89 protein-coding genes and 1 pseudogene (2 of these 90 cut by a window edge) are annotated in these 115,343 nt (G+C 43.2%); 19 read left to right on the top strand and 71 right to left on the bottom strand.

The window, feature by feature from the left end:
• The 5 genes in view from NSQ55_RS15595 to nikB are tightly spaced (at most 37 nt apart) and all read right to left on the bottom strand, a layout consistent with a single transcriptional unit that may run on beyond the window.
• On the bottom strand, positions 1-164 hold the 5' portion of the coding sequence (locus tag NSQ55_RS15595; RefSeq protein WP_076302954.1) for a nickel ABC transporter substrate-binding protein. It extends 1,510 nt beyond the left edge of the window; 164 of the gene's 1,674 nt are visible here — the first part of the coding sequence; it begins with the start codon at positions 162-164; its stop codon lies beyond the left edge, outside the window.
• Positions 165-182: 18 nt separating this feature from the next.
• Positions 183-1,031, bottom strand: a complete 849-nt coding sequence (locus tag NSQ55_RS15590; RefSeq protein WP_076302953.1) for an ATP-binding cassette domain-containing protein — start codon at positions 1,029-1,031, stop codon at positions 183-185.
• Between the two features lie 37 nt (positions 1,032-1,068).
• Positions 1,069-1,854, bottom strand: coding sequence for an ABC transporter ATP-binding protein (locus NSQ55_RS15585; protein WP_076302952.1), 786 nt, complete (start codon positions 1,852-1,854; stop codon positions 1,069-1,071).
• On the bottom strand, positions 1,851-2,687 hold the full coding sequence (gene nikC, locus NSQ55_RS15580) for a nickel transporter permease (protein ID WP_139329895.1): 837 nt from the start codon (positions 2,685-2,687) through the stop codon (positions 1,851-1,853). The genes NSQ55_RS15585 and nikC overlap by 4 nt, the downstream gene beginning before the upstream one ends.
• 32 nt (positions 2,688-2,719) lie before the next feature.
• Complete coding sequence (nikB, locus tag NSQ55_RS15575) at positions 2,720-3,658, bottom strand: nickel ABC transporter permease (protein WP_339167901.1); 939 nt, start codon at positions 3,656-3,658, stop codon at positions 2,720-2,722.
• 239 nt (positions 3,659-3,897) lie between these two features.
• Between nikB and NSQ55_RS15570 the strand changes: the two genes are divergently transcribed.
• On the top strand, positions 3,898-4,578 hold the full coding sequence (locus tag NSQ55_RS15570; protein WP_339167900.1) for a hypothetical protein: 681 nt from the start codon (positions 3,898-3,900) through the stop codon (positions 4,576-4,578).
• Between the two features lie 137 nt (positions 4,579-4,715).
• Here NSQ55_RS15570 and NSQ55_RS15565 read toward each other — a convergent pair whose 3' ends face one another.
• The 9 genes from NSQ55_RS15565 to NSQ55_RS15525 form a co-directional block, all read right to left on the bottom strand.
• Positions 4,716-8,012: a chitinase N-terminal domain-containing protein gene (locus NSQ55_RS15565; protein WP_339167898.1), complete on the bottom strand. Its 3,297-nt coding sequence runs from the start codon at positions 8,010-8,012 to the stop codon at positions 4,716-4,718.
• A gap of 351 nt (positions 8,013-8,363) precedes the next feature.
• Positions 8,364-10,286 carry an AraC family transcriptional regulator gene (locus NSQ55_RS15560; protein ID WP_339167897.1) on the bottom strand — a complete coding sequence of 641 codons (1,923 nt, stop codon included), beginning with the start codon at positions 10,284-10,286 and terminating at the stop codon, positions 8,364-8,366.
• Between the two features lie 133 nt (positions 10,287-10,419).
• Entirely contained in the window at positions 10,420-11,367 is a 948-nt protein-coding gene (locus NSQ55_RS15555) for an ABC transporter substrate-binding protein (protein WP_339167895.1), read from the bottom strand.
• Positions 11,368-11,392: 25 nt separating this feature from the next.
• The gene (locus tag NSQ55_RS15550; protein ID WP_076130518.1) at positions 11,393-12,442 is read right to left on the bottom strand and encodes an NAD(P)/FAD-dependent oxidoreductase; all 1,050 of its coding nucleotides are present in this window, start codon (positions 12,440-12,442) and stop codon (positions 11,393-11,395) included.
• A 25-nt stretch (positions 12,443-12,467) separates the two neighbouring features.
• On the bottom strand, positions 12,468-13,778 hold the full coding sequence (locus tag NSQ55_RS15545) for an NtaA/DmoA family FMN-dependent monooxygenase (protein ID WP_339167894.1): 1,311 nt from the start codon (positions 13,776-13,778) through the stop codon (positions 12,468-12,470).
• 208 nt (positions 13,779-13,986) lie between these two features.
• Positions 13,987-14,793, bottom strand: coding sequence for an AraC family transcriptional regulator (locus tag NSQ55_RS15540; protein ID WP_076184916.1), 807 nt, complete (start codon positions 14,791-14,793; stop codon positions 13,987-13,989).
• A gap of 146 nt (positions 14,794-14,939) precedes the next feature.
• Positions 14,940-15,224 (bottom strand): hypothetical protein, encoded by a 285-nt coding sequence (locus NSQ55_RS15535; RefSeq protein WP_076099150.1) that lies wholly within the window; start codon positions 15,222-15,224, stop codon positions 14,940-14,942.
• 23 nt (positions 15,225-15,247) lie between these two features.
• Positions 15,248-15,607 (bottom strand): iron-sulfur cluster assembly accessory protein, encoded by a 360-nt coding sequence (locus NSQ55_RS15530; protein WP_076184918.1) that lies wholly within the window; start codon positions 15,605-15,607, stop codon positions 15,248-15,250.
• Between the two features lie 18 nt (positions 15,608-15,625).
• Positions 15,626-17,029, bottom strand: a complete 1,404-nt coding sequence (locus tag NSQ55_RS15525) for an MFS transporter (RefSeq protein ID WP_076184920.1) — start codon at positions 17,027-17,029, stop codon at positions 15,626-15,628.
• A 166-nt stretch (positions 17,030-17,195) separates the two neighbouring features.
• Here NSQ55_RS15525 and NSQ55_RS15520 point away from each other — a divergent pair, with 166 nt between their 5' ends.
• On the top strand, positions 17,196-17,846 hold the full coding sequence (locus NSQ55_RS15520) for a metalloregulator ArsR/SmtB family transcription factor (RefSeq protein WP_076130513.1): 651 nt from the start codon (positions 17,196-17,198) through the stop codon (positions 17,844-17,846).
• Positions 17,847-18,040: 194 nt separating this feature from the next.
• On the opposite strand, the gene NSQ55_RS15515 is transcribed toward NSQ55_RS15520, so the two are convergent.
• The 4 genes from NSQ55_RS15515 to NSQ55_RS15500 form a co-directional block, all read right to left on the bottom strand.
• On the bottom strand, positions 18,041-18,556 hold the full coding sequence (locus tag NSQ55_RS15515) for a nuclear transport factor 2 family protein (protein WP_076184923.1): 516 nt from the start codon (positions 18,554-18,556) through the stop codon (positions 18,041-18,043).
• 65 nt (positions 18,557-18,621) lie between these two features.
• A complete protein-coding gene (locus NSQ55_RS15510; protein WP_076190296.1) occupies positions 18,622-19,632 on the bottom strand; it encodes an LLM class flavin-dependent oxidoreductase in 1,011 nt (336 codons plus the stop codon).
• A 241-nt stretch (positions 19,633-19,873) separates the two neighbouring features.
• Entirely contained in the window at positions 19,874-20,014 is a 141-nt protein-coding gene (locus NSQ55_RS15505) for a hypothetical protein (RefSeq protein ID WP_179086262.1), read from the bottom strand.
• Positions 20,015-20,221: 207 nt separating this feature from the next.
• Positions 20,222-20,857: a TetR/AcrR family transcriptional regulator gene (locus NSQ55_RS15500; RefSeq protein WP_076184924.1), complete on the bottom strand. Its 636-nt coding sequence runs from the start codon at positions 20,855-20,857 to the stop codon at positions 20,222-20,224.
• A gap of 722 nt (positions 20,858-21,579) precedes the next feature.
• Between NSQ55_RS15500 and NSQ55_RS15495 the strand changes: the two genes are divergently transcribed.
• Positions 21,580-21,741, top strand: a complete 162-nt coding sequence (locus tag NSQ55_RS15495; protein WP_239498742.1) for a hypothetical protein — start codon at positions 21,580-21,582, stop codon at positions 21,739-21,741.
• Positions 21,742-22,072: 331 nt separating this feature from the next.
• Here NSQ55_RS15495 and NSQ55_RS15490 read toward each other — a convergent pair whose 3' ends face one another.
• Together NSQ55_RS15490 and NSQ55_RS15485 are read right to left on the bottom strand one after the other, a co-directional pair.
• Positions 22,073-22,267: a hypothetical protein gene (locus NSQ55_RS15490; protein WP_339167884.1), complete on the bottom strand. Its 195-nt coding sequence runs from the start codon at positions 22,265-22,267 to the stop codon at positions 22,073-22,075.
• A 71-nt stretch (positions 22,268-22,338) separates the two neighbouring features.
• Positions 22,339-23,604 carry a YncE family protein gene (locus NSQ55_RS15485; RefSeq protein WP_339167883.1) on the bottom strand — a complete coding sequence of 422 codons (1,266 nt, stop codon included), beginning with the start codon at positions 23,602-23,604 and terminating at the stop codon, positions 22,339-22,341.
• Positions 23,605-24,048: 444 nt separating this feature from the next.
• Between NSQ55_RS15485 and NSQ55_RS15480 the strand changes: the two genes are divergently transcribed.
• The gene (locus NSQ55_RS15480) at positions 24,049-24,861 is read left to right on the top strand and encodes a class I SAM-dependent methyltransferase (protein ID WP_076130506.1); all 813 of its coding nucleotides are present in this window, start codon (positions 24,049-24,051) and stop codon (positions 24,859-24,861) included.
• Between the two features lie 92 nt (positions 24,862-24,953).
• Here NSQ55_RS15480 and NSQ55_RS15475 read toward each other — a convergent pair whose 3' ends face one another.
• From NSQ55_RS15475 to NSQ55_RS15415, 13 genes are all read right to left on the bottom strand, one after another.
• Positions 24,954-25,145 carry a hypothetical protein gene (locus NSQ55_RS15475; protein WP_076130505.1) on the bottom strand — a complete coding sequence of 64 codons (192 nt, stop codon included), beginning with the start codon at positions 25,143-25,145 and terminating at the stop codon, positions 24,954-24,956.
• 128 nt (positions 25,146-25,273) lie between these two features.
• Positions 25,274-25,537: a hypothetical protein gene (locus NSQ55_RS15470; RefSeq protein WP_339167879.1), complete on the bottom strand. Its 264-nt coding sequence runs from the start codon at positions 25,535-25,537 to the stop codon at positions 25,274-25,276.
• A 157-nt stretch (positions 25,538-25,694) separates the two neighbouring features.
• Entirely contained in the window at positions 25,695-26,282 is a 588-nt protein-coding gene (locus NSQ55_RS15465) for a DUF1349 domain-containing protein (protein WP_076184931.1), read from the bottom strand.
• Between the two features lie 137 nt (positions 26,283-26,419).
• Complete coding sequence (locus NSQ55_RS15460; protein ID WP_339167876.1) at positions 26,420-27,430, bottom strand: phosphotransferase; 1,011 nt, start codon at positions 27,428-27,430, stop codon at positions 26,420-26,422.
• A gap of 312 nt (positions 27,431-27,742) precedes the next feature.
• Positions 27,743-28,462: a trehalose operon repressor gene (treR, locus tag NSQ55_RS15455; protein ID WP_036677129.1), complete on the bottom strand. Its 720-nt coding sequence runs from the start codon at positions 28,460-28,462 to the stop codon at positions 27,743-27,745.
• Positions 28,463-28,626: 164 nt separating this feature from the next.
• Positions 28,627-30,597, bottom strand: coding sequence for a PTS system trehalose-specific EIIBC component (gene treP, locus NSQ55_RS15450; RefSeq protein ID WP_076130501.1), 1,971 nt, complete (start codon positions 30,595-30,597; stop codon positions 28,627-28,629).
• 50 nt (positions 30,598-30,647) lie between these two features.
• Positions 30,648-32,390 carry an alpha,alpha-phosphotrehalase gene (gene treC / locus NSQ55_RS15445; RefSeq protein ID WP_339174529.1) on the bottom strand — a complete coding sequence of 581 codons (1,743 nt, stop codon included), beginning with the start codon at positions 32,388-32,390 and terminating at the stop codon, positions 30,648-30,650.
• 346 nt (positions 32,391-32,736) lie between these two features.
• A complete protein-coding gene (gene deoB / locus NSQ55_RS15440) occupies positions 32,737-33,924 on the bottom strand; it encodes a phosphopentomutase (RefSeq protein WP_339167874.1) in 1,188 nt (395 codons plus the stop codon).
• Positions 33,925-33,944: 20 nt separating this feature from the next.
• Positions 33,945-35,126, bottom strand: coding sequence for a NupC/NupG family nucleoside CNT transporter (locus tag NSQ55_RS15435; RefSeq protein WP_339167873.1), 1,182 nt, complete (start codon positions 35,124-35,126; stop codon positions 33,945-33,947).
• 15 nt (positions 35,127-35,141) lie between these two features.
• On the bottom strand, positions 35,142-36,446 hold the full coding sequence (locus tag NSQ55_RS15430) for a purine/pyrimidine permease (protein WP_339167871.1): 1,305 nt from the start codon (positions 36,444-36,446) through the stop codon (positions 35,142-35,144).
• 47 nt (positions 36,447-36,493) lie between these two features.
• Positions 36,494-37,201 carry a purine-nucleoside phosphorylase gene (gene deoD, locus NSQ55_RS15425; protein WP_076130497.1) on the bottom strand — a complete coding sequence of 236 codons (708 nt, stop codon included), beginning with the start codon at positions 37,199-37,201 and terminating at the stop codon, positions 36,494-36,496.
• Between the two features lie 161 nt (positions 37,202-37,362).
• On the bottom strand, positions 37,363-38,796 hold the full coding sequence (locus NSQ55_RS15420; RefSeq protein WP_339167869.1) for a helix-turn-helix domain-containing protein: 1,434 nt from the start codon (positions 38,794-38,796) through the stop codon (positions 37,363-37,365).
• Positions 38,797-38,915: 119 nt separating this feature from the next.
• Entirely contained in the window at positions 38,916-39,467 is a 552-nt protein-coding gene (locus NSQ55_RS15415; RefSeq protein ID WP_339167868.1) for a biotin transporter BioY, read from the bottom strand.
• Between the two features lie 245 nt (positions 39,468-39,712).
• Between NSQ55_RS15415 and NSQ55_RS15410 the strand changes: the two genes are divergently transcribed.
• Positions 39,713-40,690, top strand: a complete 978-nt coding sequence (locus NSQ55_RS15410) for a biotin--[acetyl-CoA-carboxylase] ligase (protein WP_339167867.1) — start codon at positions 39,713-39,715, stop codon at positions 40,688-40,690.
• Positions 40,691-40,819: 129 nt separating this feature from the next.
• Here the strand turns inward: NSQ55_RS15410 and NSQ55_RS15405 are convergent, their stop codons facing one another.
• From NSQ55_RS15405 to NSQ55_RS15390, 4 genes are all read right to left on the bottom strand, one after another.
• Positions 40,820-42,172, bottom strand: coding sequence for an MATE family efflux transporter (locus NSQ55_RS15405; protein ID WP_076130493.1), 1,353 nt, complete (start codon positions 42,170-42,172; stop codon positions 40,820-40,822).
• Positions 42,173-42,406: 234 nt separating this feature from the next.
• Positions 42,407-43,090, bottom strand: coding sequence for a MarR family transcriptional regulator (locus tag NSQ55_RS15400; RefSeq protein WP_339167864.1), 684 nt, complete (start codon positions 43,088-43,090; stop codon positions 42,407-42,409).
• 296 nt (positions 43,091-43,386) lie between these two features.
• Positions 43,387-44,169: an ABC transporter ATP-binding protein gene (locus NSQ55_RS15395; RefSeq protein ID WP_076130491.1), complete on the bottom strand. Its 783-nt coding sequence runs from the start codon at positions 44,167-44,169 to the stop codon at positions 43,387-43,389.
• A 113-nt stretch (positions 44,170-44,282) separates the two neighbouring features.
• A complete protein-coding gene (locus NSQ55_RS15390) occupies positions 44,283-45,125 on the bottom strand; it encodes an AraC family transcriptional regulator (protein WP_339167862.1) in 843 nt (280 codons plus the stop codon).
• 150 nt (positions 45,126-45,275) lie between these two features.
• On the opposite strand from NSQ55_RS15390, the gene NSQ55_RS15385 reads away from it, so the two are divergent.
• The gene (locus NSQ55_RS15385) at positions 45,276-46,985 is read left to right on the top strand and encodes a glycoside hydrolase family 2 TIM barrel-domain containing protein (protein ID WP_076130489.1); all 1,710 of its coding nucleotides are present in this window, start codon (positions 45,276-45,278) and stop codon (positions 46,983-46,985) included.
• 221 nt (positions 46,986-47,206) lie between these two features.
• On the opposite strand, the gene NSQ55_RS15380 is transcribed toward NSQ55_RS15385, so the two are convergent.
• The 3 genes from NSQ55_RS15380 to NSQ55_RS15370 form a co-directional block, all read right to left on the bottom strand.
• Positions 47,207-47,779 (bottom strand): TetR/AcrR family transcriptional regulator, encoded by a 573-nt coding sequence (locus tag NSQ55_RS15380; protein WP_339167859.1) that lies wholly within the window; start codon positions 47,777-47,779, stop codon positions 47,207-47,209.
• 284 nt (positions 47,780-48,063) lie between these two features.
• Complete coding sequence (locus NSQ55_RS15375; RefSeq protein WP_339167857.1) at positions 48,064-48,816, bottom strand: SDR family NAD(P)-dependent oxidoreductase; 753 nt, start codon at positions 48,814-48,816, stop codon at positions 48,064-48,066.
• A 232-nt stretch (positions 48,817-49,048) separates the two neighbouring features.
• Positions 49,049-50,050 carry an NADP-dependent oxidoreductase gene (locus tag NSQ55_RS15370; RefSeq protein WP_076184955.1) on the bottom strand — a complete coding sequence of 334 codons (1,002 nt, stop codon included), beginning with the start codon at positions 50,048-50,050 and terminating at the stop codon, positions 49,049-49,051.
• Between the two features lie 182 nt (positions 50,051-50,232).
• Between NSQ55_RS15370 and NSQ55_RS15365 the strand changes: the two genes are divergently transcribed.
• Positions 50,233-50,781, top strand: coding sequence for a TetR/AcrR family transcriptional regulator (locus NSQ55_RS15365; protein WP_076130485.1), 549 nt, complete (start codon positions 50,233-50,235; stop codon positions 50,779-50,781).
• A gap of 644 nt (positions 50,782-51,425) precedes the next feature.
• On the opposite strand, the gene NSQ55_RS15360 is transcribed toward NSQ55_RS15365, so the two are convergent.
• Positions 51,426-51,596, bottom strand: coding sequence for a hypothetical protein (locus tag NSQ55_RS15360; RefSeq protein WP_175617339.1), 171 nt, complete (start codon positions 51,594-51,596; stop codon positions 51,426-51,428).
• Between the two features lie 179 nt (positions 51,597-51,775).
• On the opposite strand from NSQ55_RS15360, the gene NSQ55_RS15355 reads away from it, so the two are divergent.
• Complete coding sequence (locus tag NSQ55_RS15355; RefSeq protein ID WP_036677170.1) at positions 51,776-52,297, top strand: DUF3231 family protein; 522 nt, start codon at positions 51,776-51,778, stop codon at positions 52,295-52,297.
• A gap of 119 nt (positions 52,298-52,416) precedes the next feature.
• A pseudogene (locus NSQ55_RS15350) lies at positions 52,417-52,935 on the top strand (LysE family transporter); the annotation flags it as partial.
• Between the two features lie 64 nt (positions 52,936-52,999).
• Here the strand turns inward: NSQ55_RS15350 and NSQ55_RS15345 are convergent.
• The 7 genes from NSQ55_RS15345 to NSQ55_RS15315 all read right to left on the bottom strand — a co-directional run bounded on the left by NSQ55_RS15345 (position 53,000) and on the right by NSQ55_RS15315 (position 64,063).
• Positions 53,000-54,328, bottom strand: coding sequence for an amidohydrolase family protein (locus NSQ55_RS15345; protein WP_339167846.1), 1,329 nt, complete (start codon positions 54,326-54,328; stop codon positions 53,000-53,002).
• 172 nt (positions 54,329-54,500) lie between these two features.
• A complete protein-coding gene (locus tag NSQ55_RS15340) occupies positions 54,501-55,109 on the bottom strand; it encodes a TetR/AcrR family transcriptional regulator (RefSeq protein ID WP_076133162.1) in 609 nt (202 codons plus the stop codon).
• A 92-nt stretch (positions 55,110-55,201) separates the two neighbouring features.
• Entirely contained in the window at positions 55,202-57,817 is a 2,616-nt protein-coding gene (ppsA, locus tag NSQ55_RS15335; RefSeq protein ID WP_339167840.1) for a phosphoenolpyruvate synthase, read from the bottom strand.
• A 285-nt stretch (positions 57,818-58,102) separates the two neighbouring features.
• Positions 58,103-60,754, bottom strand: a complete 2,652-nt coding sequence (locus NSQ55_RS15330) for a discoidin domain-containing protein (protein WP_339167838.1) — start codon at positions 60,752-60,754, stop codon at positions 58,103-58,105.
• Between the two features lie 226 nt (positions 60,755-60,980).
• A complete protein-coding gene (locus NSQ55_RS15325) occupies positions 60,981-61,904 on the bottom strand; it encodes an aminoglycoside phosphotransferase family protein (RefSeq protein WP_076278090.1) in 924 nt (307 codons plus the stop codon).
• A 70-nt stretch (positions 61,905-61,974) separates the two neighbouring features.
• The gene (locus NSQ55_RS15320) at positions 61,975-62,994 is read right to left on the bottom strand and encodes a phosphotransferase (RefSeq protein ID WP_339167834.1); all 1,020 of its coding nucleotides are present in this window, start codon (positions 62,992-62,994) and stop codon (positions 61,975-61,977) included.
• A 154-nt stretch (positions 62,995-63,148) separates the two neighbouring features.
• A complete protein-coding gene (locus tag NSQ55_RS15315; protein WP_339174527.1) occupies positions 63,149-64,063 on the bottom strand; it encodes an ArsR family transcriptional regulator in 915 nt (304 codons plus the stop codon).
• 173 nt (positions 64,064-64,236) lie between these two features.
• Here NSQ55_RS15315 and NSQ55_RS15310 point away from each other — a divergent pair, with 173 nt between their 5' ends.
• Complete coding sequence (locus NSQ55_RS15310; protein WP_339167832.1) at positions 64,237-65,733, top strand: glycoside hydrolase family 43 protein; 1,497 nt, start codon at positions 64,237-64,239, stop codon at positions 65,731-65,733.
• A gap of 116 nt (positions 65,734-65,849) precedes the next feature.
• On the opposite strand, the gene NSQ55_RS15305 is transcribed toward NSQ55_RS15310, so the two are convergent.
• Positions 65,850-66,701, bottom strand: coding sequence for an aldo/keto reductase (locus tag NSQ55_RS15305; protein WP_076130608.1), 852 nt, complete (start codon positions 66,699-66,701; stop codon positions 65,850-65,852).
• A 36-nt stretch (positions 66,702-66,737) separates the two neighbouring features.
• Positions 66,738-67,703 (bottom strand): aldo/keto reductase, encoded by a 966-nt coding sequence (locus NSQ55_RS15300; RefSeq protein ID WP_076302104.1) that lies wholly within the window; start codon positions 67,701-67,703, stop codon positions 66,738-66,740.
• Positions 67,704-68,028: 325 nt separating this feature from the next.
• Between NSQ55_RS15300 and NSQ55_RS15295 the strand changes: the two genes are divergently transcribed.
• From NSQ55_RS15295 to NSQ55_RS15280, 4 genes are all read left to right on the top strand, one after another.
• Positions 68,029-68,703 (top strand): response regulator transcription factor, encoded by a 675-nt coding sequence (locus tag NSQ55_RS15295; RefSeq protein WP_076184972.1) that lies wholly within the window; start codon positions 68,029-68,031, stop codon positions 68,701-68,703.
• Positions 68,700-69,755: a HAMP domain-containing sensor histidine kinase gene (locus NSQ55_RS15290; RefSeq protein WP_081386330.1), complete on the top strand. Its 1,056-nt coding sequence runs from the start codon at positions 68,700-68,702 to the stop codon at positions 69,753-69,755. Before NSQ55_RS15295 ends, NSQ55_RS15290 begins: the two co-directional genes overlap by 4 nt.
• Before the next feature lie 119 nt (positions 69,756-69,874).
• A complete protein-coding gene (locus NSQ55_RS15285; RefSeq protein WP_076130605.1) occupies positions 69,875-71,626 on the top strand; it encodes an ABC transporter ATP-binding protein in 1,752 nt (583 codons plus the stop codon).
• Positions 71,626-73,386: an ABC transporter ATP-binding protein gene (locus tag NSQ55_RS15280; RefSeq protein WP_036677200.1), complete on the top strand. Its 1,761-nt coding sequence runs from the start codon at positions 71,626-71,628 to the stop codon at positions 73,384-73,386. The genes NSQ55_RS15285 and NSQ55_RS15280 overlap by 1 nt, the downstream gene beginning before the upstream one ends.
• A 102-nt stretch (positions 73,387-73,488) precedes the next feature.
• Here the strand turns inward: NSQ55_RS15280 and NSQ55_RS15275 are convergent, their stop codons facing one another.
• The 13 genes from NSQ55_RS15275 to NSQ55_RS15215 form a co-directional block, all read right to left on the bottom strand.
• Complete coding sequence (locus NSQ55_RS15275) at positions 73,489-75,051, bottom strand: ABC transporter substrate-binding protein (RefSeq protein WP_076130604.1); 1,563 nt, start codon at positions 75,049-75,051, stop codon at positions 73,489-73,491.
• 90 nt (positions 75,052-75,141) lie between these two features.
• On the bottom strand, positions 75,142-76,077 hold the full coding sequence (locus NSQ55_RS15270; RefSeq protein WP_081383287.1) for a carbohydrate ABC transporter permease: 936 nt from the start codon (positions 76,075-76,077) through the stop codon (positions 75,142-75,144).
• 13 nt (positions 76,078-76,090) lie between these two features.
• Positions 76,091-76,996: an ABC transporter permease subunit gene (locus NSQ55_RS15265; RefSeq protein ID WP_305953568.1), complete on the bottom strand. Its 906-nt coding sequence runs from the start codon at positions 76,994-76,996 to the stop codon at positions 76,091-76,093.
• Between the two features lie 175 nt (positions 76,997-77,171).
• A complete protein-coding gene (locus tag NSQ55_RS15260) occupies positions 77,172-80,522 on the bottom strand; it encodes a glycoside hydrolase family 9 protein (protein WP_076184974.1) in 3,351 nt (1,116 codons plus the stop codon).
• Between the two features lie 227 nt (positions 80,523-80,749).
• Positions 80,750-82,492, bottom strand: a complete 1,743-nt coding sequence (locus NSQ55_RS15255; RefSeq protein ID WP_076302101.1) for an extracellular solute-binding protein — start codon at positions 82,490-82,492, stop codon at positions 80,750-80,752.
• On the bottom strand, positions 82,489-84,084 hold the full coding sequence (locus NSQ55_RS15250) for a response regulator (protein WP_076278506.1): 1,596 nt from the start codon (positions 84,082-84,084) through the stop codon (positions 82,489-82,491). Before NSQ55_RS15250 ends, NSQ55_RS15255 begins: the two co-directional genes overlap by 4 nt.
• Positions 84,081-85,823 carry a histidine kinase gene (locus NSQ55_RS15245; protein WP_076130600.1) on the bottom strand — a complete coding sequence of 581 codons (1,743 nt, stop codon included), beginning with the start codon at positions 85,821-85,823 and terminating at the stop codon, positions 84,081-84,083. The genes NSQ55_RS15250 and NSQ55_RS15245 overlap by 4 nt, the downstream gene beginning before the upstream one ends.
• 142 nt (positions 85,824-85,965) lie before the next feature.
• Entirely contained in the window at positions 85,966-87,177 is a 1,212-nt protein-coding gene (locus NSQ55_RS15240; protein ID WP_339167816.1) for an FAD-dependent monooxygenase, read from the bottom strand.
• A 5-nt stretch (positions 87,178-87,182) separates the two neighbouring features.
• The gene (locus NSQ55_RS15235; protein ID WP_254848961.1) at positions 87,183-88,370 is read right to left on the bottom strand and encodes an MFS transporter; all 1,188 of its coding nucleotides are present in this window, start codon (positions 88,368-88,370) and stop codon (positions 87,183-87,185) included.
• Between the two features lie 73 nt (positions 88,371-88,443).
• Positions 88,444-89,007 (bottom strand): TetR/AcrR family transcriptional regulator, encoded by a 564-nt coding sequence (locus tag NSQ55_RS15230; protein WP_339167814.1) that lies wholly within the window; start codon positions 89,005-89,007, stop codon positions 88,444-88,446.
• Positions 89,008-89,329: 322 nt separating this feature from the next.
• Positions 89,330-89,671, bottom strand: coding sequence for a helix-turn-helix domain-containing protein (locus NSQ55_RS15225; protein WP_036677218.1), 342 nt, complete (start codon positions 89,669-89,671; stop codon positions 89,330-89,332).
• A gap of 515 nt (positions 89,672-90,186) precedes the next feature.
• Positions 90,187-91,044, bottom strand: a complete 858-nt coding sequence (locus NSQ55_RS15220) for a hypothetical protein (RefSeq protein ID WP_339167805.1) — start codon at positions 91,042-91,044, stop codon at positions 90,187-90,189.
• A 136-nt stretch (positions 91,045-91,180) separates the two neighbouring features.
• Positions 91,181-91,936, bottom strand: coding sequence for a hypothetical protein (locus NSQ55_RS15215; RefSeq protein ID WP_076130950.1), 756 nt, complete (start codon positions 91,934-91,936; stop codon positions 91,181-91,183).
• Between the two features lie 373 nt (positions 91,937-92,309).
• Between NSQ55_RS15215 and NSQ55_RS15210 the strand changes: the two genes are divergently transcribed.
• Genes NSQ55_RS15210 through NSQ55_RS15200 form a run of 3 tightly spaced genes read left to right on the top strand, consistent with a single transcriptional unit; the run spans position 92,310 to position 94,137 of the window.
• The gene (locus tag NSQ55_RS15210) at positions 92,310-92,750 is read left to right on the top strand and encodes a BlaI/MecI/CopY family transcriptional regulator (protein WP_036677226.1); all 441 of its coding nucleotides are present in this window, start codon (positions 92,310-92,312) and stop codon (positions 92,748-92,750) included.
• Positions 92,747-93,895, top strand: coding sequence for a M56 family metallopeptidase (locus NSQ55_RS15205; protein WP_036677228.1), 1,149 nt, complete (start codon positions 92,747-92,749; stop codon positions 93,893-93,895). The genes NSQ55_RS15210 and NSQ55_RS15205 overlap by 4 nt, the downstream gene beginning before the upstream one ends.
• The gene (locus NSQ55_RS15200) at positions 93,892-94,137 is read left to right on the top strand and encodes a hypothetical protein (protein WP_036677231.1); all 246 of its coding nucleotides are present in this window, start codon (positions 93,892-93,894) and stop codon (positions 94,135-94,137) included. Before NSQ55_RS15205 ends, NSQ55_RS15200 begins: the two co-directional genes overlap by 4 nt.
• 855 nt (positions 94,138-94,992) lie before the next feature.
• On the opposite strand, the gene NSQ55_RS15195 is transcribed toward NSQ55_RS15200, so the two are convergent.
• The 4 genes from NSQ55_RS15195 to NSQ55_RS15180 all read right to left on the bottom strand — a co-directional run bounded on the left by NSQ55_RS15195 (position 94,993) and on the right by NSQ55_RS15180 (position 105,862).
• Complete coding sequence (locus NSQ55_RS15195; RefSeq protein WP_339167798.1) at positions 94,993-99,918, bottom strand: S-layer homology domain-containing protein; 4,926 nt, start codon at positions 99,916-99,918, stop codon at positions 94,993-94,995.
• A 25-nt stretch (positions 99,919-99,943) separates the two neighbouring features.
• On the bottom strand, positions 99,944-101,041 hold the full coding sequence (locus NSQ55_RS15190) for a hypothetical protein (protein ID WP_339167796.1): 1,098 nt from the start codon (positions 101,039-101,041) through the stop codon (positions 99,944-99,946).
• Positions 101,042-101,458: 417 nt separating this feature from the next.
• The gene (locus NSQ55_RS15185; RefSeq protein ID WP_280752980.1) at positions 101,459-103,624 is read right to left on the bottom strand and encodes a GH92 family glycosyl hydrolase; all 2,166 of its coding nucleotides are present in this window, start codon (positions 103,622-103,624) and stop codon (positions 101,459-101,461) included.
• 63 nt (positions 103,625-103,687) lie between these two features.
• On the bottom strand, positions 103,688-105,862 hold the full coding sequence (locus NSQ55_RS15180) for an alpha-amylase family protein (RefSeq protein WP_280752979.1): 2,175 nt from the start codon (positions 105,860-105,862) through the stop codon (positions 103,688-103,690).
• A gap of 270 nt (positions 105,863-106,132) precedes the next feature.
• Here NSQ55_RS15180 and NSQ55_RS15175 point away from each other — a divergent pair, with 270 nt between their 5' ends.
• A complete protein-coding gene (locus NSQ55_RS15175) occupies positions 106,133-107,416 on the top strand; it encodes a response regulator (RefSeq protein WP_076309437.1) in 1,284 nt (427 codons plus the stop codon).
• Complete coding sequence (locus tag NSQ55_RS15170) at positions 107,397-109,175, top strand: sensor histidine kinase (RefSeq protein WP_081393989.1); 1,779 nt, start codon at positions 107,397-107,399, stop codon at positions 109,173-109,175. Before NSQ55_RS15175 ends, NSQ55_RS15170 begins: the two co-directional genes overlap by 20 nt.
• Before the next feature lie 356 nt (positions 109,176-109,531).
• Here the strand turns inward: NSQ55_RS15170 and NSQ55_RS15165 are convergent, their stop codons facing one another.
• The 4 genes from NSQ55_RS15165 to NSQ55_RS15150 form a co-directional block, all read right to left on the bottom strand.
• Positions 109,532-110,572 (bottom strand): hypothetical protein, encoded by a 1,041-nt coding sequence (locus NSQ55_RS15165; RefSeq protein ID WP_339167786.1) that lies wholly within the window; start codon positions 110,570-110,572, stop codon positions 109,532-109,534.
• Between the two features lie 60 nt (positions 110,573-110,632).
• Positions 110,633-113,095, bottom strand: coding sequence for a hypothetical protein (locus NSQ55_RS15160; protein WP_339167784.1), 2,463 nt, complete (start codon positions 113,093-113,095; stop codon positions 110,633-110,635).
• Positions 113,096-113,196: 101 nt separating this feature from the next.
• A complete protein-coding gene (locus tag NSQ55_RS15155) occupies positions 113,197-114,627 on the bottom strand; it encodes an extracellular solute-binding protein (RefSeq protein ID WP_248548290.1) in 1,431 nt (476 codons plus the stop codon).
• Positions 114,628-114,769: 142 nt separating this feature from the next.
• Positions 114,770-115,343, bottom strand: partial view of a carbohydrate ABC transporter permease gene (locus tag NSQ55_RS15150; RefSeq protein WP_051490964.1) — the 3' portion only. 311 nt of this gene lie beyond the right edge of the window; the window shows 574 of its 885 coding nt (coding positions 312-885); its start codon lies off the right edge, out of view — the gene reads right to left on this strand; the stop codon is at positions 114,770-114,772.

Here is a 115,343-nt window from a genome sequence, read left to right as displayed (position 1 = left end):
GCTTCAGATCCTTGTGCAGCTTCATTATTGGCGGTATTATTGGCTCTAGCCGTAGAATTGCTGTTATTACTGTTGCTGCAACCTGATATCAACACAACTATTACAAGAAGCATAAAGAATAACGATTTTGATAATAGGTTTTTTGTCTTAGGGTTCGTTCTCATTCTTGGTACATCCTTTCTCTACTTAACATCATAGGAATGGCTGGGTTGCCACTCTTCTCCCAGTCTCTTCTTTCTTAAGCGGGGGTCCTGCACAGGTACCGAGGAGAGCAATGTTTTTGTATAAGGGTGGTTTGCTTGCTGCAACATGGTTGCACCCGATTGCTTCTCTACAATTTCCCCTTGACACATCACAGCCACACTGTCGCAAAAACGATTTACAACTGACAAGTCATGTGTAATGAATACATAGGATAATCCCAGCTCATGCTTCAACTCCTGCAGCAGATCCATCATTTGCTTTCGCAGGGTGACATCGAGACTTGAGAAAGGTTCATCGCAGATAATCAGCTCCGGCCGCAAGGCGATTGCGCGCGCAATTCCGACCCTTTGCTGCTGTCCGCCGCTGAGTTCATGCGGATAGCGGTGAATATGCTGCCGTTCAAGTCCCACAAGCTCAAGTGTGTCTGCTACCGTGGCCCTGCGGGCTCCAGCCTTCCTCTCTCCGTAGTTCTGAAGAGGCTCCCCGATAATCTGCTCTACCGTAAACAACGGATTAAATGAAGCCAGACTGTTCTGAAACACCATCTGCATCTTCCTGCGGATCATGCGCATTTCGCTAAAGGTCCAATCCGTATAATCCTCGTTCCGGTACATAACTCTTCCGGAGGATGGTTTCTCCAGTCCCAGCAGAAGTCTGGCCAAAGTGCTCTTACCACAGCCACTTTCCCCCACTAAACCAAGGGTCTCACCGCTCTCCAGACTGAGAGACAGGTTGTTGACGGCATGAACACTTCTGACATTACGTGTGAACCACCCCCTTTCCATCCCATATTTCTTGTTCAGGCTTACCGCTTCCAATATCTTCAAGATCACCACGTCCCTAAAAAATGTAATATTACCGTTGTTATCTGCACTCAATTAAATATTTAGTATAGGGATGCACGGGATTAGAAAAGAGTTCAAACACATTGCCTGATTCCACAATCTTCCCGGACTTCATCACATATACATAATCTGCAAGCTCCGCAACAACGCCAAGATCATGGGTAATTAATAGAATGCCGACATTGTTCGTCCATCTGATTCGGTCCAGCTCTTTAAGAATCTGGGCTTGAATGGTTACATCCAATGCCGTTGTAGGCTCATCTGCAATTAGCAATTGTGCTCCGGATACCAGGGCGATGGCGATCATTACTCTTTGACACATACCACCGCTAATTTGAAAAGGATATTTATTGAAAAGCAATTTAGGCTCGCTGAGCCCTGCTTGCTCCATCTGCCTCATGGCAAGCAGCTTTGCTTCTTTTCCCGATATACGCTTGTGCAGTTTAATCGTCTCCATGATCTGCCTGCCAATAGTAAGTACCGGATTCAGCGCGTTCATAGGATCTTGAAAGATAACAGCCATTTCTGTTCCCCGAAGTTTCTGTAACTGACGGCTGGAGCACTCACGAAGATTGTTACCCTTAAGCCAGATTTCTCCACTCTCAACTATGCCTGGAGAATCTACTAATCCTAATATGGACATTGCCGTAACACTTTTACCGCTGCCGCTCTCACCTACAAGTGCGACAATCTGCCGGGATTTCACCTCGATACTGACATCATCAACCGCTGTAACTTTATAACTGCCTGTGTGAAAGCAGGTGCGTAAATGACTGACCTTCAGCAGTGGAGACTCTGCCATCATATTCTGGCCCCCCACTTTACTACAGAATTGAAAGCACGCTCTGGTTGTCGCAAGCCTTCTCCCAACAGATTAAAGCCCAGAACCGCCAGCATGATCATCATTCCCGGAAATAGCATCAACCGCGGCTCCGTTTGAATATAGGCACGGCTGTCGTTCAGCATTACTCCCCATTCCGGTGTAGGCGGCTGAGCTCCCAAACCCAGAAAGGACAAACCCGCAATGGAGAGCATAATCGTACCCACTTCCATAGAAGCAAGAACCAGAATAGGCCGGGCTGCGTTCAGCAGAATATGCCTGAAAATAATTTGTAAATGAGAAGTGCCTGACGCTTTGGCCGCTGTAATATATTCACTTTCCTTGATTTGAAGGACCATACTGCGTATCACTCTGGCATACCCCGTCCACCAGACAGCAGCAAATGCGATTAGCAGATTCTTCATACTGGGACCTAGCATGGCTGTAATAGCAAGGGATAGGATTAAGCTGGGAAAGGCAAGCAATATATCTATGATCCGCATAATCAAATGATCGATCTTGCCGCCAGCGTAACCAGCCAGTAAACCAACAGGGATGCTAATCGCAAAAACAACGATCAACACCATAAACGAATCATTCAGGGAGGTTCGGGTCCCATAGATTAATCGGGATAAGACACAACGTCCCAGATGATCCGTACCGAGCGGGTATTGCCAGGAAGGTGTAGCCAGTTTGAGTTCCATGTGAATCTGCAGCGGATCGGAAGGTGAAAGCCATGGGGCAAAGAGTCCAACGGATATGAACAAAAGTACTATGCCCGCTCCTAACCTTGCTCCCTTATTCTTAAATAAGCTAATACGAAATATGACAATCCGCTCCTTCTAAATCGTCACCGCAGCCTGATTCGCGGATCCAGCAGCAGATGTAATAAATCCACTGTCAAGTTAATCAGGACAACGACAACAGCCATCCATAATACGTAACCCTGAATGACAATATAGTCTTTCGCAAAAATCGCCTCAACGGCATACTTACCAATTCCCGGCCAAGAAAATATAGTTTCAACAATAACGGAACCGCCTAAAAGCCCCGCTATGTTAACCCCAAGGAGGGTAAGACTCGGAAGAAGCGCATTACGAAGTGCATGCCGAATGATTATTCTCCATTCCTGCAGCCCCTTAGCTCTAGCTGCTGTGATGTAACGCTTGCCCAATACGTCTAGGAGACTGGAACGAATCAAGCGGATGTAGACTCCTGCCATACCAAATCCTAGTGTGAGGGCAGGTAGAATGACACTGGATACCCCATCCATTCCCATCACAGGAAATAGCTTAAACTTCACCGCACCATAATAAATCAGAAGCAGACTTAGCCAGTATCCTGGCATTGAAACACTGAGCATTGCACATACTCTTCCCAGTCGATCAAGCATTCTACCCGGATATAATGCAGACCCCACTCCTATCGGCAGGGCAATAAGAATAGCGGACAATACGGAACAGGCACTGAGCAGTATAGTTGCCGGAAAACGACTCATCAGCTCTGTGAACACTGGACGACCGCTGCTGTAAGATAAGCCAAAATCGAGATGGGATACCCGGTTCAACCAGTGAAAATATTGCTTATGTACAGGACCATCCAGACCAAGTGTATGTCTGGTCGCCTCAATAGCTTCCTGCGTAGGTTTGATGCCGTCAGCACGCAGCATGATCTCCGCTGGATCACCTGGTGTTAAATGCATCAGCGCAAAGGTAATGCAAGAGATGCCGAGCAGCACGGGGATGAGCTGCAATAAGCGTTGCAACAAGTATCGATTGATGGCATTCAACTCCAAAATCTTAATCGTAATAATTACGATTATAGCATAATCTTTTTAAATTAATAGTCTTAAATTGATTTATTTTATGTAGGACATAAAAAAATCAACCCCTATTAAATGAGTTGATCTTTAAACATTTGGTCTCTGCACAGTCGCAACTATTTTTCACAATAATATTGTCAAATCCTTAGGAATCATGTCATTATAAGTAGGTTCATATTAAAAATAACAATAAAGGAAGTGTGTATTTGAGTCGGTTCAATCTAGTCCTCATCTATGTTTTATCCATCATGATAGCTTTTCTTTTAGGGATTTACGTGGCCCCTAGCGTTGAAACACGCTTCAATGGGCAGACTGTGGCAAGTAATCCCGTTATCGAAGAAATACCGCCTAGTACCTTAGATAAAGCTGCTATTGCTGCTGAATCCAACACTACTGGATCCAATCCTACTGAATCTTCCCCTTCCCCTTCCCCGGAAGCCGTTGTCTTGGAAGATATGCCTTCGGATGATGATACTGGACCCGTCGGTGATGACTCTGAAGATCTGTCAGTAGCAGATACCCCATCCGGGCAAGGGATTGGTGCGCCATTAGAATTCAAGTATAGTACGAACTCTGCCGATGCTGTTAAGCTTACTTGGGAAGCTGACAACTTAACTGGAAAAAGGATCAATTATTACACAGCCCACATCAGCACGTTTAATCCAGTAGGCGATCCTTCCAATGATCAGCTGAACGGCAAGAGCAGCTTTTCACTTAAATATGTGGGGCCGGTTGAGCCCAATGATACTTTATTTATTTTCAGTGATTTTACATATCAGAATACAATACATACGATTATTATTGACCAGCTCACACTTCAATATGATGATGGTACTATCGAGACCTTCGACTATGGTTACGAAACTACCGATGATAGCGGCCTATAATCCACATGATTTGCAGCCCTGGTGCGAACCAGGGCTTTTTGCGAGGCACAATTGAACTAATGGTAATGTAAAAAACGAAGAGTGGCCTGGAATCCGGCGCTCTTCGTTTTTTACTTTTATTGTTACTGTCAGTCTGTTTAGCGGATGACCGTTACCTTGATCGTATCACTGGCAGTCACTCCCGCCGCGTTGACCAGCTCCGCCCGATATTCGTACACACCGGCAGTGCGTCCGCTGATAGTGGTTGCTGCACTTTGTGCCGAAGGCGTATGGGCATTCAGCGGCTGCGAGTCGATGAGCTCCCCGTTCTCATACAGGCGGTATTCTGTAGCGTTAGTCCCCCACCACAGATTCATCGACACCTTATAGGTGCCATCTCCGTCCCAGTTATCTTCGGATAGTATCGGCTTGCCCGGCGCGGAGTCACTTATGGTGACCGTAAGCGGATCGCTCTTGGTCGTGCCATATTTGTTGATTAACTCCGCAGTGTAAACATAAGTGCCGTTCACCTTACCATGAAGATCTGTACTTGCCGTCTGGGCAGCCGGCGATACATCTTTCAGTGTCTTGGAATCAATCAGTGTGCCGTTCTCATAGAGTTTGTAACTCGTGCCGTTATTACCCCACCATAGGTTCATGGTGACTGTATAGTTACCATCACTAAGTCCATTAGCATAGCTGCTGTTGGAGGATAGCACAGCTTGTCCTGGCTTACCAGTCGCAATCACCTGGCCGCCAATAACCTGAAACGTATTGTTCTTTTCAGTCGTATTGCCGGCCGCGTCATGCACGATGTATTTCACGGTGTGGGGGCCGGCGCCTAAATCGGCGGCGCTCAGGGTCTGGCCTTCGGCAATCGGTCTTCCATCTAATAGAAGCTGTTTCGAGGTTACACCTGACAATACATCGTCAGCAGTCAATTCAAAGGAAAGCTGCGCTCCTTCTTCTACATCTCTCACCTCATGACCGGATTCTTTCAGTTCGGCAACCGGTGGAGCCGTATCAATATTGAGGTTCAGCGTCTTTAGATCTTCCGCTTTGCCTTTTGCCGGCACAGCATGGTATGTCAATGTATGCCGCCCGTCTTCCTTCAGGTCCACAGGTGTACTGTACTCAGCTTCCTTGTTGCCGTTCAGCGAGTAATAAACATTAGCTGTATCTGTATTCGCCTTCAGGGTAACGGTGACTGGCTGGTTAAACCAGCCGGAAGCATTAGGCTCGGCAGAAAGCGTCGCCGTTGTTACCGGAGCTCCCTCTTCTGCTGCTGCGGCGAAGTCATCGAGGCTTCTCGGCTTGAGCTGGTAGATGCCTTTAAAAATTGCGGCAACACCTGTAATATTAAGTTTCTGTCCCTCTGTATAAGGGAAGATATCCTTAGTAATGCCTGTCCGGGCATCCACGCGCACATGATTGCTTGTCCCGTCGGCATTGACGGCGTCGAATTCAAAGGAGCCGCTTGGCGTAGCGTTGATAATGTTCGCCACGGTCACACCGTTCAGTTGAACCAATTGGCCTTGGTTGGCATCATTCACCATGCTCGCCGCAATCGGCTGCGGTAGTGTCGCCGTGCCCGTCTTCGCAATTTGCACTGCTTCTGTCAGCTCCAGCTCTGTGTTGTACAATGCGGTGGACGCTGTTACCTTGACCTTATCGCCCACGTGGAAGCCGCTCTGACTCTGAAAGACATAAACCCCACCGGTTCCATCTTGGAGATAGAAGGACTGTCCGCCGAAGATACCCGGCTCAGTCGTCACGGTCCCCTCCACCGTTACCAGTGATCCGGCTGCCTTAGCCCGGGAGTCGCTGATAGAGATTGTAGCCGGAATGGGATCTTCCTCAGCCGGAAGCGGTTCAGCAGGAACATTGCCCAGCGTCACCGATTCAGTCTTGAGGTTTGTACTGTTCTGGCGAAGGCGCAGATTGGATGCAGCTGTGGTGCCCGGCTTGATCTGGATCGTCAGATCCTTATAGGCATGACCGTTCAGATCACCTGTCAGATTGAATGAGGAGCTATAGCCGTAGCTGCTTGGCCAGGTACCGTCGCTGTTCTGAATCTTGGCGATTTGGGCGCCGCTGCTTACCTGGTAGACACCTACCTGGAAGCCGGATACGCTTGTGCCTGCAGGAAGATTATCTGCACTCACCCGAATCTGAAAATTCTGTGCATTTGGCAGCACAGCCTGGTGCGTGAAGTTATAAACCGCACTTGCAGTGGCTGCCGGTCCGCCGTAGGAGCCTGCTTTGAAGGTGCTGCGATCATACCATTTGTAGCCAGCATTAGGTTGAGCCCAAGGCTCCGGCTGCGGCTCAGTGGACAGCGCCGGCTCCTCGAATGGCAGCAGTGTTGTCGGCTGATCTAGCGTCAGGCCATTCACCTGGGTGAAATCCGTATAGCTCTCCTGCTCGGCGAGCCAGTTCACGGTGTTAACCAGCAGTGTGGCATCGTCCACTTCCTTGAAGCCATCGTAAGTTGTTTTCTTGGCGCCGGTATCTTCGCGCAGGTATTTAGGTGTTGCATCCTCTACAGGAGATGAGTCACCGATGAAGGCTGCCTTGCCGGCGCCTTTTTTAGCAACTGCCACATAGGGACCTTCTGCCACACCGCCGCCGTTATAGACCCCCTGGTCTACGGCATTGGCCCAGGCAGCATTGGTTTGCGGCAGGTAGACGATACCTTTCGCACGGGCTGGGTCTAGAATGGCCAGCGTTGAACCGGCATGCATAGCTACCGCTGATACGCCCGTTGTAATGCCGAAGGCTTGATCGGGAGCCACGACGTTGGTTGCGTTAATGTCGCCAAGCGCATTGTAGCGGAAACGGACACCGAACTCGTCCGCCAGCCAGTCAGAGCTAACCACACCCTGCATGGCTGAAGAAGCGACCTCATCGGCATTCATGCCTTTGGCTGGATTGTCCCACGCTCCACGGCGGTAGCCGTTGAAAGCTTCTGAACCATCCCAGCGGTTTTTGTTGCGGTCGGCGTTATAATGGTCGCCGATGAAGAAAATACTGCCGCCATCCTCCACATATTCCGCCATCGCAAGCTGCTCGCTTGCTTTGTAGGGCACGTTGGATTCGGCGACGATGTAGACATCATAATCGGAAAGATCACTCAAAGTAATTGGAGTCGTCTTGCGGAGTTCTTTGACATAATAGCCTTCCTGGGCAAGGGCATTCCCAAAGTCTGAAAAAGCGCCGTCAATCACCCAATCGGCTGCTCCCGCAGTCTGCTCATGGGTGTTGTCGAACAGGATCTTCTGGCCTGCATGCTCATTGACGACTTTGGCCTCAATGTACGGCGCAGGATCGTTTGGTCCTTCTGCGAATACCGCCGAACCGGCTCCGAACGTGAACAGCTGAAGTGGTACGGCCACCGCCACAGCTAGAGTGCTGTTCATCAGCCTCTTTTTCCAAACTGAATTCTTCTCCTTCATACCCTTCCTCCTCAAGATATAGTCCGGTGAGTAATTACCATAAATACCCACCTGCTAGACATCTACTATCCTATCTCAAAACAATTAAAAAAAAGATAGATTTATGTAAACTGCTGTAAAAATTATACTTTTGGCCTATAAAACGGGTCGAATATAGAAAGGGTATTATGAAAAAAGTCACAGTTGCTGAGGCTTATGATGAAGGATTGGACTATCGGGATATTAGCAAAAAAAAACGAAACGGATAAATGCTCCGTTTCGCTCTCTTCCTATGTCGCCGCTGGCAGTTTCTGCTTGTTGTCCTGGTATCAATATTCCAGAAACATCAGTGGCTTAAGTATATCTATTAAACTATTTACTAGTGCCAAGTAACAAATTCACAATCGTATCAAGCTGAAGCTCTAATGAAAAAGGATCTTCCATTACGAATTCATCATGATAATTATCACCATACAAATAAACTTTGCCATTTTTCACTGCAGGGATGCCTTTCCATATGTTACTTTCCATTGCTTTATTGGTAGCATCCGCATCGCCATTATAAACAAAAACATAATCACCTAAATATTCTGGAAGCACTTCTAATGAAATCGATTCAAATCCCTCCGCCATATTTTTTGCACTTTCTGTTGGAGGCAGCTGAAGCATATTATATATAGTGGAAGAACCATAGTTTCCTCCCTTTGCCGCTAAGACGTATACCGCCTTTTGTGAAAACTGAACAATCGAAACGGTTTCCTCTTCCTTGATAACCCCGGCAAGTTTAGACTTTGCTTCAGCTACTTTCTGTTCATATTCCGTAATCCATTCTTCTGCTTCTTTTTCTTTTCCGAATATTTTGCTTACACTCCTAAATTTATCAAGCGGCCCTGCTGTTTTTAACCCCTCCCAATAAGGCAGAAATACAGTGGTCCCAATTTTCTCATATTGTTCTATGTTCTCATCGATCGAACCGATAATTAAGTCCGGATCTAGCATCGTTAATTTTTCCAGATTTAAAGGGAAATCCCCTAAATCCTCAATTTTCTCGATCGTTTCTTTGGGTATGTCCGCTTTTTCCATCCAGCCTTCATCCAGCATAAACGTTCTTGCTCCGATGGGTACAATTCCTAATTTCAATAAATGCCCCATATATTGGTCAGCCGCCACTCTTTTCGGCTCTGCTGGTACTTCCACATCTCCCTTAGGCGTTGATACTATTCGAGTGTTCGTACTTTCTTCTGATGTTGCTTGATTTACGGTTCCATTTCCATTACTTTGTTCCTTCGTAGCAGTACCCGTCCCACTTGAGCAAGCACCTAATAATAGAGAACCGCAAAGCAGTAAAGCGGCCGTCGTCTGAGATTTTGTCATTTTAAACATATGTAATTCCCCTTTTTCCATATTATAATAATGATTATCATTATTAATATACTGTTGAACGATGGGTTCAAAAATAGAGGATGTGGTGAAGTTTAATGGACTTTCAGCAACTTTTGGCCGCTGTGACTCTTTTGTTCTAATATGTGCAGGGGATACACCTTTTCTTTTCTTGAAAATTCGGCTGAAATAATATACGTCTTTATAACCAACGCTTGCTGATATTTCCCCGACCGAAGCATCTGTTGTCATTAAAAGCTCTGTTGCAAGTTCAAGCCGAAACCGAATTAAGTAATCAATCGGACTCATACCTGTGTACTCTTTAAACAAAGATGACAAATGATAAGCACTGAAATTAAATACTTCCGCAAGAGAATCTAATGTAATTGGCTCCGCATAGTACTCCTGAATGTAGGTGATTACTTGGACTGCAACACTGGTCTGTTTCACCTCAGTCTCTTTTCTATGTAATTCTTTTAAAACCTGATGAATGAATTGATAAAAAAGTGATTTTACGTTGAGTCTCTCTTCTTGCTCGTTCCATTTTTGATACATCAATTGCATTTTGTTATAAAGTAAAATGGGTGCATCAGGGGAAAAACAATATTGTGATTGGAACAGATCCTCCTCTTGAATCCATGCACGGTAATAAATGATATAGTAAACAAAATTCTTACTTGTCGGAACAATATTAAGTGTCGCCCCTTTCCCGCTATGCAGGACTTGAAATCCTGTAAAAGAAAATTCAGAGTGATCTAACTGAACTTGAGCGCTCCCTTGTACCGAAAGTAAAAATATACTGGCAGGAATCTTGTACTTATGAAGAATTTCGCCTTGAACCCTTTCAATATGGCGCACATCCAATAACTTGACCGTCGCTTGGTCCCAAAGCAATATTTCATTGCTTTTGTACATAATGACTACCCCTCCGTTATCTGTCTAATACTCATCATAAATGATAACCATTATCAATAACAGTCAAGATATTTATCTTAATAACAAAAATCCGATTGCCCTAAAAGGTGCAATCGGATTTTTTAATATAAATTTATTGTTCAGACGCCAATTGCAGAAAATGATCTGCAGCCAAACGGACAGCCAGGATACTTGCGCTATTGAGTGAGTTATCAAAGATAAGAACATGATTGTTTTTCACTGCTTCCAGTGAGTTCCACACGTTCGAAGTTTCCTTGTCCTTGATGGCTGCCTTTGCGATATCCATATCATGCTGGATAATAATATAATCAGGATTCATGCTGTATATCCCTTCCAGAGAAAGGGCCCCTCCCTCTTCAGGATATCCCTTCGGTGGCAACAACCCGAAGCCTACAGTTTGATTGTAGTACATCGTGTTTTTAGAGCCTTGAGCATTAAAATTAGCTTTTCCGTCGACCCGTAGTAAAGCAAAGGTTTTATTCTCAAGACTACTTAGCTGTTCTTTTGTTTTTGCAATCATTTCTTGGGTTTCCTTAATGGCTTGTTCCGCTAATGTCTCTTTACCAACAATCTGAGCACACAGCATCGTCGTTTTTTCCCAGGTATCGGTGTAGTCAATTAAGATGACTGGTGCAATCTTATTCAACTCTTCATAATTGCTATCAACAGAACCCTTGAAGGTTACAATCACATCAGGCTTTGCTTCCATGATCATTTCCAGATTCGCATTGCTGCTGCCCAAATCAATGATTTCAGCAGTTCTAGCGTAAGGCTGTAAAGTAGCAAAATCCTTCATCGCTTCCGCTGCGTTAGTTGATGCGATTGGAGGCGTATCAAGAGCAAAAAAGTAATCTAAATACAAGGGATGCAGAACCGCTATACGCTCAGGTCGTGTCTTGAGCACCACTCCATTGTCGCTGGCATCCGCAATTGTTCTTGGCCATCCTGCTTCTTCGATCTTGCCAACTTCTGGTGTAGGCGTGACTGAAGTTTCGGAACACCCAGCCAGTAATCCTACTAGTATAATTAAGGATGTAATCCATCCATATAGTCTTTTCATTTGGCTCCCCCTTGAGTTGTTATCATTACTGTCTGTATAAATGCTTCATTAAATCACGGTTTTTCTGCGTGAACAGGTCATTATGTGAAGACACCATCCCGGACGAATTTGCCTCCGGTGTGATGTATTGTTTGGCTTGGTTTACCGCATTGGCAGCATCCTGGAATGCCCCCGCGATCAGGTGCAGTTTCCCCTCATGATGTAGAACATCCCCTGCCGCATAAATACCCGGCACGGATGTCCCGCTCATTACTGATCCTGAAATCCGGTGTTCCCACAGATCCATTTTAATTTCACTGTTCACCAGCAGTTCTTTGTCGCGCTCATAACCGTGATTAATGATGACCTCATCGACAGACAGCTCAAATCCCTCTCCGTTGTCATTACTTTTTAGCAGTACAGTCCCTATTCTTTCGTGATCCGGTGTGGCAATCAACTTTTCGATTGAAGTATTTAACAAGCACTCTACGCCATTGTTTGCCAAGCGTGAAATATCGGCTTCATGCCCCTTTAAGTTCTCTTTCCGGTACGTCAGAAACACCTTTTTGGCAATCGGAGCCAGTTCATTCGCCCAGTCTACAGCAGAATGGCCGCCTCCCGATATTAGGACAGTCTTCTCTTTAAAGCGGGCAAGTGACTTCACCGTATAATGCAAATTTGTGATTTCGAATCTTTCGGCACCCTTGATTTCGAGCTTGACCGGCTTCAAAATGCCTCCTCCAATGGCCAATATGACAGTTTTAGTGAAATGCTTCCGGTTTGCGGCTGTGTGTAAAATAAAGTAACCTGCTTCATCTTGCGAGATGGATGTGACCTTTTCATTAAAGGCAACCTCCGGTTGGAAAGTCATCCCTTGACCAACCATTTGTTCAATAAGCTGCGAGCCAAGAATAGGCTGTAAGCCTCCCACGTCCCAGATCATCTTTTCCGGATAGACATGCACTTTGCCGCCAAGCACAGGTTGGAATTCTATAATTTTGGTTTTCATTTCACGGAGTCCGCTATAAAATGCAGCAAATAATCCAGCCGGACCGCCGCCAATAATCGTAACATCAAACAATTCCTCTTCATGCATCGTTCAATCGCCTCATTTCTCTTTTTTAAATCCCTAAATGCTCACGGAAAGTGCTACCCGTATATTCGCTCCGGAATAAGTCTCTTTCAACCAGCTGCGGTACCAACTTCTCAAAAAACAGCTCCATAGATTGTTCCGAACCGCCTGGCAGGGCGATGAAGCCATCTATAGCCCCCGCTTCAAACCGTTCAATAATATCGTTCAGCACATCCTCGACTGTCCCGACAGATACCCAATGTGCAGATCCGACAATCTCCGGCCTGTCCAAGATTTCTTTCACTGTAGGCTGATTTTTAATAATATAACGCCGTAACAACTCAGCATGAGTCCGGCTGCGGACGGCCTGACTGGAATCGGGTAACATATCGGCAGTTACTCGCTTATCTAAGGGATAACCGCTTAAATCAAGACCCAGCACCGATTTAAGCGAAGCATGTCTGCGTTCAAGGCTTAAATTCGCATGTGCAGCCTTATGTAATTCAAGTGCTTCTTCGCGCGTATCGGCCAGGAAAAAATATAAGCCCGGCAAAACTTTGATAGCATCCGGATCACGGCCCTGCTCAGCCGCTCTTCTTCTCAGATCATTCCTTAGTTCCACTCCCGATTCGATATCCGGCATTGCGGCAAAAATAGCATCAGCTACAGATGAGGCGAAATTCCGTCCAATATCCGAAGCCCCAGCTTGGAATAGCGGCGGCGTTCCTGACTTGTGAGCAGGCAAAGTAAGCGGCCCTTTTACACTGAAAAATTCCCCGGAATGATTAATGGCAGTCACTTTATCCTTATCCGAAAACATACCTGACTGACGGTCGATAACGATCGCTTCATTCGGAAAACTCTCCCAAAGCTTGCATACAACATCCGTGAACTCCATAGCCTTGGCATATCTCTCTTCCGGTGACGGCATAGGTGAGTCGCTGAAATTATCGGCGCCTTCAATAGAAGTGACAATATTCCAGCCGGCGCGTCCATTGCTCAGCCAGTGTAAGGACTGCAGCTGCCTTGCAACAACATACGGCGGATTAAAAGTAGTGGAAATCGTCGTTACCAGTCCGATCCGCTCGGTTTCACGAGCTATCGCTGCAAAAAACAATGCAGGGTCTGGGCTGCCGAAATTTGAGGAATCTCCTAACATCTGCGGGCTAACATACAGATAATCAGCTCTGAAAAGAAAATCGAGCTTTGAATTCTCAGCCATTTTTGCCAAATCAATATAGTAATCAATAGACTCCATCTTTTCTACTCTGCTATCCGGATGCCGCCAGCCGTCTCCTTTCATCCAGGTTGCATTTAAGGACAGGCCAATACATAATTGTTTGGGTCTTTTTTCTGTCATATCTACCAGCCTTTCATTTATAAATCAATTTACTGATAATGATTCTCAGTTACAAAGGTGAGTTTATCAAAAATTTAAATAAATTCAAATGTACAAATCTCAAATCCAGCATGCATCATTATTTAATCTAAATAAAAAAAGTCTGCACTTCTGGCTTATCACCAGTAGCTGCAGACGTAGTTCAAGTACAAGAAGCTCATTATGTACATTATTTATAGGCAGAGGGAGAAACACCGAATTTCTTTTTGAATAATCGGCTGAAATATAGTGGATTGTCATAACCGACACGGTCAGCAATCTCGCGGATAGGAAAATTACCTGCTTTGAGTAATTCACAGGCCCGTTGCAAACGATAATTAACGACATAGTCGATGGGTCGTAGTCCCGTATATTTATGAAAGAGGTAAGAGAAGCGGTTGGCACTCATTGCATGCTGTTCCGCTAACTCACCGAGTGTAAGTGAATTCATATAATGAAGTTTAATATACGCAAGGGCTTCGTCTACCATTCTTTGATTCGGAGAACGATCGTTCTCTCTGTAACTGCACGCAATCAGAACCTGGTGCATCAGGCTTAAGAACAACTCCTTGATACGCAGCTTCCCAATTTCTCCGGATGGATGGGCATTCTGATGGAGCATAATTAGTAATTCAATAATTTTTAGATTCGCTCCCGGCTCCAGCTTGAAATGAGAGTCAAATTCGTGAGTACTATTCAATTCTTCCGGCATATCCAATTTATAAAAAAGGGAGTAATACTCGAGCTCAGATTGTCCTATAACCTGCGAATCCATCTGCATGCCCGGAGCAGCATGAAAAACTGATCCTGGCCGTAATTCATATACCGTTCCATTCACACATATTCTGGCTCCCCCGCGAATGATAAATAGAAATCCATGCTTAACGGTGGTGAATTCACTTAATAAGCTTTTGGGCTGGATGACTAAGCGGCTTCTATCTTCTATTTCATAGACACCTTTAGTAAATGCCTTTGCTAATTTATCCAAATTTATCAATGCTCTGCACCTGCTTCCTAGCACCATGCTTCTTATAAAAATCAGATCCAATTCTGATATTTATTTAAAACAGTATAGACAATAGTATGCGAAATTGCTAGAAGTGTAGTAGATATTCTACTGTAAATTGCAACCCAAGAAGATGTTCAGGAGATTTTGGTTGAAAATATGCCGTTTTCATTACAATCAATTTGAAGAAGTTCATCCTGTAAAATCCAAACATCAGTTTTTTCAACAAAGAAATGAAATCCGCCAATGGATTGAACCCATGCGGGATCGATCGGTGTAGCACTTGCATTAATTCCAACAGTGAAAGCATCAGAGCCTCCACCGGCATATTTTGCGTAAATTCTTACATATTGCCCCTCTTCCAAACCCCATTCATTCTTAAATGAATCCAATGCTTTTTCGGATACTGCAAATGATATCATTCCTCTTCTCTCCTTCCTGCTGTTTAATCACATTTTTTTATTTCGCCACGATAATTGGCCATTCTGAAACTGGCTCCGCATCCACATGAAGCTTTTGCATTAGGGTTATTCATAGTGAATCCGCCTACCATTCCACTCTCTTCATAGTCAATTTCAAGACCGTCAATATATGGAATACTATTCGGGTGAACCAATATACTAAAATCTTGTTTATTTAATATAATATCCTCTTCTGCTTGCTGCTCATCCACGACTAGGGTATAGGATAGTCCACTGCATCCTCCTTCATCAACACCCACTCTTAGAAATGGATTTCGGATATTCGCACTTGATAAGATTTCGGCGATTTTTTCTGATGCTTTGTCACTGACCTCGATGAACATTGTGAACTCCTCCTTCGTTTATTTGTTTTTCAAACCTAAAGATTGGATACCCGTTCCTATTTGTTCAGCTACTGGTGAGATCCGAGTGCTCGCAAATAAACTCATTACAATCAACAAGAGATGGAAACCCATTGCTACAATTAATCCGGATTGGAGTGACATTCCGCCAGCCTGACAAACCACAAGGATGGAACCGCCGATCCCGATAACTACACCGGGTGTAAAAGAATCCGCAAATTGCAGATTAGCCGAGGTGTTGCCGACACCTCCTTCTCCTGTCTGAGAAAACGCCACAACACCGCTAATCGGATGCGCCAATCCAATGCCGATTCCAGCGATGATCTGTCCAATAACTGCTACGGTAACGGTCACAACGGGTATCCAAAATACGATAGTAATCCCTATGGCAAGCAGCAATACACCCAGAATAATTCGCGTATGCCGTCCACGGCCCTGATCTGCCGAATCCCACCGTCCTTGCAGATACGCTATGACGCACCAACTCAACGCAGCACTCGCTACAATCAATCCGGCCTGAGAAGGCGTTATTCCTTTCACATCGATTAGAGCCAATACCAAGAAATTCTGTGTGCTGGTATAGGCAGCGAAGAACAGCCCACGTGTTGCCAGAATAGCTGGCATGCCTCTTCTAAGCGTAAGAGTTCCCTTCGGTAGCAGTTTGCGGAGCGGAAATATCATAAGTACTAAGCCGATAATGACTAAAACAAATCCCATAATGCTCGGAAGCATGCTTAGACCAACTAAGAAAATCCCTGTACCCATCGTTAACAGTAACGCATTCCAAGTTGATGAAGCTCCGATATCCCCTTGCGTCTTCGGTGTTTTTAATTTCGTGAACGCAGGTAAACTAAGCAGTGCTGAAATCATCAGGATCGGTAATATTCCCCAGAAAACAAACCGCCAGGACCACTGATCTGCAATAAGACCTGCAACGTAAGGACCGAGCATGGACGGAAGAACATAGGCCGTACCAAATGCTCCGAGTATTTTGGCGCGTAATTCATCCGGGTAGCTTAAGGATATTGCTGTGTACACACAAGTCATCATAGCTCCGGCACCCAAACCCTGCATGGCCCGTGATCCTATCATGGTATACATATCGCCTGATGTTGCGGCAGCAATCAACCCAACGATAAACAAAAGAAGTGCGATAGTGAACGGTACTGCAGGTCCTCTTCTATCTATGATTCGACCGACGACCAGAGTTCCGATAATCTGCGCAAGCAGATAAGTACTGAATATCCAGCCAAACAGGCTAAGGCCGTTCAAATCTCCAGCAATTGAAGGGGCAATGGTGGTTACGGACAGGCCTTCGAATCCAACGGCCATCACTGACAGAATAATACCTATGGATAGTGCAAAATAACGTGGGCTGAAAATACTTTGATGATTAGACGACATGAAATGTGACCTCCAAGAAAATTGGTATGTATACATCGTATCCGGACACTTAGTAAACATTTTTGTTTATAATGTCTAAGCTACAGTTCAGCTTTGACTTTGTCAACATTTTTGTTTAAAATGTAGTCTGTGATGTAGATTTAGTTGTTTCAGTAGGAGGTGCAACATGAGCCGAAATCAAACCAAAAAGGATGTCTCAACCAAGACCCGAAGAGCGATCATTGATCTGTTAAAGCAGCAAGGGGGAATGGATGTTATGGCACTCTCCTCGCAGTTTTCGCTATCTGGAATGGCTATTCGTCAACATTTGAATGCGCTGAAAGAAGAAGGGCTGGTTACTAATAAAGAAGAGTCCCGTCCCATGGGGCGACCCACCAAGCTATGGATCTTAACCCCCGCGGCCGATCGGTTTTTTCCAAGCGGATATTCGGATTTATCCGTCAGTCTGATCCATTCCATGAAAGAAGCTTTCGGAAACGAGGGGCTGGACAAGCTGCTGGCTGTTCGAAATAAGAATATGCAAGAACAATATCTTCAGCATCTTGGTGATACAGCAGACGTTAGAGTGAAGCTGGAGAAACTGGCTGAGATTCGAACAAGTGAAGGGTATATGGCCGAGGTTAAGGAGCAGGATGATGGCAGTCTTTTATTCATTGAGAAACATTGCCCGATCTGTGAAGCTGCTGCTGTATGTACCGGGTTATGCAAAAATGAGTTACATCTATTTAAAACTGTTCTAGGTAATAATGTTCATATTGAACGGGGGGAGTACATATTAGCGGGAGGAAGAAACTGTGTTTATACGGTTAGACTCTGACAATTTCTGTGGCACTTTCCAAACACTTCCATTTCACACATGAGCATCCAATGACTAGCGATATGAACCATTATCATAATATTCATTACAAATAAATAACAACCCACAGCCAAGATTTATAATAAATATGATCTTGGCTGTGGGTTGTTATATTTTAGCTTTTACCCTCTAATGGTTTATAACGCAGGAATACTTCATTCAATCCAAGGCTTACGAACCCAACCATCTGTCCATTCAGACGCTTGAGTTATAGCACCGCTTAATTTTTTGAAGTACCACTTTCCATTTACCTTAACGAAATGATCAACATAGTTCCCGGTCATTACTACTGCGTCTTCTTGGGATCTGTCATTTTTATTAATAATGGTAGCAAGACAGTTCAAATAAAACTTTCCAGTAGCACTATTCCCATCAGAAGCTATTACGATTTCTGGTGACGTTATATAATGTACGACCCATACAATATCCTTAGAAGCTGCAACGAAATGCTTCTTTATCTCATCATGGCCTGTTGCCTCGCCACCAATACCAGTAACTAACCAATGTCCATCTGGTATGAATAATGAGGCGATTCCATCCGGGTCATAATGGTTATCACAATAACGTGCGTACTGATACTTTAACTGTTTGATTGCTTCAATATCTTCTAACCGAGCTATTCTTTGTTCTAAGCTTAGATTATCGTTTAATGATTCATTTAAATTCAACATTTTCGACTTCCCCTTCAATGATAAATTTGATAGTTGTGCTCCGTTTTTCTAATCCTTAATAAAAATTATAATTCTTTCAAATTAAAAGCTCGCGCCAGCAGTTCAATAGATTTAACTCTATTATTAGCTCCTGAGATATTTGGCAGAATAGTTACTTCGTTCACTCCATATTTTTTTGCAAGATTCTCAATTTGTTCCTTAACATGATTTACATCACCAACTACAACGCGATTGCGATTACGATGAATAGTTTCTTTCTCAAATGAACTGTATGAATAGATCTTTGCAGTTTCAATTGAAGGGTAAGAATTTGGAGTTTGTGCAGACTCAGCTTTCAAAAGCCATAAATCAAATGCTTTTGCGAGCTCTTCTGCCTCTTCATTTGTTTCTGCGATTACAGCAAATACAGCAATCATTACATGAGGTTCTTTAAACAATTTGGATGGTTTAAAGTTTTCTCGATAGTGATTTATTGCTCTTATCCCTTCTCCATAAGGATTAATAAAATGAGCAAACGTATATGCAGCGCCATTATCAGCAGCTATTTTGGCACTTCCTCCTCCCCCACCCAAGACCCACATTTCTGGAGTTGTAGAAATATCAGGCGTAGTGAACAAATCTTTGAAACGATGTTCTTCTGGAAAATCATTCGTTAAGAAACTTTTTAGATCCATAACTTGTTGCTCATAGGAAAGTGGTCTAGTTTTCTCTTCATTAAGTGCGTGAGTGACTAATCTATTTGCTCCGGGAGCTCTTCCTATACCTAAGTCAATACGATTAGGGTACAGAGCCTCTAGCATCCGGAAGTTTTCAGCCACTTTATACGAGCTATAATGAGGAAGCATCACTCCTCCAGAACCGATTCTTATGTGATTTGTTGAAGCCGCAAGATGCATCATGAGCAGTTCAGGAGTACTTCCTGCTAAGGACTGCATTTGGTGATGCTCTGATACCCAAAATCTCTTATATCCAAGTTGATCCGCTCTTTTTGCCAACTCCGTTGTCTGAATCAATGCTTCTTGTGCATCGTAATTTTCGTCCACTGGCGAATAGTCCAATATGTTTATTGAAATCATGTTTCTCATAGGGCTCCTTTTATAAGGGAATATTTATTATCTTCGTATTGAACAATTAGTTGGCGTATTTATTTTGAAAACAACCATATATTTGCATGCGCATGCATATAAAAGGTTAATATGATTATCCTGTTATTTATGTTTACTAGTTTTCTAAATTAGAATGTTTTGCTTTACTTCGAGATTTTAATCCATAGTTCCGCCCTTACACCACCCTATTCATTTTTTTCGTCACGGGTACCTAACCTTCGATGAAAAATAGTTTCTCCCAAGCAATATCTCCTTCATTCCCATCCATCACCTTCTTCACCCAATGCGGTTCCACAATAAATTCCCGACCCTTGGCAACAAGAGTAATCCCACTGTTTAGGATGTCTAGCATTCTTCTGGACTATGAATAAAACCTACTGCCACTAGGGGAAGACGATCACCGAGTAAAGTACTCAAACGCTCAGTAAATAGTTTTTCATCCTAAGGTCTCCATAAAGACCCCCGGTTGGCGTTGCCCAGAGAACAAATAACCATTTCTAGAACATGTTCTAAAATTATAGCAAAAATCCATAGTTGTCAAATAACTATTTCCAAAAATTTATTCGTACAAAGCTCTATACGCCTCTGTAACTATACTATTCAAATAAATCCTTAAGATTTTTTGAACATTCTTTTGTAGGTCATAGCTCCCATCTGTCAGGCACCACTCGAAGATGAGTCCTTTAACTAAAGTGCAAATATCATTAGCAGCTTCATGTATATCTACATCTGGCGATATAAATTCCTGTTCTTGCCCATGTTTTATGGCAATGATCGACTTTTCAAAAAATGGAACCTTGTGGATTTCTTCTGGGGAATGTTTATCACGTGTATTTAAGCTTTTATTTTTAGTGGAATAGTAATTTGATAAAAATTCAATACCCATCTCCATACAATAAGAAATGTAAATATGATAAATTTGAGCGATGTTCTTTTTCACATCATCATCAAACAGAATCTCGTTTTCATCCATGTACTTTTCGTACCCGTATGCTAAATAATAGGTCAAAAGATCATCTTTGTTTTTAAAATGATGATAAAACGTACCTGTAGATACGTTGGCTTCTTTGCATACATTACGAACCGTTAAATAGTCGTATTCATATTCTTTCAGCATCCTGATGGCTGCATTATGTATATTTTCTTTGACTTGTTGCGATTTTAACTGACGTTCAGTTAGTACCTTTTTCTTCATTGTAAAACTCCCCCCCTGATCAAACCAATACATTCAGAATTCTTATATCAGCCATTTTACTTGATACTCTTAATGTTGTACATGTCATTGGAAATAAGTCAGCCTTGGAACAGGTCTGCGGAGTTCGACCAGAAATCTAAGTAAAGTTTTGCCTAGTGTGTATACCAGTTCACGCATTTCTTCACTATGATATTTCATCGACACATAGGGGAGCGTCTGTATGACAAATGCTGGGATTAATTTAACTATTAGTCAGAGCAAATACTCATTACAACCCTGCAGGTGTTATGTTTCTAATATATACATCCACATATGCTTTTTTGACTCGGACCAAACAGAACAGATCTACGTCCTCTGACGAATTAATAAGTTCGATCGATAAAATAGGATGACATAGATAAAGGACGGCACGCGAGAGGTCTCTTCTTAATTTATCTACCCTGGCTCTTCACATGAGCAACCCAATCGATTCGAAATTGTTTTCTTAATGTCCATTCCTTTCTTCTATTAAACTGCATACTTTATTCTATCAAAAAGAAAGGAGCTGAATGCAATGGGACTTAGTTTTCGTAATAGTACCAGTGTAACCATATATGTTGCCTTCGCATATTACTCCTCTGCAAGCTGTAATAAGGGCTCTATCCCCTTAATACCTTGGCCCAGCTGGTATGAAGCGGTAGGTTGGTACACAATTAATCCAGGTCAAACGGTAGAGGTATTGAATGGGGCAGTCAACAATCGTGAGATATATTACTATGCCGAATCTGCAGATAGGCGTCTTGTATGGTCAGGTGTTAACTATCTTACTCTACCGCAAAATGCTTTCAAACTTTGTGGTGGCGCAGGTTACTGTGCTGCTCCGCTTTGTAGAAGGCTTGGATTGAGAAAAATCAGTATTGGTAACTACAGAAATTACACGGTTAATATTGTCTCCACTAGTATTCAAAGTCAATCTAATTTTTTAAATGTCAACACGGCAGTTCCTGGTAAAAGGAAAAATGTTGGCCGGAGTACCTCTCCTATTAAAGGTCTTCGAGTAGTACAACCTGCTGCAGGCAGGAAATCTATCTCGAAACATTAGGCGGAAAAAAGTAGAACAGTCTTGGACTTTCGTATTCAGTCCAAGACTGTTTCAACTTCTCTCATATACAAAACTTCAAGATACAAACCCCCAGCCTCTTCCTTACCGGAAGAAGGTTGAGTTACTGATTATCACTAAAGATAAGGGTTCCTTGTTAACCCTGCTGCCGGTATTATGCGTTCTTCTGCTGCTGTCCCGCTGCTACCCTCTTTCTTTTGTAGTACAATCGTGAATTCACCTATGCCCGGAACGTAGATACGTGCTGCAGAATGCTCTTTGTCCATACTCGACAATAGGATCATAATTTCTTCTGCCGATTTTATTTTCATCGTATGATTCACCCCCTGCGGTAAGATGAAGAACAGAATTTAGAGTGTACTAAATTCTTTGTCCTTGCTTCCTACGGATTGACACCGACTGAGAACGGACGTGCACCTACAGGAATAACACTAATCACAGTCTGGGTAACCCCATCAATGACCGATACCGTGTTATCATCCTGATTGGTGATATAGATGCGGTTGGTCAATGGATTAACTCCTGCACCATTAGGATTATTCCCGACCGGAATGGTAGTAATCACCGTATTCGTTAATCCGCCAATCACCGACACATTGTCGTCATCCCGGTTTGGCACATAGATGGCATTGGTTGATATGTTCACTCCCAATTCAGCCGGAGTCGTTCCTACAGGCAAGTTAGTTATCACAGTATTGCTGGCTCCATCAATGACTGAAACGGTGTTACTGGTAAAGTTCGAGACATAAATCCGGTTCGTTAAGGGATCAACGCCCACCCGAAATGGATTAACCTGAACGGGAATCTGCGTAATAACCATATTCGTAGACCCGTCAATGACGGTAACAATATCCGAGTTGAATTCAGCTACATAAATAGTATTGGTTAAGGAATTCACGCCGATCCCCGTTGGAAAAGGAGAACCGCCGGCGGGAATAATGGTAGTCACCACTGTGTTGGTTAATCCGTCAATGACAGTAACACTATTATCATTAAAGTTAGCAACATAGATAGCATTGGTAGCAGTATTGACCGCGACAGCACCTGCTCCATCCCAGGCAGGAATGGTAGCCAGCACCGTATTGGTCGCTCCGTCGATAGCGGATACGTTGTCGCTGTTCAAATTAGCAACATAAATACGATTAGTTAACGGGTTTATGGCTACTCCCGCAGGATTCACACCTACAGGGATGACTACTATCACCGCACCTGTTGCCCCGTTGATCACAGAAACATCATTGCTATTGAAATTGGAAACATAAATGCGGTTAACGGAGCCTGTGGCTCCCCCATTTTCAGTTCCCAGCAGCTCAGATGATACAAGCCGGTGGGCGGTAACCAGCTCCCCGTCTGTATTTTTGCCCCACATGGAAATTTCCGTCTGTAATTCTGCAAGACCTTCCGTTGTAAAGACAAACTCATAGGCATCCAGATTGGCAAAGTAATTTCTTGTAATCACCTCGTCTGGAGAAATAGTAACAAGCTCGCTTACATACAAGGTCCTTGTGAGGGTTAAATTGTACCCTTGGATCAGAATTGCGGACTGATTTAACGCATCCCGATTATCAATCTTGACCGTCACCTGTTCAGTAGGTCTGAAACCGCTCACAGCGCTATTATCAATAGGTCCTGATGATAGAATGGCCATTCTAGTGAATCCTCCCTTAATTAAAGATTTAATATAAACTACCAGTCTCTCTTTAATGTATGTAAGAACTGTAGTCGGGATTGGACTATACAATAGCTAGAATTAAATTATAGCTTGACTGCCTATTTATCTAGGAAAGGTGTGTGCGAGTCCAGTTGCATGCCTAGAGCAGCATGAAAAACTGATCCTTCTCGTAAATTAAAATATCGTAACATTCATACTTATTCTGGCTCCCCCTGCGAGAGATAAACAGAAATTCATGCTTTATTTCACAATTGGAAATTTTAGCGGGAAATTTTGGATGGATATGTTCATGGGAAAATGGTAGATTATTCTATGGTTAATCCCTCAGCTTGTTCGTGTTCGATATATGTTATTGGGATTACGCGCAAGTCGGGAGATATGTTTAGGCTTATATAATCTATATTTGGGGCGGGTGTCTGCATGGACAAAAATTCTGGTTATAGAACAAACGTTATAGGCGCTGGTGAGGTTGGCGTCGCCATCTCGGTCGATATGGATACGAATACTATTCATGAAACAAACAGCTTATTTTGGGATACAAAAGGAAATGAAGTTTTAGGAGCTACTGCACTTCCTCTTTATGGAGCATTTGTATCGGAAGAACAATGCCAACTTTTTGGTGATGTCTCAGGGAAAAAGTTGCTGGAGATAGGCTGTGGAAGCGGTCAATCTTTGCAATATCTGGGGGAACGCAATGCATCTGAACTATGGGGTACGGATATAGCAGAGAACCAAATCGAAAAGACTAGGCAACTTTTGACGGAGCACGGTCTTTCAGCAAAATTGATCTGCTCACCTATGGAAGAAGAATGTGGCCTGCCAGAGGATTATTTTGACTTTGTATATTCGGTTTATGCCATAGGCTGGACAACTGACCTTGAGGGTACTTTTAGCCGGATTGCTTCTTACCTTAAAAAAGATGGATCATTTATTTTCAGCTGGTCTCACCCTATACACAAATGTGTTGTTGCAGAAAATGATATGCTTGTTTTTAAAAAATGTTATTTCGATGAATCTTGGTATTCAGTATCTCTTGATGAAAGTACGCTAACTTTATCGGATCGTAAATTATCAACTTATGTGAATGCGCTATCTAAAGCTGGATTTGTTATTGAGCAAATGATTGAGCAATCTGATGATGAACTTATGCAGTCGCGGGACGATAAAAGCGATTTTGCAAAAAAAGCAAAGATGCTTCCTGTAACTTTTGTAATTAAAGCAAGAAAACTCTAGCATTTGATACCTATTGAACAACCTTACAACGTAAAAATTATTTTTCTAAGCCGATCCAGAAAAGGATCGGCTTATTTGATAGCTTTTTAAGATCAATCTTGTCTGTTCTCAACAGATTTCATGCGGTTTTGATCATCTGGCACTCGGTCATTACTGAATTCCTGGCCTGCTTCTGCTTCACCATGACCGGAAGCACTTCGGGCAAAATTTGTGAACTGCCTCTTCTGCTCATCCAGCTTGTGTTTACTTTTAAGAAGCTCCTGCGGATCTTGATTTGTCATCATTATCACCTCGCAAAATAGATTCATGCTGTTTATTCGCACTACATAAGTTTTCCATAATAGGGCGGTGCTTATGCAAGATAAAAAAACTCCTGCTCACCATAAGCAGAAGTTTCTTAATGAAGTTCTAGTTAACGAAAAATATCAATTATTTTATACAAAACAAGGTATTCCAAAACAACAATCCCACCGCAAATGAGTATAAAAAACTGAAGCCTTGCCGTATTCATTCTATCCTTCCAATACTCTCCCCGGAATAATGAAATGATGTTAGGTGTAAAAGTATGCCTAATCGATTCGCTATAATCATCTTTATTCACGAAGAACACGCGAAATAAAAATTTATATACTGGAATATTTAAGAACAGTAATAAAATGATCATCACAAGACTCAATGTCCTCGCCTCCCAAGATCCAATTATCCTAATTTTACCACATGGATAACTATAGAAATCGCAAACTGATGACAACTTTATAACCGCTCCATTAAAAAAAGACCTTCCTTTTAGGAAGGCCCTTTTGAGTAATATTCACTTTCAGCTGCGTAAACGACTATTTATGCTCCAACCACTTACACTCTGTAATTTCCATTTCGGTAAAAACACCTTTAAATGAAGAATTCTCTGGGCTACAAGCATATAAGCCAAAATTTATTTCCTCATTCCCTTCAAACAAATGAAAAATACGCATCTGTTCAAATATAGTCCCGTCCAAAGAGCTTTCAATACAGAAATCACTTTCGCGTCGACTTAGTCTATAATACATAGTTTTAATGTTTGCATCGATATCAGTTGTTGCCCAATCTGAATATCCATGATTTGTAACCACACTTCCAAGTCTTTGGAATTCCTCATTTTCATATTCTACCGATGCCTTGAACCAATTATCACTGTCCTGATAGATGACTATCCCACACTGCTCGTATCTATGTGTACTATCATAATCTGTTCTTACTATAAATGAAAAATACTTCTCAGCAGTTTTCATTAACAGTGCAGGTGAATTATCATTTCTAAAACCATAATAGGTTCGTTGCCAAAAATCTGTATTCGGCATCGTTACAAATTCAATCCTGTTTTCTGTAATAGAATAATCATTGATTGGATTTATCCAAAAAAGCTGTTCTTTATCAAAGTTCATTGCTCTACTCCTCACTTTTTATAAAGTTTTGTCAACCATTTTCATTGCTAAGATTCCAAATACAATTTAAATAGTTTTCAGCAGTTCATCCTAATAATACCATTTGAAAAATATAACGCACTACATTTTCTAATCTTTTATTTTGAAGTATCCAGAGAATTAAATAAAAAGGTTGTCCCGTTTACATACGCTCTCAAAATTGCTTGAGCATATGGCTGCTCTTCAATCAAACCCTCGGTCTCTAGCGGATTCTCTGCATGAAAGCTATAGGCTTCGATTATTGCCATGACTAAGAAGCACTCTAGCTTCATTATATATTCATTTTCCAGCTTCCTGATTCTCTGATATCCTTCGACGAAATAAGCTCTCTGTGTTGGGTATAATCCCATAATAGCCTGAGCTATATCGTAAAGATGATAGCCGAAGCCACATCTGCCAAAATCGATAGGATACGGTTCATTATCCCGAAAAATGACATTTCCATTATGTAAGTCCGCGTGGATCATCCCATAATTTTGTTCATGTCTTGTGAACGTTTCGAGACATGTTGCCACTTTAGTGGCGGCTGCGGAATATAACTTAAAACCCTCATCCGATATGAAATGTTTGCGATGTAGACTTAGGTGATCCCAGTCCCGTTTAAAGCTCAGTACACCCCAAGAAGGACGAGTAAAACCGCTGGAAGGACTAAAATCAGAGCTGGTCTCATGAAGCTTTGCCATCAATGATCCTGTTTTACGGATGCCCTCCTCCGTTAGTTCGCTTTTGTCTACATGCTTTCCCTCGACCCATCGCATTAAGCTCGAATAAAACCGTTGTCCGTCACACACCGATGTTTCCGTAATAAAGGCCCCTTCACGATTGATTACAGCTTCGGGCAAGAGGAGGCCCTTGCTCTTCAAAGCGAACAACCACTCAATTTCTGAAATGGTTCCTTCGCGTTGTTTGTTATCCGGGTGAATGCGGAGCAAGAACTGTTCCCCCACATCGCTTACAATGCGGAAGGTGACATGTTCGGATACTTGAATGAAGTGAATGGAATTCCAGTCTATTTCATATTCCTGTAAAGCATGAAACGTCGCTTGTTTTACTTGCCTCAGAGTTCGGTGTCGGTTCTCCTCAGTATTGATCCGAAAGCCATTATTCATTGCTTATCTCCTTTGTCTACCATACTTCCATCATTTTAACAGTCTAGACGGATAGCTGTAATGATAAAGAATGAATATGAAAAGAGTTTTCTCTTTTTGACTCACCTATAAAAATAGGGAATTCATTGCCACTTAGGCATGAAATTCCCTACTCTTCAAATCTAATAAGATTCTTCTACAAGCGAAATTGCAACAGGTTCTGCTGGCCCTCATTGTTCGCTCCCCATATCCAAACGTTTCCATCGCTTTTCAGAGCCATGCTATGCAAGGCACCAGCGGATACACTGATAACTGGGACACCCTCGGATCAGCTTATCGCCTCACCCTTCGAGCAAAATCCACGAACTGGAATTTATCCAGCCGGTGTCTAGACTCGGTATATTGGTAAAGCACCGTGTTCTCCAAATACACATAGTTTCGTACTACTACAATATGCGTAAAATTCTTCAAATCGAGCAGTCTATGATCCTCCTCGGTAGAAGGCTCAACGGATATCAGCTTCTTCGCATAACTGATCTTAAGACCCAATTCCAGCTCCAGATATTCATAGATTGAGCCTTCCGCGATTTCCTCACTCAGAAAGGAAACAATATCCGCACGAAAATAATCCTTATCCAAAATGATCCGTTCACCTTCAATTTCCCTGGCGCGAACAACCTTCCAAATCAGAGTTTCAGGTGGAATCTGCAGATGTCTTGCGATTGCGGAGCCTGCCGGCTCTTGTATCGTCCGCTCTACCAGTGTCCGTGAGGCAGTACCCAGGGTATCGGCCATCTCTTTAAATGAAATCAAACCGGTAACAGGGAAATCCATTCTGGTCATGTCAAGCACAAAGGAGCCTCTGCCCTTAATTTTGTGAATATATCCTTCACGGAAAAGTAGATTCAGCGCTTTGCGCACGGTCTCTCGTGAAGTGGCGTAAGCTTCGGCGAGTTCACTTTCGGAAGGCAGCTTGGTTCCCGGCAGCAGTTGTCCAGAATGGATTTGGTTGCTGTATTCATTATAAATTTGCAAATATTTATTTTCTCTCAATTTTGATCACCGCCCTTTATTGTATCACGTCATGCCTTTGGAAGCATCGATTCAATTGGAGGGGAATTTATAGCGTTGAACATATAAATTCTTATATTTATAGAAAAACAGCCCCCAAGGGGCTGTCTTTCTAAAGTATAAAGTCTTTGCCATTATAGCCTTTATCAACCCTTGAGATGAATAGTCAAGATGCTTGTTTGTTTGGCCGTAGCTGGTCCGGTCTTCTCCTCAATCTTCTCGACCATCTCCTGACCTGCAGGAATGATGATTGGAGTAATCACCGGATAACCTGCTGCGCGGATAGCTTCCATATCAAATTCTAGTAGAAGCTCTCCTGCTTGCACCTTATCACCAATATTCTTCAGGCTGGTAAAACCGCTACCTTTAAGCGCCACCGTGTTAATTCCAACGTGGATTAATACCTGAACACCGCTGGCATGCTCCAGTATAAGCGCATGTTTGCTCTTAATCACATGGGCTACTGTAGCATCAAAGGGAGCATATACTTTCCCCTCAGAAGGTTCGATTGCAATTCCCTCACCCATTTGCTTTTCAGCAAAGGCAGGATCGGGCACCTGTTCCAGCGATACTGCAGTTCCACTAAGCGGTGAGACAAGCTCCAGAATATTAACTGATTCCTGTGACCCTTGAACTGAATGACGGCTGCTCAATTCCTCTGGTTCGCTCGTAGTACTAGAAGCCTCTGTAGCTGTGTTCTTTTCGGAACGACCCACTACAGAACGTCCGTACAATACCGTGGCGGCAAATGGCACAACGAGAACAATAACCATGCCAATAAAGAAAACGCCCCACTGATTCGGGAAAATAGAAAGGAAACCGGGAATTCCCCCTACGCCAATGGATGAAGCTCGAACCTGGTTAACGGTAAGGAGCATACCGGCAATTGCAGAGCCGATCATCCCGAAGATGAAAGGATAGCGATAGCGGATATTCACCCCAAAGATTGCCGGCTCAGTCACGCCGAGGAATGCAGAGACGGAAGATGTAGCCGCCAAACCTTTTGCCTTTTGTTCTCTAACAACGAACATCATCGCCAGTGCCGCAGCGCCTTGCGCAATATTGGAGAGCGCCAGCATCGGCCAGAGGAAAGTGCCTCCCTCACTGCCGATGAGCTGAACATCGACTGCCAAGAAAGTATGATGCATCCCAGTGATGACCAGAAGTGCATAGAATCCACCATAGATCAAACCACCAAGGAGCGCAAAATGATCAAATACATAGATCAAACCCGAGGTGATAGCATTGGCAATGGCGAACGTAACGGGTCCGATAATGGTGAAGGCCAGAAAACCTGTAACCAGCAGGGTCACTGGAGCAACGACCAGTAGTTTAATGGAATCAAGCACCCGGCGGTTGAGGAACTTCTCCAGTCTAGCCAGAATATAGGCCGAAACCAGTACAGGCAATACTTGCCCCTGATAACCGATCTTCTCCAAATGCCAGCCGAACAAATTCCAGGTCGGAACGGTTCCCTCAGTTGAAGCACTTGCATAACTGTAGGCACTTAATAGATCCGGATGTACGAGAATGAGACCCAGCACGATTCCGAGCAGAGGACTGCCCCCGAAACGTGTAACAGCTGCCCAACCGATAAGGGCTGGTAAAAAGGTGAAGGCTGTGCTGGCAATCGTGTTAATAATCGCAGCAATGTCTTTCCATGCAGGATAGACATCTACCAATGACTTACTATCAAAAAAGATACCAGGTCCGGTCAAAATATTATTAATCCCAAGCAGCAAACCTGCGGTTACGATGGCCGGAAGAATCGGAATAAAAATATCAGCCAGTGTTTTGATCGCCCGCTGCAATGGATTCTGTTTCCGTGCTGCCGCTGATTTCACGTCATCCTTGGAAGAGCGGGCACCACCAGTGATTTGAATCATTTCATCGTATACTTTATCTACAGTTCCTGGTCCGATAACGATCTGGAACTGCCCTTGCGTAGAGAATTGTCCTTTTACGAGTTCGTTACGGTCCAGGGCTTCCGAATCCACCTTGCTCTCGTCATACAGCGAGAATCTCAGCCGGGTTACACAATGCGTCGCAACCTCAATATTCTCCTTGCCCCCAACCGCCCGTACAATATCTTCAACATTTTTGCGGTCTATAGCCATATCTTCACTCCTTACAAAATTGATGTGTGCTCCTTCTCAAGTACACCTCGTTAGCGGACTAACCACATGTAGGAAGCATAAGGACTAAGCTGAAGCTCTTGTGTTAATGATGGTGCATCTGCTGTATTCCCAATCAGAAGCTCGTCCTTACCACTTGGCGACAATTCAGTCCAGTGATTGTCTTTAAAGCGGAAAGAGATCTCTTTACTGCTGAAGTTCGAGACCACAACAAGTGTCTCTCCATCTCCTGTTCTGGCGTAAGCGAAGACTTCAGGATGACCTTCATCGAGTCTCTTAAAAATACCATCTATGAATACTCCATACTCCTTGCGTAGTGCAATCAGTTTGCGGTAATGGTGGAAGATGGAATCAGGGTTTTCCAGTTCCTTCTGCACATTGATGTCTGGATACCGCTCATCTACCTTCAACCATGGAGTACCAGTGGTAAATCCGGCATTCCGGCTGTCATCCCACTGCATCGGCGTACGTGAATTGTCCCGCGAACGTTCTTGGAGAATGCTGAGAGCAACCTCCGGGCTTTTCCCCTGTTCACACAGAATGCGGTACATATTTAGTGACTCAATGTCGCGGAACTCATCGATGCTTTTCCATACCGGATTCGGCATACCGATTTCTTCCCCTTGATATACATAAGGTGTTCCCTGAAGGCCATGCAGAGTTGTCGCGAGCAGCTTGGCGCTTTCCACACGGTAGACCTTATCATCAGTGAATCTAGAAAGAGCACGCGGTTGATCATGATTGTTAAAAAATAGTGCGTTCCAGCCTCTGCCTTTCTGCATTCCGGTCTGCCACTGCGCGAACAACCGTTTCATTGCCTCGAAATCATAAGGCATCAGTTCCCACTTCTGTCCATTCGGATAGTCGACTTTTAAATGATGAAAATTGAAGGTCATGGAAAATTCCCGCTCTTCGGGACTTGAGTACCGGATACAATGCTCCAGTGTAGTTGAGGACATCTCTCCTACAGTCACCATCTCAAACGGACCAAACACCTCTTCATACATTGATTTGATGTATGCATGGACCTGTGGACCGTCAGTATAGAATTTACGTCCATCCCCCGGTGGAACACTCCCGTCATCGTTAGGGAAGCGCTGATCTTTGGAGATTAAATTAATTACATCCATGCGGAAGCCGTCGACACCCTTTTTAGCCCAGAATAACATCATATCATTCACTGCTCTACGTACCTTCTCATTCTCCCAGTTCAGATCCGCTTGGGTTTTATCGAAGAGAGTAAGATAATATTGTCCCGACGCTTCGTCGAACTGCCAGGCAGGCCCACCGAACTTCGACTGCCAGTTGTTGGGTAAGCCGCCGTCCGGAGCCGGGTCCTTCCAGATATAGTAATCACGGAAAGGATTGTTCCTGCTTGAAATGGACTGTTTGAACCACTCATGTTCAGTCGAGGTATGGTTAACCACGATATCGATCATTAGCTTCATTTCGCGTCTATGCAGTTCCTGTATTAGCTCGTCAAAATCCTCCATCGTACCGAAATCCGGGTTAATATTTTCATAATCTGCTACATCGTAACCGTTATCATGTTGCGGCGAAACATAAACCGGCTGTAACCAGACAATATCGATTCCAAGCTTCTGCAAATAATCTAATTTCTCAATAAGTCCTTTAATATCTCCTGTTCCGTTGCCTGTAGTGTCCTTAAAGCTCTTCGGGTACACCTGATACACCGTGGAGCGGCGCCACCATTCCGAATACTGGGACTGACTCAAGTTGAACACCTCCAAAAAGAATTCCTTTATTTCAACCATTAAACCTGTATATACAAGTTCAAACACTTCACACAGTTTAAACCTGTATATACAGGTTGTCAATACTATTACTATCGAAGGAGTGGCATGAGTAGAAACTAGATTATTTATAACGTTGTATTAGAATGCGATTCATCGAAAAAAGGGTTAACGACAGGTGGCTCTAAATTTACCCCCTTTAATAATTGATTATTACCCTAGTATTTGATCCGTAATAACAAAAAAAGCCGCTTTCTCGGCAGCTTTTTAGATACAAAGATATGTAGATAAAAAACAAACAGGATACCTTTTACTAATACAAGTTAGGTATCCTGTTTCTATTCAAAGTGTCTATTCAAATTATAGTTTATTTAAGCACCTGTAGGAGGCTCTTACCAAATTGGGGCATGGTCACAACAAAGTTATCAGCAACTGTTGCTCCAATATCCGAAAAAGTCCTCGATATAGGCAGCTCCCCTTGTCGATTGAAACTCTTACTGTAGAGGAGTAAAGGAACATATTCACGGGTGTGATCCGTGCCCGCATGAATGGGATCATTCCCATGGTCTGCCGTAATTATAAGAAGATCATCTTCACATAGCTCCGCTAGAACTTCATGTAATCGATCATCAAATTCTTCTAGCGCTTTCCCATACCCGATCGGATCTCTACGATGGCCATAAAGTGCATCAAAATCGACAAGATTCAAGAAACTAAGTCCTGTAAAATCAGTATGAAGGGTCTCCATGAGTTTATCCATGCCATCCATGTTAGACACTGTTCTGAAAGACTTGGTGACACCTTCCCCATCGTATATATCTGAGATCTTGCCAATCGCTAGTACATCGAACCCGGCATCCTTGAGCTCATTCATCACGGTTCTTCCATACGGCTTCAAGGCATAATCATGACGGTTCGATGTTCTTTTGAAATTTCCGGGCTGCCCGAGGAATGGTCTAGCAATCACTCTTCCTAGCATGTACTCCTCACGTAAAGTAATCTCTCTGGCAATCTCACAGATTTGATACAGTTCTTCCAAAGGAATAACCTCTTCATGAGCCGCAATCTGAATCACGGAATCTGCAGAAGTATAGACAATGAGTGCACCTGTGTTCATATGCTCTTGTCCAAGCTCATCGAGAATAGCTGTACCACTAGCGGGTTTATTCCCAATCACCTTTCGTCCTGTTCCTTCTTCTAATTCATTAATTAATTCATAAGGAAACCCTTCAGGAAACACTTTGAAAGGAACATCAATTCGTAGGCCCATGATCTCCCAGTGACCTGTCATCGTATCCTTTCCATTAGAAGCTTCCTGCATTTTGGTCCAATAAGCTAAAGGGTGCTCTACGTTGGGAACTCCGGGTATTGGGTCAATATGACTTAACCCTAGCTTGGATAACGCAGGAACATGTAGCCCATTCATTTTTTCTGCAATGTGCCGTAATGTATGTGATCCTGCATCCCCAAACTTTTCAGCATCTGGAGCTTCACCAATGCCTACAGAGTCCATAACGATGACGAAAATCCGCTTAAACCGGGGTGTTTGTTTCATGTTAATACTCCTTGCATCAACTAGAATATGATACCGATAACCAAAGCTGATAAAACGCTTACAAGTGTGGCGCCAAATAACAGCTTTAATCCAAAGCGTGCGACGATATTCCCTTGTTTTTCATTCAATCCCTTCACTGCACCCACAATGGTACCAATCGACCCAAAGTTAGCAAATGAGATTAGAAAAACGGAGACAATGGCTGTGGTACGGCCACTTAAACCTTCTTGAATCTTAACAAAGTCAAGCATAGCAACGAATTCATTCGCAACAAGCTTTGTCGCCATAATACTACCGGCCTCAACAGCTTCATGCCATGGCACACCGATAAGAAAGGCGATGGGTGCAAAGACGTAGCCTAACACTCCTTGGAACGAGATTCCGAATATGCCACTGAAGACCCCGTTAATTAAAGCAATGATTCCCACAAAACCAACTAACATTACCCCAACTACTATGGCTACTTTAAAGCCATCCATAATATATTCGCCCAGCATTTCAAAAAACGTTTGTTTTTCTTCTACCTGAACTTCAACAATATCTTCTTCAGGTGTAACTTCATACGGATTAATGATGGATGAAATGATAAATCCGCCAAATAGGTTTAATATCAATGCAGCTACTACATACCGAGGTTCTAGCATCGTCATATAGGAACCAACGATTGACATGGATACCGTAGACATTGCAGACGCACATAATGTATACAAGCGATGTTTTGGCAATAGTCCAAGCTGGTTTTTCACCGAAATAAATACTTCATTTTGTCCGACAATTGCGGCTGCAACTGCATTATAAGATTCCAATTTACCCATGCCATTTATTTTACTTAGCACCAAACCAATATACTTTATAATGAATGGCAGTATTTTGTAATGTTGCAAAATCCCTATCAATGCTGACATAAAAACAATGGGCATCAAAACATAAAGGAAAAATGTATGCGCCCCTTCATTTGCAATGCCGCCAAACACAAAGTCAGTACCTTCATTGGCGTATCCAAGTAATTTTGCAAAACTATCAGCAAACCCTTTAATCAAAAATTCTCCAATGCTCGTTTTTAGGATAATTAATCCCAAACCTATCTGAATAGCAATCATTACAATGATTGGACGATATTTGATCTTTTTCTTATTGTTACTTCCTAGCCATGCCAGTAATAGAACAATAACCAGACCAGCAATAGAAATTAGATAATGCATTTTTAGCCCTCCAAATTATCGGTTAATTTTCTTGGAATCCTCATATCGAAATGCATCTTTCCACATTAACCCTTGTTCCAAAATAATCGCTAACAGGCTTCCGCATATTAATCCATTATTTAAAATGGCTATCACAATCGGAGATAAATGGGCCGTAGCTGATGCAGGAATAAACATTAAACCTACACCCACTAAAAGGGAAAGCCCACTGACAATAAATGTTCGCTCTTCATGAATAACCTTTTTCAATTCCTTTAGCGCTAGTCCGACCATCTTCACAAAAATGACGAAGGTAACAGAATAGCCTATGGGAGCTGGAATCGCAGATATGAAATTCATCATAGGCGGAAACAAGGATATTGAGATCACTAAGCTGCAGCCTATTAAAAATGATTTGCGCTCCCTCATCCCTGTTTGCTCAACATATCCCGCCGCTCCCGAAATAGGGACTGAGCCGACCGCTCCTAAACCACCACTAATAAGATGCGTAATTCCAGAAGTAAACCCGGCGCGCAAATAACGACGATGATCCCCTTGCTTTGGTTTCATAACGGTCTCCATCAAACGGATGGATGCCACTGCATTGGTTATTAATAATAGGGTTAGTAAAAATGCAGTAGTAATTGTCCCGGCATCGAATCGGGGTGTTCCAAATGGGAATATTTCCGGCAGCTTAAATAGAGTATCCGCACGAGAAACCGCCGGCATACTACCGCAGATTATAAATAATAGGCAGCCTATCACTATACTGAGAATTATTGAAAACTGGCTTAGTAATACAAAGCGGCTGTTGCCTAACCAAAAGGTAATGCAGACCACGATCACACTAAGGATGAATACTTTAACATCTAACATGGTGTGGGCTATGGTAATCCCCATCATCCCTTTCATAAAAGATCCACTTAATTGAAAGATCAATAAAAGTAAATAAATAAAGGTGATGGTTGGAGTAAAAAGACGAGCGATTTTATCCATTAGCTTAAATGCTGAAATTAGGATAAACAACACTCCGCTAATGATCATCGCTCCACTTAAAGACTGTAAAGCGCCGTTGTTAGAGGAATAGAGTCCCCCCACTAAACTCGCGTAAATGGTAAAAATGCTCCACCATAACCCTGCTGGACCTTCATGAATAGGGAATTTATGACCCATTAGGCCTTGTAAAAATCCAGCTATTGCTAAAGTAATCATGGTGCTCTGAATGAGTCCAGAAGTCTCTATGGGTGTTAAGTTATATAAATCTGCGATAGCAATGGGTGCAGCAATTGCACCAGCGATCATAAAAATCATCCACTGCAATCCTGACAGTATTACCTTCATTTCTTTCTCACTCTCTTTTCTAACAACACTGCACTCTTATCAATAAATCAGCCTTCAACGACTGTGTTAAGAGCTACTTCGACCATTTCATAAAAGGATTGTTCACTTTCTTTATGAGTTAGGTGCTCCTGTCTTAACAATTGACTGCCGACGGTCAAAATCGATAACGCTTTTACACCATATTTAGCGGCTAAAGTGTATAGGGCGGTACTTTCCATTTCTACAGCTAATACACCGAAATCCATGAACTTATGAAGCCGATCTAAATTTTCACGATAGAATTCATCAGAATTATAGATGTTACCAACAAACACCTTTGCATTTTTAGCTTGTGCTTGTTGATATGCTTTCATTAGCAATGAGAAATCTGCCGTTGGTGCAAAATTACAGCCATGAAAGATCTTTTCCGTCATATTACTGTCTGAAGATACTGCTTGGGCTAATATAATATCGCGGATATTGATATCTTCCTGCATCGCGCCACATGTACCAATGCGAATCAATTTCTTAACTTCATAATCGACGATCAATTCTGTTGCATAGATACTCATCGATGGATTTCCCATCCCTGTCCCCTGAACCGACACAGGCACACCCTTGTATAATCCAGTGTATCCATACATCCCTCTTACTTCGTTATAACAATAAGCCTCCTCTAAAAAGTGTTCTGCCACAAACTTTGCACGTAAGGGATCTCCTGGGAGCAAAACGAGCTCTGCTATTTCTCCCTTATTTGCACCTAAATGCCTACTCATAGTTTTTCCTCCAACTTTTAATAGTAAACTGAGGTTTACCGAAATCGCTTTCCACTTGCCTTCAAGTAAAATCAGTTTCGAAACTAGATTGAGCATAAGGTTTTTTAACATTACAAACTAGACCAAAAACTTACGGAGCTTACGGAAAATAATTGGTCAAATTATAAAAGCAGTTCTTTACGAATGTTGTCTAAATCTCTTTTAGAGGGGATCGTGGAAATAATAACAACAGGCACTGTCGTTAATCCAACCGGGATATTACTAATGACAAGATCGATATTATTTTGCTGCATGATCTCGTCGGTCAAGCCTTTCATTATGGAAGTATTAAGGATCAACTGATCCCCAATCTCCTTCTTTATCAAATCTGCTATGTAATGACGAATTGAAAATTCTTCCCCGATCACTAAAAAGGCCCTCTTACTTTTATAACGTAAACTCGAGCGGACAATTAAGGTTAGCTTTGTTAAATGAAAATGATTAAACAAAACGGAAGGGTAAGTTTTATTCCACGTTTGCATACAGGTTTGCAATTCTTGATAAATCTGCTGGCATTCCTTTTGAACATATGTTGTTAAATGACTTGTTGAAATCATCATCCATTCAGGAATGGCATTTTCGATTAATAGCTTGTCAAAGAACCCGTAAATCTCCAAAATAAACCGTTCTTGCATATCTAAGTTCGGGTATACCTTTGCTAATAACATTAGAAGCAGATTCCCCATTTGATATTCTTCTTTATCCTTGTGTAATTCGACTTCTTTCATCGGAGTGATCTCTGACCCTTCATAATAATGATATTGGCTGAGACTAACCATGGATTGCATAAAGAATATTTCACTGTTTGGAAATTCAAGGGACAGCTTGTCCTCAAGACGTTTTGCAATAGTTTTCACTGGGAAATAAAACATCCCCTTTTCCCAAGGGTAAGCATTTTCGTCGATTTTCACACATTTTCCTTTAGCCACTCTTTCTATAACAATGGCCAACAAAAACGATAATCTCCTTTTGGAATTGATAAAATATACAATGTTATTCTCATTTTCTATATTTGTGATTAACTGATTAATATAAGCAAAATCAACATTCGCAAAGGGCCAGCCTGTAAACTCATACGCATCACAATATAACTTCCAATAAAAATATCGAATATTCATTTCATTCCCTTTGATCATGGGGGTAGAAAAACTAATGCGTAGCTTATAAGCTTTTAGATCATCATTATTTAATTGCACAATCAATTTCTTTAAAGATGAGGTACTCATAAACATGGCTTCGGAGAGCTCCTCCACAGACAGTCGACCCACATTCGTAAACAAAAAATCCATTAGCCGATAAAAGATGGTTTGTCTGAACATAGAAGAAATCACTTCACTAATCGTACTTCGCCCATCACGTTGAAGAACTATTCCCTTTCCTCTAGAAACCTCAATGGTTACAGTAGATGGTAATTGCTTGCTGATTTCCTCCACCATCTTCCGGATGGTCTTATCAGAGATCCCTAAACTTTTTTCGATTTCCGCTAAGGTAAACCATCTATATTCTGTATCAAGCAGCGTTAATAGTTGACTAGCTAAATTAAATCCCTTATCCATTTTTCTACACCCACTTCAATTTCGTTTTAATTTTTATAGTATAAACAAATTCGCAACCATAACCCTATTATTTTTCAATAAAAAAACCCGGGTTTTATTTACCCGAGTTTCACATCACATTATATTTGTGTTTTTTCTTCTATAGGGCTTATTGCTTTCAACTGCATCGTTATGACGGCTGCAATAACGGCTTTGATGATGTCTCCCGGAAGAAAGGCCAACGCTCCGACAAGACCAACCCAGATCGAAGTATTGGTTATCAATGCCATGACAGGGGCACCAATCAGACTCACTAGTAATACACCGAAGATTATGTTGATAGCTACCAGCTTCCAAGTTCGAACCTTCGGCCAGATTTTTTCGGAATACCAGCCAATAAGGCCGGCCGCGATTGGAAAACTAAATATGTATCCTGCAGAAGGTCCAACTAACACCGCGATTCCGCCGCGACCGCCAGTCAGTACAGGCAGCCCAATGGCTACTAGTATGATGAAAATAATGAGACTGAGGGCGCCCATCCGTTTCCCCAGAAAACATCCAGCCAACATGACGCCAAGCGTCTGGGCAGTGATCGGAACGGGGATGAAGCCGAGGGGGATGGGCGGTATCATCCCCAACACCGCGATAAGTGCTGCGAATAATGCAGCATAAATAAGTTCTTTTGTCTTCAAAAAAATGACCTCCATTGGATATCAATGATTGTATTCTGGTTAGTAAATACGTCCAGTAAGCTGAATTATAATGGAGATATTCTTTATTGTAAACCATAAATTAATATATGGTTTACAATAGAATGAAATACCATGCTTGAGTTTTTCATATTGTTATATAGAATTAGAGTATCAGTCGCAATCGTTGGATGTTAATCTATCAATGGGTTTTGGTCGGAGAGTTATACTTTTGGAGGTTTAAGTTCATGACAGTAAAAGAACATATTCTTGCCTTGCTCGACAGTAATAAGGGTGAATATTTTTCCGGCGAGGAAATAGCCGTTCAGTTATCCGTGACGCGCAGCGCGGTCTGGAAAGCCATAAAATCTTTACAGACAGACGGTTATTCCATACAAGCTGTAACCAATAAAGGATATTCCATGTCACCACAAACGGATATCTTATCAACCAGTGCAATTTCAAAGTACCTGGATACTCAGGGGCAAAAGTTACGTGTTGAAGTCTTTAAGACCATATCTTCCACGAATGAAGCCGTAAAAAACCTTGCCTCAAATGGAGAAGCTGAAGGTAAAGTGATTCTTTCGGAAGAACAAACAGCTGGTCGCGGGCGAATGGGCCGGAAATTTTTTTCTCCACCTGGAACGGGTATCTATATGAGCATCCTGCTGCGTCCCAAGCTGTCCGCAACAGACTCAGCTTTATTGACCACTTGCGCCGCTGTAGCTGTAGCCCTTTCTATCGAGAGCGTATCCGGTAAAGAAACGCAGATTAAATGGGTAAATGACGTTTTTATGGAAGGTAAAAAAGTATGCGGGATCCTTACCGAAGCATCCGTGTCACTGGAAAACGGCTGGCTTGATTATGCTGTTCTCGGCATCGGTATCAATGTAGCCCTCCCTTCCGAAGGCTTTCCCAATGATCTTACCGAGATTGCGACAACTGTAATTTCCGAAAACAATCCTTATGGTGATCTCCGCAACCGTCTCGTTGCAGAAGTACTAAACCATTTCATGAGATATTATGAGCATTTAACGGACAGATTGTTTCTTTCCGAATACAAAAAAAGGTTAATTTCACTTGGCGAACCTGTGACCGTGATAAAGGATAATAAACAACGTAAAGCAACAGCCATTGATATCGATGACGATTGCCATCTGAAAGTCAGATATGAGAATGGTGACGAGGAATATCTTTCAAGTGGAGAAGTCAGCATTAAAATTTAACTGGAGCTTCGCCTCCAAAGCAGCTAGTGCTGCCTCATGGCAGGCTGCTTCATCATACGAGCCAAAAAAACCTTGCTGATCCAAGGTTTTTTTAGATGAACTTAAAATATCAACTTAAAGCTTAGGATTCTACTGTACTAAAGTATCTAAATCAGGCTGCAATTTGTTCCGCAGAACATACAGCATGATGGCACCCACAAGGAACGCAACAGCATCTGAAATGACGAGCGACCAGACTACTCCGTGGAAACCGTTCATTCGATTAGCGATATACAATACTGGAATCAGAGTAACACCTTGAATAATTGACATAATAAAGGCGGCGGTTCCTTGTGCTGTCGCTTGGAAGATCCCCGTAAACAACGCGGTCGTTCCTGAAATGAACAGGGATAAGAACGTTACATGAAGAATATAGCTGCCCAGTTCAATTAATTGCGGGTCATTCGTAAATAAACCGATTAAGTGGTCGGAAATCAGATATACAATAATGCCGAACACGGCTGCTAATGCCACAGTCACTTTGATTGTGAATGTAATGGTATGCTTCATGCGTAATTTATTGGCTGTAAAAGAGAAGGCAATCAGCGGCACGACTCCCTCACATAAGCCCATCAGAATAACCTCTGGAAATTGTAATAATCGTGATGAAATTCCGAAGGCCGCAATGGCCTGCTCCCCATATTCGACCAGAAAACGGTTAAAGATAAGTGACATTGCACCCATGAAGAGACTCATAACAAAAACGGGTACTCCAATTTTAAATACATTGCTGAGAATGTCTTTGGAAGCTTTGAACCATTTTACAGAGATGGTTAAGAATTGGCTCTTATATCCCATGTGGAAGGCGTAGAATGCACTTGCAACCAAGTTAGAAATGACTGTAGCAGATGCAACCCCGATCACGTCCCAATGGAAGACGAAAATGACTAGCGCATCGAGAATAATATTCACAACAACACTGAGAAGCATGCCGATCATCGAAGTGATCGCTGCCCCCTCCGAGCGCACGATATTCTCCAGCGTGAAGAATAGAACGACGAAAGGTGAACCAATAAGCATAATCGTGACATAGTCCTTCGTGAACCCGAAGGAGTCAGGCGTCGCTCCCAAGCCATGAACGATTGAATCGATCAACGGGATGCCGGCAGCCATCAAAATAAGACCGAGAGCTAAACTGCTGTAAAAGGCGAATGAAGACACATGCTTTACATCATCATATTTTTTCTCTCCCAGCAAACGGGAGATGAATGCACTGCTACCGATACCAATCAAGTTACCTAGCGCCATAATGGCGGCGAATAACGGTAAAGTTAGTGCGAGTGCGGTTAACATCGCAGTATTGCCCAGTGTACCAAGGAAATAGGCATTCAAAATGGAGTATATGACACTCATCGACATGCCTAGCATCATCGGTACTGCGAAGTGAGCTACGGCTTTTGCGACAGGTGCTTTTTCAAAGTAATGGAGGTTTTCTGCATCCATAAGGTTCACCACTATCTTTCTTTATTTTGTTTTTTGAAATTACTTAGAATTCTAACTATCGGTCCAATATGATCCGTGACGCAGCAACAAGCAAACCTGTACCCTAACGACGAGTTTTCAGATTTGGCGTACGAAATTTGACTATTCTTCAGTTTCACATTACGCTGCCTTTGCCGTTCATCTTTCTCTGGTGGAAAGGCAGCGCCTCAGCTACTGTTTGCTAAAAGACTTTAATTACTTATCGTCTGGGTCATGTGACTTGTCAGGTGACGAATTACTGTCATCGCTGGAAGGCCAGCCGAATCCGCGCATGTCACCACGCCCTTCTCCGCCAAATCCAGGGAACCTTCCGCTAAAGCGTTCGTCCCTAGAATTTCCCCACATTCTGTGCATTTGTCCGCGCATAGCCATCATTTTTTCAAATTCCTCTGTTCCCATACGCGCCTTGGCAGCTTCCATCCACATAGCCATCAAATCACGTTCTCCGTCCGATCCAAGTTCTTCCTCCAAAGCTGTAATGACGCGAGTTAGGTAATCCCCGAAAGCTATCTGCTCTTCTGGCGATAAGCGAGAAAATATGTTGCCGCTGTCTATCTCTTGTTTCTCTTCCTCTTGTCCTTTTTGCGTTAGGTAAATCAACATGATACGTTTGTCTGTTTCTGAGGGTTTACGGGTGATGTATTCTGCTTTCTCCAGTTTACCAAGCAATTCATTGAGGGATGATACACGGATGTCCAACATATAGGATAAGTCTTTGGTGCTGATACCGTCTTTCATCCGAAGAAACGCTAATATCCTCCCTTGCCCACGTGATGCGTCGGCCATAGGACCAACCGCGGCATGAGACTTCAAGTGTTGCCTTTGCAACAGCCATTGCAGTTTCGCGAGTTTTTCGTACAATTCAGTATTCATGTCCATAATGAATCCTCCATTAAGTTTTTACGGTACCTGTTTAACTTTATAACGGTACCTGTTGATTTGTATTATAACGGTACCTGTTAGATATGTCAAAATGTTTTTTTACAGGTACCGTTAATATATTGTTTGACTGTTTATGGACGTGGCTTATAAGCTTGCAAACAAATACAAAACCCGCGCATTGCGCGGGTTATTTTAAAATTATATTGTGATTAGTTTTCATTTTTTATATCTGCAAGCAATCCTTCAAACCACTTCAGAGCGGTTTGCTCGCCTATTCGATGTGCCTTGATATTCTACTTATCACCGGCAAGTGTAAGCCACTTGCGGTTATGATGTTCCTGTACTTCAACGGGGGTATCGAAGAAATCACTCAAAACATCTGACTGCAAGCAGTTTACTGTCTCGTCACCTTTGTAGATTTCACCGTTCTTTACCAGCAGCGTGTGCGTGAAGCATGGTGTTATCTCCTCGATATGATGGGTTACATACAGCAAGGTTGGTCCACCAGGTTGCTTTGTTATCTTCTCGATCATCTGCAGCAGCTGTTCACGTGCAAAAATATCTAGTCCCGTGCACGGCTCATCAAGGATTAGTAGATCTGGATTGGCCATTAGTGCGCGTGCAATGAGGACTTTCTGACGCTGTCCTTGCGACAAGGTATCATATGTACGACCAGCCAAAGAAGAGCAGTCTAGAAACTCCATTAACTCCTCGGCTTGCTTTTGATCCTCTTCATTCGTCTTATCATACAGACCAATCGTCGCGAATTTTCCGCTTAGGACGATGTTCAGGGCAGTCTGATGGCCGTACAGTTTCTGCTGCAAGGAGGTGCTTACCCAACCGATTCGTTTGCGTAGCTCTCTCAAATCCACATCGCCAAAGCGATGGTCCAGCACTTCGACTTGTCCTGTTGTCGGCCAGATATAGCCGTTCACGACGTTTAGCATCGTCGTTTTTCCTGATCCATTCAGACCGACGATACACCAGTGTTGTCCCTGCTTCACTTCCCAATTCATATCGCGTAAGATCATTGTCGTATCACGTTGCCATGATACATTTTTGAGTGATATAATCATGCCCAATTTTCCCTCCGTAAACATGCTTCAATGAGTTCAATATTATCATGGTAAAGTCCTTCCCGTAAAAAAACATAAACGCAAGATTTTCTCGCCAGCGGTTCTACGGACAATTAATCTTTGATTCTCTGTTTGTTTCGGTATACTGTCGGAGGGATCCCGTTAAGCTGTTTAAAAATCTTACTGAAATGATATTCTTCGTAGTACCCGCATAATTTGGCGATTTCCTTAACTGGATAATTGGTAAAAACCAGATAACGACAAGCTTGCTGGTTCTGTAAGTGCATATGGTATTCCTTTGGCCCCATCCCCGTAAATTTCAGGAACATCTTCCGCAAGTAAGATGGCGAAATGCCGTATTTCTCCGCCAATTTCTCAATCCGGTGATGATCCTTATAGTCGTTCTCGAGAGTTTTCTTGATCTGTTCGAAGGCGGCGAAAGCTCCAGACTCCATCAGATTCCAGTCCGGTTGTACGGTCTGGTGCAGCATATGCAGTAGGATCTGCATTTTAGCCCGGGATACAGCTATGCCATCGGTTAGTCCGGGCAGCCAGTCCTGGTGAATCCCCCAGACCAGCTGGCTAATTTCCTCAGCTTGCTGTTGGTTATATTGGCTTAAGAAGGGAAGTCTCAGTTTTACGATTGGCTTGACTTCCTTCCATACCGCATCATAACCAAGCTCTGCACAATCGAAGAGCAACATCGTTATGCGAAGTGGAGCATCCATCTGCGAGCGCATGGACAGTTTAAGGCCTGGTTTTAAATAGATTAGCATTCCAGCCTCTACTTTGTGCTCAACATTGGTCAGGAAAACCCCTTTACCTTCATGAATCCAGTACAAGCTGTGCACATTTACCATGTTACGGATGTCCTCCCAGCCGGGATAAGTAGCTTTGTCGAGTACAAAATGGATATGCACTGTGAGGTCATTCAGCTTGTAATCATTTTCTTCCAATTAATAATCCCCTCCTGCTGCTAAAAGAGCGATTTAAACAAGACGGTAACGTTTTTTTCTATTCAATGCTTAAACTCCAAATGTTACTATCCATATTATCAAGATGTCTGAAATTCACAATACATTACAGGAAATAAAGGAGGAACATACTTGTTAAGGACTTTTAGCGAGTATCAAATTCGGAGAACTGCGCTGTTGGATGGGCCTTGGGATTTCATGAAGGATCCGTTAAATACGGGTGTTCAAGAAAAATGGTTTGAGCGATTTCCACATTCTTGGCAGTCTCTTTATGTGCCCTCGTGCTGGAATAATGAACTGGGAATGTACGATTATGAAGGTGTCGGTTGGTATCGTAAAAAAATACAGACTGTGAATTCGCAGCATGTCAGACTCATCTTTCATGCCGTGCTGGGCCACGCCGACGTCTATTTGGACGGGCAGCACCTTGGGTATCACTATGGAGGATTTACACCTTTTGAATTTATTGTTCCTTCCTTAGGGGCAGGAGAACATGAGATTATCGTCCGGACGGACAGCACCTTGGACCGACTTACGATTCCTACGGAGCAGGTGGATTGGTTTCATTATGGGGGAATCATACGGTCGGTGGAGCTGCAATATTTGCCTGAACTTTACATCGAACAACTGAAGATTGATTATGAACTGCATGGACCAGATGCCGATGTCACTGTTCAGGTGAGGCTCCATTCCTTCTTTAAGGAGCAGCACACTACAAAGATAACATTCTCCGAAAGCGGACATGAATTGCACTCGGAAGAAGTACAGATTGAAACTGGCCAGACCCTCAGTCATACGTTCAAGTTGCTTATGCCTGAAGTACGTTTGTGGAACGTAGGTCTTCCAGAACTGTATACCTTTCAACTGCGGACAGAGGAAGACGACAAGATTGAACGGATCGGTTTTCGCTATATTGAAACAAAGGATCATCGGATTCTAATTAACGGTTCACCCGTTTATCTTAAGGGTGTGAATAGACATGAAGAGCATCCTGAGTGGGGTTTCGCCTTCCCTCCGAAGCTGATGCACAAGGAGCTCAGTATCATTTTGGAGTTAGGTTGCAATTCCGTCCGGGGTTCTCATTATCCCCAAAGCCCATATTGGCTTGATCTACTCGATGAGCAAGGGATTGTATACTGGAGCGAAATTCCGATATGGGGAGCCTTTCTGCCGAACGAAACAGTAAGTGAGCCGCTCTTCCAGGAGCGTGCACTGACTATGATTGAAGAAATGATCAGCTTGCATATGCATCACCCAAGTGTGATCTTTTGGTCCGTTCATAATGAGATTGATACCCGGACGCAAGAAGCATATGCTTTCACACAAGCTCTAGTCGGATTGGTGAAGAAACTCGACAGTACTAGGCTTGTCACCTACGCTACGATGCATCCACTCGAAGATATTCTACTTCCTTTATTCGATGTTATCGGTATTAATAAATATTTTGGTTGGTACGAAGGCGATACAGCCAGCTTTAAAGACATGCTGGAACAGTTCCATGTGCGTGCGGAGCAGATGGGAGCCGGTGACAAGGTAGTGCTCATGACCGAATTCGGTGGTGCTGGACTATTTGGGGATGTGGGCTGGGAGCAGAGATTGTTCAGCGAGGATTATCAGGCAGATATTGTAACTGAAGCACTGGCGATCTTCAAAAATGATTCGAAAATTGGCGGGACTTACATCTGGCAGTTTGCAGACATCCGCGGCGATCTGAAGAGCAGCAGCAAGAACTTTCGCGACCGTGCCCGCGGCTTCAACAACAAGGGTCTGGTTAATGAATACCGCAAACCTAAACAATCCTTCCGTGAAGTGCGCCGTATCTATCAATCTTGGACAGATTAATATCCACATTGACTAAGAAGCCCATCGTCAACATGGGTTTTTTTAGTGTCTGCATTCTTAGTTCCTTACAGCTGGTGTCGGACGCGATATTTATATAGTTAAGCTGGGCGTATTAAGTCGGTTCTATTCTTCGCGTACTCGGGTAGCAGTAAGTTGATTGTCTATTTTCGGCATTCGATACAAGTGCTTGTCCTCTTACACTGCAGATAGATAAAGGAGTTTTAATCTAGAGTGATCAGTATGGTATGAATAATACTTGTTAATTTCCCATGGTCCGTTGCCGTTTTTACCATTGTACGTAGTCCTAACCAGGCATTCATTAAATAATGGGAAATAGCCTCGGGCTCCAGTGAAATTCTAAGTTCACCTCTTTGCTGGCCAGTCTGAACGAGGTCATATAACAACTTCTCCGTTTTTGAATAGCTATTCTCAACAAAGGATGCAACCTCCGGATCCAGTACTCCCAACTCCACACCCGAATTAACTATGAAACATCCTTGAGGTTCTCCTTCGCTCCTCATCGAAGATTCTAGAAATTGTCGAATGATCTCCTTTACGGGTTCTTGTTTCTCAACCAAGAAGCTCATTTTTTTGTTTTGAGTAGATTCGTACCGTTGGAGTGCCGTCAAATATAAGGCGTGCTTATCACCAAATGTATCATAGATACTTCTTCTGTGAATTCCCATACAGTCTACCAAATCTTGCATTGAAGTTTTCTCGTAACCTTGCATCCAAAATAGTTTTATCGCTTTATCTAGTACTTCATTAATTTCAAATTCTTTGCTTCTTGCCATTGTAATCACCTCAAGCAATCATTATACATTTAAGTAAACGATCCGCAAACTAATATATAAAACGTAAATAAAATCAAGCAAGATGCTTGATTTTATTCATAACATGATAACTTAACTGATGCTTACCGAAGAATTCTTACTTTGTCTGCTTATAAACAATCCAGAGTCCAATCTTTTTCCAGCGTATGCAAAAAAGTTGTACCCCACGTTTAAGAATAGGGAAGCCAGTTCTTTTTGCTCCAGTTTCTTCAACGATCGTTTTAGTGACTAATATCTAATTCGATTTAAAACTCAGATATAATTGGATAGATTTGATCTCTCAGATTGAAGTCATAGTTCTGGTCAACAATTCCTATCATATCATTGCTATCATAAAGCTCTACCATGAAACTCGCCATTTGTTTGGCAGTGTGGTATTTAGGCATGTTTGCTTTGTAATCAAATTCTTCAGCATCTATAGATTTCTTCACAAATTCCGTTTCAGTTATTGCTGGTGCTAAAACCTTTGCTTTTAAATTCGCGCCTTTAAGCTCTAGTTCCTTTGCAAGCCCTTCGGTGAAGGCACTAACATAATATTTAGATGCAGAATAAGCAACGCTCCCAACAGCAATGGCATATCCGAGTGCGGAGGATACGTTAATTAACTGAGTTCCTTCTACATCAGCATAATCTCGCACAAATAGTGTAGAAAGGATCGTCAAGGATTCGATGTTAACACGTAACATAATTTCAACTTTATCTAAATTCTGTTCTACCACAAAAGAAGCTTCACCAAGTCCTGCATTATTAATCCAGGTTTCTATTTGGTATTCCTTCAAAGTGTTATACAGTGTGTGAGCCTGCTCTGTAACAGACAGATCACTTGAACGAACAATAACATCTACATTAGGATCAATATTCTGAATTGTTGATTTAAGTTCTTCTAATTTATCTAATCTTCTAGCTACCAAAATTAAATTTTTACCGCGTGCAGCAAACGCTAATGCTGTTTCATACCCAATTCCTGAGCTTGCTCCTGTAATCACTGTATATTTCATATTATTCTCTCCCTTTTAAGTTTTTTGATCATTTAACAACATTTCAATAGAGTTTTGTTCACGATTAAACTTGTATCTCATTCATCCCTCCCTTAATAAATTTCTTCAAAATATTCAAGAACGATCATTCTAGTTAAGGTAAAAAAACTACACTATTAACTCTAATTTGCATCAGTATATCAATTCTAGAATGATCAGTAAAGAATTTTTTGACAACAATTGAGCCCCCTCCTTAAAATCTGATAATAACTTTCCCTTTAGGATGACCTTCAGCAACAAAATTCAGTGCTTCGTTAATATCTTCTATATGGAATTCTGTAGGGTCCACTGCTGGTACAATCCCATTATCTTCAATAATCTTCGTAATTTTCTTTAATTGTTCGCCATCACTGCGAACAAAAATGAAATGATATTGAATCTTCTTTTTCTTCGCTTTATGATCATACTTAGCCCCGGCGATGGTGAAGAGCTTTTGTTTCCAGCCAGAGAAGCCCAAATCTTCTGCAAAACGTTTGTTAGGACCGGTCCGCAGAGAAAGAAGGCGGCCTCCTGCTTTAATAATTGAAAGCTCATGATCAAATTCGCTGGATCCTAAGGTATCCATCACATAATCAACATCACTAAGCTGTTCCCAATAGTTCGTAGTCGTATAATCAATATATTGGTCTGCACCAGCGGCCATTGTCCGTTCACGTGCTCCTGGATTTCCACTGATGATGACCTTGAGCCCCATGCTTTTGGCGATAGGAATGGCCATTTGGCCAAATGAACCAGACCCTCCAGGGATAAACACGCTTTCGCCTGCTTTAGCATCTAATTCTTCATTTAATCCTTGATAAGCTGTTAATCCTGTTAATGGCGCAGCAGCACCAGTCACAAAATTCAGATTGGCAGGTAGGTACCCGATGGCATCTGCATTAATTGCCGCGTATTCCGCAAAGGCACCGATTTTTTGTAGTGGCAGACGTGAATAAATTGCATCGCCAACTTTGAAACCTTGCACCTTCTTACCCACTTTTTCAATAACACCCGTCAGCTCGTTACCAAGTACTAATGGGAATTCATAATCCTGAATCAGCTTTACACTTCCGGTACCAATGAGCAATTCCAAATGATTAACTGCTGCTGCTTTCACCTGGACCAAGACTTCGTTATCACTTATTTCTGGGATTGGAATATCGTTCACTTTTACTATGAACTTTTTTGAATATTTGGTGATCTGTGCTGCTTTCATGATAAATGACCTCCTATGCGTTAAAAAAGTAACATTTATTTATTTTTGTAACTTACACAACAAGCATAAAACTATAAGTTACAAAAGTCAACAATTGTTACTGGATATTTCATATGTTAAAATACTCGCAAGTGTATAAACGACAAAAAGGAATTTATTGAAGAAAGAAGGGTTGACAGTCGGTGGCTAAAATCACTCAAGAGCTTGTTATTGAAACAGCTGAGGCATTAATTAAACGCACGGAAAAATCCGAAGTGACACTCTCACAAATTGCGGATGAATTAAGTATCACCCATGCAGCGCTCTATAAGCACTTTAAAAATAAGCAAGAGCTCTGGGCAGCTGTATCTAAGAGCTGGTTCAACCGGATGATTTCAGAACAAATTAAATTAGATATGACTAATTTAACTAAACCGCAAGAATTGCTTCACGATTGGCTATGGGCATTTGTTAACGCAAAAAAACGCGCTTATAACGAGAATCCCAAGATGTTTGCCTTGAATACTCAATACGTGGATAGCAATCCACTGGTATTACGCGATGTTCTCTGGGATTCCTACCAAATCATTGACGGCTTCATGGACTATCACGATCCCCACTTGGAACGGGCTGAGGCGATTCTCTCTGCGTTTGCAGTATTTAGCCTCCCATCCTTCAAAGAATCCTGGAATTTACCTGACTACCAAGACAGGTTTGAACGCATCTGGAGTTTAATCAAACAGGGTCTATGAATTCAAATCCCTTAGTTTTAAAAAAATTATTCTTCAATCATAAACATGGTCCAGAAGCTTCTGTCTTCTGAAGTACTGCAGTTACTCTCCCACTTTTGTCCGGTTCCGCCAATTTTCGTAAACTCGGAATAAAATTATCATTACGAAGTCCTGCTCCGATGGAATACGCGGAACTCCTCACTGAGTATGCCAACATGTGCAGGTTACGGACGACTTCTGGAACCTGTGGCTGGTGCTAGATATGCGCCGCACGGCGTAAACCTTTATTGGTTCTTCTAAGATTACAACTTATAAAAAGAGGTCTGTTGTAATAAGACAGATCTCTTTTTTATTCCTTATTTTCATTCAGCGGATTATCGAATTAATAAATATCGTTAAAGTGCAAGCGGATTACAATATCCAGATCGTAATTGCCGAATCTCGAACCATAGAGTGTCCATTCCCCCTACAGTTCCCTTTAGTTCTAAAAAGTTTAGCTTTTTTCTCGGCTTCTATTCCCAAGCCTGTAAGTCCAAGCAACCCTAAGAGACCCAACCACCTCATATTAGTGCCTCGATTCTCATCCCCGAGTGCCTGCGCTCGGTAATTTCCATTCTCGACCGCTGTTGAATTATGATTACCCGTTGCATTAACATTCCTTTCATTCAGGTTATCATTTGTTTGATTAGCCGAGCACTTACCAAAGGTGTTGGAAGTCTTAATGACTCCCAATCCATCCCTGCCTTGATTGGAGATACACTCCACCATCTCCAGTGATAAGCAACTTCATTGAATGCAAAGGCAATTATACTTGCAATCATCACGTTGAAAAACATTTGATTCCTCCACAACTCGTGTTCAATTTTATCGTTCCTTATTTTCACATTTATCCTTAAACTTGCACGGATGACGACGCCTCAAATTGACATACCAATTTTATGTGAAAAGCTGCAATTTCCGTGTTTTTGTGGGCATGCTAATGTTTGTTCAAATTCAACAATAAAGGAGACTGTTTATGACAGGGATTCTAGGCGGTAACCCCAAAGAAGAACCGATGCATTATGGAGAGATTTTTACGGTTTGGCAAGCCTCTATGGTAGCAAAGGGAGCACTCTCTTGTTACAGAGCTTATATGTATCACGCTGGTGACAATGACCTGAAAAAAATATTAGGAGCTTTAATTGATCAAGCGGAGCTTGAAATCAGTGAGTGTGATACACTGCTCTCAGAGCAAGGTATTGCATCTGCACCAGTAATGCCAAATCGGCCCGATGCCAAGCTTGAAGATATTCCTGTAGGGGCACGTTTCACAGATCCTGAAATTGCTGCCAAACTTGCAGCTGATAATGCTGTTGGACTTGTGGCATGTAGTCAGGCAATGGGACAATCGATCAGAGAAGATATAGGGGCTTTGTTTGCTAAATATCACCTTACCAAAGCAGCCATCGGCCTTAAAATTCTACATTTGACTAAGAAAAAGGGCTGGTTGATTCCTCCACCTCTTCTTGTCAAACGACCTGAATCCGTTAAGGCGTAATCCTACTCACTCTTCAGCTTCTTATAAAAGAAGGCCTGCAATCATCCGCGGGCCTTCTTTTGCTTGTCCTACTACTACCTTTATTAGAATATGTTATCTATATTAAGGAGGAGGACAACATTAACGTATTTATAGGTTATATGATTCTAGGATTATCCCTCTCGGCACCTCTCGGACCCATTAATGCAGCACAGCTGAACAAGGGACTCCGCGGAGGATTTATGCCTGCCTGGATAGTTGGTTTAGGGGCGGTTAGTGCCGATATCATCTATATGCTGCTTGTTTATTTTGGCCTCATTCATCTGCTGGATGCTCCGTTTGTTAAAGTGTTTTTATGGTTGTTCGGATTCTTTGTCCTCGTCTATTCAGGTGTAGACAGCATTAAAAATACAAGAGAAATTTCAGGGATTTAGATGAGGGGAAACGATGTCTCACTGTCCAAATCTTATCTTTCGGGATTTCTAATGTCCTTGTTTAATCCCCTCTCCATCCTTTTTTGGCTGGGTATATACGGCTCAATATTAGCTAAGGTGGTTAGCGAGTATCCAATTCAGCAGTTATTGATCTACAGTGGAGCGATCGTCCTCGGGATTTTACTCTGGGATGTAGCCATGGCTGCCGCCTCCAGCCTCTTTCGGGGCGCTGTTCTTTTAAGAATAGCTAGGATACCCAAACGTGCTTCTACAATCATTCATCTCACTCCTAAATACTCCAAACCGTATCCAGCAGCTCGTCCACTGCTTGAATTCTGTTCACAGAGGGTGTTTGTATTAAATTCCCTCTGACCATAACCATAGCTACATTCGACAAAGCTTTTATGTTCTCCAATGGGTTTTGCTCCATCATGATTAAATCCGCATATTTGCCAACTTCTATTGTCCCTGTCTGGTGATCGATTCCCAAAATCTCTGCATTTGATTTGGTTACTAGTTCAATAACCTGACTTGCGTTCAGCTTTGTTTGTCGCATGAAATGATCAAGCTCACGCCAAAGATCATAGTGGGTTACATAGGACATAGCGGCATCCGTGCCCACACCAATTTTGATATCATGTTCTATAGCCTGCTGTAGCCCTTTTAACATAGAGCCATACACAAGCCGGGCATTTTCCTTAACGGTTGTATTCAACTTTGTCAGGCTCGGGTCTAATTTCGCACTGGGATAAGCTGCTTGTAAAGTAGGGATCACAGCGGTGTAGCCCTTTAAGGCTCTGGGATTATTTTTGTACAGCCTGATCATTTCCTCATCCATCTCCGCGCCGTGTTCAATAGTATCCACCCCACCCTTTAACGCAACTCTTACACCTTCGGTACTTTCTGCATGTGCCGCCACACGCATCCCAATTTTATGAGCTTCCTCGCAAATCGCAGCCACCTCTTCTTCCGTCATTTGCAAGCGGCCTGCTTCTCCGACCCTTTTGGCATCGGTAACCCCGCCAGTTACACATATTTTGATTAGGTCCACTCCGTTTTTTACATTGATTCTTACATTTCTCCTCCCTTCCCATGGTGAATCACCGACCAAAGCCAAATATGGTGCACCGTGGCCATCCGTTACGCTCAGGAAATACCCAGATACCAAAAGATTAGGTCCAATAAATTGATTTGCCTTAATCTCATCCCTCAAAAGAACATCAGTATAAAAAAATTCACCTACGCTACGCATCGTTGTTACTCCGGAATGCAGTGCGGTTAGGGCATTTTTTTTCATCCGTTTCTTCAATACGTTTCTGCCCAGTCTTGTTTCCAAAATATGATGAAACGCAAAATTCAGCAGCTCTTCACTGGCAGACAGCGTAAATGGCTTCCCATCGGCAAAAAGATGAACATGCGCGTTGATGAGACCGGGCATCACATATTTCCCCGAACAATCGATCGTTTGGTAATGGGTCGGGACAGTTACAGCGCTTGCTTTCCCGATCTCTTGAATCAATCCGTTTTCCTGAATCAAAATAGTCATATGGGTATCCGTGCCTTTTATTGCATCTCCATAAATAACATTGCAGTCCTTAAATACATAACCTATCTTCATCGTAGCTTCCCCCGTTTCATGCTTACACCGTCCATTAATGAATTAACTATTCATTATTGGATTAAAAAAATAGGGACCCTCGTAGATGCTTAATGTGCATATCCACTTAGTTGTCCCTCATTGCAGCGTTGTGCGCCAGTTCCACCCCACACCTAAATTCGGCGCATTGACGTTATTCGTTTAAGCTTTTTAGTCCATGCAGCCAGTATAAGCTTAATGCCTCAAAAATCCGTTTCCGGCTATCGGCGCTCATCTCGTGCTTTAATAAATCCAGAATCATATTGATGACATTGTTCGCGATGATCTTCAGCAGAATCATATTTTCTTCGGTTCCGATTTCGTATCTTTTATAATGATCCTTAATATAGGGCCTTTTAGTTTCGATCATCAGATCGATCAGCTCGTTTTTGGCATTGCTATATACGGTCCCTTTATTCTTTTCAAAAATAATAACAATCTGCCTGCTGTACTGGGTTAATATAGTTATTTGCTCTTGAACGATAGCTGATTTTTTCTCATTATTAACATCATCAAAAAAAGTCTGGTTATCGATGCGAATATTTTCCACTAACACATTCTTCAAATAGTCCACTAAAGACGGCGGAACAACTGAATAGAACAACTCTTTTTTATTTTTAAAATAAGTATAAATATTTCCAACAGAAATTTGAATTTCATCGGCAATATCATTCATTTTGGCATCAGAGAAGCCTTTTTGGAAAAATACCTTTAAAGCGGCGGATTCAATTTCCTGTTTCACTTCATCTTTTTTAGACTGCATATTGCCCCTCACCTTTAATAATGAATTGATAATTCACTATTAAAAATAATTCAAAAGATTGAATTTGTCAAACCACATTCGTGATTCAGCCATTACAATATCTCGATATAGCCTTCTGTTCCATGCACACGAATTCGTTGCCCGTCTTTTATCAATTTGGTAGCATTCTCCACTCCGACAACTGCTGGCAAGCCATATTCACGCGCAATAACTGCCCCATGGGTCATTAGTCCACCAACTTCAGTAACTAGGCCTTTTACAGATACAAACAATGGAGTCCAGCTAGGGTCAGTAAATAAGGTAACTAATATATCTCCGTTTTCTAGATCAGCATCCTCCATGTTTAAGATGACACGCGCACGTCCCTCTATAACACCGGCAGAAACCGCTAAACCTACAATAGCTTCAGTTGGGAGGTTTTCTCGTTTATACTTCCCCGCAATGATTTCACCTTCAGACGTAATAACACGTGGTGGAGTTAGTTTTTCAAATAATTTGTACTCTTCTTTGCGTTTGCTGATGATCTGGTAATCCAATTTATTTGTGCTTGCAACTTCGCATAGTTCTCCAAAAGTGAGATAGTATATATCTTCTTTTTCAGGAATAACTCCCGATTGTATTAGTTGTTCAGCTTCTTTCAGTAAAGCTTGTTTATAAACGAAGTAGCGATTAACCATACCGTATTTGGGGTATTCCCTATACCCGCTGAAATTCCGGATGAGATCAATCATTCGTTTTGTTTCATTCGCTTTTTGTTCACCATCGGGTAATTGCTTCAATCGATCTAATAGCTCTTGTTCTTTTTTCAAAGCTTCCTGTCGACCTTGCTCAAATTTCCGATGGCCAGCATTAGGTTTAAAGTTTTTGATATTACTGAGAATCATGGGGACAAGTGTAGTTGGTTTTTCGCTCCAACGAGTTCTTGTAAGATCGATTTCTCCGGTACATCGCATTCCGTATTTACTGAGATAGTCATAGAAAGCGTCTTGGGTTTCCTGCCCACCCTCAAAACTAACCAGTTCATTTAAGAAATTATCATCTTTAACCTGCTGTAAATAATCAATGACTTCCGGATATGGCCGAATCACATCAGCGAGATTGAGTAGCGCCAGACCCATTTCTGAAGTAATATTGCCCTGTACAGATTGAGAAAGCGTATCCGCTGCGTTTTTTTCACCTAACCACTCATTTATTTTTTCATTGATCCATGCTGAGGCATCCATAGCCGCCATAATCACACGCATACTTTGTGGGTTGAATAGAATCTTCTTTAATTGCTGCATATCTTCCAGAATAAAATCAAACAACTCCGCCCCTGATTTGGTTTGAATGATTTGTTGCAACTCTTCTATCGAGGCTTGGTTGCTCTTAATGAGGTCAGAAACGATTGTCGGATCATTTTCCAGTTCTACTTGAGAATCACTAGGTGGCAGGCTTGTATTGCTCTTACTCGGAGTAGAAGCCTTTTCATTATCTGCCGAAAATTTTATAAAATCTTCTCGCTCTACGATGGTTATGAGTGCGTCTTTTATGAGGGGATCAGATTTACCTAAGGCTTCTATGATCATTTCTCTGCTGCCAGGTGAAGCAAGACTTGATGTGACATCAACAAACAATCTTCCGCCAGCTGTACGCATAGGTGCAGGAGTCGTTAACAGGTAAAAAGCCAATCCCAGCGGTTTCATGGGATCTGTCATCATTTGTTGATGACCAACAGATACATAAACGTGGTTTTCTTGATCATTCGCTTCAGGGATGGGGAATAAAGTCGTGATCGGCCGACTCTGGACGATATAAAATGTATCCTCAGCCAGACACCATTCGATATCTTGTGGGCAACCAAAATAAGCTTCAATCTGTCTGCCTATCCTTGCTAATTGTAAAATTTGTTGTTCAGTAAGTGTTTGAGTCTCTTGCTGATCGATTTCGATCTGCCGGGTCTCTGTTCCGCCTTCTTTTAATCCGTAAATAGCCAATTTTTTGGTCGCTATTCTCTTATCGACAATTTTCTCTTGCTGTACTTTATAACCATCGGCAGATACCAAGCCAGAGACCAGAGCTTCGCCAAGTCCAAAACTGGCATCGATGGATAGTAGTTTCCGGTTAGAAGTAATCGGATCAGCGGTAAATAAAATGCCTGAAGCCTGTGGAAAAACCATCCTTTGAACGATAACGGATAAATAAACTTGACTGTGGTCAAATCCATTTTGCATACGGTAGATTACGGCACGATCCGTAAATAGAGAAGCCCAACATTTGCTGATATGCTGAAGGATTGCTTCTATGCCGATGATATTTAAATAGGTATCTTGTTGACCTGCAAAAGAGGCATGTGGTAAATCTTCAGCGGTCGCACTAGAACGCACTGCATAAGCATGTTCATCACCCAGCTGGGTGAGATAGTGAGAAACTGCCTTCACAATATCGGAAGGAATTTCTGCTTCCATAATGATTTGCCGAATCTTCCTACTGATTTCACCGATTTGATCCCGATCTTCTACTTTTAGCATAGTTAGTTGATCCAACAAAGCATGATACGTTTGGTTCTGTTCGAGGGCTTGGTGATATCCTACTGTTGTAATACAGAATCCTTCTGGTACTTGTATTCCTTCTATTTGTGATAGTTTCCCTAAATTTAACCCTTTTCCGCCAACGAGCAAAAGCTGTGTATTGTCCACTTCCTGAAAACCGAGAACTAAAGAACGCATTTATTATCGCTCCTAACTATTAAATTGAGAAAAAAATTGACAAGAATTTAACGGCATGATAAACTAAATATATAAGATGAGATTTCCATGCCTAACTATAGAATTTCAGTCGTGAGTTGATTATATCATCGTGTCTTTTCATATGCAATATATAAGAATCTGATTAGATAAATCAGGTTCTTTTTTTGATTTCAGCTATCATTAGTGTTAAAGCAAATAAACCGTAGCCCCTCAAGTGGCCTACGGTTTATTTGCTTTAATATTAGAATGACGTAATAGGGTATATTATAATCCCTTCACTTCAAACTCATAGATTCGCGCTGCCGTATCGGCTCCCTGCGTAGGTTTGAGAATCAATAATTTTACATAGCGGGCTTTTACTAACGCAATTGAATCAGTCGACTCGGCAGCCGAGTTTCCTTGGACGTTGACGACATCCGTCCAGTTCGTTCCGTCGCTGCTGACCTGAATCGTATAATCACTGGTATTAAAACCGGACCACTCTCCTCCGCTCTCAGCATGCTTGATGACAAAAGCGCTGAGTTGATGTTCGGCGCCGAGGTCGACTTGAAGCCAATGGGGCAGATTGCCAATTGCGCACCATTTACTGTTATCCGTCACTTTACCATCTACGGCGTTAGGTGCCCCTTCCTTTTCCCCGCAGGCATGATCGGCTGTTGCAGTTTTACCAAGTGCCAGATTTTTCACTGCTCCAGCTTCCTTACTCACTGTGATGAGCTCTTTTTTCGTAATTGTGTCTTGGCCCGAGCTGTTAGTTGCAGCCAGTGTCACACTATAAACGCCTTCCTGAGCGAACGTCACAACTGGGTTCTTTGATGTGCTGACCGCGGGGCTTCCGCTTTCGAAGGTCCATGACCATCCTTCTGTCACTTCAGTCGACAGGTCGGTGAAGTTTACGCTCTCGCCTGGAGCGACTAGGGTTTGATCAGTTTTGAACTCCGCAGTCGGCTTTGGATAATCCGGCCAGCTGATCTTCACGCTAGAGGATTGACCTTGCTCGTATCTTCCATTGACGGCAACAACCTTCAATACTGTGATAGTTTCTTTGTCTATTCTTCGCATCTCAGGAACGTAAAACACATGATTTGGTGTTGCACCTATGAACATCTCACTGCCATCTGGAAGCACTCGATAGATTTCGTATTGCTTGACCTGTTGGTCAAGCTGTTTCCACTGTAATCTGGCATCTCCATAAATACCATTGCGAAAATCAGTTTGAGTGACCTTAAGATCGCGAACCGCGGGTAGTGGTTTGATCGGGTCATTAGCATTTTGAATGGAGAGCTGGCCAATTTGAATGTTGTAATTATTAACCTCATTCTTAGAATCAAAATACAGTGACAACGCTACGATCCGTTTCCCTTTGTATGGGGTCAAATTCAATGTTTCAGTTGTCCAGTCTGGCGATGTCTTATCCTTCACATTAAGGAAGATATTTTGATCGGGCTGATCTGCGAATGCAAGACCAACCTTCAGGCTTGGCTTATTTTGTGTTTTGTACGTAATAGACAGCTTTGTGCTTGCTTCGATCTTAAGGTCGGTCTTGTAGAGCTTCAAATGTGTCGCATTGTTAGGGTTCAGCACGCCTGATACCTTCAACGAACTGCCGCCGTAATAGGCATCGGACCAATCGAGCACTGGTGAAAGCGGGGTACCTTTGCTGTCTGCAATCCAGCGCCAGGAGGGAAGAATATCCTGCAGACTCCGGTTGTTCCAGCCTTTATCCCGCACCTGCTTCCCTCTTACAAAATATTTCTGTCCGCTTCCCGTGTTGAAGTTGGTGGTGAAAGGCAGCTCATTGATTGGTGATGATTCGATCACACCGTTAGCGATACCTTTCCAGGCTTGATCACTCGAGGTGTTACTCGGATTCCCGTTTGGACCCACCCAGAATTTATTCTCGCGTACGAAGAAATCTTCCATACTCTCTGCGCTGTTAAAAGCCCAATCGGGGCGGTAAATACCAAGGGAAGTAACGGCAGGATCTTTATCCGGAAACAACAGATTCCAGTTCACCTTTGTATCGTAACCCTTGGCTTCGACATCGATGCCTGCATACAAGTCATATGGACTTCTGCCCAAGCTTCTAGCCTTCTCTGCCGAGCTTTTAAGATCCTTCCACCAAAAGTTCAGGAACATATTGTCTGTAATTTGCTTTTTATTGTCTTGCAGGAACATCGCATTCTTGTCGTTAAGTGCATTTTGCCAACTGATACTGCCCTCATTGGTCATGGAATCATACCATACGATGTGCATAGAATTTGACTTGTGTGATTCCAGATAACTTAGGAAAGCTTTCATTTGCTGTGCGTCGGCCGGCGTTCCGCCCTCAGTCTCCTGGTTAATAAACCAGCCGTCAAATCCGTAATGGCTCGCAACCTGGATCAACTTGTCAGCAGCAGGAAAGGAGCCGTCACTATTCTGCTGAAGCATCTGCTTGACCCATTCATACTTCCCGCCATATACGGTTGGTGGAAAGAACACCGTTCCGATGATCGGCACGCCATTTTTATGAGCCGCGTCGATCGTATCAGCGCTTGGAGGTACGATGATCCCTTCGCCCGCGGAACCACCCCAATAGACCAGCTTGTCAACATATTGCCAATAGGTAAATGTGTTAGCTTCGAATTTGCTTGAACCCTGCGATGGAACTCCGCTTGTTCCCGGGTTCAGTGCTGATAAAGCCATGACTTTTGGCGCTTTGGTTGCATGAGCGTTGACTCCATCTGCTACAAAACGGTCCTGCAGCGGGACTGTGCTCCGGTTAAATGCCGCATCCGGGTCGGATGCCGGACTCCACTGAAGCAATTGCTCCGGAAACCAATAGGATGAATAAGGCTGTTTCGCGAACGCAGTTGTGGATAAGGCTGCGCACATCACAAGTAAGAATATAAAACCTGCCCCAATCTTTTTCATGCCATACTCCTCCAATCGATTGATTAAATGATTGCGCTTACATTTTATCAAGTTGGACAAAGCTATAGATAGTGGATTAATGGCAAGTTCAGGTGCATTTATTACAGGTCGTCAGCCTAGGCTATAATCCCAGTGGGGAATTTGCTCCTTGAAATTTGATATTTATATACAAAAAGCCGCAATTATGCGGCTATTAAATGTTTATGATAAGGTATAGCGTCAGTTATTACGCTTTTAGGTTTAAAAGAAAATGCCGTGTGTCCTGATAAGCCTCTGTCCAGCCCATCTTAGCATAGAATCGAAGTCCATCGAGTCCCTTAAAATAATAGGCACCGATTAGCCGCTCCTCAAAATTCGGGGTCACTATTCTAGCTTTCTTTTGATAATTTTGATATGTGTTAATGACATCACACCAAGGCATATGCTTGTCGAGAACCGCAAGGTCTATGAGAGAATCGCCATACATGCAATTTCCATCAATAATGCCGGTTATCCGTGTTCCGTTGGACAACATATTCCACTGTTGAAAATCTCCGTGTATAAAGCTTCTATTAGATTCATTATAGGGTACATAGGTCATCAAACGACTATAGATTTCTTCGTATACGTCTCTTTCCAAGCAAGACGTGCGGAAGAGTTCATGCCAATTCTCCCAGAATGTCCCCGTCTGATCTTCCGCATTTACGGCAATGACGAAGTCTTTCCAAGATGAATAGGAACCATTGCCGTCAGGTCCGATCCAACCATAACCGTTAGTTCCCCCAATATCCGTTTCGGCCATTCTTGTTAAAATGCCGATAATTTCCGGCATCAGACGGGTTTGTTCCTCTGCTGTACAATCGGATAGATTGCGACCTTCCATTCGCTCCATGATCAAATAGGTTAACTGATTAGTCCTCCCTAACCCCAAACATTTTGGGAAAGGGATACCTTGGTCGAGTAGCAAATTGGATACAAATTGTTCAGTCTCATATGCTCGTTCCAAATCGCTGAATTTCACAACATAGTCTTTTCCTTCTAAAATAAAAGAAAACACGTTGCTTATATTGCCGCCAGACAACGGTGTAATCTCAGCCGCTCCCTGTCCAAGATGATTCCACAGTACTTTTTCAATTTCACTCATGGTCAATTCCGGTTTTTCGTAAGCCATTTTTACTCCAACTCCTGCTTATTTGAGTCTACTATGAATTTATCCGCAGCATATCAAAAACACCCTCATCCTAAATATCTCGTTCCTCATACTCAAAGGGTTCATCACATGAGTAAATTTCATGGAAAAATCCTACATATGGGATATCATCTTCTAGACATTTTATACGATATGACAGCTCTTCATCGCATTCCGGCTCATCACCATTGTTCCGCATTACCTCGAATGCATCAACGATGTTTTCCATGAGGGTTACTTGGATAAACAATGGCAATGTGTCTAACATCGAATCTTCGATCCTGGTCTCGGATCTGTAGCCATCAAGGACTGTTTTAAAATAATCATCCATAAACTTTTTGCGTTTATCAGTGTCTTGTTCAAATTGTATCCAGCCCACTCCAAGTGTCCAGAGATTTGCCAGGTCATACATATACCAACAAAAGCAGGAGTTATCGAAATCAAAAACAGTTATTTGCCCTGTATTAAAATCGATCATATAATTCCCATCGCAGTAATCAAAATGAACCATCCCAAAAGACTCGTGATTCCTGTCCATCCCTTCTAAGGTTGTAAGGAGATCTACCAGTTTCTCTTTCAACAGAGATAACGAGTCAGGTATTAGCTTATCTATATAATCGGCATTGTATTTATCAAAAAAATCATACCGGGAATGGACAGGTGTATAACCCTTCGATAATTGATGCATTTTTCCAAGAACTTTGCCACAGTTATAATAGTATTCCGTAATAGGAACGCCTTCCCGATACTGATAATTATTTTCCGCGAGCATCCCCCCCTTGGCCTTTTCAAACAAGCAGACAAAAAAGGTATGATTATTAAGAGTTATCGTTTCCAGCAGATTCCCCTTCTGGGAGTTGACCACATTCGAAACACTGCCTCCATGCTCGTACAAATACCTGATATATTCCACTTCACCCAAAATATCTTCTCGGCTTCTGTCACTTAAGAAGGCAATTCTGATTATTTTTGCTTCAGAATCAGCTTTATCACAGTTATATGCGACATTCCGTCCTCCTTCATGTGCATTGATAAGCCTGATTTCATAACCTTCCAATCCGTACAATTCCATCACTAATGGAAGTAAGTGTGTATCAGCGATTTTAATAACCTCGTTATAATTCAGAATATCTCTCCTCTCAACTTCTTCAATATATGGATAGTTTACCAGTTCCAGCCGATAAACTGGATGGAGAAAACAACTATAACTGAACTATCCTGCTTCATTAGGTCATCGTTCCTAGGTACACACGAATTAAAATATCTTGGTCATGGTTACCGAATCCAGCCCCATAAAGTGTCAAACCACCAACATTAACAGCCTTCTCGTCAACTGCGAACCGAAGCGTCCAGAATTGTTCCCGTAGCAAAATATCTGCGACAGTAATGTCCGACATCCTTTCTTCATCAATAAATGTGCCCGAAGTGTCAATGCGGATCGTCTTCAATAACCCGTATTGATTTACATTCCGATGCCACCAATCCGGAGTATATATGCCTCGTGCCGCTCTTCCAAAGTCTGCCGGACTGGTCCAAGTTCCAAGCTTCACACCGTTAAAAAAGAACTCAATATCCGAAGGCCAATGATCTTTCAAGCCTGGCGCTTCAGAAGCAATTTCCATTGAAATCTCGATGGCCTCGGGCATTTGACCGGGAAGTAAGTAGTTAGGCGTTTTGTACTCTACGTAACCTCTCCCAAACCACAAAATGCCGGCGTTGACCCGCTCGGGATCGAGAAAATAGCGGGGATCGTCCCAAACCCCAATCTCTTTCTCTTGTGTCCCAAGACCACATGTAGGATGGACATCAAACGAGGTATAATGACCGACTGAAATGGTCTGCTCTCTGATCCTCGGGGTTTGAGTGGCAGTGGGGAGTTCGATTTCAACTCTTTTTTGTTTAAGGAAACACATTTTGTGCGTTCCTCCGTTTAGGCGTACCCTGTGGCTTCCTGTAAGTCCAGCTTGTTCGAGCTTTCGGATATGCATAGTAACTATGGAAGGGCTAAGCTCTAACTTAGCCGCGATCTCCTTCACATTCATTTCATTATCTGCAATGAGGCTCATAATCCTCCATCTGACTTCGCTTGCCAGCGCTTCATATAATGCCATGAATTTTGCTTCGCCGTTTGCTTTGATCATCATCATAATCACCTGCCTGTGCTTATTGAAATTATATATATATTAATTTAATAAATATAACGTATATCTTCAACCCCGATTCATTGAAAACCTATAAGCAATAGTGTTTAATTTTCTTAGAAGTTAAATATATTGAATTCTTATTTATATGAATTTATTAATGAGGTGGAGAAATGAAATACAATAACCCGGTCATCAAAGGGTTTTATCCTGATCCCAGCGCATGTAAAGTTGAAGACACTTATTATTTGGTCTGCAGTTCCTTTCAGTATTTTCCCGGTGTTCCGATTTTTGAAAGCAAAGATTTAATTAATTGGACCCAAATCGGTCATTGCTTAACCCGAAAGAACCAGATTCAACTGGATACTGTGGACAGCTCCGGTGGTGTATTCGCCCCCACCCTGCGGTACAATAATGGACGATTCTACATGACGACCACTAATGACACTCTGCGCCAGAACTTCTATGTCTGGACTGACAATATTTACGGCGAATGGTCTGATCCGATTAATGTAGATCAAGGCGGTATTGATCCGGATTTGTATTTTGAAGACGGCAAAACGTATTTCATGAGTAATGGGACAGACGATTACGGAGTTAATGGTATAGTCCAATGTGAAATTGAAATTGAAACTGGGCAGAAGCTGTCGTCAAGCCGTTCAATCTGGCAAGGATCCGGTGGGCGTTATTTGGAGAGTCCTCATTTATACAAAATTAATGGACAATACTATCTGCTAGCTGCTGAGGGTGGAACCGAATATGGGCATATGGTTACTTATGCAAGGGGCAATTCTCCTGCTGGTCCATTCGAAGCCTACCCGCATAACCCCGTATTGACTAATCGAAATTTAGGCGGTTACGAGCTTCAGGGAGTTGGACATGGAGATTTGGTACAAGACCATGAGGGGGATTGGTGGCTGTTACATCTTGGATTCCGGCAGACTGGCCAGTATCTTACCTATCACCATTTGGGGCGCGAGGTTTTTCTAACTCCGATTACCTTTGGCGAGGATGGATGGTTTACAGCAGGTCATGAAGGTACCACACTTATAAGTTTCGAGACTGATCGTATTGCGGACACAGTCATTCAGCAGGAGAAAAGAGTCTTTACGTTCGAGAACACAGATTGGAATTTAGACTGGTGTTACCTGCGTCACCCGGTTACAGAAAATTATCGGTTAGAAGCTGATAAAATAAAGCTTAAAGGAACTGCAGTTACGTTAGATATCCCGGCTACTCCGACATTTATTGGTATTCGTCAAAAAGATTTTAACGCAATTATTTCGTGCCAAGTCAGCCTTACGAATGGTGAAGCCGGAATTACACTTTACATGGACGAAAATCACCATTATGATTTGGCCTTGCGTAAACATCCAGAGGGTTATGAGATTATCGAACGGCTGAATATCGGAGATATCAAATCCATTGAAAAAACAAAAAATATAGGTCAGTGCAACCATGCTTCATTAGTTGTCAAAAGCAGTCCAACGCATTATCACTTTTATATCCAGGTAGACGGTATTGAGATCTTACTCGGAGCTGCGCAAACCAAATATCTATCCTCTGAAATAGCCGGAGGATTCACAGGTGTGCTTATTGGTTTGTACGCCACTGGAGAAGATCAAGATTATAATGCGATATTCACAAGCTTTAGCTGCCTTTATTCTTAAACCTTCAAATTAAAATGAACTGTTCAAGGCTAAGGGTCTTATAAATAAAAGAGGGGTTAACCCCTTAATTATGGTTAACCCCTCTTTTATCAAAACCAACAAGATCCTAAGAAAAATTAGATATCCAGCTTCCTTGTACTTAACGCTTTTACCATTACAGGATCTCTATGTGAAAAGAACAAGCTCTCTTTTGTGTCTAACAGCGCAATTTGTTCTATATCCTCTGAGTTTAATTCAAAGTCAAAGATATTAAAGTTTTCAATTATTCTTTCTTTCCGGACAGACTTTGGAATCACAACAACTCCTCTTTGCGTCAACCAGCGTAAAACCACTTGGGCAACAGATTTATTATATTTTTGGGCTATTGATACTAAAACTTCGTTCTGAAACATGTTGTTTTTACCTTCAGCAAATGGACCCCATGATTCAATCTGAACATTGTTTTCTTTCATGAATGCAGCACTTTCAATTTGTTGGCAGAAGGGATGTGTCTCAACTTGATTAACTGCAGGAGTTACTTCATTATGAATAATCAAATCAATCAGACGATCGTTCTGGAAGTTACTTACGCCAATCGCTCTTATTTTTCCTTCACGGTACAATTCCTCCAGCGCCCGCCAAGAACCATGCACATCACCAAATGGCTGATGAATTAAATACAAATCCAAATAATCAAGTTGCAATCTTGAAAGGGATTTTTCAAATGCTTCCTTTGTACGTTCGTATCCTGTATCTTGAACCCATAATTTCGTAGTAATAAATAGATCCTCTCTTGGTACTCCACTCCGTTTGAGGGCTCTTCCCACCGCTTCTTCGTTTAGGTATGAGGCTGCGGTATCTATCAGTCGATAACCTGACATGATCGCATCGTAAACAGCTTGTTCACATTCAGCTGCATCTTGAATTTGAAAAACCCCAAAACCAAGTATCGGCATTTCAACACCATTGTTCAAAATAACTTTTTGCATAAAAAATCCTCCTATTAGTTGATGATATAGCTCTATTTAAAAGTGTGAACTATCAATATCCATTTTAGACAAAGCTTCATTTAGACTATCTACATCTTCCTTTGTTAATTTGAGATCAGCTCCATATAGGTTTTCTTCTAATCTGTTTAATTTTGTAGTGCCTGGAATTGGAATGATATATGGTTTTTGAGCTAATTCCCACGCGAGTACGACTTGAGCTGGTGCTGCATTTTTACTTTTTGCAACTTGAGTAATTAAATCTAATAACACTTGATTATGATCAATCACATCAGGTTTGAATCTTCCCATGAAACTTCGATAGTCACCTTCATCATATTTGGTTTCCTTGGTATATTTACCACTTAAGAAACCATTTCCTAATGGACTGTAAGCGATAAAAGCAATTCCTAATTCTTCACAAAGTTCAAACAACTCTTTTTCCGGTTCACGCCACATCATGGAGTACTGATTTTGGGTTGCAGTAATCGAACATACAGCATTTGCTCGTTTCATATAATCAATCGGTGCATTTGAGACACCCCATGTTTTAATCTTCCCTTCAGCTATTAAATCTTTCATTGTTTCAGCGACAGCTTCAGGTTCGACATTTGGATCCACTCGGTGCTGATAATATAAATCAATGCAATTGACCTTCAACCTTTTTAATGAACCTTCTATTTGTTCACGAATAGAATCTGGTGTGCTATTCAAAATAAGTTGAGGTTGACCGTCTACAGCTTCTTGTCCTAAAATTCCGAATTTAGTTGCAATCACAACTTGATCTCTTTGTGGTGCAAGGGCTTCGCCTACTAATTCCTCATTGGAATCTCCATAAAAAGCAGCAGTATCAAAGAAATTACATCCTAGTTCAACTGCTCTGCGAATTAATTTAACCATTTCATTACGATCGGCTGGCTTTCCATAGGCATGATCCATTCCCATACAGCCAAACCCTATTGCCGAAACTTCCAAGCCACTATTTCCTAATTTACGCATTTGCATCTGTGATCTTCCTTTCGCATGAAGTTCAGTCAAAGTTCAACGCTCCACGTAGTCTGCATTATTTTCAGCACGTTAATCCAGCTAAATTAGTTTGGGTACTATTTTAGTATGCAACAATTTTTCACAAAACAGATATCATAATAGTATTAAATCATTGCCTATTCCTCTCATTTCATTGAATCCTCCCTATGTATGAGTCACTTTATATCGACTACAAGGATTTCAAACCAAATCTTAAGATTAGATAAATATTGATTCTGCTCCCTTTAAAACAAATTCCCCACAGGTAATAATGGATACAAACCTACTATTGGAGTGAACAGTAATGATTAACATACTCGTTGTTGAAGATGATAAGCATGTAAGAAGACTTCTTGAAGCTGTTCTGAAACGCGAAGGATATGATGTTGTAACTGCTGAAGACGGAGTTAAAGCTTTGGAGGTCCTTGATTCACAGCATATTGATCTAATCATTCTGGATATCATGATGCCTAATATGGATGGTTATGAATTCGCCAAGGAAGTAAGAGATGCCGATAGCTTGGTCCCCATTCTTATGGCTACAGCAAAACAGCTGCCTGAAGATAAGAAAAAGGGGTTCCGGATTGGAACTGATGATTATATGACCAAACCCATTGATACCGAAGAAATGCTGCTCAGAATCCAAGCGCTGCTTCGCCGTTCACAAATCGCAAGTGCCCGCAAATTAGTAGTGGGTAAAGTGATCCTTGATTATGACGCATTGACAGTAACCCGGGAGGACGAGAGACAAACGCTACCGCAAAAAGAATTCTATTTGTTGTATAAGTTATTGTCTTATCCTGAACGGATTTTCACGCGCATCCAGCTTATGGACGAGATATGGGGCATGGAAAGTGAAAGTACGGATACAACCGTTAATGTGCATATCAATCGCCTGCGGAAACGGGTTGACGCTTATCCAGAGTTTGAACTGGTTTCCGTCAGAGGTCTTGGATACAAGGCGGTGCGAAGCCAGTGAGCAAAATAAGTAACAAGCTCAGCAACAGAATCAGCCTTCCCATCTATTTTTCTCTTATCATATTTTTCATCTTTCTTATTACCGTTGTGATTACAGGACTACTCTTCTTTCTCGCACAGGTTTTTGGTTTGTTGAACGAAGAGCTTGCCCAGGATGGATTCGTACTACCCATAATGGTATTAATCGCTTGTACAATTATCGGTACCACGATATCAGCCATCACAAGCCGGAAAATGGTAAAATCCATCCGGTTATTTATTGAGGCCACAGAGCGTCTTGCCAGCGGTGACTTCTCCATGCGGCTCCAGCTCAAAAGCCCGCCAGAGTTTGAAATTTTATCAGAGAATTTTAACCGGATGGCTGAAGAGCTTGGGGGTATCGAAATTCTGCGAACCGATTTTGTGAATAATTTTTCCCATGAATTCAAAACACCGATTGTATCTATTAAAGGGTTTGCCGAAGTCTTAAAGAACGATGATCTTACCAAAGAAGAACGGAATGAATATCTAGATATTGTCATTGAGGAATCGACCAGACTTGCCTCCCTTGCTTCGAATGTACTGGAGCTGACGCAGGTTGAGACGCAAAAGATTCTGACAAACAAAATGCGGTTTAATGTTGGGGAACAAATTCGCCAGTCTGTGCTTTTACTGGCTGCCAAATTTGAGAAGAAGCACCTGAAGCTGAATGTTAATATTCAGGATTATGAACTCTCCGGCAATAAAGAGCTTTTAAATCAGGTTTGGTTAAATTTATTGGATAACGCGATCAAATTCACTCCTGAACATGGCGAAATTGAAGTTAACATGAAGAAAAACGAAGATAACCTGTTGATTCTAGTTCGTGACTGCGGAAGCGGTATTCATCCTGAGGCTCTTCCCAAGATATTCGATAAATTTTATCAGCAGGATACTTCCCACTCTACTGCAGGCAATGGACTTGGATTAGCAATTGTTAAAAAAATCATTCATCTACACCATGGAACCATTTCTTGCGAAAGCATTCCATTACAAGGAACCACATTTACAGTTACGATTCCGATTGGAATGTAGTACGAGCCCTGGAGAACCTCATCGTTCTTTCAGGGTTTTTTTATTTTTCAGAAAAGTTAACTTTCAGTTTATCTTCTTTCGTTATCATTTAAGCAACGCCACATAAAGGAGTCAGATGTATGGTAACTATACTTAAGTACTTAAAACCGAAGGAATGGGCCCTAATCGGTATCAGCATCCTATTCATTGTCACACAGGTATGGCTGGATCTGGAATTGCCCGGTTATATGAGCGAGATTACTCGTCTTGTACAGATACCAGGGAGTGAAATGAGCGAAATCATTGCAGCCGGAGGCTGGATGTTGCTCTGTGCCCTTGGCAGCTTAGCCACATCAATTATAGTGGCAGGGATCGCCGCTAAAATTGCCGCCAACTTCTCTTCAAGATTACGCTCCAAATTGTTTGATAAGGTACAGTCTTTCTCTATGGAAGAAATCAACAACTTCTCTACAGCTAGTTTAATTACCCGTTCAACAAATGACATTACACAAGTGCAAATGCTGATTGTCATCGGTCTGCAACTGCTGGTGAAGGCTCCCATCCTTGCCGTTTGGGCAATGCTCAAAATTACAGGCAAGAGTTGGCAGTGGTCGCTTGCTACCGGTGTCGCCATTGGGGTATTGATTCTTATTGTCGGCATAGTGATCGTGCTAGTGCTTCCGAAATTCCAAAAATTGCAGCAACTGACTGATAATCTTAATCGTGTTGCAAGAGAGAATCTTACCGGCCTTCGTGTCATTCGTGCGTATAATGCGGAAAGCTACCAGGAAGATAAATTTAGTGTAGCCAACAGCGAGCTTACCCGAACGAATTTATTCGCCAATAATGTACTGTCCATGATGATGCCAAGTATTTCTCTGATTATGAGCGGTTTAAGTCTCGCAATATATTGGATTGGTGCTATTTTGATTCAAAATGCCAATGGTACGGCGAAGATGGGATTATTTTCAGATATGATTGTCTTCTCATCCTATGCGATGCAGGTGGTTATGGCATTCATGATGCTGATCATGATTTTTATCCTGATGCCTCGTGCCCATGTATCCGCTAAAAGAATCAATGAAGTGCTGGATACTAAGCCAAGCTTAGAGAACGGATCACTTACTTCCTCCAAGGCAAATCGGTTGGGTGAGGTCGAATTCAAAAATGTCAGCTTTAAATATCCGGATGCAGAAGAATACGTTATTGAAGATATCAGCTTTACGGTGAAAAAAGGAGAAACTGTAGCCTTCATCGGTTCAACCGGATGCGGAAAAAGTACCGTCGTGAACCTGATTCCTCGCTTTTATGATGCTACAGCAGGTGAAGTGTTGGTGGATGGAATTAATGTTAACCAATATGAGCAAACTGCACTGCGCAATAAAATGGGATATGTATCTCAGAAAGCGATTTTGTTTGGCGGCACGGTGAGCTCTAATGTTGCTTTTGGCGATAATGGCAGTGATCTGTCCTCTGATGTTGTTGATGCCATTTACACCTCTCAAGCTTCAGATTTTGTTGAAAAGATGGAAGGAAGCTACGAGGCTCATGTCTCTCAAGGCGGTACGAACTTGTCTGGCGGTCAAAAACAACGTCTTTCCATTGCCCGAGCCATTGCCCGTCGTCCTGAAATATTAATCTTCGACGATTCCTTCTCAGCGCTTGATTATAAGACGGATCGCAAATTGCGAAGTGAATTGAAGAAAAAATCCAGCGGTACAACGATACTAATCGTTGCCCAACGGATCGGTACAATCAAAGACGCAGACAAAATCATTGTACTGGAAGCCGGACGAATGGCAGGCATGGGAACACATGATGAATTGATGCAGACCTGTGATGTCTACCAAGAGATTGCTTACTCACAACTTTCAAAGGAGGAGCTAGCTTAATGAACAAAAGCAAAGAGCAACTCAACACGTGGAGCAAACTTCTCCACTATTGCAGAAAATATATCCCTGTAGTTCTTATAGCTATTATTAGTGCAGCAATCGGTACGGTTCTGACTCTGCTTGGACCGGATAAGCTTTCGGAGATGACAGACTTGATCACTGCGGGCCTCGTCACCGGAATTGATATGGAAGCAGTAACTTCTATCGGCCTTTTCCTTGTATTTATCTATATCCTTAGCGCTGTGTTATCTTTGGTACAAGGATTAATTATGTCCGCAGTTACGCAAAAGGTCTCCAAAAACTTAAGAGCCGATCTCTCACGCAAAATGAACAAACTTCCGATCTCTTATTATAATAATTCTACAACCGGTGACATCCTGTCCCGGGTTACCAACGATGTGGATACGATCGGGCAAGCTTTAAACCAAAGCGTCGGCACACTGGTAACTGCCCTTGCCCTCTTTACGGGATCCATCATCATGATGTTCAAAACAAATGTGATCATGACTATTACGGCGGTTGTTGCAACTATCATTGGCTTTGGCCTCATAGCGGCAATTATGAAAAAATCCCAAAAGTATTTTCAAAGTCAGCAAGAATACTTAGGGAAAATCAATGGCCATGTGGAGGAAGTATATACAGGACATACTGTAGTGAAAGCCTACAATGGTGAATCGCAAATGCGCAATACATTTGAATCCCTGAATATGAATCTTAAAGATAGTGCATTTAAAGCGCAGTTCCTCTCCGGTCTTATGATGCCGATTATGATGTTTATAGGCAATCTAGGTTTTGTGGCCGTTTGTGTAGTTGGTGCTGTACTTGCTATGAACGGAACGATATCCTTTGGGGTCATTGTAGCCTTTATACTGTATGTCCGTTACTTTACACAACCGCTCTCTCAGATTGCTCAAGCCGCACAAAGTCTGCAATCGGCTTCCGCGGCAAGCAAACGTGTCTTTGAGTTCCTCGATGCTGACGAAATGGACAATGAAAGTCATAAAGAAAGACATCTTAAAACTGCTGTGGGCAAAGTTGATTTTGAACATGTGCAATTTGCTTATGAAAATTCAGATAAACTTGTGATTAAAGATTTTTCTGCAGAGATTAAGCCTGGGCAAAAAATTGCTATAGTCGGTCCTACCGGCGCAGGTAAAACTACACTGATAAATCTTCTAATACGGTTTAATGAATTAAAGGGCGGAGAAATATATATTGATGATACCCCCATCAGCAGCTTAACAAGAGAAAACATCCATGATCTATTCTGTATGGTCTTGCAGGACACCTGGCTTTTTGAGGGCACTATCAGGGAAAATCTAGTGTACAACAAAACAGGTGTAACCGATAAAGAAGTTGAAGATGCTTGTAAGTCGGTAGGCTTGCATCATTTCATTCAGACCTTAAGTGCCGGTTATAATACCATACTAAATGACAAAGTTAATTTATCCACGGGCCAAAAGCAACAGCTTACGATCGCCCGCGCGATGCTCAAAAATGCCCCAATGCTCATCCTCGATGAAGCTACAAGCTCAGTCGATACAAGAACAGAGCTCTTGATTCAGCAGGCAATGGATAAGCTCATGGAGGGAAGAACCTCTTTTGTTATTGCGCATAGACTCTCAACCATTAAGAACGCCGATGTGATTCTGGTTCTGAAGGAAGGCGATATCCTGGAAAGCGGCAGCCACGAAGAACTACTTGCCAAAAATGGTTTTTATGCGGAGCTTTATAATAGCCAATTCGACCAAGCCTCTTAAAGCCTAGTTGATACTGTGAATTATATAGCGAAAGTCAAAGGGACCTACTCATTGTTCTTATCCAGAACAATGAGTAGGTCCTTTATTTGCTATGAACACATATCATCTACTGGCAAGGAATTCATCAAGCTGTTTTTGCTTTTCAGCAATGACTTTATCTAGGCCGGCCGATTTTTGGGCGGCGATAAATTTCGGTAATTCTTTGTCCAGATCAACCGAGCCGGTCTCAAGCATCTTCTGATATTCTCTTAGGACGTTTGCTAGTGCTCCAACTTCGGATTTGACTGGCTCACTGTCAAAGGTGAAGCCCAGTGCTGGTGACGATTTGGCCCCTTCGTTGAACTTTTTGAACTGCTCCCACTTGTCCGGAGCTTCCGAGCTCCAGACATAGTTCAGGAACTGATTTCCCAGCTCCCAAGCGACGCCCGGTGCGTACTGCCCTGACTTCTCCGTCTGCGTCATAACATTACCATTAAGTGTGAAATGTGTACCTTCAATACCGAAGTTAAGCAGATTAATAATCTCTTGATCTGTATGAAGCAGGTTAATCAGCATCATGGCGCGTTCCGGGTTCTTGGACGTTGATGAGATGGCTAACATGGCGCCGGTAGTCTCCGATGTGGCGACCGTTTTACCTGTCAAAGTAATTTGGGCAAGCTTGCCATCAAGCCCTGTCGCGGATGCGATTTCCTCTGCTTTGCCTGGCTTGAGAGGCTCTACGGTTGAGAATACGTTGCCAGTCTTATAAGCATCAAGGGATGACGTTTGGGAAGTAGCCGCATCTTTGTTAAGATACCCCTTCTGGAAGAAATCACGGGTAACTTTTAATGCATTTAAGTATTGGGGATACTCTTCGGCCGGTTTGACCGTCGCTTCCGTCCCATTCTTATCGATAGCGCCAGGTATCGTCGTATCACCTAAAAAATCCAATTCCACAAAGGAGTGAGAGGCGAACGTGCCACCCGTTGTATACAGCGGATACATGGTTGGCTTCTTCTCTTTAACGATCTTATAAACAGCATCTAAATCTTCGATTTTTTGCACTTTACTCATGTCGATGCCGAGTTCATCGGCAATGTCCTTCCGGTACACAATGCCCCCTGACGATGCCAATTCTTTATTCGTAGGGACTGCATAATTTTTGCCGCCGATTTTGGAGCCATCGAGAAAAGCTGGATCCAAGCTATCCTTAATGCCCTGGCCATACTGATCGAGCAAGGGACCGAGATCTAAGTAAGCACCTTTGGCAACGTTCTTCGCATACCCGTTCCATGAGGCTGTAAATAGAATGTCTACGGGCTCTCGAGAAGCGATGATGAGGTTAGTCTTATCATCCCACGCTCCCCAATCGATTGGTGCGATATCTACCGTCGCGTTGATTTTTTCGGTCAAGATCTTGTTCAGCGCTTCCTCGACGATAGCCTCGTCCGCCTGTGGAGCTCCTTCGTAGACCAGCTTTATTTTATAAGGCTCCAGCTTCGAGGGCTCATTGGATGTGTTATCGGTGGTTGAGTTCGCTGATGAGCTCGGTGCGGCGCTTTCTTTTCCGGCATTATCTGGTGTAGCGTTGTTCGAGTTGTTTGAATTGCCGCAAGCCGTAGTGGCTAATGCTGAAATAAGCATCAGTGTGAGAAGCAGTGAAGCCTTGCTTTTCGTATCCTTCATTTTCAAGTAATCCCCCCATAAAATAGAATGATATGCTAAACCATATACTGGTTTTAGCCGTTTCCGTGCCCACGTAAGTGATCGGCAATCTTAGCCTTTAACGGAGCCTACTGTAAGGCCTCTGATAAAGTATTTCTGGAAGAACGGGTAAGCAAATACGATAGGTCCAACACCTACAACCACCATCGCCATACGCACGGTTTCACTTGGGAAGTTGATCATTCCGCCAGCTCGGGTAATTTCAGCCATCGCGTTCGGGTTACTGGATAAGTACTGGATGTTGACCATCATCTTGTAAAGAAAGTACTGCACGGATATATTGTGGTTGTCTGTAATAAACATTAGGCTTAGGAACCAGTCATTCCAGTATGTCAGTGTTTGGAACAGTGCAACGGTTGCCAGAACCGGCAGAGATAATGGCAATACAATTCGGATAAATATCCGTAGCTCCCCTGCCCCATCTATTTTTGCTGACTCCAGCACAGCTTCAGGTACGGTCTCCTTAAAGAAAGTGCGCATGATCAGTACCCAGAATGCGGACATGATCAGTGGCATGATCAGTGCCCAAAGTGTATCTTTTAATTCCAGCATCTGTACGTATACCAAGTACCAAGGGACTAAGCCGCCGGAAATCAGCATCGTTAGAAAAACAAAAAATGTAAAATACTTAGCCTGCGGAAAATTATTCCGTGAAATGGGGTACGCATACAGAGCTATTATGATGACACTTAGTATCGTACCTATCACCGTGACGGTTAGTGAGATTCCATAGGAATGAACGATTTGACTGATATCTTTCATTAGGAATCGATAGGCTGCCAGATTGAAATTTTCGGGCATAAATCGATATCCGTGTGTCATAACGGACTGCTCATCGGAGAACGATACCGAAAGAATCAGCAAAAGCGGTAGGATACAGAGCGCCGAATAGATGACAAAGAAGATGTTGATGAGGGTTGACGCCCATCCCGACAGCTGATTCTTTGGATTGGACCCAGATAAGGATTTACTCATTGTATTGGTCATAAGGGCTCCTCTCTTAGAACAGCGCGTTCTCGCGGTTAAAGCGGCGAACGACCCAATTAGATACAAAAACCAAGATGAAACCAACGACTGATTGGAACAGGCCTGCTGCTGAGGAAAGTCCGATATCCCCAACGGTCAGGAAGGTGCGGTAGACATAGGTATCGATAACGTTTGTCACAGGGAACAATGCCCCCGATTCACGTGGCACTTGGAAGAATAGGCCAAAGTCGGCATTGAAGATCCGGCCAACCTGCAGCAAAGTCATAATCGTGAGGACAGGCATGATCAAGGGAATCGTGATTTTCTTGATCTGTTGCCACTTGTTTGCCCCATCAATTGTCGCGGCTTCGTAGTACTCCTCGTCGATACCAATGATTGCTGCCATATACACAACCGTGTAGTACCCCATGTTCTTCCACGTGTTAATGATCGGCAAAACGATCGGCCACACTTCTTTCGTGAAGTACCAGCGTACGGAATCAAGACCAAGCGCCGGCAGCAACGTGCCGTTGAAGTATCCTCGCTCGTCGCTCATGAACCCATATACTAAGTACGAGATGACGATCATCGACAGGAAGTATGGCAGGAACATGATCGTTTGGTGTAGCTTCGAGAGGAAGCGGTTTTTCATCTCGTTAAGCATCAAGGCGAACCCTAGAGGAAGCGCCATGTTCAATACAATAAACAGCGAATTATAAAGCAATGTGTTGCGAATGATGATGTACGAATCCTTCGAGGCAAACAGATATTCGAAATTCTTCATCCCTGTCCATGGGCTTCCCAGGATTCCGTCCTGGTAATTGATTGTTTTAAAGGCAATAACGATCCCGAACAAAGGGATGTAGTTATTTATTACAAGCAGAACGATTCCCGGCAGCATCATTGCGTAGAACATCCAGTAAGTACGAAGATTCTTCACGATGGAAAAATTACGTACAGTACGTATTGGTTTCCTATTTGTAGGAAGCGGCATAGCTTTCAATAGAGTTGTTGCACTCCTTTCACTGTCTTACACACTCCCCACACCGTTGTTTAGGCGGTAATGGGGAGTTCAGGTTTTCACTATTGAGCCGTAACGTCAATTGTGACGTTACTTATTGAGGTTCTGTTCCCCACTGAAGAGCGCCTGCGATATAGCCAGTTGTATGGCTCCAATCGGTGTAAGTCGAATCGGTCGGATCGAAGGAGTAATCTCCCGTCTGCGTGTAGTTCGTCCAATCGGTCTTGTTCACGCGGATCTGAAGCTCAATGCTGGCTCCAGCTGCCAAACTTCCGGCTCCGCTCGTAAAGCCGATTTCCAGATAATGATCAGCTCCTGTCAAAGGAGCCGGCAACTTGACGAAGTCGCCAGTTACGTTGCTACTGCCGACAGTGGACCAATCGCACCAGAAATTCTGGTCCTTCTCCCCATCGATCGTGTAATAATAATGAAGCTTCACGTCGGACAGATTGATGGCAGTGGTACCGGTGTTCTTCAGCTTTATCCGTGGGCTCAACGAATTGCTCGTTGCCGTAACAGGAGAATTGTACTGCTGCACTTTGATAGATCCACTTTCGGCAGTGGGGGTATCGACCACGGAGACCTCAAGATTCGCACTTGCTCCTGCGCTAAAGTTGAACGTCAGCGTCGTTGTTCCCACCGGTTGGGCAGCCAGATATGCCTTCTGAATCGTCACTGTCGTGCCTGATACGGTGTAGTCCGTACCAGCAACTAGGGCAGTCGTGCCATTATTAATGCCGATGAGTGTGTTATCGTTCAGCGTCAAGGTCACCGGAATGTCGGTCTGATTCGCGATTTGCTTGTCAAAGGCAGCGGTCGTCGGACTGATCGTCGAGTTAATAACCGACGAATCGTTCACAGCAACGGATAGCGTAGCAGATGAACCGGCGTTAAACAGGAAAGTGAGGTTCGCCTTGCCGATTGGCTGCTGCGCGAGATAGCTCTTGTGTAGAGTGACCGTGTTGCCCGAAACGGTATAGTCCGTGTCCACAACGAGAGATGTCGTACCGTTCTTAATGTCGGTGAGCGTGTTGCCGTTCAACGTTAGAGTCACCGGAATATCAGCTTGATTTGCTGTTTTCTTATCAAAGGCAGCAGTCGTTGGACTAATGGTCGAGTTGCTGCTATTTCCGGTTGCGAATGCGGCAATGAATACCAACCCTGAATTCCAATAAACGGTATGTTCATTTGTAGTCCATTCTTGGAAGTTATCGGTATAGTTTTTGGCTGCAAATCTTGATATCTGGTTTCCTACGGTTATGTCGTTGGAGTATTTATTCGGTCCTCCGACAAGATATCCCTTAGGTACACCAGGTAATCCATCTGTTCTATACATGATGCTGAACGGATATTTCACGCTGTTATCACCGTAACCTGATACAAAAGATACGCCTACCGGGTTCTGGCCAAGAATCCAGTCTAACTGACTATTGTTAATCTCATTAATGATAGCGCGGTTGCTCTCAAAAGTTCCCAGTAACTTCGTACCGATGATCATTTCCATCGGTGTGTCCGCAACCTGCATGGTGATTCCCCAATAGTAGTTACCATCTTTTATGATGCTTTTCCAAGGGCTATCGTTATATCTGCTCACTTTGTCATTGAACCATTGCTGGAATTTATCCGAATACCAGCTTAAGACTCCGGAGTCCGGATTAGCGGCTTTCAGATAACTGAAGAAGCCTGTATTCCAGGTGTTTGCCCAACCACTGGCGAAATCAAGGGTATCCTCAAAAAATATTCCCATATCGGTGTAATTCGCCAGGAAATAATCATTGTATTCGGCATCGCCGGTCGATCGGTACAGGGAGCCTGCAGCCCACAGACGATTCGAAGCGTCATCCGTCACATCGTAAGGCCATCTGCCCGTGTTAGGCGTCCGAATATTTTCCGGATGTGCTTCCAGGTACCCCCATGCGTCTATTGCCGCATCCAAGCAACTTTGGGCAAAAGCCGGATCAATATTCTGATAAATTAAGTAGGCATGTGCCAATACACCGGCTGCGGTAGCTGTATCGGCGGTCGTTTTGATATCAGTCCGCGAGCTTACCGTATCCTTATCGATAATTTCTCTGTCTACCATATTGTCGTCATCCTGAAAGGTCACTCGCGCATAGAAACCGCCAGTTGCAGCATCCTGCATTTTGAGCATCCATTCCAGTTCCCACCTTGCCTCATCCAGGATGTCGGGAATGCCGTTTCCGCTCTCAGGAATATTAAATTGATTGTCTGTAAATTTCTCCGGCATCATTTCATAGGCCCAGAAGAGATCCGACAAGGCTTTGGCTCCTGCGTTAACGTACTTGCCTTTATCGCCCGCATCGTACCATCCCTTGGAAACATCTTTTTTGATGGAAGGGTTGGACATTAAAGGTACTGCGGTGTCAGGAGTAAAATCTGTTCTTTGATAATTTTGAGTGTATGGGCTGGTAATATTAATCCCGGTTCTCTGGTAATAGAAGTATCTCGTTACGTCATTTAAAAAGGGTTCATAGATTTCGTTAGCTTCGCCGATAGTGAACTTGGGCGAATTCTGAAGACCCTGCACTGAAACATAATATTTTCCCGGAATCGTTAAATTTGTGAAATCGGCGGTAAAAATACGCTCCCCGCTATCGATAGCATCATAATTTTTGGTGAGTACAAGCGTTCCGGAGTAAGCTGTCGAATTATTTGTGGCGTTAATAATGTTAAACGTAGTACCTGCATCGACCGTGAGCACATCCTCAAAACCGGTTACAAGCGCTTGCTTTACTCCATCTACGGGATACCCTAATTGATTGACCTTGATGGGGGCGTACTCTTTCTCCTTATCGGGAGACGTAACCCTAATGTCATTAAGCCACACTTTTAAAGGTTGAAAACCATTATTCTTGATGGATAATGCATCTATGGAAGATACATCAATTCCTTGGGAGACCTGAATTAGATCCTTTAACGGGATCTTCACATGGGTCCAACTTGTAGTAATGTTGACGTAGTTGTTAATGTTTACTGTAGTGGTAATTTCATTGCCGGCAGCTCTTTCGAATACCCGGTCTTTGAAGCCCAGTAAAAAGGACTCTCCGCCCGCATTTCCTTTGATATTAAACTCAAGGAATCCATTTGGATGATAAGAGGTAAAGTCATATGCTTTCCAGCCGGCAACCGTAATTAAAGCGTTGTACCAGGAAGGACTGGTAGGCGTCTTCGCATTCAACAATAATGAAGGCAATCCATTGTACATTGCTGTAGAATCAATGGGAAGCTTGCTGTTCTCCGTCTCCAATCCAAACCCGCTATCTCCTGCCCAGCCGTCGGATATATTACTGAATATTTGGTAATCTAGTAAGTCTCTCCACCCTGCAGGCGCTTCTGGGGTTGCCGCATTAGTCTTGATCGGATTTGAAAAAAAGATAGTCACAAACATAGTTAATGCCAGAAACACGCTTACTTTTTTCCTCATTACCTCTCCTCCTAAAAAGTTTTGTGAGCATAAACTGCTTCGCTCCGCTTCATACAAAAATCAGTTCGAAAGTTTACACTTAGTTAGTGAGAGTTACTCTATGATTAACTTCGTATACCATCACCTCTTTTTTTGAAAACGCTTTCTAATAAAATCATTTTAATTCACGAAGTTAATCCTGTTATATAGAAGAAATAAAGGAACATAGAAGAAAACAAGCCACAATATTATGGCTTGTTTTCCATGTACCAATTATTTACTTCTCTCGTGATTACGTCGCCGCCATTCTTGTAAAATTGGGCTACGAACTCATCAAAGTAGGAGATCGGCTTCTCGCCATAAATGATGCTCAGATAACTCTCCGTTGCGAGTTTCTGCAGGAACACTCCGTGTTTCTCCATCCCGTCCGTTAAAGGTCCGTGGTATCGGTTTGGGATTTCGAGTCCCTGCTCGGCAATCGCCACCCCAGCCGCCGTAAGTTGAGCCGAATTTAAACCTTTAATGGCTTGTTCGATCGGCGTCGTCACTATGGCTTCCGAATTTTCAGATAATTTTCTGATTGCATCCGCATTCATATAAGGCAAGGCTGGAGCGCCACCTGTCAGCGGATAGAGCATCCAGCGCATATCCATTGAAGACCCGTCCGCAAGCGGCCACTTATCATTTGGCACGCCTTCAGTCGCGAAATTGACAGTAATGACCTTGTCGTTCATGATCACATAATCGTAACCTTCGTGAAACCCTTTTGCGAATCGGGGATCGAAGTACGGGTCATCCGGGCCGAAATTTTTGGCAAGCAATTTGTTATAATAAGCGAACCAGGCTTCCATATTCGTGAAATCCTTGCTGAACACCGTGTAGATACCGTACAACGGCTTTTGTGCCTTGCCCTTTAACCCATCTGGTCCGGCAGGAAGGGGGTAAGCCTGCCAAGCCGCTTCGGGATCGACCTTCACTGTATCGCCGAGCGGCCAGGCTCCCATCCAAAACGGGCCGAACATGACACCGGCCATTCCGTTAACCGCCAGTTCGGACGCTTGGCTCGGGTCCTGCATGCCTGCATCCCTGTCCATATAGCCCTTCGCCATCCAGGATGCCATCGTTTCCAGGTATTTCTTAGCATCCGGGTGTACGGCGCCAAAGATCAAGCTGCCCTTCTCGTCTTCATTCCAGAACAGTTTGATGTCAGACGTGCTAATCATCTGCCTTGAAAAAGCTCCGGCAATCGCATCTGTCTGCCCCATCCAGCTCCAGGGACCTTCCTTCAGCGGAACCGCTAGACCAACTTCGTCATCTTCGCCATTCCCATTAGGATCTTGTTCAGAAAATGCCTTCAGCACGTTCTCCAACTCACTTATCGTCGTAGGCGGGTTCAGCGACAGTTTCTCAAGCCAATCCTTACGGATCCACATGACCGTTCCCTCATCTCCTGCACTAAAACGGGGAAGTCCATATATCTTGCCGTCTTTGGTCACTTCTGCCATGGTATAAGCGTACTTCTCCAGCGCTTCTTTTAGCTTAGGATGAGCATACTTCTCGATGGCATCATCCAGCGGAAGCAACTTGTCGGCTTTGAGCAGATACTTCAGGATGTCTCCTTCAGCGCTAAGGGTGTCCGGCAGCTTGCCATTCACAGCCAGCGCGAGCCGAATTTTGGTATCTGCATCTTCGAACTTGCTGACAATCCAATCAAACTTCGTGACGATTCCCAGATTATCTTCCATCCAGCGGGTATGCACGTTGTCTGTAAGGCTTTCATCTGGCTTGAATGCGTTAGGCCGATTCTCGTCTACGATTCCTGTTGTGATCGTTATAGGCGGATCGTATTTAAAGTCCCATACCGGCTTCTTTTCCCCATTGGATGTACTGTTCTGTGCCGTTTTCCCTGTGCTACTTAAACAGCCGGAAACTAGCAGCACTCCGCTCAGAACTGCCCATAGAAAGATGGCCTTTCTTTTTTGCTTCTTCACCGGCCCAATCCCTCCATTCCCGATCGGTATCTGTCCCTGAATTCCTGCGGCGTCACCTGATAATAGTCACGGAATTTCCGAATAAACCAGTTAGTATTGGGATAGCCAATGCTTTCACCAATATGGTAGATTTTATTATTTGTATGCTTGAGCATCTCGCAGGCTTTGAGCATACGCTGCTCGTAAATATATTGGGATACGGTAGTGCCTGTACACTGCTTAAAGATTTTTGACAGATGGTTAGGATGTACGAAGACGCGTTTGGCCAGCAAAGTAAGTGACAAGTCCTTGTCCAGCTCCTTCTGGATGTAGAGTTGCGTCTTCCGGACGATCACCTGGCTGTGGTCCTCGGTCTCCTCCCCTAGCTTATCGCGAAGTGTGCGTAGTAAGTCGAGCGCCCAGCTTTCCAGCTGCGACGCGTGCAGCATTGCTTTTCCTTTTACGAAAGCCGATTGCTCAGGAGTGAGCATTTGGGCCAGCGTCCTGCCACTGCGATTCGCGATATACTGGAAGGCATTGGAGAGAAAGAAAAAGACGTCGCGCATGAGGTAAGGTGAACCTGTATGCATAAGCGGTGACACGAACGCTCGGATCTTAGCTTCCGCCGCTTCCCATTGCTCCGTTTCCAAAAGATGTGTCAGCAGAGGCGTTTCATAGAGCTTGCGCATAAGACGCGCTTCCTCTTCATTCCGCTCTGGCACCTGCCCATCCGAAAAACTGTCACTATCCAATCGTGATTTAGCTGTCATATAACTAGCTTGCAGTTCTTCCGGGAATAGACAGTCGGTTTCTCCTACAGAAATTTCACCTTTAAGCAAACGCTGTACTTCTTTCTTTAATCGCTCTATCCGCTCAAGCACCCATTCCGGTTCGGGTGGTGCTCCTGATAGGTCGTATACCAGAGCGAGCAGGTTTCCTTCATCATCCGCAGCCGACCAGCAGTCATAGCGGTCCATCAGCAATTCTTCCAGCATGTTTGTTACCGCGAACCGGATCAGTGACTGCGAATAGAGATCTTGTCCGTCGAAAGGGGAACCCAACCGGACAAGGCACATCGAGACATGACCTGGTATTGGAAGAGGGAGGTCAAACAGCTTTAACTTCTCCGCAAGCGCCTTGCCATTCAGATTTCCGCTGAGCACTTTGAGCAACAACCCTGCTTTCAGTTCTGCACTATTGTCTCGGTAGATACGGAAGCCCTGTTCGATTGATCGCTCCTGCTCAAGCTGCTTAATGATCCGGCCCATTGCCGTAAGTAGCTGCTCGTCCTTCGCGGGCTTCATCAGGTAATCGAGCGCTTGCAGCTCAATCGCTTTTCGGGCGTAATCGAAGTCCGCATAACCTGTGAGCAGCAGGCACTTCAGCCCTGGAATACGAAGCCTGGCCTGTTCGATCAGTTCCAAGCCGTTCATGCGTGGCATACGGATATCCGTCATAAGGATGTCAATGGGGAAGGAGTCTATCAGAGCAAGTGCCTCGCTCGCGCTGTAAGCCTTCCAAACGCGGGAGATACCAAGTGTCTCCCATGGAATCGTATCTGCCAGACTGTCCGCATAATGTTTCTCGTCATCAACTACAAGCAGGCTATTCAATGCTCTTCCTCCTTCGTTTCTTCTTTCATCCCCTGTCTCCAAATCAGCCTCACGTTTAGACCACCCAGTCTGGACGGGCAAAACTCAATTTGAGCGTCTGAACCGAAGTTGCCTTGCAGTCTTTGATATACGTTCCAAAGACCGCAGCCTGCATATTCGCTGGCCGGAATATGAAGCTCCATTTGCAGTTGGTCCATCCGTTCTTTATTTAATCCTTTTCCGTTATCCTCCACTTCCAAGTGCAATTGGTCTTCATTGACGTAAACTCTAATTTCAACCCGGCCTGGATATTCGACGTTCTCAAGTCCATGCACGATCGCATTCTCCACGATTGGTTGGATAAGAAGCCGGGGAATTCGCAGCTCCGCCAACTCTTCAGGCAGTTCGATGCTGTAGGACAGTGTCTCATTGCGAAGCCGTAGAATCTCGAGGTGAATGCGCACGAACGCCAGTTCTTCACCCAGGCTGACTCCTTGATTATCCATTCGCGTCGTATACCGGTAATAGTCGGCCAGATGATACGCCATGTCTATAACTGCCCGATTCTTTCCCATTTTGGTCATATTAATGATGAAACCCAAACAATTGTACAGAAAATGAGGATGGATCTGTGCTTGTAGCTGTTTTAGCGTGGCATCGCGCGCAAGGATACGCGATTGTAGGACATTCTCGATGAGATCTTGGATCTGCGTCGCCATCTCGTTAAAGTTCTGCATCAGGAACGTGAATTCATTGTTTGATTTCTTCGGTAGCCGGTACGCGTAATCGCCCTCCTTAATCCGCTGCACCGCACGCACAAGTTGGAAGATAGGTCGATGTACGTTCCAGTACAAAGCAGACGCGGCGGTAATACAGGATAGGAGCAAAATAATCGAAGAAGCTCCAAATAATAACCTCTGTTGCTTGATAGGTCCGATAATCTGGTTAAGTGGAACAGAATCGACGAGATGCCACTCAAGAATATTGGAATAATAATAGGTAATCAGATAAGGCCTGTCGTCGAAGGAATGAATTAAAAAACTTGAATCCCGGCTATTGATCCTGTCGCCTAATTCCGCGATAATTTGGTCCATCTTGGGCCCATCTGCGGATCGGCTGGCGATGATGGCATGTCCTTCTTTGTAAAAAAACGGGTTGTCAGAGTGACCAGATTTGTAGGTATCAAGCAAATTTTCAAAGCTCCACTTGTAGAGGTTAATGCGAACGGCAACATCCAGATCGTCCGGACGGGCTGGTTTGTAACCCGTAGTGACATAAGTTCGAGTAAAACCGGAGCCAATCTCCAAATCTTCGCTGTAGCTCCACCCTAGCGAAAATCGGCTATCAAACTCTTTAAGGTCATATTCATAGGAGGGGGAAGAAGAAATACTATCGTCTCGTTGCGGGAAATAGACGGTCACGTCATTGCGCCAGTTGCCCGATGCGCTGGCCAGTGACAGCTTCTCTTGGATCAGCAGCCTTGTCTTCATTAGGGAATAATCGCTCATGTTGAGGTTGTAAAGGTATTCCAGCACGTTCGTGTCAACGAGCATAGGTGCGGAGACTAAGTCGAACTTCTCAATGCTGGCATCCAGTTGTGCCACGAAAAGCTCCATCCGGTTCAGGCTGGCTTTGATAAGCTCCTCCTGTATGACGTTGATGCTCTTAGAGGTAGAATAATAGTACAGCGCCACGACCGGAGTTAGCAGAATCAGCAACAACACTAACATTTTCTGAAAAATATTAAATTTGATCCGCATGGGATTTCCATCCTTGTTTTGTAATTACACCTCAACCTGTATTTTACAATGGATAGAAAGCGTTTTCTATACAAATTCTTTGCGTTTCAGCAAATTAAAATAACCTCATTCCCAATGAACTCTACTTAGGAATGAGGCTGCGTTAAAATTTGAAGGCATTATCAACCGTTATTTTAGGACTCCCCAAAAAGAATCTCCGCATTAAATATCTTGCGATCCTGCTATTTCCCATCAGTTTCATGCAGGCTAGCGAGAATTTTTTAACCCCTTTAGGGGATTTAACGGCCATGCTGATTATCAACTGTTGAGCAAAATGCACAAAACGAATTTCCCGATTACGAATGGGCTGCAAACGATCTAAACACTTGTATTCATGATTTGGCTCTAATTTTGATGCAACAATAAGTTCAGCAGCGACCAGCGCTGTTTCAAAAGCCAAGGACAATCCGATAGCTCCGAGTGGTGAGGAACAATGTGCAGAATCACCGATTAGAATACAACCCTTATTATGCCAATTGTCCACCATGAAAGTCTCTGATTGGATAGAAACAAACGATTTGAAATCAATGATCTTTTCAATGTCTTCTTTAAGCTCGGGAAAGGCCTTTATGAATTCAAGCTTTAATGGTTCGATGCCTTTGCTTTTTATGGAATTCCATTGGTCTTTCTTCATTGTAAAACCTATCTGCACACAATCAGAGGAATAAGGAAGCCCGATGAAGTTACTAAAATCAGACAATCTGAAAAGGAGTTTTTGATTTAGCTTGAACTCATTAGTCGATATTTTGCACCAGATTAAATCAAAATCTTCTTTTTTATACTTAAAAGAAAAATCGCTTGTCTTCCTAACCGTGGACATCCGTCCATCCGCTCCGACTACTAAAGAAGCATGGATCGCAGTCATTTGTCCATCTACTAAGGCGTTTACTCCGACTGTTCGATTTGCACTTTTAATAGTTGAAGTGACCTTTGCGTTAAAAATGAGCTCAAAATTACTATAATCCTTTGCCAGATCATAAAGAAAAGTTAACAGGACGGATTGTTTTATTTTAATTGCGTAAGGTCCCTCCGGCATTTCTTTTTCATAATCAATTTGAGTGATATATTTCTTATTATTCCATATTTCAGCATTAAATAATTTTATATGCTCATACTTTTCAAGACGCTGTTCCAGATTCAACTCTTTCATGAGCCTTACAAATCGAGGCTGAAGAACTTCTCCTCTGAACTTGCGATTAAAGCTTGTTTGACTTTCCAGTACGGTAACTCTAATTCCGTTTTTGGCTAACAGCAGCCCTAGAAAGAGACCAGAAGGTCCACCACCAACAATGCAAATCTCCGTTTCTTTATTCATTCCTATCACTCTGTGGGTAAAGTAGCAGCCCGTTCATTTTTCACTACTGGAACCCTAGCCGATAATCTAAGAAAAAGAGAGATTAAAAAACCTAATAAAAGAATAGAACCTAATATAGTAAAGGATAACGAATAATTTTCTGTTTTTAGTAATTTCAAAGCTAATATCGGGCCTGTGCTAGCGCCTAGGAATAGAATAAATGCATTGAATGAAATCGCAGACCCTCTTGCATTTCCCCCTAATTGACTGACGATTGAGATGATAACGGGAGTTACCAGCGCGATACCAGCCACAAATACAACGCTCATTAGGACAAGAAGTGGCAGGTTCGTACTAAAACCTAGAGCAAGCAACCCAATTGCAGCTAAAGCTAAGCCTCCCCTTAGAACAGCGGCCATTCCAAGTTTTTGAGCAATTCTTCCGGAAAAGGGTGATAAAAGCATCCCCGCGATTCCAAATGCACGAATATAAAGGATATCCTGTGAGGAAAGACCAAACTTAGCTGAGCTTAAATAACTTCCCAAAACGGTGTACATGCCAACTAAAGTTAATAGAAGCATAAAGGTTATCGCAAAAGCCAAAAGCAATTGTGATTGTTTTAGCAGAATTGTCATTTGTTTAAACTTCCGCAGAACATTTTCTTTCGGTCTTAGCATTTCATCTTTAGGAAGGAACCTCATTACTATCACTGAAGTAATACCATACACAATCCCCAAAATAAAGAAAATAGCACGCCAGCCAAGAGCTTCGTTAACAATCCCACTAAAAACCTGACCTACTATACCTGCCATTAACAGTCCTGAGCTTATAAATCCAACGGCTGTTAGTCTTTTATGAGGCGGGAACATCTCCCCTGCATACACTAGCGCAATAGGTGCAAAAGCAGCAGCCACTAGGCCTTGCACTCCTCTGAGCATAATAAGCCCGTAAAAACTATCCACAAATCCTAATGCAAGCGTAACTACGGTTAACCCAATAATGCTGGCTACTAAAAATACTTTACGTCCATATCTGTCTGAAAAAGGTCCATACAAAAGACAGCCCAGAGCATAACAAAGAGAAAATGAACTCCCAATCCAAGCCGCCTCACTCGAGCTAATCTGAAAGGCATGTGAAAATACTTCGGATAATGGAATTGTAATATACATGCTAGTTAAAATAACTAAACCACACCAAAATAAAATAATCGTCATTAATGAATAGTTCTTATTGTAATTCTGAACGTCTATCGTCTGATTCATAAAGTAAATATCCCCCGGTTTACTATTAATTTGCAACAGTGATGCCTTCCAAGACATGGATCAACAAATCGTTTATGTAATCCGCATCCGGAATTTGTTTATAGATGAGAATTTGAAAGTATATGGGACCATAAAGCAGATCTAAAGTTATATCAAGGTTGATTGCTGGTTTCAATTCTCCCTTATCTATGGCTACTTGGAGTAATTGTTTGGCTTCATTTCTTTTTGTCATTAAAAACAATACGTAAAAATCTTTCGCGATTTCTTCGCTCTCTGTAACTATAGTTAAAGTGGATTTCCCGATTTTGCTATTGAGGATACGAGCTAAAGCTTCAAGCTGTTGTTTGAAGTTATCCTGAATGGATTTATTACTATCAAATTCAAACTCTGATTCTACGGTCATTAGAAAAGCGTCCAGTACAAGACGTGCTTTGTTTTCCCACCATCTATAGATGGTTGTTTTGCCTACTCCAGCTTGTGCTGCAATCGCCTCAATCGTTAAAGATGAATAACTGTTGGATTCTAACATTTCAAGAGTTGCAGTAAGAATCTCTTTTTTACTTCGAGGTTCTTTGTTTTTCACGTTCATATTCATTTCACCTCCTAGATGTTATTTAAGCATTAAAAGGATGTAATTATAGAACGATACGTATCGTTTCATTTGTTACACTATCTTATATCATTTTCATAAAATTTAAAATAGTTAATTTGAAAATTATTATTTTCTGGATTTAGGCATGCGTTAGATGACGAAACATAACTTGCGCATACAAAAATTAACGCTTCGGAATGGTCCGAAGCGTTAGTTTTCGTGGATATTTGCAATTAAGGATTCGATGACTAGTCCAGATACATCATTCCACTGATGATGGCTAAAACTTGAGCTACATCTGTTATCGGTGCAATATCCTTTAAAATTCTTTCCTTTGTTGGATAGATTCTTTTATCCAATCATTTAAAACGGATGTACTAACAAAAATTTCATCTCCGATTTTAATAATGGGAAACAACACACCGGTATATGCACCTTGTGTTTTCAACATTGTTTCTTCTGTAGTAATAATCTTGCGCACTTGAGATTCAGTGATGTTTAAATATTTAGCAGTTTCTTTAAGTGTCATTAATGGTTTATTTGAATATTCATTGTTAATTGTTGGACTTATAGATGACTGACTGCCTTTGATGATAAAACAACCAGTAATGATTGCAATTCCTAAAATTATTGAACTAATAACGTTACTAAGATTTTTCATAGATATTCCCCCGCTTATTTAGTTCTTGTAATTTTTGCAGCTAATAAACTTCTTAATTTTATTTAGTTTGCTACCTTTAATAGAAACTTGTTCGTTTTTTCAATAAAGCACCATTTCTAATTCTTATTGTAATACATCAGAAAAAGATGAGTGTTGTACTTAGTTACATATTACTCCTCAATTTTATTCGACACACCACATATTTTCAGCTGCTCTCATTTTAAAGTGAAATAACTAAAACGTTCAGCAAATCATTAGACCCATGAAGATTGTGATAAAAGACAAGCAAAGGGAACGCGATCGTTACAAAGTTGCATCTGGAGAGAAGTGCCGCTTATCATACTTCCATCGTAAAACACTCTGGATTAAACGAAAAATGTGCATATTACTATTCATTGTTTCTTTTCTTATAGATTCTATATTAGCATTTAATACTTTTAGTATAAGCAACTATTACAAGTCATCTTCATGAAATAATTACTTATCTCCTATTTTTATATTAATAATATATTTTTCTAAAAATTAAAAAAACTTATTGGTGTAAATGGTGCTAAACTTTGTTCTTTATTATTATAAAGAAGTTTTATTTCTGGTTGAAAAACTATATTCTCCTTTTTCTTAATAATATAATTACATTTAATTTCATAAACTTTCAGTTCTTTTAAAATTTTTTTATCAACTTTATTTCTGAATTCTTCCTTAATTTCTTCCTCTGCATATATATCTGGATTAACTTCTACAGTAACAATTTCAATAAAACTCTTTACTTCTTTCGGATAAATTAATTCTGCTTTTATATCACTAGTAATAATATGATTTGAATCTAATATCTTATACGAGTATGAATACTCTTTATTTAGTGCTGTTACATTTTTAGGGGATATCGGAGATTCCATTACGGAAATTCCATTTTCCTCACCAGAATAAAATTGTAAATATACTGGACTAATATTTTTTTTAAAGGTTTTACTTCTTAGTTTTATTTTGATTTTATCAAAACCCAATTTTTCTAAACCTAATATCCTATCAGAATTTAACCTTATAGAAAATCCTTCTACTAAAAAATTCTGGTCAGTCAATTCCCATTCTATATCGTCTGGGCTAAATTCAATTTCATCCTTTTTTTCATTGGATAAAGTTATTGTTATATCCGATTTATTTAATTTTTCAAAAGTATCTTTTTTTAAATTTGATGTTGATCCAAATAACAGCAATGACGAACCATTATTTTCTGAATGTTTTATATTGATCGTATATATCCCAACTGCTTGGTTGAATTCTAGCTTATTTAGTATATTACTAATGCTATTAGATTCACACCCAAATACTATTAATAGAAGAGCTACTTCAATCAAAAACATTATTTTTTTCAAATAGTGTCAATTCCCTTCCAGTTATACAGATATAAAAAAGGAGTGAATAGTATGTATCCACTCCTTTTTTACATTAACTAAACTCTTAAACTCTCAAACCTATTTCTGCTGTTATAACTCATCTTTAATATCAAATCTATAGAGCAACCTGCTGTAATGCGTAATATTGGTCATGTGCTTCAGTAAAAGCGCTGCCTGCATATTTAACACCTAACTTAGTAACATCATAAGTATACTGTTCTTGGTAATATCTTAAAATAATCCTACCTTTGTATCCTTTAGTAGTTGGGTACGAAATAGTCTGTGTCGTTGTGAATGCAGCACTTGAACCGATCGTTCCTGAAATATTGGTTTTTAAAAACGCTACGTCCACTCCACCACCACCCGTAACTGAAGCAGTGACAGTTGTGGTTACTCCTTTCGAAACTGAAACAGTACCAGGATAAGCAACGTAATCTGAGACTGGCTTAAATAAATTATAACTTATAGGCTTACTTACATTAGAAAGTGTGTATGTCGCTCTTGCCAAATAATTTGTTGCATCGGGTTCATTCGGCGTAATTGTTTCCAGTTCTGGTGTAAAGCTGCGCTTGGTTGAATAGTCACCGATATATGTTTCAATTGCACCTGGTTCATTTACAGTAATTGTATCCTGTTCGGATTTAAAGATACTCTCGGATGCATAGTCACCGATATAAGTTTCAGTTGCGCCGGCTTCATTTACAGTAATTGTATCCTGATATTCTGATGCTGCAAAAGCGGTTGTGCTTAGACCAAAACAAAAAAAGCATGCAAGCAGCATTGTAAAAACTTTTCTAGTTTTTTGTGTTCTTACAGCTCCACCCCTTTTTTTTAAACCACCTATCTTAGTACAGTTTTTTTCATATCGCATCAAAGTCACCCTTTCGAATTTATGGAATTTTTCGTTAAAATGTGTTATCCAAATAATAGTTATTTACATCATCAACAATTTAGTTTCAAAAAATATCACAAGAAAAAAGTAACAACAATTGTACTTATTAATAAATCAATATGACCACCCACCTTCATATGAATAAAATAAAGACATGTATATACTTTTAACATTAACGCTTAACATTTAATGTGTATGGATAAATTACCATTTAAATCATTATTTTGTCAACAATAATTTAATAGATACCATTATTCTCTTAATTATTAATATAAAGTAAAAATCAACGGTTGATATAACGTGAAAATCGATCTATAATTTTAAGATACTATATTATACTGGGGGAACCTTTATGTCCTATACAAAATTGACTAATCGGGAATTAGAAATCATGCATATTTTATGGAAGGAACCCCACCCTCTTACCGCGACAAATATTTTTGAGAAAATCGAGGAGAAATTTAGTATATACAGCATACAAAACGCCTTACAATCGTTACTTACTAAAAATGCAATTGAAGTTGCAGCTTATACAAAGGTTTTTAAAACAACTGCAAGAAAGTACAGACCTATTATCACTACAAATGATTATGCAGTTATGCAATTTGCTCAATATTACTCAACGGATGATGCTCAAACTGGTATTACAGAATTAATCTCAACATTATTTAAGTTCGAGGATGAAAATATTGATATACACACGATTGATAGATTAGAAAAGTTAATAAAAGCGAAAAAAACAGAGCTTGAACAAACGAAACTGACGCAAAAAAATGGGGAGGTCGATAGATGATAACCATTTGGAGTATACAAACTACTCTATTAGTAAGTAGTTTGTTTATTTGCTTATATTGCCTTATAACTAAAAAATCATCTACTATTAGTAAAGTTGGTGTTCCGGTTTTATCCCTATTGCTGTTACTTATTACAATCAGATTACTTGTTCCAATAGAAATACCTTTTGCTCATACTATCGAATTACCAAAATTCCTACCCATAATAAATGATTTTTTTAATTTTTCTATTTATTCATTCAGCGATCAAATAAAGATTAACTTATATCTTTTTTTGGGTGTTATTTGGTTATCGGGAACACTCATAAGTATTAGTCGGATTTTTCAAAGATACTCTAATTTGTGTAAATTAATAATGACGTGTTCTATCAAGAAAAATATAAACTCTGAACTTTTAAGTGTCCTCCAGAAGGAAATTAAAATACCTAAAAATTTAAAGTTAATTGAAACCTCATTGACTTCAGTTCCCATGATGTATGGTTTTTTTAGACCCACAATTGTTTTTCCAGTACATAATTTTACTGATCAAGAGGAATATTTTATTATTCGGCATGAATTGCATCACTATTTTAATAAAGATAATTGGATTAAAACTATCATTGAACTGTTATGTGCTTTTTATTGGTGGAATCCTTTTGTATATCAATTGCGTAACCAAGTGGATAGAATTTTGGAAATAAAAAATGATCTTACCATAACAAAAAATTGGGAGGAATATAAACGGCTTAATTACCTCGAATTTCTTGTGAATACCTATAAAAACTCTATAAAATCTAAATATATGCCCTTTACTATGGACCTTATTGATAAAAACAGATCTACTTTCATGAACCGCTTTGAGCTACTGTTATCAAACAATAAACCTAAAGAATCATGGTTAAGGTTTTCAACCACGAGTATATTAGCCTTATCATGCTTTGTGTCTACATTATTTTTTGTTGTACAACCACGATATTCTTTTCCAGATAATTACGCTAGCACAGCTATTGATATAACGCCTGATACAGCTTACATAATAAAAAACAAGGATGGTACTTTTGATATTTATCTCAATAAATTAGGTTATTTCACTACCATACAAGAGATTAATCCGTTTTACGATAAGTTACCTATCATAAAAATGAAAGAGGACGATATTAAATGAAGAACCAGAAGATTTTCAAGAGGATCATTGGAAGTATTATAATCATTGCTTTTTTTAGTAATTTTTTGAGTGTACATATAGAAGCTAGTTCATATACAACACCACTCGAACAAAGTGACTTTAAAATATTTGCAGACGTACTGGAAAATAAGATAGTACTTATTGACGGTAAATGGTATGAAATCGTATTTAATAGAACTACGGGGAAGATCATTAGTAAAAAAGAAATTAAGCGGAATTAGATTATCTGCACGAATATAATTTTCTGAAAAATGATAAATGAGCTAAAAAAACCTTAAGATGCACGAGCTACCAAAGTCAAAAATTAAAGCGAGACCGTACTTCAATATAGAGAGTACAGTCTCGCTTTTTCAATATAAATTAAGATCATGGATAAACAATACCTAGCAATTTCACAGAAAAGTGTGGCTACACTAGCTGCGCGGCTCGGGTAATTTATCCACTAGAATTGTAAGGTCAACAACATCGGATAGTTCAGTTAGCGAGCTACAATTCCCTTCAGAATAATTACCTTTGAAGGGAATTTTGTAATAGATACGCTTTAATACCATTCACAGACGAAAAACGAAAATGGTTTTATTCTGTGTTTTACCACTAATCATTAATTATATTATAGTGTCTCAGTTCACAATCTTCCATTTATTACCAGAGTATATTTTTGCTCCGTTGTATAGGAGTCACATTCATCATTAGTGATATTCGCTTCGAAGAAGTTATCGTACTCTATGACTGTAGCATCCAAGTAAGAAGTAACCTCAGCATCACAATAAATTCACTAGTAACACTGCCTCCATCCAAAGACTCGACCAAAGGGCTGGTTCGTCCAACCCAACGATCCTTAATAACAGAAATAAGTGGCTGAATAGCGTCCTGTGATTAGTGTGATAAATGCTATTCTTCCATGTTTACCACTCCTTACTTCAAAAGATATTTATTAATAATTGTAGCTGTTAATGGATACATGTGAAAGGAAACAACATTTTTAATTATTAGATCTTTCGCCACCTATTAATAAACACTTTGTAAGCAAAAAGAGCTGGAGCCAAGTGAACTTGGCTCTAGCTCTTCTTTGGTGCTTACAATTCCATTACTCTGTAAATTAAAGCAGCGGCTTCCGCACGTGTGGTCAGGCTCAGTGGTCTGAAGGTACCGTCGGTATAACCGTTGACAATTCCTGTCTCCCGCAGGTACTCAACCGCATCCATCGCGTAAGAACCGATTTGATTCTCATCGGCAAAAGTTGCTGCCTTGCCGGAGATATCCGACTGGAGAGCAGTTAAGCTCAGAGCGCGAAACAGAATAACAGCCATTTCTTGGCGGGAAATAGGTTCTTTTGCGGCAAATACGCCTTCGCTACGTCCGTTAACAAGCTTTAGCGCCTGAGCTGTTGAGACAGCTTGGTAATACCAAGCATTTGAACTCACATCTTTGAAAGTACTGCTACTCTCGGCTTGAAGTTCTAGCGCTGATACTAACAGTTGAACAAATTCCGCTCTTGTAATTTGCCGGGCAGGCTCGAATTTGCCCCCGCCTGTGCCATGAATAAGATCACGGGAAGCCAAAGTTTCCAAGATGACTGTGGAGCCTGAATCAACATCGGAGAAGTGGATATTTGCATTAGCTGCAGCATAGAGTCCAAAATCCCTTGTTGTAAACGTTGTTTTGCCTGTTCCTGATACGTATTTGGAGTTTTTGACCACTTCGGCCACTCCCTCGCCGGTAACAGAGTAGACGATGGCTTGATGTGGGACTTCATCAGGGTTTAATTCATATCCAAATGATACCTTCATTGCCGCAGAAGGGCTTAATGTTTCTTTGGACTTACCGTCTACCGTCATTGAGATCCGGAACAAAGCATGCGTTTTCCATTTCTCTTGTAAGGCAACTGGAAGGGTTGACGCATCAACAAAATGGATAGATAGCTCCAACTGCCGGGCACCCTCTGGAATATTCTCACCTAAAGTGTTAATTGGAAGTGTTATTGTGGCAGCACCTGCTTTTACAGTTAGGGAAGTAACATTATCTTTTAGTTCGGGAACGGGCACTTGAAAAGCCACACCACTGGCAGTCGCATCCTCTTCAGCAAGCTCAAGTACTAAAGCTCCATCTTGCACTCCCTTCATCGCTTTTTGGAGTTCTCCTGTGGGAAGCTGTGCAATTTTCATTCCTTCAGCACCGGGTGAACCCTGAATGCGAATACGGCCCGCTGAAATTATATTCACTGGATTAACTATTTTTCCTCCACTACTCTCATTTGTGTTGCCACTATTATTGCTGCCGGACGAATTGCCGGGCGTATCTGTTCCCCCACCTTCTTCACTCCGCACTACATTCAAAGTGTAGGTCTTAGTTGTTATGCCGTTCGCAGCGGTAACTTTAACATCGATTCTGTTATCTCCTACCTTAAGCTCACTTCCGCCTGTTACCGTCAATTTGGCTTCTGCATCAGAAGGTGTCCCAGTTACAGCCACCGCTGTCTTGGAAAAGGGCACATTTATTGTATAGGTCAGTTTCTTACGGTCAAACCCAGGGATGTCTGTACCGTCCATACTCAAAACGCTCAAATCGGCATTATCACTCAGTGGGGTCTCTTCTTCACCTTCTACGTTCATAAACTGGAAGGTGCGGAAAAGTGAGGCGTCCTTCGCAGCGCCAATGCCTGATCCCCATTCAATATATCCTTTTCGACCCGCGCCATCATTATCGTTAACCAGCATGGAGAAGCTTAAGATATCGCTCGCCGCTGGACGGATCGGGCTTATTTCGCTCCAAGGTAGTGCCAGTGCATATGATGTAACCTTGGTCGCCTCATCTCTGGTCACACTTAAAGTTCCCTTAGTCAACACTCCGGTAGCTGCACCTTTCATGGACAGCCAACGATATATTTGCGGCCCCTCTGGGGTTTGCGAGATTCCGTATTCATACCAGGATTGACTATCGCCCGGTACACCGGGAGCAAGACTGAACTGAATACTGTCATTTTGCCAAATATTAATCCCGGCGGCATTATGGCTGAATACATCATCGCGGATATCGGCGGTCAAATAAATGTGTTCTTCATCCCAGCGTAGTTGCGCTGTTCCACTAAGATCATCCGCACCCTTATATCCGTTGAGCAAAGGGGTTCCGTCCGCAAGATCAATCAGAGCTGGACTTCGTGTATCGGACTGATGCTGCATCCGGTTAATATCTATGTTTTGCTTGAGGTGAACTGTCTCATAACCTTCAAGGTCAACTGTCAACTCAAGAGGATATTTAACCCCTTCAGAGAATCCCGGAAGTGGAATTGAATAAGTAAATCCACTATTTGGGGCAATTTCAGACAATTGCGATTCACTACCGCTGATCTGACCAGTCTCTTCCCCTAGGGTCCAGGAAATCTTTTTAATTCTCAGAGGATCCACACTGGAACTGTTCGTAAATTGAAGTTGTAGCGACATGCCGCCGTTATTACCATCTGTAATATGAGGAGCAATTTTTAAACCTTGAAAATATAGTCGCAGATCATCTACAGGGGCTTCTGGAAGAGTAGCAGGATCAAGTCCGGGTCCATTATAAGCTCCAATATTCGGTGGAGTTGCTGCTGAAACGGGATTGCCCCAGTAGTCCCGCCCACCGTTGTCTGCAATGATGGTACCGGCCCCAAGTGCAGGTGACCCCTCTCTCAGCTTGTAACCGTCCACTGTATTCCAACCAATTCCGGCGGTGCCCTGAGCAACTAAGAGTGGATTTGCTGTGATAGGATTGGTATTTTCCGGCTCGCTTACTGGATGGTTGCCATATAATAGATTATGGTCGAAGCTACCGTTCACCCCTGGCAGATTATAACCTCCTTGACCAAGGTTGTAGACCAGATTGTTCCTAAAAGAATATGGAGCGTTAATATTTCCTGCGTCATCCCATTCATGATCGATAATTTTGGTGTTTTGCCCAGCTCCGATATAGATAGTATTGTTATAGATTTGTGTATCTGGCGTAACCCCGCCTGCAAAATTAAACGTATGCGTTAGATCATTCTGGCTGATGTTGTATCTGACTACATTGTTAGAGGAGCCTGTCAGCACTTCCGGAGTCAAACGGGCATCGACAAAAAGCATGAATCCGCCTTTGTTGCCATGGCTGTAATTATATTGAACCACACTGTCCATCGTATCGATATCCAGATTGAAGCCCTGACCATCTCCCTCTGGTTTGTTCGTGTTAAAAGACTCATTGAACTGGACGATATTATTCTTGCCGCGAGTCGGCCAAATTGCGGCAGAGCCGTTAAACTCGCCTTCTTCGGAATAATTTCCGCCTTCCTCCGCTATGTTATGCTCAATCACCGCTCCATCCGCACCGAAGGTGAGAATACCGTCGCTGTCGGCTTGTTTGACATAATTTCCACGGATCGTAACATTGACCGTAGCATAGTCTGCTCCGTTAAAACGCTGATCCCATACCACAATACCGGTCCGGCCTATCCGTTCCACTGTATTGCCCTCGATCCATACCCCATCGAACTTGTCCGTGCCCGTCGTTCCGCCCACATATACGGAGATACCTCCAAACGCATGCGGGCCACCTTCGGCTCCGGAAACCGTCGGATAACGGAAACTGCTTGATACATCATGGACATAGTTATCCTGAATGCGGATATTACTTAATGTTCCTCCATTAGCATTCTCCACCATAATACCTTCCCGGTAAACAGTTCCCCTCTCGGAAGCATAATTAGTGACCTCAAGATCCCGAATCACCCAGTTCGAGGCGTTACGTAGGTATACAACTGCTCCGGCCATGCCTCCACCGTTGATAATCGGTTTGCTTCCACTCCCATAGGCAGATATTGTAATCGGTTCTTCATCTGTGCCGCTGCCCTTAGGATATAATTGTTCGTTCCAGATTCCACCCTTCTTTAACAAAATACGATCCCCAGCTTCAAAGGTAGTCTGATTCACTATAGAAAAGGTCTTCCAGGCAGTCTCCGGTGTTTTTCCATCGTTGTTGTCGCTGCCTGCAAATGAATCCACATAATATTCTCCGTCTCCACCGCTGCTCCCTCCATCTCCAGGCAAGCGGTTGGATAAGGTGACCGATCCTAGTTGCATCAGCCAGGGTGCGGAATCACCGCTAAGTTCTATTTTTAAGTAATGAAGTCCGGAAGGAATCCCCTGTGCCGGAGTATAATTCGTCCCGGTCCAAGCCGCATCACCAGTGGCCTGTGGAGGTTCATGAACAGTAGAAAGTTCTGTCCAAGTGGATGCATCCGCCGAACCATAGAACTTGATAGTCCCGCTAGACCCGGCAAAGGAATGCATGCGGGCTGTGAAATGTTGCAGATTATGCAAATGGTACACGAGTGATTCTGCTGAGTCTGCTGTTCTCACCGCACGAGAATGATCTCCACCAAAAAAAGCGGGATTGCTTGTATCTAAAGACCAATTTGTACTGTGTGCATAAAGCTGTGCAATGTCGTCAAGCTCATCAACAATCGTTTTTGGTGCAAGCGACACATTGGAGAGCGTAAGGTGCCCAAGCTGCATCAGCCAGGTATCGAGGTCACCACTGACTTCAATTTTGACATAATTGACACCATCCGGCAGCGCCCCCGAGGGTGTATATACTGTTCCGTACCAGCCAGAACCGGTTGCGGTGGGACTGTCGTTGATGGCTGGAAGCTCCGTCCAGATATCTGCATCTGGCGATCCGTAGAACTTGATAACAGCCGTGGAACCAGAGAAATAATATGCTTGAAGCGTAAACGACTGAACTCCAGTCAAAGTGTAAATGGCATAGCCAGTCTCCGTGGAGGTTCTGACCAGCCGGGCTGCATCTCCTTCGAAAAACTGAGGATTACTACTGTCAATTAGCCAGTTCTCGGACCTGTGTTCCGCTGCCGGTAGGGTTGAGAAATCATCGGCATTCGTCTCTTCAGCATGGGCAGAAACGCCCATTACAGGAAGCACCGCTGTGAAGATCAGCACCATTATAAGCAGTGATTTTGCGAGTTTTTTGAACATTATTGTATTATTCCCCCTTGAACATTTATTGGATGGTATGGTTTGCGAGATCTTCAGCCATCGGGTAATTCCATTCCACGACAGCTTCGGACAGCTTTTCGTCCACAATGGATCTATACTTCTGCTGCGCCAAATTCAGTGCGATGGCATCCTTCACATGATCGAACGGCTGAATAGCTGCATCATCTGCCGACAGGCAGTAAAGTAGGTGGATAGCCCCATTTTCAGTAAACAAACCGCTAAACTCTCCCGGCGCCAGTTGCTCTGCGGTAAGCAATGCCTTTGGATTTTCCAGAGCTGCTGTTCGCCGTGAAGCACTTGTTATTTTCACCTCGCCAACGTTTACGCCAAACTCTTTTGCCTGGTCTTGGAAGCCTGTGCCTGAAGAATCTGTTGCTGCTGTCGCTGTTGCTATTGCATGGAGCTTTTCCATTCTTTCTAAGGCTTTTTGCTGATCTTTGTACTCTGTTTCTGGGCCAAAGGAAAGCGTTGCCCATTCCAGACGAATCGTTCCCGGCAGAGAATATTTCGCAATTAGATTTGCTGTATATTCCAATTTCACCTGTTCGTCTGAAATCACGATACTTCCGTTACTGCGCATGGCCTCAATCGTGGCATCCTCAAGGTTGCTCATGTAATAATTGAAATAGGCCTGCGCCTCCAGATGAAGAGGACCATACACCACCTCCTTATTCGCTGCTGCCTGACTCCGCCGATTATTCTCGCGCTCCATCTCCTTGAGAAAACCTTCAAAACTGATATCCGTTACGACTCCTGCTTCTTGAGCAAGCTGTAGCTCCATCCGCTTCGTCAAAAGCTGAGTTTGAGCTGTATTGATCCATTTCTGCATTGGATTTTCGCCGGAATAGTAGGCAGACCAGAAGTCTATTGAATAGTCGGCGTTGTAAGTTTGTTTAAAATAATCAACAATCAGTGCCCGATTCATTTGAAGATGCCAGTTGAACTCCGCTGCTGTGGCCTCCTGCCCGTTAAGGGTCAGAAGCATTTCTTCTGCTTGTGGAGCTTGCATATTCTTCGCACCAATCAGCAGCAGGCTTCCTGCTAACAGAGCGGTCAGAATAACGATTAGCTGATTTCTTTTGGAATGAAGTTTTAGAGTCATAAGTTATTTCCTCCTCTCTCATCCTCGATGTTAAGCGCTTTCATTCTCTTCGATATTAGACATGTTTACGTTGAAATAACAGGCGGGAAAGCTGCGAAATGGTTTGCCATTTCACGATTTGACCGTAAAGCCCAGTTTTCGCCCTATAAAAAAATGCTGTCGGAGAATAGAGAAGTTACGTATTCGAACGTGGAATGTTGTACAATGTGCAGGAATTCAGCGCGTTTGTCGGGATTGAGCAGCAGATTGTTGTATATCAAGCATGATATCCATGCAATTACGGGATCGGAGTGATTTATAGAAAAGTCGATTTGCATTCATCACTGATTCAGTGTGTTCCTCAATTTTTTTTGATTGTAAAATCATCTAATAAAAACAAAGGCAGTCCGGAATTTTCCAGACTGCTTTGCATTGTTCTTAAGACTGATCTGTGCCCGAAAACATACAGAAATTCAAGACTCCACCTTTGACAATCTCGTCATGTGACAGAGAGTGGTGCTCCCATAGCGATCCGTTCCAGTGGACCGATTTGCTGTACACATTGGCGGGGCTGTTGTTCTCTGCTTCAATGATCCATTGCTGCCCATTTTCAAGCTGAATAGTTACCTTATCAAAAAGCGGGCTGCCGAGCACATATTCAGGAATTCCGGGACTTAACGGGTACAGGCCGATGGCGCTCCAAATAAACCAAGCACCCATGCTGCCGTTATCTTCGTCGCCGGGTAAACCATCCATCTGGCTGCTGAACAGTTCGGCCATGGTTTTGCGGACCCAATACTGCGTTTTGCACAGCACACCGAGTCTGGCAAATATATAAGGAATGTGGAAGCTCGGCTGATTGCTGATGGCAAACTGCCCCAGATCGGCGGAGGCCATTTCCGACATTTCGTGTATTTCCAAACCATAGGATCCCACTTTAAATACAGGTTCCTCAGCCATCAACTGATCCAGACGCTGGACAAAAGCCTCTTCACCGCCCATCAGCCCGGCTAGTCCCGGGAAGTCGTGGGGCACAGCCCAGCTCCCCTGCCAAGCCCCGCCTTCACAAAACGGATTACCCCACTCCAGAGGATCAAATGCTTCCTGCCAAGTACCGTCCTCATTGCGACCTCTCATAAACCCAACTGTTGGATCAAACAGCAGCTTATAATTCTGTGCCCGAGCCATAAAACGCTCATAATCATCCATTTTGCCAAGTGTTTTGGCAATCTGCGCAATACAGAAATCTCCGTATACATAATCCAACGTGTTGCTTACACTTTCATGGAAACGGTCATGCGGCAGATAACCCTGCTGCAAGTACAATTCAAGGCCCCTTCTGCCCAGCTTCTCGTCCACTGATGGACGATCTGCATGCTTCAGAAGACCTTCATACAGTACCTCTGTATCAAATCCGCCGATGCCCTTAACCACGGCATCCGCAGCTGCGGCATCAATCAGTGTGCCTGGCATGGCACTGCGCTCCCCTGGTGACAGCCACTTTGGCAGCCAGCCGCTCTCCTTGTATGCCAATGTCCACGCCTGCATAATCTCACCCAATAAAGATGGGAATAAGATACTGTATAAAGGAAGGCTGGTTCGGTATACATCCCACAGCCCGATATCCGAATACATTGGACCCTGGCAGATGCTGCCATTAAAAGGGCTGTAATGGATTTTCTCGTTCTGCTCGTTATATTCATGCCACGTTCTCGGGAACAGGCAGATTCGGTACATGCAGCTGTAAAAGGTGCGGAGGTTCTCTTCATCTGCGCTTTCAGCAACAATGCGCCCCAACCGTTCTTCCCAGCTTGCCTCTGCTCTATTCAAGATCTCTCCGAAGCCGTCTTCCCCAATCTCTCGGTTCAGATTAAGCAGCGCCTGCTCTCCGCTAATAAAGGAAGTCCCGCACTTCACTCCCACTATGCCAGATTCCGGTGCAGCTATTCCTACATAAGCGCCCAGTCGTTCGCCAGTCCCTTCATGGGTCCCCAGTGGCTGATAATCTCCGTTAAAGATTCCCGACTCCTCCATGTGAAAATCCCTATCGAACTGGAACACGAAATACATCGCGAAATTATCGGGCACCCCGGCGGTATGGCCTCTTGTGTAGCCGGTGATTCTACGTTTATCCGGCTGGAAGGTGAGATGTGACTCACCTTTCAGAGGTGCTATAATAAGCCTGTTCTGCTGCCTCTCAGCGAAAGTTATTCTTATCGCTGCACAACGTTCGGTTGGAGTCAGCTCAAGCCGGGTGCGGTAACGTTGAAGAAACACATCGAAATAGTGAGGGGACACTTGCATCTCTTCCGTTTTGAAGGAAGAAGAACGTGAACCGGGACTGAGGAGCAGTGGACCTGTCTGCGGCAACAGGATCAGATGCCCATAATCTCCGATCCACGGGCTGGGCTGATGGGTCAGCCGGATGCCCTCTAGGTGGCGATGGCGCGGGTGGAAGAACCAGGTTCCACCTGCTTCATAGGTTTGCGGGCACCAAGCCGCCATACCAAATGGCATCGCTGTAAGTGGCAGTGTATTGCCATGTGAATACCGGAAATCTGACTCCGTCCCCTGTAATGGATTTACATAATCTAACCAACCCAAATAGATACACTCCTTTAGCCAGTTTTCACCGGCTCTATATTCTCCGCTCTTTACTGATACCGGTTAAGATAATCGGAATACTTGAACATCTCCAGCTTCCACCCGCACAGTCAGTTTTGTAGTTGTGGGTTTCAATAGATTCATTGGTTGAATTTCAGCGCTGCCATCATCAAACCACGGTTCGACAGAAGTATAAACAATACCCAGCGTAACGTCAGCCTTAACCGCCATATCCCCTTCATTATGAACATAAAGAAATGCCCCTCGGTCCTGCTCACCTTCCCACTCGGAGAGATCCGCGCGGACACCGCCGCTTGCTTGTACATACGGCTGCAGCTTTAGTTCCTTCTGTAATAGATCCCGCACCAGCTGAAGCGTTCCGGGATGTCCATCCTGCCAGTAGGCAGCCGCAAGCAAGGTACCGAACCATACGGCACGCCCGTTGCCATAAGCGGCGGTAGTCAACACAGGCATGCGGTCCTCGGCAAATTCAGCCAGTACCTTCACATGGCTTTCCAGCTCGATATCCGATTTGTAATAGGATCCGTGCGCCGTATCGTCTGCTGCCGATTCCTCCGCCTTGCTGTGCTCCATAACATTCCGCAACGGAATCGCTGTCCGTGATTCGAACGCAACCTGATGATAGCTGTGATCCAGGTTCTCAGCGGAATGAATCCAAGTCTCACGGACCCCGAACACCTGGTCAAATCCATAACCGGGCACCGTATAGCTGTGGCAGCCATTCTCTGCCTGAAGTGCACCGAACGAGCATTCCGAAATCAAGATCCCGCCCTTTTCCACCCACTCGCGTAGGATGTCACACAGTTTGCGGTTCAAATATAGAGGATAAGGCATCCACAAGCAGTGGTATTGCTCCAGTGTCTTCTCGTTAACATCCGTCTCATGCAGAAATTCAACTTTATAATTGAGCTCATGCAGTAGTTTATGGGCGCCTTGTAAGGAATCGTTGTAGGTGTCCAGATGATCATGTGCCGCAAAGTTAGCAACCTGGTTCTGCGGACTGAACAGAATGGCAATCCCGTCTCCGCGCCGTTTTGCATGCATCAGCTCTTGCTTATTGTTTTGCACCAGCTTATTTAGATGAGCCATATCCTTGTACCATGGGGTTGGACTTCCGTCCAAATACACACTGCCCCATGCAGGGGCCTCCTGTCCCAATATCTCTGGTCTGTACTGCCAGAACAAATATCCCGTGATGCCACGAGCGAGCGGGGTCAGAATATGCCGTTTCATTTCCCGCAGGTCCGGCTGACGCGGCTTCATTGCAGTATTGCCTGGCAAAGCATGAATCTCCGAATTGATAATGGGTTTACCTTTGGCGGCAGAGATCAGTAGATCAGCAGACCAGGCCGAGGACCCAAGGCTATTGCCTGTCAAGTCACAGGGCTCAGCCAGCTTGAAGTCGTCCGAACCCGCTGTAATCATATTAAAGATAGGGGCGGGCACAGTGTGGGCCATAACAGGATGCAAAAGATCCAGTGACTTCACTATATCTACCCGGCTCCGCAGCTCATCCGTTAAAGTACCGGACATGAACAGGCGCCAGTCCACCAGATCATTAAATACGCCTTGTCCACGCGGTGCCTCTACTTCCTCCCAGCTTCCGTAAGTCCGCTGCCATGATTCATTGAGAGCTTCCAAAGTAACATATTTATTTTTTAGCCATTCTTGGAACACCCACAGCGATTGCTCGCAATAACACACCTGGTTGTCAAAAGACAGCTTGCGCTTGATTCCTGTGGTTAGTTCAGGCTCATTCCATAAATCCCAGACCCAGAGCGCCGGATGATCCTTAAAAGTCTTCACCGTCTCCGCCAGAAACTTTGCCTTTTCTTCGGCGGCAGCTGCATGATGATAACAGGGCCCCGGCGCTCCGCCGATCTGGCGGCAGTTAATCGCCCTTGGTTCCAGAATGGAACCGTCCGCTGTAATCATTTTGGAATCAGGATATTTTTTATAGAACCAGGCCGGCGCCACGTCGAAAATTACATTCAAAATGACCTTCAAACCATTCCTCTGCGCAATATCCATTAGCTCCTGAATATCATCGAAATGATAGGTCCCTTCTTTGGACACACTCGCGCGCCATTGTACCCAATATTTCACACAATTGAAGCCCTGTCCGGCAATATTGCTTAGGTCTTGTTCCCATTGATCACGGAAGGGGGTCGGGGAACGGTAATATTGAAACCCAAATGGAATAAATGAATCTTGCATCTAGTGTACTCCTCCTACAACGTTCAATTTCGATCTCTCTATGTTTATAAAAGCGCTTACTGCTCTTTTACGCTTAAAGTCTATCACAGTGGATTTTGCAAAAGTTAGGATGGAATCCTATGAAACGGTTTGCGAAGCTGTTGAAATGTTTGATCCTTACGCTACGTGGCAGTCACTGCGCAGAGTCACCGGGGAACATACTGCGAAATCGTTTGCGATCCTGACAACCTCAGAAATTATACCTCCTCTTTAAGAGGTTTCATGTTTATAATGGCTGTAAGACATATTAGAAACTACTTCGAGGTGAAGCCAATGTTGAAAGCGCTTGTAGTGGATGACGAATATCTGGTCCGCATGGGCATCACCCAGACCATAGACTGGGCAGAATACAACGTCGAGATCATAGGAGAAGCCAGCAATGGCGAGGAAGGATTGGAGCTTGCCCTACAGCACCGTCCAGATGTGATCATTACCGATATTCGTATGCCGTATATGAACGGTCTTGAGCTCATCGAAAAAATACGGGAACAGGACATGCTCGTAGGGATTGTCGTGCTCAGCGGTTATGACGAATTTCAATATGCGCAGGCTGCTTTGCGTTATGGCGCCTCCACCTATTTGCTAAAGCCCATTAATATAGAAGAACTTGCAAATACAGTTCGAAGCGTCGGGGATGAAATCCTTGGCAAAAAGCAACTCTCCAAGCGGTATTCACAGCTTAATGAGGAAATGGCCTCGATCTCCAAGCAGTTCTGGCAGGATTTGCTGCATGACCAACTGCATGACGAAGAGTTTATTTCAAATAAGATAAAATTACTGGAACTGCAATTGGAACCTGGAAAAGCTATCCTACCGCTGTCCATTACCTTTCCTCCTGATAACGGCCTTCAAGGAAATACTGTAGGCAAAGCGCTGGAGGATGCAGCGGCGACTATTCTGGAAGCGCATTCTTTTGAGCAACTGTGTCTATTCCGGGACAGCCATCTGGAGTGGGTTATGATCCTTCGGACCGGGGAACCAGAGCTGGCCGGAGATTCTGCACGAAAATTGGGCAAACAACTATCTGAATGGAGCCAACAGCACTTCGGCCAGGCCTTAAGCGTCGGCATAGGTAAACCTGCGGGAGAATGGAACGGGATCGTAGATTCATACCGGCAGGCTGTACTTGCTGCGCAGCGTGCCCTTTCTGGCATAGAACGTGTGCTGTATGCTGAAGAAGAGGCTGGAGCTCGGTGCCGGCGCGAAATCAGGGACGCACTCGCTTTTATCCGGGAGCACTATGCCGGAAACATTACCGTTGAGATGGTTGCTGCGGCGGTCTTCGTCAGTCCAACCCATTTGATGCATCTGTTCCGTAAAGATCTGAACAAAACCTTTTACGAATGTCTGACGGAATACCGTATCGAGGAGGCCAAACGTATGCTGCGCAATCCGAAGTATCGGGTGTACGAGGTTGGCAATCAGGTCGGCTTCACCGACTCCAAATACTTTAGCCAGATCTTCAAAAAAATGACGGGCATCCCGCCGAGTGAATATGCAAAAACCTATGGGTAAGCGGAGACTAGCCAACCGGATGGATTCCTGGATGAGGCGGTTCAAGATCAAAAGCCGGATTGTTGTTGTTCTGTTAGCAGGACTGTCTCTGCATCTGGTGCTGATGCTCGTTATTTTCAATTTTTATTCCTATACCTACCTGCAAAAGGATCTGTACCGCCATGTCGTTCAGACTCAGCGCCAAATTGGGCTTAGCGTGGAGCTCATGGTCGATGACATTCAAATGTTGTTTCTGCGGTTTCTGGTGAACAGTGATATCTACCAAATCATCAATAATGATTCCCTGCCGTCAGCTGATAAGGAATCGCGAATCGGAGCTATCATCGACGGTATGCTGGCCCAGAACGACCTGGTGGGTAACGTGATTATCAGCACCAACGATAATATGCTTTATTCTTACCAGTCTAAGGAGCAGATGCTGGAGGTGCCTGAAGCCCTGTTCATCAAACGCATTCAGGAGAGCAGCATGCCTGTTGTCGGTGAGATCAAACGGGATGGAGAAGGCAATGCGTATATTCCATTCGGCCAGCAGTTCCGCAATTTCAATACTGGACAAAATATCGGGGTCGTGATCATTTATGTCAGGGAGGCTGCTTTGGCGGACCTGTATTCCTCCAGCTTCACTGGCATCGGCTACTCCTTCCTGACTTCCGACAATCGGATTATTTCTCACCCCGACAAACGGCTCTTGGGCAATTTTTTGGAGGAAAACGCCCCTCTTCGCCCAGGTAAAAAAGAAGGCTATCGTACCTGGTCAGATAACGGAAATTCCTACATCATTGCTACTTATCCTTTGAATCCCCGGTTGGAGACACTTGGGGTCAGCTGGGAATTCACCAGTGTGATTTCCAATCACAAACTGCTCTCGGGAATCGCCAAAGGCAATCAAAATGCGCTTCTGTTCGCCAGCGTTACCTTTATTGTGCTGCTGATTTTTTCCTTCTATCTGGCAGCCAAAATCACCCGTCCACTGCTGAACTTGAAGAAGAAGCTGAGCCTGTTTGGCAAAAAAGATCTGGCCGCTGTTTATGAACAGCGCGGTCAGGTTGATGAGATTTTTCAGCTTGAGAACAGCTACTATCAGATGGTGGAGCGGATCAGCCAATTAATGCTGGAGAAAGATGAGGAGAAAGAAAAGCAACGGAAAGCTGAGCTGACCGCACTTCAATCACAGATCAATCCCCATTTTCTCTACAACACACTGGATGCAATTGCCTGGATTGCCCGACTGAAGAAGCAGCCCGATATCGAACGGCTGATTTCTTCATTAGCTACCTTTTTTCGAATCAGCCTGCATAAAGGCGACAAGTTCGTGACCGTGGACGAAGAAATCCGCTTGGTGCAGAGTTTTGTGACAGTTGAGCAAATGAGGTTTCCGGATAAGTTCGAGATTGAATACGAGATTGAGGAATCGCTGCGCAAGGTTCGCATTCTGAAGCTGATTCTTCAGCCTATTGCAGAGAATGCGATCAAACACGGCATCAGCGAGAAACGCGGGATGGGCCGAATCTGGATTAAAGGCGAATTAGTGGCAGATGAGATTCGCTTCACAGTGACTGATGACGGGGTGGGATTTTCCAACGGTGCGACGCTTAGCCAAGCCAAGGAAGATGTGTTGTTTCAGAGCGGGTATGGACTAAGAAATGTGGACGAACGAATTAAACTGGAATATGGTCCTCAATATGGTTTAAGTATCTCCAGCACACCGGGGCAAGGCACCACAGTTACGATCAACTTGAAGAAGGAACTGCCCAATTAGCGAATTTAGTTTATAAATGCGGACATAACAAAGAAATCGATCCTTTTTGAGTGGGTAGGCGGGACTTCTACTTTGCTTAAAAAGACGATTGAGTAGTGGCAAATTAAAGATACTTTCGAGAATTATAGGTGCTTTAGTTGTATTTAATACAGCTAAAGCACCCTTTTTTTGCAGCGAGCAGAAGTTTAAGTGTATTTGGTACATCTATACGTTCCAATTCTGTTGGCAGCAACTAACTTTCCGAATAATAAGTGTACTGAATACAACTATATCTTACTTCATCCGTTTATTGCCCACGCTAGATGTATGAAATACACTTCGGTTAGCGATTTTCATGATTCAGACTCCATCTTATCTTAGTCTTTCATTGTTGAATTAATCTTCAGGTACAACTGCTTCAGTGGATTAACTATACTGCCGCTAAGCACTGAGATCAGCAGCCAGAACACTATGAACACTACGATGTTCAGGGCGAGCATTAAATACTTAAACGTTCGCAGCTCTGCATTCATGCCATCTGCTGAGATATAGGTGACAATCCGCTCTGCCGATTCCGGTAGTGGATAGAGCAAAATCAGGCCGTCAGCCGTTTCCCGCTCCAGCAGATCTGCATCACCTCTGCCTGTACTATTTTGATCGATACCCTGTGTCACTGGCTCAGCCAAGGTAGCTTTTTCCGAAGTAACTAGTGCTGCTTTGATCTCCTGCAGGCGCTCCTTCGGGACATCGGCAGCACTCAATAGCTTCCCGTTTCCGGTCAGTAGGTAAACTTCATTTCCCCCGTAGATTGTATTCTCGCCAGATAGGTAGAAGCTGTAAAGCTTGTCAATCTCCACTTCGAGCGAGAGCAGACCAAGGATGTCTCCCATCGAACCCTGAATTTTTACTTCAAGTAACAGACGGTCGCGCAGATCCGAAGGTGCATTCATTAGATGCTCCCGGTTGAGCACCGTCCAGCGCAAAGCCTGCTCTCGGTTATTTAGAAATTGTTCCATCCCTGGTTCTTTTTTGATCTCTGCAAAGGGCAGCAACCCGGAAACATTGCTTGAGGAGTAAGTTCCCCCTGCTTCTCCCCAAATGTAAATGCCGAGAATGTCACTACTGGAAGAACGTATGCCCTCAAGTATCGGAGAGATTGCCCCGTCATATGTTGGTTTTTTCAGCGCATTCTGCACCACCTGGTTGTTGGATATAAGCTTCGAGGTCTCCTCCAGCCAGTTCATGAACAGAAGTGTATTCTTATGCTGCTGGCCAGTGTACTGAACGGATAGCTGCCGCAGCATGTCAAGGCTTCTATGCTCCATAGTACGGTACAGAATGAAGCTCGAAGCGACAATATAGACAGTAATGAACAACACCAGGACTAGGCGGATATTGCGGCCGAACGATCTGAACATATGACTTCCCCATCCCCCTCCGGTGTATGAATCATGAAAACAAAATCAACTGAAATCAGACTAACAGCTAAGAAGACTAATGTCGATCTCCTTGTAAAAGGAACCCTCATCTGTCTCATGCACTTCATGATTAGGCAGAATTATTGTAATTGCCGATCCGGCTTGCCAAAAAGCTTTCATGTGGAAGATCTCCTGTCCTGTTACTGAACGGATCTCCCATTTGATGTTTATTGGGCCGATACTTGTACTTACGGTTCCGCTGGCCTGCCGCAGTTCTCCATAGTGGGGCTTTATAGTTATTCCCTCTATTCCTTGTTGGACACCCAATATCCCTCTGGTGAACTCAGTGATCGGCAGTGCGCTCCATGCGTGGCAGTCACTTCTGGTGCCGGTTGAATCTATTTCTGGAAGTCTAGTGAGATTAAGCTCCAACTGCTTCAACCACCGTGTCCATAGTCCGAACGAGCGGTCATACATTCCGCATTTCTCTAGCGCGCGGAATAGATAGTAGCTCATCGGCAACGAAAGCTTAGCCAGTGATGTGTCTGTTAACGTTAACTCCAGCAGTGCCGCCCCTTCTACAACATCCACTGTGCCCGCCAAAACCGCCCAGACCTGCGTGTGCTGGCTATGCTGCGTTCCCGCAGTTGCCTCCGGACTGTCGCGGAACAGCAGACTGTTCGTTAGCCGGCAGCAATCCATTACCGCAGCGTTGACCGCCGCTTTGCGTTGACGCAGTTCACCAGCAATCTGTGTCCAACCGCTGGCTGCAAGCAATTCAGCCGCTTGCTCCAGCGCGGCCGCATACATCAGGCTCAGTACGGTTGCGGGTGCATCATCCGTACAATCCGGTGCGCCGAGCGGCCATTCCTCCACCCAATCGAAGTAATTCCAATATTGGCGGGGCGTTCTGTCCACCAGACCCTCCGGAGTCAGATGTTGATCGAACCAGTCCAGCACAGATAACAGCGCTAACCGGTACTGATTCACCAAGGCCATATCCCCGAAGGATCTGTAGTGGTCATGAATCATTCCGATCCAATATAGGGAGAAGGAAGGAATGACCTGCGGCAGCACTGAGGGATAGCGACTTTGCAGCATCCCGTTTGGTAGCTGAGAGGCCTTATAATCTTCCATAGCTCTCCGCGCTAACCGGTCGTCCCCTGATAATAGGTACGTAAACTCCATCATCAGTTTGGTATCCATGGTATACTGCAGCTGTTCATAATACGGAGTATCCTCGTAGGTCTCATGCATGCAGCGCTGAAGTGTTCGTACACTGAGCTCCCATAGTTGGTTATATTTTTCATCGGAGCAGTGAAAATTTCCTTCCGGCTGCAGTGGATATCCGGTCTCCCTATAGCTAAAGCTGGAAATCGTTAGAGGCTCGACACCAGCCTGCACTTCCAGCCGTACATAGCGGAAGGTACGGAACCAGAACGGTTCGTAGATTTCCATCCGCGCAGAGATGCCGTAACCTGCCGGGTGATAGCTGTCGTAACCGCCTCTTAATATATGTTCCTTCGTATTATCGCGGACAGCTTTGCGGCGAATCTCATCATCCCCCGTTTCTTCTTCATAACACTCAGCGCATAGTAGGGTAATCCGGCTACCTTTGCCTCCAAGAAGTCTAAGCTGCAAATACCCTGTGGTTAGCTCGCCAGCATCCAACTCCAACCAGAAATGTTGCCCTGCTTCTAATGTTATTCCAGCGAAAGGCACTGCTGCGTTGGGTGAAGCGCCGCCATCTCCATTTTGCAGCTCCAGACTATGCCCTTCCTCAAAAAAGGCTTGCCCTACCCCGCTACTGCTGCGCATCAGCTTCAGAAAAAATTGCTTCCGCTCATACAACAGCGGAATCGGACGCCGGGCCAGCTGCCAAGGGGTTAATTGGCCATATTCATCCCGCACCGGTTGCACAATTCCGGTAGCAAGCCAGGCACTGTCATCATATTCGGGCAGTGTCCAATCCAGCAGCGCTTCGTCACCCTTCACCTCTTCCAGTCCACCCATCCAGCGTATGATCGGAAACTGCTGGAGCTTATAGCTGCGATCCTTAATACTTTTCCATGAGCTATCCGTATTTAGCTCCTGTACTAGCTGCCCGCCTTGTGTAACTGCCGCTTCCACAAGCAGCCCGCCTTTTTGCGAGCGCCAGACGGACAAAGGTCCGTCTTCACCCAGTTCAAAGGGCGTAGTCCCTGCATAATGAACGACCATAACAGCAAGCACATTTAAACCTGGTTGTAGAACATTGTCCAGACTGAATTCTTCATAATACTGTATATGACCATGTCCTTTACAAGGACCGGCCCATAAACGCTGCCCATTGACGAACAGCCTGTAGCGGCTGTCTGCGGTAATGGCCACATCCAGGGTGCAGGTCTTTCCGATACCAGCTGGCAGTTCGAACACTCTGCGAAAGTACGCACGCTCGTGCTGCTGTTCCCTATCCGCTGATCCCTGCTCCTCCTGCGGCCAGATCCAGCGTGCTCCCCAGTCTCCCCATTCTTTTGCTGCCATGTTATGCATATCTCCTTTATCTCATTTAAGTAGTTAAGGCAATCTACGCAGAAACGGCATCGCCGCCCTTCAGAAGGACGACGTCGCCGTTGGTCTACGTTTTATTTAACCTTATCGAGATAATCACGTTGGAATTCTTCGGCAGCCCTATCCAAGATCTGTTGCGGATCTGCGTTCTTGTCCGTCAGTACGGTTTGCAGTACGATATCCAGCTTTTGGTACAATTCCTGTGCGTTGACTGGTTCTTCCGCCCGCATGCCTTTGCTGCCATTGTCCATATAATCACGGAACAAATCCAGATTGACGTTGTTGTATTTGTCGAGAATCTTTTGTTCTTCTCCAATCCGTTTCTCATCAGTCCAAATCCGCAGCCCGTAAGGCCCTACGATCAGCCCTTGATCGCTCAGTGTCTTCTTCTCAATATCCCAACCGGTCAGTGCCTCTTCAGAGGACTCTGGTGTAAATCCGTAGGTTTTTAGCCATTTGAATCCGGCATCAATCTGCTCAGGTGTTACATTAGGCGAGAACATATATAGGCCGCCACCGAGCAGGGTTACAGGTTTCCCGATTGGTCCTACTGGAAGCGCGGACATTGCCACATTGTCCTTGGACATCTTAGTCTGTTGCTGGATGACCGGTGACCAGTCATTCGTGCCGAAGCTCATAGCGACCTGATCGGTTCCGAACAAGCGGAACATATCGTTCGTAACATCGACCAGATTGTTGTCGGGCAGTACATCATATTTCCATTTTAAGTCCTTCACATATTGCAGGGCCGCTGCTGCTTCCGGCGAATTGAACACCGCCTGCCATTTCCCGTCTACCTGTTTTTCAAATTCTGCTCCGTATGCCCAGGCAATGTTCATGAACATCCAACCGCCTTGACCACTTTTTGTAGGCAAGAACATTCCGGCTTTACCGGTCTTTTGTTTAATAATCTGCGCAGTTTCTGCTAGCTCTTCATATGTTTTAGGAAATTTAGGAATCCCCTTGTCGTCCAGCAGTCCAGCCTCCTTGAAAAGATTCATATTGTAGAGCATACCGATGACGTATCCGTCCTTCGGAATCCCATAATACTTGTCGTCCTTGGTAACCATTTTCAGCAGATCTGGATTGATCGCCTTGTCGTAGCCATATTTTTTCATCGTATCCGTTATGTCAGCCGCGTAATTTGCCTTGATGATTTTGCTTGTTTCTGTAAAAAAGGTTTCGTATACCGTCGGAAGCTGGCCGCTGGCCGCTTTTGGCAGGAATGAGCTGACATCATACCCCCATTCATCTTTGTCCACAATAATTTCCGGATAATTGGCTTTCATCTTCGCCATGACCTGCTCATACTGGGCGATTTTGGCTTCCTCATTCGGCTTTGGCCAGTTACTGACCTTGATCGTCACCTGTTGATTGCCCGCTGTCTCCGTCTTTCCTCCGGCATTCTTCTCATTGGAGCCGCCTCCGCAGCCAGCCAGTCCGGCAGAAAAAAGCAGCGTAAGTGCCAGTGCAGCTGTCAGGTTCTTGGTGTGTCCTTTTTTCAATGTAATTCCCCCTAGTCTTATTGTTAAAGCATTCTTCGCAACATGTAAAGCGCTTTCTTTTTGAATCTGAAATCATCTTAACATGCACCTTCTGCAGCACCCTACGGGGCAAAACTGTGAAATGGTTTGTGATCGGGTGATGTTACCCTTTAATACTGCCGCCGAAGGATTGCCCGTTCATAATGTACTTTTGGAAAAAAATAAACAGGATAATCGGCGGCAGAATCGCAAACGTCAACGCAATAAACTGTATGTCCTGCGGCAATGTCGCCTTCAGATTGTAAATAGCCACAATGACCGACCAGGTCGATTTATCCTTCAGCACCATAAAGGGCCAGAAGAAGTCCTGCCAGACACTGTTCATCGTAAGGATTGTAATTGTAGCCATAACTGGTCCGCTGAGCGGGAGAATGACTCGAATAAAAATACCGATGGTGCTCGCTCCGTCAATTTTGGCTGCTTCCAGCAGCGCTTGTGGGATGGTATCGAAAAAGTTTTTGAAGATCAGAATTACCACCGGATTCACAGCAGCCATAAACCACATCGGCCAGTAAGTATTGGTCAGGTTCAAGTGCAACAGCGGAAAATCAATCAGATTCTTAAACAGCGGCACCATGCCCACTGTATTCGGCACCATCATGGTCCACACGATCAGTGCAAACAGCAGGGCACTGCCCCGCGGCTTCAGCTTGGAGAAGAAATACCCGGCCAGTCCG

The organism is Paenibacillus sp. FSL H7-0943 (assembly GCF_037963265.1).
Taxonomy (GTDB): Bacteria; Bacillota; Bacilli; order Paenibacillales; family Paenibacillaceae; genus Paenibacillus_AQ; species Paenibacillus_AQ odorifer.
Note: the sequence above shows the minus strand (reverse complement) of the source record. Positions and strands in the feature narration are given on the sequence as shown.

What these genes read in the sequence shown, in the direction of transcription:
- NSQ55_RS15585 (WP_076302952.1), bottom strand. Translation starts at nt 1,854, where the DNA reads ATGATGGCAGAGTCTCCACTGCTGAAGGTCAGTCATTTACGCACCTGC.
- NSQ55_RS15565 (WP_339167898.1), bottom strand. Translation starts at nt 8,012, where the DNA reads ATGAAGGAGAAGAATTCAGTTTGGAAAAAGAGGCTGATGAACAGCACT.
- NSQ55_RS15560 (WP_339167897.1), bottom strand. Translation starts at nt 10,286, where the DNA reads ATGTACAAAAGCAATGAAATATTGCTTTGGGACCAAGCGACGGTCAAG.
- NSQ55_RS15555 (WP_339167895.1), bottom strand. Translation starts at nt 11,367, where the DNA reads ATGAAAAGACTATATGGATGGATTACATCCTTAATTATACTAGTAGGA.
- NSQ55_RS15550 (WP_076130518.1), bottom strand. Translation starts at nt 12,442, where the DNA reads ATGCATGAAGAGGAATTGTTTGATGTTACGATTATTGGCGGCGGTCCG.
- NSQ55_RS15545 (WP_339167894.1), bottom strand. Translation starts at nt 13,778, where the DNA reads ATGACAGAAAAAAGACCCAAACAATTATGTATTGGCCTGTCCTTAAAT.
- NSQ55_RS15535 (WP_076099150.1), bottom strand. Translation starts at nt 15,224, where the DNA reads ATGATATCATTTGCAGTATCCGAAAAAGCATTGGATTCATTTAAGAAT.
- NSQ55_RS15530 (WP_076184918.1), bottom strand. Translation starts at nt 15,607, where the DNA reads ATGTTCATCGAGGTCAGTGACAAAGCATCAGAAAAAATCGCCGAAATC.
- NSQ55_RS15525 (WP_076184920.1), bottom strand. Translation starts at nt 17,029, where the DNA reads ATGTCGTCTAATCATCAAAGTATTTTCAGCCCACGTTATTTTGCACTA.
- NSQ55_RS15520 (WP_076130513.1), top strand. Translation starts at nt 17,196, where the DNA reads ATGAGCCGAAATCAAACCAAAAAGGATGTCTCAACCAAGACCCGAAGA.
- NSQ55_RS15515 (WP_076184923.1), bottom strand. Translation starts at nt 18,556, where the DNA reads ATGTTGAATTTAAATGAATCATTAAACGATAATCTAAGCTTAGAACAA.
- NSQ55_RS15510 (WP_076190296.1), bottom strand. Translation starts at nt 19,632, where the DNA reads ATGATTTCAATAAACATATTGGACTATTCGCCAGTGGACGAAAATTAC.
- NSQ55_RS15505 (WP_179086262.1), bottom strand. Translation starts at nt 20,014, where the DNA reads ATGCTAGACATCCTAAACAGTGGGATTACTCTTGTTGCCAAGGGTCGG.
- NSQ55_RS15500 (WP_076184924.1), bottom strand. Translation starts at nt 20,857, where the DNA reads ATGAAGAAAAAGGTACTAACTGAACGTCAGTTAAAATCGCAACAAGTC.
- NSQ55_RS15495 (WP_239498742.1), top strand. Translation starts at nt 21,580, where the DNA reads ATGGGGCAGTCAACAATCGTGAGATATATTACTATGCCGAATCTGCAG.
- NSQ55_RS15490 (WP_339167884.1), bottom strand. Translation starts at nt 22,267, where the DNA reads ATGAAAATAAAATCGGCAGAAGAAATTATGATCCTATTGTCGAGTATG.
- NSQ55_RS15485 (WP_339167883.1), bottom strand. Translation starts at nt 23,604, where the DNA reads ATGGCCATTCTATCATCAGGACCTATTGATAATAGCGCTGTGAGCGGT.
- NSQ55_RS15480 (WP_076130506.1), top strand. Translation starts at nt 24,049, where the DNA reads ATGGACAAAAATTCTGGTTATAGAACAAACGTTATAGGCGCTGGTGAG.
- NSQ55_RS15475 (WP_076130505.1), bottom strand. Translation starts at nt 25,145, where the DNA reads ATGATGACAAATCAAGATCCGCAGGAGCTTCTTAAAAGTAAACACAAG.
- NSQ55_RS15465 (WP_076184931.1), bottom strand. Translation starts at nt 26,282, where the DNA reads ATGAACTTTGATAAAGAACAGCTTTTTTGGATAAATCCAATCAATGAT.
- NSQ55_RS15460 (WP_339167876.1), bottom strand. Translation starts at nt 27,430, where the DNA reads ATGAATAATGGCTTTCGGATCAATACTGAGGAGAACCGACACCGAACT.
- treP (WP_076130501.1), bottom strand. Translation starts at nt 30,597, where the DNA reads ATGGCTATAGACCGCAAAAATGTTGAAGATATTGTACGGGCGGTTGGG.
- treC (WP_339174529.1), bottom strand. Translation starts at nt 32,390, where the DNA reads ATGGTTGAAATAAAGGAATTCTTTTTGGAGGTGTTCAACTTGAGTCAG.
- deoB (WP_339167874.1), bottom strand. Translation starts at nt 33,924, where the DNA reads ATGAAACAAACACCCCGGTTTAAGCGGATTTTCGTCATCGTTATGGAC.
- NSQ55_RS15435 (WP_339167873.1), bottom strand. Translation starts at nt 35,126, where the DNA reads ATGCATTATCTAATTTCTATTGCTGGTCTGGTTATTGTTCTATTACTG.
- NSQ55_RS15430 (WP_339167871.1), bottom strand. Translation starts at nt 36,446, where the DNA reads ATGAAGGTAATACTGTCAGGATTGCAGTGGATGATTTTTATGATCGCT.
- deoD (WP_076130497.1), bottom strand. Translation starts at nt 37,201, where the DNA reads ATGAGTAGGCATTTAGGTGCAAATAAGGGAGAAATAGCAGAGCTCGTT.
- NSQ55_RS15420 (WP_339167869.1), bottom strand. Translation starts at nt 38,796, where the DNA reads ATGGATAAGGGATTTAATTTAGCTAGTCAACTATTAACGCTGCTTGAT.
- NSQ55_RS15410 (WP_339167867.1), top strand. Translation starts at nt 39,713, where the DNA reads ATGACAGTAAAAGAACATATTCTTGCCTTGCTCGACAGTAATAAGGGT.
- NSQ55_RS15405 (WP_076130493.1), bottom strand. Translation starts at nt 42,172, where the DNA reads ATGGATGCAGAAAACCTCCATTACTTTGAAAAAGCACCTGTCGCAAAA.
- NSQ55_RS15400 (WP_339167864.1), bottom strand. Translation starts at nt 43,090, where the DNA reads ATGGACATGAATACTGAATTGTACGAAAAACTCGCGAAACTGCAATGG.
- NSQ55_RS15395 (WP_076130491.1), bottom strand. Translation starts at nt 44,169, where the DNA reads ATGATTATATCACTCAAAAATGTATCATGGCAACGTGATACGACAATG.
- NSQ55_RS15380 (WP_339167859.1), bottom strand. Translation starts at nt 47,779, where the DNA reads ATGGCAAGAAGCAAAGAATTTGAAATTAATGAAGTACTAGATAAAGCG.
- NSQ55_RS15375 (WP_339167857.1), bottom strand. Translation starts at nt 48,816, where the DNA reads ATGAAATATACAGTGATTACAGGAGCAAGCTCAGGAATTGGGTATGAA.
- NSQ55_RS15370 (WP_076184955.1), bottom strand. Translation starts at nt 50,050, where the DNA reads ATGAAAGCAGCACAGATCACCAAATATTCAAAAAAGTTCATAGTAAAA.
- NSQ55_RS15360 (WP_175617339.1), bottom strand. Translation starts at nt 51,596, where the DNA reads ATGTTTTTCAACGTGATGATTGCAAGTATAATTGCCTTTGCATTCAAT.
- NSQ55_RS15355 (WP_036677170.1), top strand. Translation starts at nt 51,776, where the DNA reads ATGACAGGGATTCTAGGCGGTAACCCCAAAGAAGAACCGATGCATTAT.
- NSQ55_RS15345 (WP_339167846.1), bottom strand. Translation starts at nt 54,328, where the DNA reads ATGAAGATAGGTTATGTATTTAAGGACTGCAATGTTATTTATGGAGAT.
- NSQ55_RS15340 (WP_076133162.1), bottom strand. Translation starts at nt 55,109, where the DNA reads ATGCAGTCTAAAAAAGATGAAGTGAAACAGGAAATTGAATCCGCCGCT.
- ppsA (WP_339167840.1), bottom strand. Translation starts at nt 57,817, where the DNA reads ATGCGTTCTTTAGTTCTCGGTTTTCAGGAAGTGGACAATACACAGCTT.
- NSQ55_RS15330 (WP_339167838.1), bottom strand. Translation starts at nt 60,754, where the DNA reads ATGAAAAAGATTGGGGCAGGTTTTATATTCTTACTTGTGATGTGCGCA.
- NSQ55_RS15325 (WP_076278090.1), bottom strand. Translation starts at nt 61,904, where the DNA reads ATGGCTTACGAAAAACCGGAATTGACCATGAGTGAAATTGAAAAAGTA.
- NSQ55_RS15320 (WP_339167834.1), bottom strand. Translation starts at nt 62,994, where the DNA reads ATGGAATTGTACGGATTGGAAGGTTATGAAATCAGGCTTATCAATGCA.
- NSQ55_RS15315 (WP_339174527.1), bottom strand. Translation starts at nt 64,063, where the DNA reads ATGATCAAAGCAAACGGCGAAGCAAAATTCATGGCATTATATGAAGCG.
- NSQ55_RS15310 (WP_339167832.1), top strand. Translation starts at nt 64,237, where the DNA reads ATGAAATACAATAACCCGGTCATCAAAGGGTTTTATCCTGATCCCAGC.
- NSQ55_RS15305 (WP_076130608.1), bottom strand. Translation starts at nt 66,701, where the DNA reads ATGCAAAAAGTTATTTTGAACAATGGTGTTGAAATGCCGATACTTGGT.
- NSQ55_RS15300 (WP_076302104.1), bottom strand. Translation starts at nt 67,703, where the DNA reads ATGCAAATGCGTAAATTAGGAAATAGTGGCTTGGAAGTTTCGGCAATA.
- NSQ55_RS15295 (WP_076184972.1), top strand. Translation starts at nt 68,029, where the DNA reads ATGATTAACATACTCGTTGTTGAAGATGATAAGCATGTAAGAAGACTT.
- NSQ55_RS15285 (WP_076130605.1), top strand. Translation starts at nt 69,875, where the DNA reads ATGGTAACTATACTTAAGTACTTAAAACCGAAGGAATGGGCCCTAATC.
- NSQ55_RS15280 (WP_036677200.1), top strand. Translation starts at nt 71,626, where the DNA reads ATGAACAAAAGCAAAGAGCAACTCAACACGTGGAGCAAACTTCTCCAC.
- NSQ55_RS15275 (WP_076130604.1), bottom strand. Translation starts at nt 75,051, where the DNA reads ATGAAGGATACGAAAAGCAAGGCTTCACTGCTTCTCACACTGATGCTT.
- NSQ55_RS15270 (WP_081383287.1), bottom strand. Translation starts at nt 76,077, where the DNA reads ATGACCAATACAATGAGTAAATCCTTATCTGGGTCCAATCCAAAGAAT.
- NSQ55_RS15260 (WP_076184974.1), bottom strand. Translation starts at nt 80,522, where the DNA reads ATGAGGAAAAAAGTAAGCGTGTTTCTGGCATTAACTATGTTTGTGACT.
- NSQ55_RS15245 (WP_076130600.1), bottom strand. Translation starts at nt 85,823, where the DNA reads ATGCGGATCAAATTTAATATTTTTCAGAAAATGTTAGTGTTGTTGCTG.
- NSQ55_RS15240 (WP_339167816.1), bottom strand. Translation starts at nt 87,177, where the DNA reads ATGAATAAAGAAACGGAGATTTGCATTGTTGGTGGTGGACCTTCTGGT.
- NSQ55_RS15235 (WP_254848961.1), bottom strand. Translation starts at nt 88,370, where the DNA reads ATGACGATTATTTTATTTTGGTGTGGTTTAGTTATTTTAACTAGCATG.
- NSQ55_RS15230 (WP_339167814.1), bottom strand. Translation starts at nt 89,007, where the DNA reads ATGAACGTGAAAAACAAAGAACCTCGAAGTAAAAAAGAGATTCTTACT.
- NSQ55_RS15225 (WP_036677218.1), bottom strand. Translation starts at nt 89,671, where the DNA reads ATGAAAAATCTTAGTAACGTTATTAGTTCAATAATTTTAGGAATTGCA.
- NSQ55_RS15215 (WP_076130950.1), bottom strand. Translation starts at nt 91,936, where the DNA reads ATGCGATATGAAAAAAACTGTACTAAGATAGGTGGTTTAAAAAAAAGG.
- NSQ55_RS15210 (WP_036677226.1), top strand. Translation starts at nt 92,310, where the DNA reads ATGTCCTATACAAAATTGACTAATCGGGAATTAGAAATCATGCATATT.
- NSQ55_RS15205 (WP_036677228.1), top strand. Translation starts at nt 92,747, where the DNA reads ATGATAACCATTTGGAGTATACAAACTACTCTATTAGTAAGTAGTTTG.
- NSQ55_RS15200 (WP_036677231.1), top strand. Translation starts at nt 93,892, where the DNA reads ATGAAGAACCAGAAGATTTTCAAGAGGATCATTGGAAGTATTATAATC.
- NSQ55_RS15195 (WP_339167798.1), bottom strand. Translation starts at nt 99,918, where the DNA reads ATGTTCAAAAAACTCGCAAAATCACTGCTTATAATGGTGCTGATCTTC.
- NSQ55_RS15190 (WP_339167796.1), bottom strand. Translation starts at nt 101,041, where the DNA reads ATGACTCTAAAACTTCATTCCAAAAGAAATCAGCTAATCGTTATTCTG.
- NSQ55_RS15180 (WP_280752979.1), bottom strand. Translation starts at nt 105,862, where the DNA reads ATGCAAGATTCATTTATTCCATTTGGGTTTCAATATTACCGTTCCCCG.
- NSQ55_RS15175 (WP_076309437.1), top strand. Translation starts at nt 106,133, where the DNA reads ATGGCTGTAAGACATATTAGAAACTACTTCGAGGTGAAGCCAATGTTG.
- NSQ55_RS15170 (WP_081393989.1), top strand. Translation starts at nt 107,397, where the DNA reads ATGCAAAAACCTATGGGTAAGCGGAGACTAGCCAACCGGATGGATTCC.
- NSQ55_RS15165 (WP_339167786.1), bottom strand. Translation starts at nt 110,572, where the DNA reads ATGTTCAGATCGTTCGGCCGCAATATCCGCCTAGTCCTGGTGTTGTTC.
- NSQ55_RS15160 (WP_339167784.1), bottom strand. Translation starts at nt 113,095, where the DNA reads ATGGCAGCAAAAGAATGGGGAGACTGGGGAGCACGCTGGATCTGGCCG.